Source organism: Castellaniella sp., assembly GCF_034675905.1.
In the GTDB taxonomy this organism is placed as follows: Bacteria; Pseudomonadota; Gammaproteobacteria; order Burkholderiales; family Burkholderiaceae_B; genus Castellaniella.
Window position 1 is genome coordinate 629032 of sequence record NZ_JAUCCV010000010.1, and the last position, 112309, is coordinate 741340.

The window sequence follows — 112309 nt, forward strand, 5'->3', positions numbered from 1 at the left end:
TCGAGGACTATCTGCTGTCGCACCCCCAGGTCTTCGATGCCGCCGTCGTTTCCGTGCCGGACGAATACCTGGGTGAACGCAGCTGCGCTTTCATCATCCCCAAAGGCGACAAGCCGCGTACCGCCGACCTGAAAAAATGGATACGCGGACGCGGCATCGCCGATTTCAAAGTGCCCGATCAGATCGTCTTTGTCACGCACTTCGCCTCGACCGCCGCCCTGAAGATCAGCCGCAAGGCCCTGCGCGCCGAACTACGCACCCAACTGCTGGCGCAAGAAGCCGCCCGGCAGGATTCCCCGTCATCATTGTCATCCCACTCATGAGCACCCTGACCTTGGACCGCATGCGCGCCGACATCGCCCGCATCTTGCATGAAACCCCCGAAGACATCCGGGACGACGACAACCTGATGGACCTGGGCCTGGATTCCATGCGGCTTATGAAACTGGCATCCCAGTGGCGCGAGGCGGGCGCGGCGGTGGAATTCGCCGATCTGGCCGTCGCAGCCACGCTGGCCCAGTGGTGGGCACTGGTCTCCCGCACCGCTGGCCAGAGCACGACCGACCGCCCATGAAACCGGCCTCCGAGACGCCCTTCGTACCCGATGCGGCCGACCCGGCATGGGCGCCGCTGACCGAAGCCCAGGAAGGCCTGTGGTACGCGCAGCGTCTGGACCCCGCCAACCCGATTTTCAATCCGGCGCACTGCACGACGCTGCACAGCGCCCTGGATGTGCCGCGCTTTGCGCGCGCCGTCGATCAGACGCTGGCCGAAGCGCAGTCCCTGTCGCTGCGTTTTGCGGAACACCCCGATGGCCCGGTACAGGCCCTGGATCCGGCACGGGCGCCGCGCCTGGAAATCCGCGACCTGCGCCCAGCCGGCGAGCCCCGTGCGCAGGAACAGGCCTGGGCCTGGATCCGGGCAGATCTGGAACGCCCCGTCGATCCGCTGCGCGACGCCCTGTCGCGCCAGATCCTGTTCCTGTGCGGTCCCGAACTGTCCCTGTGGTATCAACGCGTCCACCATCTGGCCGCCGATGGCTATGGCATGGCCCTGATCGAACGCCGCGCCATCCGTCTGTACGATGCGCGGGGCTCGGATGCCGCCGCCCCGGCGGACCCGCCGCTGGCGCCGTTGACGCCCGTCTGGGCCGAGGATCAGGCCTGGCGGGCCAGTGATGCCCGCATCCGGGCGCGCGCATTCTGGCGTTCGCACGGCGAGGGCCGCATGCCGGCGGCCAGCCTGAGCCTCGGCGCTGCGCTCAGCGCCGCCCGCTGCCTGCGCCGGGAACAGGCGGCGCCTCCAGATCTGATCAGCGCCTTACAAGCATTGGAGGCCGATACCGACATCAGCTGGCCCGACATCCTGACGACTTTGGGCGCAGCCTATGTGGCACGCCACCTGGGCCCCGCCGACTGCATCGTGGGGGTTCCCGCGATGGGCCGCCTGGGCAGTTGCAGCGCCCGCGCCGTCGCCACTGTGATGAACGTGCTGCCCTGGGTCTGCACGCTGGACGAAACCGCGCCACTGGCCGACCTGCTGATGGACGCCGCCCGCGACCTGCGCCGTCTGCGGCGCCACAGCCGCTATCGCGCCGAACACCTGCGCCGCGACCTGATGCTGCCCGGCGGACTGCCGCGCCTGCACGGCCCCATCCTGAATGTGCTGCCCTTCGACGCCCCCTATGCAGCGGCTGGCCTGGACGCCTCGCAGACGGTGCTGTGCACAGGGCCGGTCGAAGACCTGACCCTCAGCTTTCGCGCCGCCCCCGATGGTGGCGGCCTGCGCATCGAGATCGAAGCCAATCCAACGCTGTATACGGCGGACCAGGTGCAGACGCATCTGCACCGTCTGACCGTCTTTCTGGCGGCTGCACTGAACACCCCAAAACTGGCGGATGTCCCCACGCTGACACCGGCTGAACACGAACGCTGGGTGTTGGCCCCCAATCGCACCCGCCATCCGGCGCCGGATGGCACGCTGTGGTCGCGCATCCACAACCGGCTGCAGCAGTCCCCCAACCACACCGGCCTGAGCGACGCCAGGGACGGCGCCCGCGCCTGGACCTACGCCGACATCGACGCCTGGACCGATAACGCCGCCAGGCATTTACGAGCCGCAGGCGCCCAACCGGGCGCGCGCGTTGCCGTCGCGCTGCCGCGATCCGCCGAACGCGTCCTGTGCCTGCTGGCCATTCTGCGCAGCGGCGCGGCCTATCTGCCACTGGACTCCGGCCAGCCGCCTGCCCGCCTGCGGCAGATCCTGCAGGATGCGCAGGCCTGCGCCCTGATCGGGCCGGCCGCTTTATGCGACGATCTGCCGACCCAAGCACTGACGCTGTCCGAGCTGAGCCGCGCGGCAAAAGCGCCAGACCAGAACCACGCGCCTCAGGCCGGCCCCGAAGACCCGGCCTACGTCATCTATACCTCTGGCTCCACCGGCATGCCAAAAGGCGTCATCGTGCCGCATGCCGCCATCGTCAACCGCCTGGAATGGATGCGGGAACACTACGCGGTCGGGCCGGACGACCGCATCCTGCAAAAGACGCCAGCCACCTTTGACGTCTCCGTCTGGGAACTGTTCCTGCCGTTTCTCAGTGGCGCGCGCCTGGTGGTTGCACCACCCGATGCGCACCGCGATCCGGCCTGGCTATGCCGCCTGGTCCGCTCGCAGGCCATCACCGTGCTGCATTTCGTGCCATCCATGCTGGCCGCCATCCTGGAAGACCCCGACGCCCAAGGGCTGCAGATGCGGCTGGTATTCTGCAGCGGGGAAGCCCTGCCCGCCGCACTGCGCGACCGCTTCCACCGTACGATCCGAGCTGAACTGCACAATCTGTACGGCCCCACCGAAGCCGCGGTCGACGTCTCGTACTGGTCCGCCCAGGCCGATGACGACAGCCAGCCCGTTCCCATCGGCTGGCCGGTCTGGAACACCCATCTGCACGTGCTGGATACGCTGCTGCGCCCAACGCCTCCCGGCACGCCGGGGCAGCTGTACCTGGGCGGGCGGCAACTAGCCATCGGCTACCTGGGCCGACCGGACTTGACTGCAGAACGCTTCATCCCCGCGCCGGCGCACCTGTCCGACGAGCGGCTGTACGCCACCGGCGATCTGGCCACGCGCCGCACAGACGGCGCCATCATCTATCTGGGACGGCTGGACCACCAGGTCAAACTGCGCGGTCAGCGCATCGAACTGGGCGAGATCGAGGCGGTCCTGAGCGCCCGCCCAGAGATCGCCCAAGTCGCCGTCCTGGCCCGCGAGGATCAGCCCGGCCACGCACTGTTGGCCGCCTATCTGGTGGCGGAACCCGGCCACTTGCCGGATATGGATACGGATGCCCTGACCGCGTACGCGGCGGCGAAGCTGCCGGATTACATGGTGCCTTCCGCCTGGCTCTTTCTGCCCGCGTTGCCGGTCACGGCCAACGGCAAGCTGGATCGCAAGGCGCTGCCCGCCCCCGTCCAGACGCAGCGGGACACGGGCCGGCGTCCGCACACCGTCACCGAACGGCAGGTCGCCGAGGCCTTTCGCACGGTCCTGGACCTGCCTGCCGCGCCATCCGCGGAAGCTGATTTCTTCGCCCTGGGTGGACATTCCCTGCTGGCGGCGCGGCTGGCTCTGCAATTGCGCGGCACACATGAACTCTCGCTGGGCACCATCTTCCAGCACCCGACCGTCGCACGGCTGGCCGCGCATCTGGACGCGCGGCCGACCCATCCCGCCGATCCGGCGCACCACGGCTTCGGCCCCGTCGTGACCTTGCGGGAAGCCCCTGGCCGGCCCGCCTTGTTCTGCCTGCACCCGGCAGGCGGTCTGTCCTGGTGCTACGGCGCCTTGGCCCGCGCCCTGGCGGCCCCGCGCACAGTCCACGGTATCCAGGCGCGCGCGCTGTCCCTGGACGGCGGCATCCCGGCGGCCAGTCTGGCGGATCTGGCGCACGACTATGCCGATCTGCTGCAGTCGCTGCAGGACCACGGCCCTTACCATCTGGCGGGTTGGTCCGTGGGCGGCATCCTGGCGCATGCCGTCGCTGCCGAACTGCAGCGGCGCGGCCAGACCATCGGCGCCGTCGCGCTGCTGGACGCCTACCCTTGCGACATCTGGCGTGATCAGCCTGAACCCGCGCCCGAAGACCTCTACAAAGCGCTGCTGCACATCGCCGGCGCTGACCCGCAGGCGCTGCCGCCGGATCGCCTGAATCGCACGGGCGTCATCGCCTTTCTGCGTGCCGAAGGCCACCCGCTGGGCGAACTGTCGGACGCCCGGCTGGATGCGGTCTTCGACACGGTCGGCCATACCAACCGCCTGGTGCGCCGCCACCGGCACGCCCATTACGCCGGCGCCGTGCTGCACTTCCAGGCGGCCCTGGATCACAGCGATTCCGGCCTGGACCCGCGATCCTGGGACGCCCATGTCGACAGCCTGACGATCCACCCCATCCCCGCCACCCACGCAGCGCTGCCCGGCATCGATGCCGTCGCCCGCATCGCCCCCATTCTGAACGCCAGCCTGATCGCCGCCGACGGTTCGCCGACGACATCCGCACTGAGCGACCTGTCATTGAAAGAGGAAACCGCATGATGTTGAACCCGACCCCCAGCCGCCTGCTGCGCCGCAGCACAAGACTCGCCCTGGCTGGCGCCATCCTGGGTCTGATGGCCGGCTGCGCCACCCACCAGGCAAGCGCTCCTGCAGCACCTGCAGCTGCCAGCGCCGCCCCCGAATGGACGTTCCAGGCGCAGGCCGTCGACCTGACGCCCGGCCTGTACCAAAGCGCCTACAGCACGCGCACGCAGCGCCTGTACGTCGCCAGCGCCGTGGGGCGCCCGCCCGTACGCGAATCCCGGTTGCTGAAAGTCGACCCCGCCACCCTGCGCATCGACGCCCTGATCACGCCCGCGCCGCAAGCCAGTCGCCAGGACGGACAGGTCCAGGCGACCTATGGCATCGCCGCAGACGACGCGCATGGACAGATCTGGACCACCAATACCCGCAGCGGTTCCGTTGCCGTCTACCGTCAATCGGATCTGGCCCTGGTCAAGCAATTCCCCGACAACACCACGCCGCATGCCCGCGACGCGCTGATCGACGCCGAGCACAACCGCGCCTATGTGTCTTCGCCCGCCAGCAATACGATTTACGTATTCGATACGGCCACGCTGCAAGTCCTGCCCGGCATCACCCTGAACGGCGCGGGTGATGCCCCCAAACTGATGAGCCTGGCCCTGGACGCCGCCCATCAACGGCTGTACGCCGTCAGCCTGAATACGGCCGAAGCCTTTGTCATCGACACGGCCAGCAACCGCCAGCTCGCCCGCTATGCGGTCCCGGGCGCACAAGGCGCTTCGGGTATCGCCGTGGACAGTCAGACACAGCGCATCTATGTGGCGGCGCAGAAGTCTGGCAACGTCACGGTGCTGGACGCACAGGATGGCCGCGTGCTGCAACAGGCAGCGACCGGCGCAGGCGCCCTGAATGTGGTGTTCGACCCGCTGCACCGCCTGGCCTACGTGGCCAATCGGGGAGCAGGCACGGTGACCGTGCTGAACGACGCCGGCCTCATCCAGGCGCAGATCGCGACCGGTTCCGCCCCCAACCACATCACCATCGACTCGCAAGGTACGGCCTGGGCGCTGATCAAGAAAAGCAAGAACGATCCGCGCAATGACCGGCTGATCCGCATCGAAGCCCGCCGCTGATCATGGATATGCTGACCCGACTCACCCCCGGCCAGGACGCCGAACCGACCACGCTGGCCGATTTCCTGCCCGGCGATAGTCTGTTCGCCTCGCACGGCGGCGTGTTTCACGGGCGCGGCTGCCTGCTGCGCGCCGAGACGCAAGACCGGCTGGGCGCCCGCGCCGCCGGCCTGCTGCAAGAAGCATCCGACACCGTCGCGGCGCCCGTCTTGCTGGGACTGCTGCCCTACGATACCGCCCGCCCCGCGCAGTTGATGATCCCCAGGGCATTGCACCGGATGCAGGCCCCGCAGCAGCAGCCGGACATCGCCCAGACGGCCATCCTGCATACCCGCGAACACCCCTCGGGCGCTCAATACGAACAAGGCGTGCGCGACGCCTTGGCGCGCCTGGCGCGCGAACCCGCGCTGCGCAAACTGGTGCTGGCCCGCACGCTGCAGCTGGAACTGGGCCAGGCGGTCGATCTCCCCCGCCTGATCGGCCGCCTGTGGCAAAGCAACCCACATGGCTATACCTACGCCATGCCCCTGGACGCAGCCGGCGGCAGTTATTTCGTCGGCGCCAGCCCGGAACTGCTGGTGCAGCGCCGCGGCCGCCAGATTTATGTACACCCCCTGGCCGGGACGGCGGCACGGCTCCCCGATGCGCCATCCGATGCTCGCCAGGCCCAGGCCCTGCTCAGTTCACCCAAGGACTTGCGCGAACATGCCGTAGTGGTCGAAGCGATCGATGCCGCCCTGCGCCCGCTATGCCGCACCCTGGATATCCCGGTGCGGCCCGGCCTGACATCGACGGCGCGACTCTGGCATCTGGGTACCCCGATCACTGGCGAATTGGCCGACCCTGACCTGACCGCCCTGGATCTGGCAATCGCCCTGCACCCCACCCCCGCCGTCTGCGGTCTGCCCACCGCTGACGCACGGCGAGCTATCGCTGACATCGAGCCGTTCGAACGCGGCTATTTCGCAGGCGCTGTCGGCTGGTGCGATGCCCAGGGCGACGGCATCTGGTCCGTCGCCATCCGCTGCGCCCAGACAGCCGGCCAGGCATTGACCCTGTATGCCGGCGCCGGCATCGTCCCCGGCTCGGTCCCCGAACAGGAACGGATCGAAACCGGCAACAAGCTGCGCACCATCCTGGACGCGCTGGGCCTGGAGTCCGCCCCATGAGCATCCCTTCCCTGGCGCCCTACGACATGCCGACCGCCCCGGTGAGCAACCGGGTGGGCTGGCGGCCCGATGCCCGCCGCGCGGCGCTGCTGATCCACGACATGCAGGATTATTTTCTGGGCAAATACGATGTGCGGCAAGCGCCCATCCCCGCACTGATCGCAGCCATCGGCCGCCTGCGCACGCACTGCGATACGCTGGGCATCCCGGTGTTCTACACCGCGCAACCCCCGGTGCAGCCTGCAGCCGACCGGGCGCTGCTCAATGATTTCTGGGGACCCGGCCTGACCGCCCCTGAACAACAGGCGGGCGCTGGTATCGTCGCCGGCCTGAGCCCTCGGCCGCAGGATACCGTGCTGACAAAATGGCGCTACAGCGCATTCCAGCGATCCGACCTGCGCGCCCGACTGACGGGCCTGGGCCGCGACCAACTGATCATCACCGGCGTCTATGCGCACATCGGCTGCCTGAGCACCGCCCTGGAAGCCTTCATGCAAGACGTGCAGCCCTTTCTGGTCATCGACGCCTGCGCCGATTTCAGCCCGGCGGAACACCAGATGGCCGTCACCTATGTCTCGCGCCGCTGCGGCGCCAGCCTGACCATGGACGAGACCCTGGCCGCACTGGCCGGCAGCGCTTCGCTATCACCCTCACAGGACGCCATGGCATGAACACGCAGCCCGCTACCCGCCCGGCTTTTCAAGACCGCCACATCCTGGTCACCGGCGCCGCCAGCGGCATCGGCGCTGCCGTCGCCCGGCAGCTGCTGGCCCAGGGCGCCCGCGTATCCGCCGTCGATCTGGACGAGACAGGCCTGCAGCGCCTGCATGCCCAGGCGCCGCACCGCGCCGCCTCGAGCAGACTGGAGGATGCCAGCGGACACCTATGGACAGCCCGCCTGGATGTCCGCGATTCCGCCCAGGTAGAGCAGGTCGTCGCAAAGGCACAAGCCGCGCTGGGGCCTTTGGACGGCCTGGCCAGCGTCGCCGGCATCCTGGAAATGGGCGAAGTCGTCGACCTGGATGACGCGCAATGGCAGCATTGCTTCGACGTCAATGCCACGGGGGTCTTTCACGTGTGCCGCGCCGTCGCCCGCCGCCTGCGCGAACGCCGCGCCGGGGCCATCGTGACGGTCAGTTCCAACGCCGCCGCCACCCCTCGCGCCGGCATGGCCGCCTATGCCGCCTCCAAGGCGGCCGTCACCCAATTCAGCCGCTGCCTGGGTCTGGAACTGGCGCCGTATGGCATCCGCGTGAACATCGTCTCGCCGGGTTCGACGGATACGGCGATGCAGCAGGCCATGTGGGCCCAAGGCAGCTCCCGCGCCGCCGTCATCCAGGGGGACCCATCCCGCTGGCGACTGGGCATCCCCTTGGACAAGATCGCCACCCCCGAGGAAATCGCCGCTGCGGTGCTGTTCCTGCTGTCGGATCAGGCCAGCCACATCACCCTGCACGATCTGCGCGTCGACGGCGGCGCCACACTCGATCAAGGCTAAGAATACTGATGATCATCACATCAGGGTTTTCCCGGTTGTGATGTTCTCGTAAAAACAAAACCACGCTTTTTTTCATTAAATTTGATATGTCCCTATTTTATTATCCAAATATATAGAGGCCCTATAAATAGGGACGTATCAAATAAAAACCTATTGTCGGCAGGGACTTGTCAGCGTAATTTCCTGATTCCACCTCATCCCGGTGGCATCTGCGATCCAGTCTTGCGAGTCCTGCCATGACCCACCCCGTTTCCTGTCTCCCCGGCCTGCCGGCCGCCCAGGGTCTCTACCGCCCCGAATACGAACACGATGCCTGCGGCGTCGGTTTCGTCGCCCAGATCGAAGGGCATAAAACCCACACCATCATCCAGCAAGCGCTGAAGATCCTGGAAAACCTGAACCACCGGGGCGCGGTGGGAGCAGACGAACTGATGGGCGACGGGGCCGGCATCCTGATCCAGATCCCGGATCAGCTGTACCGCGAAGAAATGGCCAGCCAGGGCGTCACCCTGCCGCCGCCGGACGACTACGGCGTCGCCATGGTCTTTCTGCCCAAGGAAACCGCATCCCGCCTAGCCTGTGAACGCGAACTGGAACGCGCCGTACGCGACGAAGGCCAGGTCGTGCTGGGCTGGCGCGACGTGCCCATCGATCACGAGATGGCCATGTCGCCCACGGTGCGCGCCTGTGAGCCCGTCATCCGCCAACTGTTCATCGGCCGCGGCCCCGACATCATGGTGCCCGACGCGCTGGAGCGCAAACTCTACGTCATCCGCAAGACCGCCAGCCACGCCATTCAGCGCATGCAGCTGGCCCACGGACAAGAATATTTCGTTCCCTCGATCTCGGTGCGCACCGTAGTCTACAAAGGGCTGCTGCTGGCCAGCCAGGTCGGCGTGTACTACCGCGACCTGGCGGATACGCGGGCGACCTCCGCGCTGGCACTGGTGCACCAGCGCTTTTCCACCAACACTTTCCCCGCCTGGCCCCTGGCGCACCCGTACCGCATGATTGCGCACAATGGCGAAATCAATACGGTCAAAGGCAATTTCAACTGGCTGCGGGCGCGCGAAGGCGTGATGACCTCTGCCGTGCTGGGCGATGATCTCAGCAAGCTCTACCCCATCGTCTACGAAGGCCAGTCGGACACAGCGACTTTCGACAACTGCCTGGAACTGCTGGTCATGTCCGGCTATTCCCTGGCGCACGCCATGATGATCATGATTCCCGAAGCCTGGGAACAGCATGCCGACATGGACGAATCCCGCCGCGCCTTTTATGAATACCATGCGGCCATGATGGAACCCTGGGACGGCCCGGCCGCCGTGGCCTTTACCGATGGCCGCCAGATCGGCGCCACGCTGGACCGCAACGGCCTGCGTCCCGCCCGCTACCTGATCACCGACGACAATATGGTGATTCTGGCATCCGAAGCCGGCACGCTGCCCATCCCCGAACACCGCATCATCAAGAAATGGCGCCTGCAGCCGGGCAAGATGCTGCTGATCGACCTGCAGCAGGGCCGCATCATCGAAGACGCGGAAATCAAATCACAGCTGGCCAATGCGCACCCCTATCCGCAATGGATCCAGCGCCTGCGCATGAAGCTCGACGACCTGCCGACGCTGAAGGCCGATGATCTGCCTGCGCCCAGCGCCAGCCTGCTGGACCGTCAGCAGGCTTTCGGCTGGACACAAGAAGATTTCAAATTCATCCTGGAACCCATGGCCGAGACCGGCCAGGAGGCCATCGGATCCATGGGCAACGACGCGCCCCTGACGGTGCTGTCGGACCGGCCCAAGCCCTTCTATCACTATTTCCGCCAGATATTCGCGCAGGTCACGAATCCGCCGATCGACCCGATCCGCGAACAGCTGGTCATGTCGCTGGTGTCCTTCATCGGCCCCAAGCCCAATCTGCTGGACATCAACAACGTCAATCCGCCCCTGCGCCTGGAAATCAGCCAGCCGGTGCTGGATCAGGCCGCGATGGCGCAACTGCGTCACATCAGCCGCCAAACCAATGACAAATTCCGCTGCTGCGAACTGGACATCAGCTATCCGGTCGCCTGGGGCCGCGAAGGCATCGAAGCCTGTCTGGCGTCCCTGTGCGCCACCGCTGCCGACGCCGTGCGCAGCGGCGACAACATCCTGCTGCTGAGCGACCGCAAGGTCGATGCCGACCACGTCGCCATCCCGGCGCTGCTGGCGACATCCGCCATCCACCAGCATCTGATCCGCGCCGGCCTGCGCACCAAGACCGGCTTGATCGTGGAAACCGGATCGGCGCGCGAAACCCACCATTTCGCGCTGCTGGCCGGCTACGGCGCCGAAGCCGTGCACCCCTGGCTGGCCCTGGAGACCCTCACCGCACTGGAATCCAAGATCCCCCACGCCACGGAAAATTACATCAAGGCCATCGGCAAGGGCTTGAAAAAGGTCATGTCCAAAATGGGCATCTCGACCTATATGTCCTACACCGGGGCGCAGATCTTCGAGGCCGTCGGCCTGCATAGCAGCTTGGTGAAAAAGTACTTTACCGGCACGCCCAGCAACATCGAAGGCATCGACATCTTCCAGGTGGCGGAAGAAGCCCTGCGCACGCATCAGGCGGCCTTCAGCAACAACCCCGTCCTGGCCGACCGCCTGAGCGAAGGCGGCGAATACGCCTTTCGCATCCGCGGCGAAGAGCACCTGTGGACGCCGGACTCCATCGCCAAACTGCAGCACGCGACCCGCGCCAACAACTATTCCACCTTCAAGGAATACGCCCAGCTCATCAACGACCAGTCGCGCCGCCACATGACGCTGCGCGGCCTGTTCGAGTTCCGCGTGGACCCCGCCCAGGCTATTCCCCTGTCCGAAGTCGAACCTGCCAAGGAAATCGTCAAGCGATTTGCCTCCGGCGCCATGTCGCTGGGTTCGATTTCCACCGAAGCCCACACCACGCTGGCCGTGGCCATGAACCGCATCGGCGGCAAATCCAATACCGGTGAAGGCGGCGAAGACGCCCTGCGCTACCGCGACGAAATGCGCGCCGGCAAGCCCACCGTGCGCAAGGGTGACACGATCGCCTCGGTCCTGGGCAAGGACCGCATCGTGGCCGACATCCCGCTGGCGGCCGGCGACTCGCTGCGCTCGCGCATCAAGCAGGTGGCATCCGGGCGCTTCGGCGTCACGGCTGAATACCTGTGCAGCGCCGACCAGATCCAGATCAAGATGGCCCAAGGCGCCAAACCGGGCGAAGGCGGCCAACTGCCGGGCCACAAAGTCACCGACTATATCGCCCAGCTGCGTTATTCCGTGCCGGGCGTGGGCCTGATCTCGCCCCCGCCGCATCACGACATCTATTCCATCGAAGACCTGGCCCAGCTGATCCACGACCTGAAGAACGTCAACGACCGCGCCTCCATTTCCGTGAAGCTGGTGGCCGAAGTCGGCGTGGGCACCGTCGCCACCGGCGTCGCCAAAGCCAAGGCGGACCACGTCGTGATCGCCGGCCACGATGGCGGCACCGGCGCATCCCCCGTTTCGTCCATCAAGCACGCCGGCATCCCCTGGGAACTGGGGCTGGCCGAAACCCAGCAGACGCTGGTGCTCAACCGCCTGCGCAGCCGCATCCGCGTGCAGGCGGACGGCCAGATGAAGACCGGCCGCGACGTGGCGATCGCCGCCATGCTGGGCGCCGACGAAGTCGGCTTTGCCACCGCGCCGCTGATCGTCGAAGGCTGCGTCATGATGCGCAAATGCCACCTGAACACCTGCCCGACAGGCGTGGCGACCCAGGACCCGACGCTGCGCAAGAAATTCAACGGCAAGCCGGAATACGTGGTGAATTATTTCTTCTTCGTCGCCGAAGAAGTCCGTGAAATCATGGCGCAACTGGGCATCCGTACCTTTGACGAGCTGATCGGACGGGTGGACCTGCTGGACATGCGCAAGGGCATCAGCCACTGGAAGGCTCACGGCCTGGATTTCAGCCGCATCTTCCATCAAGTGCCGACCAACGATCCCGTGCGCCACACCGACAGCCAGGATCACGGCCTGGACCACGCCCTGGACCACCAGCTGATCGACCGCAGCAAGGCCGCCCTGGAGCGTGGGGAAAAGGTCTCTTTCATCACGCCGGTACGCAACCGCAACCGCACCATCGGCGCCATGCTGTCGGGTGAAGTCGCCCGGCGCTACGGCCACGAAGGCCTGCCCGACGACACCATCCACATCCAATGCAACGGGGCGGCGGGCCAGAGCTTTGGCGCATTCCTCGCCCACGGCATCACGCTGGATCTGGTGGGCGAAGCCAACGACTACGTCGGCAAGGGCCTGTCCGGCGGACATCTGATCGTGCGTTCCCCCAATGATTTCCGGGGTTTCGGGCCGGATCACATCATCGCCGGCAACACCGTGCTGTATGGCGCGACCGGCGGCGAGGCCTATTTCAACGGCGTGGCCGGTGAACGTTTCGCCGTGCGCAATTCCGGCGCCGTCACGGTTGTCGAAGGCACCGGCGACCATGGCTGCGAATACATGACCGGCGGCACCGTCGTCGTCCTGGGCGAAACCGGGCGCAACTTCGCAGCCGGCATGTCCGGCGGCGTCGCCTACGTCTGGGATCCGGAACACATCTTTACCCGGCGCTGCAACCCGGACATGGTGCAGCTCGACCCCATGAGCACGCACCAGGCCCAGCAACAGGCGGGCGAGGTCCAGTTCTGGCATCACCAGAGCCGCGACAGCGACCGCGAGACCGACGAAACCATCGTGCGCCGTCTGGTGGAAAACCATTTCCGCCACACCGGCAGTTTCCGCGCCCGGGAAATCCTGGACGACTGGAATCAGGCCCGCCGCGCCTTTGTCAAAGTCACCCCGACCGAATACCGCCGCGCACTGGGCGAACTGTGGCAAGCCGCCCAGGCCCGCAGCCTGGCTGCCTGAAGGAATACCGCATCATGGGAAAAATCACTGGTTTCATGGAGTTCGACCGGATCAAGCCGGTCTACGAGGCCCCCGAAAGCCGCCTGCGCCACTGGAAGGAATTCGTCCCGCCGCTGACGAACGAGGAAGCCCGCATCCAGGGCGCCCGCTGCATGGACTGCGGCGTGCCATTCTGCACCCACGCCTGTCCGGTCAACAACATCATCCCCGACTGGAACGACCTGGTCTACCGGCAGGACTGGAAGCGCGCCCTGGATACTTTGCTGTCGACCAACAACTTCCCGGAATTCACGGGCCGCATCTGCCCCGCCCCCTGCGAGGCCGCCTGCACCCTGAACCTGAACGACACGGCGGTGGGCATCAAATCCATCGAACACACCATCATCGAGCGCGGCTGGCAGGAAGGCTGGGTCGTCCCTCAACCCCCGGCGCGCAAGACCGGCAAGAAAGTCGCCGTCGTCGGTTCCGGCCCCGCCGGCCTGGCCTGCGCCCAGCAACTGGCCCGCGCCGGCCACAGCGTGTCGGTCTATGAAAAGAGCAACCGCATCGGCGGACTGCTGCGCTACGGCATCCCCGATTTCAAGCTGGAAAAAACCCATATCGACCGGCGCCTGGCGCAAATGGAATCCGAAGGCGTGGAGTTCTTCCCCTCCACCTACATCGGTCGGGCGGAAGACGCCGATGACGGCCTGACCGTCATCACCCCCGACGAACTGCTGGCTCACCACGATGCCGTGGTGCTGGCGGGCGGCAGCGAACAGCCCCGCGACCTGCCCGTGCCCGGGCGCGAGCTGCGCGGCGTGCATTTCGCCATGGACTTTCTGCGCCAGCAAAACAAGATCAATCACGGCGACCGCATCGCCAAACCCATCAATGCCAAAGGCAAGCATGTGGTGGTGATCGGCGGCGGCGACACCGGATCCGACTGCGTGGGCACCAGCAACCGCCAGGGCGCGGCGTCGGTCACGCAATTTGAACTGATGTTCCGCCCGCCGGAAGAAGAAAACAAGATGCTTTCCTGGCCCTACTGGCCGATCAAGCTGCGCACTTCGTCCTCGCACGAGGAAGGCTGCCAGCGCGACTGGGCCGTGGGCACCCAGGCCTTCGAAGGCAAGGGCGGCAAGGTCGACAAACTGGTCGCCACGCGTCTGGAATGGCTGAAGGACAAGGCCACCGGCCAGATGAAGATGCGCGAGGTCAAGGATTCCCGTTTCGACATCCAGGCCGATCTGGTGCTGCTGGCCATGGGTTTCGTCTCGCCGGTGCGTTCGGTGCTGGACGCCTTCGGCGTCGATGTCAGCAGCCGCGGCAATGTGCAGGCCAATACCGACGACTACTGCAGCTCACGCGCCAAGGTATTCGCCGCCGGCGACATGCGGCGCGGCCAGTCTCTGGTGGTCTGGGCCATCCGCGAAGGCCGCCAGTGCGCGCGATCCGTGGATGAATACCTGATGGGGGCGTCGCAGCTGCCGCGCTGAATGCACGCAGCAGCGGGACGGGAAGGATCAATGCGGAATGCTGATGTCCTTCCAGCCGGGATGATCAAAGTACTCGCCATAGCGGTTCAGCGACTGCGCCAGCTGCACCACCCCCGATGCGCGTGATTGCCCGGTTTGTTTGCCGCCCACCGCTTCGGCGCCGCCGATCATGTCCGCCAGGATGACGTGCAAGGCGGCATCGGCTTCGGGGGCGAGCTTGCAGTGCTCGACGATATAGGCGAATTCCTGCTTGGCCTGCACGCCCAGCGCATCATATTGCGCGTCGCCCAGCGTGCCCGCATGCGCAGCAGGCAGCGCCGTATCTACGGCCTGCGTCAGTTTCCCCATGGCCAGACGCAAAGCTGCGTCGGTTTCCCATTTCTGGCCGTGATTCAGCGTCAGAGGGGTGGCGGACGCCGCATCATGCTGGTGGGCATCGGCGGCAAAGGCCGGCCCGCTTGCAATGGTCAGGGGGGCCGCCAATGCCAGCGTCAGGGCAAGATGGGAGAAATGCGTTTTCATGCGTCGATTCCTGTCTAAATTCATGGAAATGTCGATATGACACCTCTATCAACGCGCCAGCCTGAAAAAAGTTCCCCCCGCAGACAGAGCGCTAGCGATGCAGATGTTCCGCCTGAGATGCCTGCTCGCCATATTCCTGCAACAGCAGCGCTTTGAGCGCGGACTGCTGACCGGCATTCAGCACATCACGCTCGGCCAGCAGCTGCGCGATCACGCGCTTTTGCTGACCATCCTGCAAAGCTGCAATACGCGTTTGCAAGCCGGACAGCTTCTGCCGGTCCGGCTGATCCGCAAAAATCTCATCCAGCAAGGTCTGACGCAGCACGCGGATATCCGCCCAATTGGCTGCCAGGTCCTGCAGGAAAGGAGGCTCCAGCGCATCCCAGGCCGCCCGCTGACTTGCATCCAGCCCCAGACGGTCCGCCAGGGCGGTTGACGGCGCGTGCTGCTCTCCGCCGGCCACCGACCCATACCGGTAAGCAGCCATGCCGACAAAGCCCACATTCAGGGCCAGAGACAGAATGCACAAGGTTTTCATCATCCGGGATGTCATGACGGCTCCTTCGGTGTTCCACACAGTTCAGCGGCCGCACACAAGCCGCCCGGCGGCACCGGGCTGAAAAGCCCCAAACGCATCTCCACCGCCACCGGGCGCGATGGCGCAACTGGCGTCCAGGACAGGTCGGCCAGGCCCACCCCCGCCATCAGCGATGCCGCTGCCGTCACACCCAGAGGCATCCAGGTTCTCCAGCGCTGCCAGGCGCGGGACGGCCAGACGCGCCGCCGAGCGGATGGCGCTGCCGCATATGGACGGGAAAAATCCTGCCCCAGCGCCGGGGAAGGCAAAGCCTGCAGTTCTGCGGATAAAGCGCGCAAGACATTCAGCTCTGCCGCGCAGATCGGACAGCGTTGGACATGCGCCGTCATCAGCTCCCGGCGCGCGCCGATCCATTCCGGATCCAGGCAGGCTGACAGCAAGGCGGTTCTGGGGCAAGGCATGGATTTCTCCTTTATTGATGTCGCAGGACTGCCAGCAGGGCGGCTCTCGCCCGGGCAAGCCGGGACCTGACGGTACCCAGATTCAGTTCCAGGGTCCGAGCGATGTCCTCGTAGGACATCTCCTCGATTTCTCGCAGCAGCAGGATGTCACGGTGCGCCGCCGGCAGCTCGGCCAGCGCAGCCTCCAACTGCCGAACTCGCTGCAGGGATTCCAGGCGCTGCTCGGGTCCCGGCGCCGCGTCCGGCGTCTCCAAGGCCTCATCCAGCGGCTCGAAGGTCACGCGTTTTGCCCGGCGCAGGTGATCCAGCGCCAGATTGTGCGCAATGCGAAACAGCCAGGTCCGGAACCGGGCTTCCGGCCGCCATGACGGAAGCGCCTGGAACGCCCGTACAAAAGTATCCTGCGCCAGTTCGCGCGCCGTCTCGGGGATGCCGGTCATCCGCGTCAGATAGCGATGCACGCCCCCTTGATGGCGTTTGACCAGCCATGAAAAGGCATGCCGATCCCCAGCGCCGGCACGCAGCGCATATTGGGTATCGTCAGGGTCGGCATCCATACTCACACAAGCTCCAACGCACGGCGCCGGGAAAAGTTCCCTGCACCTGCGATGATAGCGTGCGCACCTGGGCGTCCTGGCCCGCGCAATACCACGGCGGCGGACACTGCCCACTGCGCCGCTCGCATGGAAAAACGGCATAGCAGGTACAATTCCCTTGATATCTAAAGGCCAGATCCATTGCCATGACCACGCCCCCCGACCCTCTCGTGACTTTCGCCGGCGTCTCGCTGGGCTACGGCGAATTCACAGTGCTGCGCGACATCGACCTGCAGGTCATGCCGGGACAGGTCGTGGCCATGATGGGCGGCTCGGGGTCGGGCAAGACCACGCTGCTGCGCGCCGTCACCGGCCAACTGCAGGCCCAGGCAGGCGACATCACCGTCTTTGGCCGCCACATGACCGGACTGCAGGGCGAACCGCTGCGCGAAGTCCGCCAGCGCATGGGGGTGCTGTTTCAGGGCGGCGCCCTGTTCACGGATCTGGACGTGTTTGAAAACGTCGCCTTCCCCTTGCGCGAACACACCTGCATTTCCGAACAACAGATCCTGGATCGCGTGCTGGACAAGCTGCAGGCCGTTGGCCTGCGACACGCGGCCCACCTGCGCATCGCCGAGATCTCCGGCGGCATGGCGCGGCGCGTGGCCCTGGCGCGCGCTGTCGTCCTGGAACCCGAACTGATCCTGTACGACGAACCCTTCGCCGGCCTGGACCCGATTTCCCTGGGCATCACGGCGCAGCTGATCCGCGACATGACGGACAAGCTGGGCTGCGCCTCCATCCTGATCACCCACGACGTGGCGGAATCCTTTGCCATCGTCGATCAGGTCTACCTGATCGGCCAGGGCCGCCTGATGGCCCAAGGCGCACCGGCGGAACTCTCCGCTTCCCAGGACGACTACCTGCAGCAGCAATTCCTGCAGGGGCGGCCTGACGGCCCGATCGGCTTTCACTATCCGCTGACCCCGGCTTTCGAACGCTGGCTGGCGGCCCGACGGGGGACGGCATGAACGCGCTATCGCGCCGCATCGCAGCGCTGGGGCATGGCGTCGTCGCCATGCTGACAGGCCTGGGGGCATTCGCCCGCCTGTTTTCAGCCATCCTGGCCCGCAGCAACATCCTGTGGCGCCGGCCAGGGCTGGTCTCCCAACAAGTGCACTTCATCGGCAACTACTCGCTGCTGATCATCAGCGTCTCGGGCCTGTTTGTGGGCTTCGTGCTGGGGTTGCAGGGTTACTACACCCTGAACCGCTACGGTTCGGAAGAAGCCCTGGGTCTGCTGGTGGCGCTATCGCTCACCCGCGAACTGGGGCCGGTGGTGACCGCCCTGCTGTTTGCCGGTCGCGCCGGCACCTCGCTGACCGCCGAGATCGGCCTGATGAAGGCCGGCGAACAACTGTCCGCCATGGAAGTCATGGCCGTCGACCCGATCCGGCGGGTACTGACGCCGCGCTTCTGGGGCGGCGTCATCGCCATGCCGGTGCTGGCGGCGGTCTTTTCCATGGTCGGCATCCTGGGCGGCTGGTTCGTCGGCGTCGTGCTGATCGGCATCGACCCGGGCGCCTTCTGGTCGCAGATGCAAGGCGGGGTGGATGTCATCGACGATGTCCTCAATGGCGTCATCAAGAGCCTGGTATTCGGCATCGTGGTCACGCTCATTGCACTGCACCAGGGCTGGACCGCCTTGCCCACCCCAGAAGGGGTATCACGCGCCACGACGCGCACGGTCGTCAGCGGCGCATTGGCCGTACTGGGGCTGGATTTCCTGCTGACGGCGCTGATGTTTGCGCACTAAGGATCATTTCATGACACGCGAAAAAACCGATTTCTGGGTAGGACTGTTCATTCTGCTGGGCCTGATCGCCCTGGTGTTCCTGGCGCTGCGGGCCGGCAACATGAGCTCCTTTTCTTTTGCGCCCACCTACCGGGTCCAGGCGTATTTCGACAATGTCGGCGGCCTGAAGGTCCGCGCGCCGATCAAAAGCAGCGGCGTCGTCGTCGGGCGCGTGGCATCGATCGGCTTCGACAACCAGCGTTTCCAAGCCACCGTCGTCCTGGATCTGGAAAAAACCTATCAATTCCCGACCGATACATCGGCATCGATCCTGACCTCGGGGCTGCTGGGCGAACAGTACATCGGCCTGACGCCGGGCGGCGAGGACAAGCACCTGGCCGACGGCGGCGCCATCCAGTTCACGCAGTCCGCCGTCGTCCTGGAAGACCTGATCAGCAAATTCCTGTATAACTCGGCTGAAAAAGAAGGCTCTGCCGCAGCACCTGCCGCCGCCGCAACCCACTGACGTCGACCGCCCCCTTATCATTTAGATACCCCATGACAACGACAGCCCCCGCACGCCCCTCTTCGCCCCGCAGCAGCCGCACGACGCGCACCGTCCTGGCCCTGGCAGCCGTGGCCTTGTTGGCAGGCTGCGCCCAGGTACCCCACCCCTCGCCCAACGATCCGTGGGAATCCTACAACCGGGGCATGTACAGCTTCAACGACACCCTGGATCGCGCGGTCCTCAAGCCCATCGCCACCGGCTACGAGACCGTCACGCCGCGCCCCGTGCGCACCTGTGTCCACAATATCTTCAGCAATCTGGGTGATGTCTGGTCAGGCATCAACAGCCTGCTGCAAGGCCGCGGGCGCGACTTCGTCGATACCTTCGGGCGGGTGCTGTTCAACTCCACCGCCGGCCTGGGCGGCTGTATCGACATCGCATCGATGCATGGCGCCCGCAAGATTCCCAACGACTTCGGCATGACCCTGGGCGTCTGGGGCTTTGGCCAGGGGCCCTACTTCGTCCTGCCTTTCCTGGGACCCAGCACGGTACGCGACGGGGTCGGCACCGCCGTCACACTGGTCGCCCCCGTGACGCCGACCGCCGCCGTCTTTGCCATCGACGATGTCCCGGTTCGTAATTCGATTCTGGGCCTGTACATCGTGGATACCCGCGCCAATCTGCTGGAAGCCGAACGCCTGGTGGACCAGATCGCACTGGATAAATACAGCTTCATCCGCGATGCCTACCTGCAACGCCGCAAAGCGATGCTGGACAGCCGGGCGCAAAGCGAGCGCGCCAGCACCGAAGACTCGCTGAACCAGATGCCCGCAGACAACCTGCCCGTATACGACGACCCGGAAGCCGATACCGCCCACTAACCCCCTGGCCGGCCCCGCTTTCGCCGGACCGGCGACACACTGGCGCCGGACATCCCATCCGACGCGCTGGAGCTTCGAATGATGACTCGCTTTTCTCTTGCCAATCTGTACCGCAGCCTTCAGGCCTGCCTGCTGGGCGCCGTGCTGGCGCTGGGCTTTCTGCCCGCCGCACAGGCTGAACACCCCGTCGATCCCAAGGCCGCGCCCGATGTGTTCCTGGGGGCGGTGGCCAATAATATGCTGGACGCCGTCAAGGCAGATCCCCTGGCCCTGAAAGGCGACGTCAGCCACATCACGGCCCTGGTGCGCCAATATGCACTGCCCTATGTGGACATGAACAAGACAACGCGCCTGGCGGCCGGTCGCTACTGGCGCCAGGCATCCGCTGCGCAACAAGGCGCCCTGGTCCAGGCCTTCACCGGCACGCTGATCCGTACTTACAGCGGGGCCTTCACGCGCGTGACGCCTGACACGGTCATCACATTGCTGCCGTTTCGGGGCGATGCGCAGGCTGACGACGCAGTCGTGCGCACGACGGTCTCTCAGCCCAACAGTCCGGCCATCGGGGTGGATTACCGGATGGGCCAGACCGATACAGGCTGGAAAGTCTATGACCTGAACGTCGAGGGCATCTGGCTGATCCAGAACTACCGCAACCAGTTCGCCCAGGAAATCAACCGCAACGGCATCGACGGGCTGATCAAGGCCTTGAACGCAAAAAGCGGGCAGTAGGGCGCGGGCTTAGCACGCCCAGGCAACATTCCCGGTTCACCGCTTATAATGCCCGATGGCGCTCATTTCGAAGCGCCATTGCCTGCCCATGCCCGCTCTCGATCTGCAACACGTCTCCAAAATCTACGCCCCTGCTCGCCTGTCGCTGCGCGACCGGTTGATGGGCCGCCCCGCACCCACTGGATTTCAGGCGCTGCACGATGTCAGCCTGACCGTCGAACACGGTGAAATCTTCGGCCTGCTGGGCCCCAACGGCGCGGGCAAAACCACCCTGATTTCCATCCTGGCCGGCCTGGCGCACGCCACTAAAGGCAGCGCGCGGGTATGCGATTTCGACGTCGTCGCCGATTTCCGCCGCGCCCGCCAATCCCTGGGCGTCGTCCCCCAGGAACTCGTCTACGACCCCTTTTTCACCGTCCGCGAAACCCTGCGCCTGCAGTCCGGCTATTTCGGCCTGCGGCGCAATGACGACTGGATCGACGAGATTCTGGACAATCTGGGCCTGCTGGACAAGGCCGACACCAATATGCGCGCCCTGTCGGGCGGCATGAAACGCCGCGTGCTGGTCGCCCAGGCATTGGTGCACCGCCCGCCCGTCATTGTGCTGGACGAACCCACGGCAGGCGTCGACGTCGACCTGCGCCGCACGCTGTGGGATTTCATCACCCGCCTGAACCAGGCGGGCCATACCATTTTGCTGACCACGCACTATCTGGAAGAAGCCGAATCCCTGTGCGGACGCGTAGCCATGCTGAAATCCGGCCGCCTCGTGGCGCTGGACACCACCCAGGCCCTGATGGCCCGGTTCGGCGGCGCCGGCCTGGAAGACGCCTTTGTGCACATCATGCACGACGATTCTTTGCTAGAGGCCGAGCTATGATCCGCCCCGTCTCACAGGTCCGCCCTGCCATGGGTTCCGGTTTCCCGACCCTGCTGCACAAGGAACTGATGCGTTTCTGGAAGGTCGGCACGCAGACCATCGCCGCGCCCGTCGTGACGGCCTTGCTCTACCTGCTGATCTTTTCCCATGTGCTGGAAGACCGCGTACAGGTCTACGGCAGCCTGTCCTACACCGCCTTCCTGATCCCCGGCTTGATCATGATGAGCATGCTGCAAAACAGCTTTGCCAACCCGTCCTCGTCCCTGATCCAGAGCCGCATCACGGGCAACCTGATCTTCGTGCTGCTGCCGCCCTTTTCACATCGGCAGATCTTCTCCGCCTATCTGGTGGCAGCCGTCGTGCGCGGCCTGGTCGTCGGCGCCTGTATCTGGGCGGTAGCCCTGTTTTTCATGCGCCTGCCGGTCACGGAACCCGTCTGGCTGCTGGTCTTCGCCATTCTGTCCTGTTGGATCCTGGGCACCTTGGGCTTGATCGCCGGCCTGTGGTCGGAAAAATTCGATCAGTTGGCCGCCTTCCAGAATTTTTTGATCGTGCCGGCGACTTTTCTATCCGGCGTGTTCTATTCCATCCACAGCCTGCCGCCCTTCTGGCAGACCGTGTCGGGCTGGAATCCGGTGTTCTACATGATCGACGGATTCCGCTACGGCTTTTTCGCCGTATCCGACGTTTCGCCCTGGCATGGACTGGCCGTCGTGCTGTCCGTCGCCGTGGTCCTGAGCCTGTTCGCCTTGCGCCTGCTGGCGCGGGGCTACAAATTACGGAGTTAAGCCATGCAGCCGACCCCCGAACACGTCCGCCAGTACATCGCCGACCACCTGGAATGCGAGCACCTGGAAGTCTATGGCGATGGCGCCCACTTCGAGGCCCTGATCGTCAGCAAAGCCTTCGAAGGCCAGAACACCCTGACCCGCCACCGCACCGTCTATCAGGCGCTGGGCGACCGCATGCGAGCGGAAATCCACGCCCTGTCGATGCGCAACCTCACCCCGGCGGAATACGCCGCCGCCCAGGAAAACAATGGATAAACTCCTGATTCAGGGCGGCCGCCCGCTGCACGGAGAAGTCACCATCTCCGGCGCGAAAAACGCCGCCCTGCCGATTCTGTGCGCCGCGCTGCTGACCGATGAAGCGCTGGTGCTGAACAACATCCCCGCGCTGCGCGACATCGGCACCACCCTGACGCTGCTGGAACGCATGGGGGTGCGCACCCACCGCCCCGGCGACGAACAGGTCACGCTGCAGGCAGACCAGCTCCACAGCCAGGAAGCCCCCTACGAATTGGTGAAAACCATGCGGGCCTCCATCCTGGTGCTGGGGCCGTTGCTGGCGCGCTTTGGTCGCGCCCGCGTCAGCTTGCCGGGCGGCTGCGCCATCGGCCAGCGCCCCGTGGATCAGCACATCAAGGGTCTGGCCGCCATGGGCGCCCGTATTCACATCGACCATGGTTTCGTGGTCGCCGAAGCCGACCGCCTGCGCGGCGCCAACATCCTGACCGATATGGTCACGGTGACCGGCACTGAAAACCTGCTGATGGCCGCCACTCTGGCCGAAGGCCGGACCGTCCTGGAAAACGCAGCCTGCGAACCCGAAGTCGTGGATCTCGCCCGCCTGCTGATCGCCATGGGCGCCCACATCGAAGGCCACGGCACGGACCGCATCACCATCGAAGGCGTCGAACGCCTGCACGGCGCGCACCACCAGGTGGTGCCGGACCGCATCGAAGCCGGCACCTTTTTGTGCGCCGTGGCCGCCACGGGCGGCGATATCACCTTGCGCCGCGCCGCGCCCGACACCCTGGGCGCTGTGCTGGACAAGCTGCGCGACGCCGGGCTGGAGATCACCACCGGACCGGACTGGATCCGCGCCCGCATGACCGCCCGCCCCCGCGCCACCGGCTTTCGCACCAGCGAATACCCCGGCTTTCCCACCGACATGCAGGCGCAGCTGATGGCGCTGAACACGCTGGCCGACGGCACCGCCGTCATCACCGAAAACATCTTTGAAAACCGCTACATGCACGTGCAGGAACTCTGCCGCATGGGGGCCGACATCGAAATCGACGGCCACACCGCCGTCGTTCAGGGACACGAGAACCTGCTGGGCGCCACCGTCATGGCCACGGACTTGCGCGCCTCCGCCAGCCTGGTCATCGCCGGCCTGGCCGCCCAGGGCCAGACCACGGTCGAACGCATCTATCACCTGGACCGGGGCTACGAACGCATGGAACACAAGCTCCAGGCGCTGGGCGCAGACATCCAACGTATTCAATAGGCAACCGCACATGGCACAAGCCCCGCTGACCCTGGCCCTGTCCAAAGGCCGCATCTTCGAAGAAACCCTGCCCTTGCTGGCGGCGGCAGGCGTGGGCGTGCCGGAAAACCCGGAAACCTCGCGCAAGCTGATCCTGCCGACCGATTCCGACGCCCTGCGCATCATCATCGTGCGCGCCTCCGACGTGCCCACCTACGTGCAATACGGCGCGGCGGATTTCGGCATTGCCGGCAAGGACGTGCTGCACGAACACATGGCCCAGCATCCCGGCGGCCTGTACCAGCCCACCGATCTGAACATCGCCCGCTGCCGCCTGTGCGTCGCCGCCCCCGAAGGCTTCGATTACCAGACCGCCGTGCGCCAGGGTTCGCGTCTGCGCATCGCCACCAAATACGTGCGCGCCGCCCGCGAACACTTTGCCGCCAAAGGCGTGCACGTGGATATCATCAAGCTCTACGGCTCCATGGAACTGGCGCCGCTGGTCGGACTGGCCGACGCCATCGTCGATCTGGTGTCCTCGGGCGGCACGCTGCGCGCCAACCATCTGGTCGAAGTCGAAGAAATCCGCCAGATCTCGTCGCGCCTGATCGTCAACCAGGCCGCCCTGAAAATGCATGGCCCGCGCCTGCAGCCGTTTCTGGACGCCTTCGCCCAGGCCTCCGTACAAATGGCCTGACGCCCGCCGCCACCGTGCAAATTCGGTAAGATAGGCCTTTACACCCTTGTTGCCGTCATGTCTCTGATCAACCGCCTGGATGCCCGCTCCGCTGATTTCGACGCGGACCTGACCCGCCTGCTGGCCTACGATGCCTCGCAGGACGAAACCATTGAATCCACGGTGCGCGACATCCTGCACGACGTGCAAACGCGCGGCGACGCGGCGGTGCTCGACTACACCGCCCGCTTCGACCGGGTGCAGGCCGGCCAACTGGCCGCATTGGAAGTCCCCCGCGCCGACTGGCAATCGGCGCTGGACACCCTGCCTGCCGATCAACGCGCAGCACTGGAATCCGCCGCCGACCGGGTGCGCCGCTACCACGAACACCAACGCGCCGAGACCTGGACCTACACAGAACCCGACGGCACGATGCTGGGCCAGCAGATCACCCCGCTGGACCGCGTGGGCCTGTATGTGCCGGGCGGCAAGGCCGCCTACCCTTCGTCCGTGTTGATGAACGCCATTCCGGCCAAGGTCGCGGGCGTGCCGGAACTCATCATGGTCACGCCCACCCCTGGGGGCGTGCGCAATCCGATGGTGCTGGCTGCCGCCGCGCTGGGCGGCGTCGACCGGGTCTTCGCCATCGGCGGCGCCCAGGCCGTCGGCGCCCTGGCCTACGGCACACAGACCCTGCCCGCCGTGGACAAGATCGTGGGGCCGGGCAACGCCTATGTGGCGGCTGCCAAACGCCGCGTCTTCGGCACGGTCGGCATCGACATGATCGCCGGTCCGTCCGAAATCCTGATCGTGGCCGACGGCAGCACACCCGCCGACTGGCTGGCCATCGACCTGTTTTCCCAAGCCGAGCACGACGAACTCGCCCAGGCTATTCTGCTGTGTCCGGACGCCGCCTACCTGGACGCCGTCTACGCCGCCATCGAACGCCTGTTGCCCGACCAGCCCCGCGCCGACATCCTGCGCGTCAGCCTGGCCAATCGCGGCGCCCTGATCCAGACGGCCGACCTGGACCAGGCCTGTGCCATCGTCAACCGCATCGCGCCTGAACACCTGGAAATCTCCACCCGCGACCCGCAGACGCTGCTGCCGCAGATCCGCCACGCCGGCGCCATTTTTCTGGGCGCTTACAGTTCCGAATCCCTGGGCGATTACTGCGCCGGACCCAACCATGTCCTGCCCACCGCCCGCACCGCCCGCTTTTCCTCACCCCTGGGCGTGTATGATTTCCAGAAGCGCAGCAGCCTGATCCAGGTCTCGGCGGACGGCGCCCAGACGCTGGGCCGCATTGCCGCCACCCTGGCCACCGGCGAAGGCCTGCACGCCCACGCCGCCAGCGCCTCGCTGCGCCTGAATACACCGGCCTGAAGCCGCCCCGCCCGACCGATCAGGATCAACCCCCGCCATGCGCACTGCCACCATCGAACGCAACACCCAGGAAACCCGCATCCGAGTCACCGTCAATCTGGACGGCACGGGCGCCCGCACCCTGAATACCGGCGTCCCGTTTCTGGACCACATGCTGGACCAGATCGCCCGCCACGGCCTGTTCGACCTGGACATCCATTGCGACGGCGACACCCACATCGATGACCACCACAGCGTCGAAGACGTCGGCATCACGCTGGGCCAGGCCTTTGCGGCGGCAGCCGGCAACAAAGCCGGTCTGCGCCGCTACGGCCACGCCTATGTACCGCTGGATGAATCGCTTTCCCGTGTGGTGGTGGACCTGTCCGGGCGTCCCGGCCTGTTCTACCACGTGGATTACGCCCGCGCGCGCATCGGCGCCTTTGACGTGGATCTGGCCCGGGAATTCTTCCAAGGCTTCGTGAACCATGCCCTGGCGACCGTGCATATCGACAATCTGCGCGGGGAAAACGCCCACCACCAGTGCGAGACCATCTTCAAGGCCTTTGGCCGCGCCTTGCGCATGGCCACCGAAGTCGACCCCCGCGCCGGCGGCACGATCCCCTCGACCAAGGGCGCGCTCTAAACACCCCGCCGATCCAGACCGCCACCCACCCAGGATTCCCGCATCGTGACTCGCATCGCCATCGTCGACTACGGCATGGGTAATTTCCACTCGGTCGCCCGCGCCCTGCAGGCCGCCGCCCCGGATCAAGACATCCGCATCGCTCGCCAGGCCGCCGACATCCTGGCCGCCGACCGCATTGTCTTCCCCGGTCAGGGCGCCATGCCGGACTGCATGCGTACGCTGGATTCCTCGGGCCTGCGTGACGCGGTCCTGCAAGCCGCCCGCGAAAAACCGCTGCTGGGCGTCTGCGTGGGCGAACAGATGCTGTTTGACGCCAGCGACGAAGGCGATACCCCCGGACTGGGCCTGTTCGCCGGCCGCGTGCGCCGCTTTCAGGGGCCGGCCTTTCAATTGCCCGCCCATGACGACACGGCGGCCCAGCGCCTGAAAGTGCCCCATATGGGCTGGAACACCGTGACCCAGACCCGCCCCCATCCCCTGTGGGATGGCGTCGCCCAAGACACCCCGTTTTACTTCGTGCACAGCTACTATGCCCAGCCGGATGACGCGTCCCTGACGGCCGCCACCAGCCGTTACGGGCAGGATTTCTGCTGCGCGATTGCCGCCGACAATATTTTTGCCGTACAGTTCCACCCAGAAAAGAGCGCTGCGCCCGGTCTGCGGATCTACCGCAACTTCAGCCGCTGGCAGCCCTGATCTTCACCCTCGGTGTTCCCTATCCTCTCTGCACTGACACGACGACCATGCTCCTGATTCCTGCCATCGACCTCCAAGACGGCCGCTGCGTGCGCCTGCGCCAAGGCGACTTGGCTGACGCCACTGTCTTTTCCGAAGATCCGGCCGCCATGGCCATCCAATGGGCCGACCAGGGCGCTCGCCGCCTGCATCTGGTGGACCTCAACGGCGCCGTCGCGGGCAAGCCGCGCAACCGCGCCGCCATCCAGGCCATCGTGGACGCCACCGACGAAGACATCCCGATCCAGATCGGCGGCGGCATCCGTGATCTGAACACGGTCGAATACTATCTGGACAACGGTATTTCCTACGTCATCATCGGCACCGCCGCCGTCAAGGATCCGGGCTTTCTCAGTGACGCGTGTTCCGCCTTTCCGGGCCACATCATCGTCGGCCTGGACGCCCGCGACGGCAAAGTCGCCACCGACGGCTGGTCCAAACTGACCCGTCACGATGTGGCCGACCTCGCCCGCAAATTCGAAGACTACGGCTGCGAATCGATCATCTATACCGATATCGGTCGCGACGGCATGCTCAGCGGCGTCAACATCGAAGCCACCGTGCACCTGGCGCAACAGGTCCGCATCCCGGTCATCGCCTCGGGCGGGGTCGCCTCGCTGGACGACATCCGCGCCCTGTGCGCCGTGACCGGCCAGGGGATCGATGGCGCCATCCTGGGCCGCAGCATCTACGAAGGCGCCCTGAACTTCACTGAAGCACAGGAATTGGCCGATACGCTCTGCGACCCCGACGACGAAGCCGAAGCCGAGCCGTCCGCATGACGACTGACACCACCGCCACCGATACGTCCAGCCTGTGCTGCCGCATCATCCCCTGCCTGGACGTCAATGCAGGCCGGGTCGTCAAAGGCGTCAACTTCGTCAACCTGACCGACGCCGGCGACCCGGTGGAAATCGCCCGCCGCTATGACGAGCAAGGCGCGGACGAACTGACCTTCCTGGACATCACGGCGACCTCGGACGACCGCGATCTGATTCTGCCCATCATCGAATCCGTTGCCCGTCAGGTGTTCATTCCGCTGACCGTCGGCGGCGGCGTGCGCCAGGTATCCGATATCCAACGACTGCTGGATGCCGGCGCCGACAAGGTCTCGATCAACAGCGCCGCCGTCGCCCGTCCCGATCTGGTGGCCGAAGCCGCCAGCCACCACGGCTCTCAATGCATCGTCGTCGCCCTGGACGCCCGGCGGGTATCCGCCCCTGGCGAAACCCCGCGCTGGGAAATCTTTACCCACGGCGGGCGCAAGGGCACAGGGCTGGACGCCGTGCAATGGGCCTGCCGCATGGCCGGCCTGGGCGCCGGCGAACTGCTGCTGACCAGCATGGACCGCGACGGCACCAAGTCCGGGTTCGACCTGGAACTGACCCGCGCCGTGGCCGATGCCGTCCCCATCCCCGTGATCGCCTCGGGCGGCGTAGGCAGCCTGCAGCACCTGGCTGACGGCGTCACACAAGGCCACGCCAGCGCCGTGCTGGCAGCCAGCATCTTCCATTTCGGCCAGCACACTCTGGCCGAGGCCAAAGATTTCCTGGCGGCCCAGGGCATCCGGGTCCGGCGATGAGCAATCCGTCCTCCCCCGCCTGGCTGTCCGCCCTGCGCTTCGACGATCAAGGCCTGATTCCCGCCATCGCCCAGGATGCCGGCACCGGCACGGTGCTGATGATGGCCTGGATGAATGCCGAAGCTGTCCAGGAAACCGTGCGCACTGGCTGCGCCGTGTATTTTTCGCGATCCCGCCAGCGCCTGTGGCGCAAGGGCGAAGAATCCGGCCACGTGCAGCAGGTCCATGACATCCGCCTGGATTGCGACGGCGACGTGCTGCTGCTGAAGATCACACAGGTCGGCGGCATCGCCTGCCATACCGGGCGCGAGCGCTGTTTTTTCCGCAGTCTGGATCAACAGGGCGCCGAACCGGCTTGGGCCGTGCAGGACCCCGTCCTGAAAGACCCCAGCACGATCTATCACACTCCGCACGCCTGATCCCTCATCGGATCTGCGCCTTTTTCTGATTCCGCTGCCATGAATTCCGCCCACACGCCTTCTCCTTCCGACACCCTGGCCCGGCTGGCCGACACCCTGGCCTCCCGTCGGCCGGATCGCGGCGGCAATCCCGATACGTCCTACACCGCCAAACTGCTCGCCAAAGGCCCCGATGCCTTCCTGAAGAAGATCGGCGAAGAAGCCACCGAACTGGTCATGGCAGCCAAAGACGGCCACCCCGACCGGATCGTGGCCGAAACCGCCGACCTGTGGTTTCACTGTCTGGTGGCGCTGACGCACTTCAATCTGCGCCCTGAAGACGTGCTGGCCGAACTCGCCCGCCGCGAGGGCCTTTCCGGGCTGGCGGAAAAAGCCTCACGGCCCAAGGACTAGCCGGCGCACTAAGGGCATACCCTTTACTGCCGGGCCGTCACCCGCCCGCTCAGCACAACGCCAGGGAAATTGTGGCAACATACGAGGTTGAGTGGACCGATGTCCAGCCCCGTCTTATCGAATATGAGCCACGACTGCCTGTTTTGTAAAATCGCCCGGCACGAGATCCCAGCGCGCATCGTGCACGAAGACGATGAATTTCTCGCCTTCCACGACATCAATCCCGCGGCCCCGGTGCATCTGCTGCTGATCCCCAAACATCATGTCGCCTCCTTGGCTGACACCGCCCCTCAGGACGGCGCCTGGCTGGCCCGCATGCTGCAGCTGGTCCCGGCACTGGCCGCCGACAACGGCTGCAACCCGCTGCCCGAAGGCGGCTTCCGGCTGGTCGCCAATACCGGCGCCGAAGGCGGCCAAGAAATCGATCACCTGCATTTTCACATTCTGGGCGGCTCTCGCCCCTGGTCAAAACGCGCGGCGCCCGCCGCCTAAGGAGCTCTCATGGGTAGTTTCAGCATCTGGCACTGGTTGATCGTACTGGTCATCGTCGCCCTGATTTTCGGCACCAAAAAACTGCGCAACATCGGCGAAGACCTCGGCGGAGCCGTCAAGGGCTTCAAAAAGGGCATGAAAGACGCCCAGCAGGCCGATGGCGCCGAACCCGAGGAAAAACCGGCGGTAGCCCAACAGGTCCAGGACTCCAACACCGTGGACGTCCAGGCGCGTGAAAAAAACGACGCCTGACCCCGCACACTGAACCGGAAACACCATGTTTGATGTCAGCTTCAGCGAACTGATGCTGATCGGCGTGATTGCGCTGATCGTCATCGGTCCCGAACGCCTGCCCAAAGTCGCCCGTACGATCGGGCACTTGCTGGGGCGGGCCCAGCGCTACGTCAACGAAGTCAAATCCGATATCCAAAAGGAAATGGACCTGAAGGATATCGGCGACATCAAGCACCAGATGGAAGATGCCGCCCGTTCCGTGCAAACTTCGATGACTTCGTCCGTGGACGATTTGAAATCCGCTGTCACCCAGCCGACGCAGGCCATCCAGGATTCTCTGGACGAAGCCCGCAAGGCCCTCGACGTAAAGAAAGATGACTGACGCATCCGACGCCACTACCCAGGACACGTTCATTTCCCACCTGATGGAACTGCGCACCCGCCTGCTGCATGCCGTCGTGGCTGTGCTGGGTATTTTCGTGGTGCTGTTCCTGTACCCGGGGCCTTCAGCGATCTACGACATCCTGGCGCAACCCATGCTGTCTTCGCTGCCCGAAGGCACCCGCATGATCGCCACTGGCGTGATCACGCCATTCATGGTGCCGATCAAAGTCACCCTGCTGGCGGCCTTCGTGCTGTCCCTGCCCTACGTGCTGTATCAGGCCTGGGCCTTTGTCGCCCCCGGCCTGTACCGCCATGAACAGCGTCTGGCAGTGCCGCTGATCATTTCCAGCACCTTTCTGTTTTTGCTGGGGATGGCATTCTGCTATTTCGTGGTGTTTCACACGGTCTTCAGCTTCATCGCCCATTTTGCGCCGCAGTCGATCACCCCGGCGCCGGATATCGAAGCCTACGTCAACTTCGTCCTGACCATGTTCCTGGCCTTCGGCGTGACGTTCGAGGTCCCCGTGGCCGTTGTCCTGCTAGTCAAGACAGGTCTGGTCACGGTCAAGAAACTCCGCGAAATCCGCGGCTATGTGGTCGTGGGCGCCTTTGTGCTGGCGGCAGTGGTCACTCCGCCGGATGTGCTCAGCCAGATCCTGTTGGCCGCACCGCTATGCCTGCTGTACGAAATCGGCATCCTGGCCGGGGCCGCGCTGGAAAAGAGCAAACCCGCAGAAGAAGACCCGGCGGATCAGGCCAGCAGCGCCGTCACGCCGCAAGACGAACCCTGATTCACGGTGCGCCCAGCACGCGTTCCTGCACCTGCAGGAACGCATCGGCCCGTTTGAAACCCACGACCCGCGCATCCGCCAGCAAACCGCCCCGGCGGTCAAAAAACAGGATGCCGGGCGGCCCGAACAGATTGAATCGCGCCAGCAGGGCACGGTCATCCGCCGTCATCCGCGTCACATCCGCCTGCAGCAGAATCATCTGGCTCATGCGCGCCGCCACGCGGGGATCGCTGAACGTGAACTTTTCCATCTCCAGACAAGACACGCACCAGTCCGCATAGAAATCCAGCATCACCGGGCGATCCGCCGCCGCCAATCGCGCATCCAGATCCGCCAATGATGTCACCGGACGCAAACCGGGCGCGGATGGCTTCAGGGCCCGGTACAGCGGCTACGCCGCCGGCCGACACGTCGGCAAACGGCGCCAATGGCCGCAGCATGTCACGGCCGCCTGCCAACAGGCCAGCGCCCTGCGCCAGCCCCCACATAGCCAGCATCAGGGCCAGCGTCCGGACCAGCAGCCGCAGGGGCTTCAGCAGGGCAGCGTCCGCCTGGGTTCCGCTGGCCCCCCACAGCACCAGGGCGGCCCAGATTGCCAACAGGATCCAGCCGGTCACTGACACGACACCGTCCAGCAGCGGCAACGCCATCCACCAGGCCGTCGCCAGCAGCAGCAGACCAAAAATCGCCTTCAGCGGCGTCATCCAGGCTCCGGCGCGCGGCAGCAAGGCGCCAGCTCCGGCGCCTACCAGCAACAGCAGCAGCCCTTCGCCCCAGGCCATGGCGAACAAGGCAGTCGCGCCGATCACCACATCCCCCGTCTGGGAGATGAACAGCAACACGCCCGCCAAGGGAGCAGCCACGCACGGCCCGACGATCAGCGCCGACACCATGCCCATCAGGAAAACGCCGCCGGTCTGCCCACCTGGCAGGGTCTGCATCCAGGCCTGCAAGCGAGACTGGACGCCCACCGGCGCCTGCAAGGTAAAGACATCCAGCATCGCCAGGGCGAACAAGGCCAGCAGCGCGGCAAAGATCCCCAGCACCCACGGCGATTGCAGCCATGCCGCCAGACCGGCCCCTAACAGGCCAGCAATCACCCCCAGCACGGTATAGACAACAGACATGCCCAGCACATAGACGGCTGCCAGTCCCAGGCCCCTGCGACGGCTGACGGTCTGCTGGCCTTTGCCCGCCAGGATGGCCAACAGGATAGGCACCATGGGCAGTACACACGGGGTCAGCGACAGCAGCACGCCGAACAGCAGGCTCAGGCCCAGGATCTGCCACAAAGGCGCTTGATGCAGCCAGGCAGCCATGCCCACATCACCCAGGTCCAGCCAGGAATCCCCGGCGGCGCTGGTCGACGCAGTGGCCGGATTGCCCGGCGCCTTCACCGCGATCTCATCCTGCGGCGCAGGCACCTGATCTCGCACCAACGGCCCCTGGGCTTGATAGCCATCCCCCTGAGCCGCCAGTGTGAATTGCAACGTCATGGGCGGATAGCACAATCCGGCGTCTGCGCACCCCTGCCCCGTCACCGTCACGTGCAAAGGCGCTGCCGCACCGCCTTGCAAAGGCGCTCGCAGCGTCACGCCCCCATGGAAGACTTCCATGTCCTGTTCAAAAGTGGGGTCGTACTTCACCTGTCCCTTGGGCAGCACCAGTGGCTGAGTCCAGGCTGGCTGCCGGGTTTCCGCCTCGGGCGGCGTCAGAGTCGACGGCCTGAACAGCAGCAACTGACCATTGGCGTCTTCGATCCGCACCTCGAAGCGTTCCTGGTACATGTAATAGGCTGGCGCAATGGCGTAGTGCACATCCAGCGTCTGCGCATCCGGCATCGCCACCGCAGCGATGAAGGCCTTTTCCGGATCCAGGAAATCCTCGTTCGCCCAGCTCTGACCCGCGATGCCGATCACCATCAGGCCAGCCAGCAACAGGTACAGGAACTTCTTCATAACACCATCTCTTGCAAAACGGACTCGGCGGATGCGAGCCGGTAAACCATCAGGAAAGCGGCGGCTCGACAGGCCCGGCTGCGCCCTGAATGACCCAGTCCAGATAGGCCGCACTGCCTGCCGGCACCCCCAGCACCAGGAACTCAGGAATTTCATAGGGATGCAGTTCGCATAGGCGCCGATACAGCGCCGGCAATACGGTTGCCGTAGTCTTGAAGCTGAGCGGAATTTCCTCGCAGCCTTCCAGTTTTCCCTGCCAAAGATACATGGATGTCATCGCCCCGCCGACCTGGGCGCAAGCGACCAGGGATTCCTCGACCAAGACATGCGCAATGCGCTTGGCCAGCAAGACATCGGGCGCAGTGGACAACACCACGACGGCATCGGTCGGCGCACCATCCTGGCGCCGCAGGCCTCTGATCGAGCCGCTTGCCGCAGAGGCATCTGGACCCGCAGACGGTCGGTCAGCAATAGACATGGTAAATCCCGATGGACAAATCCTTTTGATTTTACATGCAAAAAGGCCCGAAGCTTGCGCATCGGGCCTTGCAGACATCCGGCAAGAAGCGGGCTTGGCGCCCGCTCGCCGCAAACCTTATTCGGCAGCGGCGTCGGTCTCGGGGCGGTCCACCAGTTCCATATAGGCCATGGGGGCGTTGTCGCCCTGACGGAAGCCCATCTTCAGCACACGGGTATAGCCGCCATTGCGGGCGGCAAAGCGCGGTCCGATGTCGTTGAACAGCTTGGTCACGACGTCGCGATCACGCAGGCGGGCGAAGGCCAGGCGGCGGTTGGCCAGCGTGGGGTTCTTGCCCAGGGTGATCAGCGGTTCCACCACACGGCGCAATTCCTTGGCCTTGGGCAGCGTGGTTTTGATGGCTTCGTGGGTCAGCAGGGACACAGCCATGTTGCGAAACATGGCCAGGCGATGGCTGCTGGTACGGTTCAGTTTGCGAAGACCGCTACGATGACGCATGATAATTTCCTTGTTTGAATCTGAAACCCGGATCTTCTATCGCACAAGGCGCGGCCCGGGTGGGTTGAAAACGCATGCCCGGAACCCGGACAGGCGCAAAATTTTAGCACGGGCGGGAATGCCCCCGCCCTATGCCGGTCGAATTACGGACGCTCCAGCCCGACGGGGGGCCAGTTTTCCAGCTTCATGCCCAGAGTCAGGCCGCGTGCAGCCAGGACTTCCTTGATTTCGTTGAGCGACTTGCGACCCAGGTTCGGGGTCTTCAGCAGCTCATTTTCAGTGCGCTGGATCAGATCGCCGATATAGTAGATGTTTTCGGCCTTCAGGCAGTTGGCCGAACGCACCGTCAATTCCAGGTCGTCGACCGGGCGCAGCAGCACCGGATCGATCGGCGCGGATTGACCGCCCATCGGCAGGCTGCTGGTCGTCAGCTGACCCGCGTCCTTGTCCGCCAGGGACACGAACACCGACACCTGATCCATCAGGATGCGAGCCGACTGGCGCACGGCCTCTTCAGGGCTGATGACGCCATTGGTCAGCACATCCAGCACCAGCTTGTCCAGGTCGGTGCGCTGTTCCACCCGTGCGTTTTCGACCGCGTAGCTGACGCGGCGCACCGGGCTGAAGGACGCATCCAGCACGATCTGGCCGATGGTGGCGGACCGATCATCGGTCAAGGCGCGCACATTGCCCGGCACATAGCCGCGGCCCTGTTCGACCTTGATCTGCATTTCGATGCGGCCATTGTCGGTCAGCGTGGCGATCAGATGATCCGGATTGACGATTTCGACGTCATGCGGCAGTTCGATGTCACGCGCACGGATTTCACCAGGACCTTGCTTGTTCAGTTGCAGCGTGACTTCTTCACGATTGTGCAGCTTGAACACCACGCCCTTGAGGTTCAGCAGGACATCCACCACGTCTTCACGCACACCGGCGATCGTGGAATATTCATGCACGACACCGCTGATCTGAACCTCGGTCGGCGCATAGCCGGTCATGGACGACAGCAGGATGCGGCGCAGGGCGTTGCCCAATGTGTGACCATAGCCACGCTCGAAAGGCTCCATGATGACCTTGGCGTGATTGGCGCCCAGGGACTCCACGGTAATGGTACGGGGCTTGAGAAAACCTTGTGCAGACATAACTGTTCCTTTTCAATACCCTCGGCTCGTTACACCGATAAGGCTGACGGGAATGAAGGACCGGCAAAAACCGGAGCAAGACGACAGCCCGCCTCGGGCAGATGCCTGAGCGTGGGCTGATTCGCGCCCCCCGGCTGAAGCCGGGGACCGCATGGCGGCGCAAGGCCGCCGGAATCGATCAGCGGGAATACAATTCCACGACCATGGATTCGTTCACGTCATGAGCGACGTCAGCGCGATCCGGGGCCTGCTTGAAGACGCCCGACAGCTTGCCGGCGTCGACGTCCACCCACTGGGGCAGACCGTTGCCGGTCGCCAGGTCCAGAGATTCCTTGATGCGGATCTGGCTCTTGGCCTTTTCACGAATCGAGATCACATCACCGGACTTGACCAGCATCGAAGCGATGTCGGCAGTGTGGCCGTTCAGTTCGATGGCGCGGTGGTTCACCAGCTGGCGAGCCTCGGCGCGCGTCGAGCCAAAGCCCATACGATAGACGACGTTGTCCAGACGCGATTCCAGCAGCTGGATCAGCGTCTCGCCGGTGTTGCCGCGGCGGCGTTCGGCTTCCACGAAGTAGCGGCGGAATTGCTTTTCCAGCACGCCGTACATGCGCTTGAGTTTCTGCTTTTCACGCAGCTGCAGACCGAAGTCGGAAGTGCGGGAACCCGAAGTACGGCCATGCTGACCGGGCTTGGATTCCAGTTTGCACTTGGAATCCAGCGAACGGCGGGCGCTCTTCAGGAACAGATCGGTGCCTTCGCGACGCGAAAGCTTGCATTTGGGTCCAATATAACGAGCCAAGATGTGCTCCCCTTAGATACGACGACGCTTGGGCGGACGGCAGCCGTTGTGCGGCACGGGCGTGATGTCGGAAATGCTGGAGATCTTGATCCCCAAGGCATTCAAGGCACGCACAGACGATTCGCGACCGGGGCCGGGGCCCTTGATGCGAACTTCCAGCGTCTTGATGCCGTATTCCTGGGCCACGCGGCCGGCGGACTCAGCAGCAACCTGGGCTGCAAACGGGGTCGATTTACGCGAACCCTTGAAGCCTGCGCCACCAGACGTCGCCCACGACAGAGCATTGCCCTGGCGGTCGGTGATGGTGATGATGGTATTGTTGAAAGACGCGTGAACGTGAGCAATCCCGTCCGACACGCTTTTCTTGACTTTCTTGCGGACGCGCGAGGCGCCGGCTTGTGCTTTGGCCATGTTGATTCCTATTTATTTCTTCAGGGACGCTGCTGCGCGACGCGGCCCCTTGCGGGTGCGAGCGTTCGTGCGAGTACGCTGACCGCGCACCGGCAGGCCACGTTTGTGGCGCATGCCACGATACGTGCCCAGGTCGATCAGACGCTTGATCGACAGCTGCACTTCACGACGCAGGTCGCCTTCCACTGTAAAGGAATGCACCTGTTCGCGGACCTTTTCCAACTCTGCGTCGCTCAGGTCCTTGATCTTTTTGGAATATTCGATGCCGGTCGCTTCGCAGATCTTGCGGGCGCGCGAACGGCCGATGCCGAAAATCGCGGTCAAGCCGATCTCGGCGTGTTGATGCGGCGGAATATTAATGCCAGCAATACGGGCCATGACTGTTCCTCGTGAAATCCGTGATGCCCGGCCTTAGCCTTGGCGTTGCTTATGACGCGGGTCGGTGCAGATAACTCGCACCACACCGTGACGTTTGATGATTTTGCAGTTGCGGCAGATCCGCTTTACCGATGCCATTACCTTCATGGGATTCTCCTGGTTTTTGACCGGCCGCCTATTTGGAGCGGAAAACTATCCTGGCGCGCGACAGGTCATAGGGCGTGAGCTCCACTGTGACCTTGTCACCCGGAAGGATCCGGATGTAGTGCATACGCATCTTGCCTGAAATATGGCCCAGCACCATGTGACCGTTTTCCAGCTTGACACGAAACGTTGCGTTAGGAAGGTTTTCCACGACCTCCCCTTGCATCTGAATGACGTCGTCCTTGGACATGATTGTTAGCGCATCGGAAGACCCGCGCCCTTGAAGTTCGCCTTCCGGAGCAACGAATCATACTGTTGGGACATTACATAGGCCTGAGCCTGAGCCATGAAGTCCATGGCGACGACGACAATAATCAGTAGCGAGGTACCGCCGAAATAGAACGGTACATTCCAGCGCATCTGCATCAATTCGGGCAACAGACAGACCAAAGTGACATAGATGGCCCCCGACAGCGTCAGACGCATCAGGATCTTGTCGATATAGCGGGCAGTCTGTTCGCCAGGCCGGATACCAGGCACAAACGCACCGCTTTTCTTCAGGTTGTCTGCTGTTTCGCGGCTATTGAACACCAAGGCCGTATAGAAAAAGCAGAAGAAAATAATCAGACCGGAATACAAGGTCACATACAGCGGCTGGCGCGGCGACAAAGCAGCAGCCAGATCACCCAGCCAGCGCATGTTCGGGTTGCTGGAGAACCAGCTGGTCACCGTGGCCGGCAGCAGGATGATGGACGATGCAAAGATCGGCGGAATCACCCCGGACATGTTCAGCTTCAGCGGCAGGTGCGAAGACTGGCCGCCATAGAGCTTGTTGCCGACCTGACGTTTTGCATAGTTCACGGTGATGCGACGCTGACCGCGTTCGACATACACCACGAAATACGTCACGGCGACCACCAGAGCCAGGATGAACAGCACCGACAGCACCGACATCGCATCTGTACGGACCAGATCCAGCATGCCGCCCAGCGCACCAGGCAGTCCGGCGACGATCCCGGCGAAAATCAGCAGCGAAATGCCGTTGCCCAGACCGCGTTCGGTAATCTGTTCACCCAGCCACATCAGGAACATGGAGCCCGTGACCAGCGTCACGATCGTCGTGAAGCGGAACATCAGCCCCGGATCGATGACCAGACCCGGCTGCGATTCCAGGGCGACGGAAATCCCCACTGCCTGGAACAGCGCCAGAAACACGGTGCCGTAGCGGGTGTACTGCGTGATCTTGCGTTGCCCGGACTGGCCTTCTTTTTTGATGGCCTCCAGGGTCGGCACAACCACTGCCAGCAGCTGCATGATGATGGCTGCCGAAATGTACGGCATGATCCCCAGGGCCAGAACGGAGAACCGTTCCAACGCCCCGCCGGAGAACATGTTGAACAGCCCCAGGATACCGCCCTGGTTCTGCTGGAACAGATCAGCCAGGGAATCAGGATTGATTCCCGGCACGGGGATGTGCGTCCCCATGCGATAGACGATCAGAGCCAGCACGAGGAACAGAATGCGGCGCTTGAGGTCGCCGTATCCTGCGCTGGGCTTATGTGCCTGAGCTTTCGCCACTGCTGCCCCTTACGCCAGCGAACCGCCGGCGGCCTCGATCGCGGCGCGAGCGCCGGCCGTTGCAGTGATGCCTTTCAGATCGACCTTGCGGCTGATCTCGCCGGTCTTGATGACCTTGACGTAACGCACCAGTTCGCCCACCAGGCCAGCGGCCTTGAGCACCTGCACATCGATATCATCGATGGGCAGCGCTTGCAGGTCGGACAGGCGGATCTCGGCCTTCAGGTGACGACCCAGCGGGGTGAAACCACGCTTGGGCAGGCGACGCTGCAGCGGCATTTGACCGCCTTCGAAACCGACCTTGTGGAAACCACCAGCACGGGATTTCTGACCCTTGTGGCCGCGACCGGCCGTCTTGCCCAGGCCGGAGCCGATGCCACGGCCCACGCGACGGCGCGGACGCTTGGCGCCTTCGGCGGGCGCGAGTGTATTCAGTTGAGTGACGGACATCTGAATTCCTTTGTTCAGGCTTCCGAGACCGTGACCAGATAATCCACCTTGCGGATCATCCCACGCACCTCGGGAGTATCGATCAGGACGCGGCTGCTGTTGACCTTGCCCAAGCCCAGACCACGCACGGTGGCGCGATGGGATTTATGAGTGCCGATCACGGAGCGCACGAGCGTGACTTTAATTTGCTTCTGTGCCATGACTTACCCCAGGATTTCTTCGACGGTCTTGCCGCGCTTGGCAGCGATTTCCGACGGGGTGGAGCACGCGCGCAGACCATTCAGCGTGGCGCGCACCATGTTGTAGGGGTTGCTGGAGCCGAGGCTTTTGGCCACGACGTTACGCACACCCATGACTTCGAAGATCGCGCGCATCGGGCCGCCGGCGATCACGCCGGTACCTTCGGCTGCCGGCGAGATCAGCACCGTCGAGGCGCCGTGCTTGCCCACCACAGTGTGGTGCAGCGTGCCGTTCTTCAAAGAGACTTTGAGCAGACCACGACGGGCCTGTTCCATGGCCTTTTGAACCGCCACGGGCACTTCACGGGCCTTGCCCTTGCCCATGCCGATGCGGCCATCGCCATCACCGACCACGGTCAGTGCTGCGAAGCTCATGGTACGACCACCTTTGACGACCTTGCTGACGCGGTTGACCGCAATCATCTTTTCGCGCATGCCGTCGTCGCGTTCCTGCTCGGCGGCGTGCTTGCCTTGTGCTTTAGCCATGTGATTCCCTTAGAACTTCAAGCCGGCTTCACGCGCGGCTTCGGCCAGCGCCTTGACGCGGCCATGGTAACGGAAGCCCGAACGGTCGAAAGCGACGAGCTCGATGCCGGCAGCCTTGGCCTTTTCAGCCACAAGCTTGCCGACCAGGCTGGCGGCGGCGGCATTGCCACCGTTGGCCTTCTGGCTGGCGAGTTCCTTGCGGAGTGCGGGCTCGAGCGTGGAAACGCTGACGAGCACACGATCGCCTTCCGGCGAAATGATGTTGGCGTAGATGTGCAGATTCGTACGGTGCACCGCCAGGCGATGCACACGCAGTTCGTGAATCTTGCGGCGGGTAGCCGCAGCACGACGCAAACGGGAGAGTTTCTTGTCCATGATTCGTCCTTGCCTGCGTGCTTATTTCTTCTTGGTTTCCTTCAGGATGATGCGTTCGTCCGCATAACGCACGCCCTTGCCCTTATAGGGTTCGGGTTCGCGATAAGCGCGGATTTCGGCAGCCACCTGACCGACGACCTGTTTGTCGGAGCCCTTGACCAAGATTTCAGTCTGGGACGGGCACTCGATCTTGATCCCGTTGGGGATGTCGTGCAGCACATCGTGCGAGAAGCCCAGTTGCAGCTTCAGCACATCGCCTTGAACCTGAGCGCGGAAACCCACGCCCACCAGGTTCAGACGACGCTCAAAACCTGCACTGACCCCGGTTACCATGTTGTTGACCAGCGCACGCATGGTGCCGGACATTGCATTGGCCTGACGGGAATCATTGGCGGCGACAAACGTCAGCTGGCCGTCTTCCTGGGCGATGCGGACGCTGCCGTCCAATGCCTGGCTCAGGGAACCCAAGGGGCCCTTGACGGAGATCTGACCGGCGCTGATCGAAGCTTCGACGCCTTTCGGCAGTACGACGGGATATTTAGCGATACGTGACATAGTAGATTTCCCCTTATGCCACGTAGCAGAGCACTTCGCCGCCGACGCCGGTGGCGCGGGCCTTGCGGTCCGTCATCACGCCACGCGGGGTGGAAACGATCGCCACGCCCAGGCCGTTCATGACCTGAGGAATGGTGGTGCTGCTCTTGTAGATGCGCAGGCCAGGACGCGAGACGCGGTCGATGCGCTCGATCACCGGGCGACCGGCATAATATTTCAAGGTGATTTCCAGCTGCGGCTTGGCTTGTTCGCCCGCCACGCGGAAATCGTCAATGTAGCCTTCGTCTTTCAGCACGGCCGCGATAGCGGCTTTCAGCTTAGAGGAGGGCATGGAAACCGACGTCTTGTTGACCATCTGTGCATTACGCACGCGGGTCAGCATATCGGCGATGGGATCGCTCATGCTCATGTGTGATTCTCCTACCAGCTGGCCTTGGTCATGCCCGGCACTTCGCCGCGCATAGCCATTTCACGCAGTTTGTGACGCGTCAGCCCGAACTTGCTGAACACGCCGCGAGAACGCCCCGTCACCACGCAGCGATTACGCTGGCGAGTGGGGTTGGCGTTGCGCGGCAGTTGTTGCAGGGCCAGGCGAGCCTGATAGCGTTCTTCGTCGGATTTGGACTGATCAGCAATGATTGCTTTCAGTTCAGTGCGCTTTGCTGCGAATTTCTCAGCCAGCTTGGCGCGCTTGATATCGCGATTGATGAGGGAAAGTTTTGCCACGTCAGCCCCTTAGTTGCGGAAGGGGAAGCTGAATGCGCTCAAGAGCGCCTTGGCTTCCTCGTCGGTCTTTGCGGTGGTGGTGATGCTGATGTTCATCCCACGCACGGCATCGATCTTGTCGTATTCGATTTCCGGGAAGATGATCTGTTCCTTCACCCCGATGTTGTAGTTGCCACGACCGTCAAAAGCACGGCCCGACACACCACGAAAGTCGCGCACACGCGGCAGGGCGACAGAGATCAGACGATCCAGAAATTCGTACATGCGCTGACCACGCAGCGTCACCATGCAACCGATCGGGTAGTCTTCACGAATCTTGAAGCCGGCGATAGCCTTGCGGGTCTTCGTGACGACGGGTTTCTGACCGGCGATCTTCGTCATGTCGCCAACGGCGTTTTCAATGATCTTTTTGTCAGAAACGGCCTCGGATACACCCATGTTCAGGGTGATCTTGGTAATGCGAGGCACTTGCATGATCGACTGATAGCCGAATTTCGCCTGCAGGTCGGCAGCGACCTTGGTGCGGTAGAAGTCTTGTAAACGAGCCATTTGATGCGCCCCTTATGCCTTCGCGCCAACGACAGCGCCGTTGGAACGGAAAATGCGGACCTTGGCCCCGTCCACGACCTTGACGCCGACACGGTCGCCCTTGCCGGTTTCAGGGTTGAAGAGCGCCACATTGGAGATGTGAATGGGCAGCGTCTTGTCGATGATGCCGCCGGGCGTGCCCGCCATGGGATTGCCCTTGGCGTGCTTCTTGACGACATTGATGCCTTCGACCAACACGTGATCGGCATCGACGCGAGCTACCACGGTGCCGCGGCGGCTGCGATCGCGGCCAGTCAGCACGACGACTTCGTCGCCTTTACGAATATTTTCCATGATCTGCTCCTTACAGCACTTCGGGCGCCAGGGACACGATCTTCATGAACTTTTCGGTACGCAGTTCACGAGTGACCGGTCCGAAGATACGCGTGCCGATGGGTTCAAGTTTTGCATTGAGCAACACGGCCGCATTGCCGCCGAAGCGGATCAAGGAACCGTCCTTGCGGCGCACGCCCTTGGCGGTACGCACCACCACGGCGTTGTAGATTTCACCTTTTTTCACGCGCCCGCGAGGTGCGGCTTCCTTGACGGTCACCTTGATGACGTCGCCAATGGCGGCATAGCGGCGCTTCGAGCCACCCAACACCTTGATGCACATGACGGAACGCGCACCTGTGTTGTCGGCCACGTCCAGCGTGGTCTGCATTTGGATCATGATTTTTCCTGTTCCAACTTAACAACGACGCCCAGAGACATCGCAGCCAGTTTTGGTCCCGTCAAGCCGACGCACCTTGCCGCGCGTGGGCTCTGGGTTGAAATTCCTGTTTGTGCAAAATGATTTCGCACATAAACGAGATTACCAACTCGGCCAAAGCCTAGTGAAACATCACAAGCCACCGTATTTGTCCGATGTCCTGCGGTATATTTCACCTGGCAGATGGGCCAAGACAGCAATTATAGACAGAAACCGGCAAAGAAAGCAATTGGTTTTCAGATAATCGCTGTCGTGATGCATTAATGCAACCTGGGCAAGCCCCCGTATTCCATCACCATGTGGCGCGTCGCCTCGTCGTCGGCATCATCCACATAGACCCGCATGCCCATGCCGATCGCAGTTTCCGTCACGGCCACCATCATCTGCACGCCACCGGGGCTGGACAGCAATTCGTGCACAAAAGAGCCGCCCAGCTTCACATAGCTGAAATCGATCTCGTGGATCTTGCGCAAGGCGTCGGGCTGTTGGTCCAAGCCGCGCAGACCGACAGAAATCCCGGTTTCAATCAAACCCTGGGCGAACGCCTTGAAGGCTTCCAGGTGGCGGCTGAGGCCATAGGCATCCAGTTCCACGACCACGCGCTGCAACAGATCGGGGTCGGCATACGCGCAGACGCTGCGGACTTCGCCCAGGTACTGGGCGTCCAGGATGGAAGACATCGACATGCGCACCACCAGGATGCCGGGATGCTCGCCCAACCAGCTCAGGGCCAGCGCCAGGGCCCGCATATCGCAATCCGATGACAGGCCCAGCCGCGCCGCCGCCGGCATGAACAGATAGCCTGACAGCGGGGGCTGGCTGCTGTCGTCTTCCTGCAGACTGAGCGACGCCTCGTAGCGATCCGCGATATCGTCGCCCTCGTATTGCACAACGCGCACATCCAATGCCAGGCGGTCATGATCCAGAGCCTGGGAAATCAAGGTGCGCCAAGAGGCCTCGCCCATGCGCAGTTCACCGGTGTCGCGGTCGGCATGCGACAGGAACTCGACCTCGGCATGACCGGCGCTTTCCGCACACATCAGGGCCAGATCCAGGCGGGTCAGGACTTCTTTTGTCGTGCACTGGACGGTATAGTCTGTCAGCGCAAAAGCCCAGCGCGACAGGTTCTGGCTGTCGAGCTTGACGCGCAGCGTCTCGAACAATTCATGCAGCCGCTGGATCGGGCGCATGACCTCGGGGCCGCCACCCACCGGAAACAAGATGGCGAAATCCGCGCCATTCAAGCGGGCCGGCAAAGCATGCGTCTGCGGATAATCTGCCAACACTTCCGTCAGACGCCCACCCAGCAAGCGCAGCCAGTCGGCGATTTCCTGGCGGTCGCTTTGGTTTTGCAACCGCGCCATGTCGCGCTGACGCACCAACAGCACATAGCCGCTGACCGCACCCTGGCGCGAATCGTCGCGCAGCACGCGTTTCAATTCATTCAGGAAATAGGCGCGGTTGGCCAAACCAGTGACCGGGTCCCGGTTGAGTTCGATTTCCAGCTGTTCGATGCGCGCCATCTGCTCGTCCATCGTGGGCGAGACCCGTTCACGGACCTCGTCGAGCAATTCGGCGTTTTCAACGGGTTCTGTCTGCTTGACCTTGATTTCAGGGGATTCCGCCGTTGCGGCATCCTGCAGCACGCGGCGCAGCCGTGACAACAAGGCCGCCAGGAACAAGGCCCAGAACGCAGCGATCCCCAATGCCAGCCAGAGCCACTGGGTGACATGCGCCCACAAGGCATCACGGGCCGGCGCAGGATCGAGCACCAAGCTGAGCCGCCCCACCCCATCGATCTGGCGCTGCGCCTGATGCGGCTGGATGTGTCCCCAGGCGGCGAACCAGCCCGGCGCATCGGCGGTGGCCGACGTCAGGCGGCGAGCCTGGAACACAGCGGTGTCGCCGTCCGCCCGCAAAGACAGGTCCGCAAACCGCCCCTGCTGAAAAGCGGCTTCCAGGACGCGCACCCGCGCCGCCGGATCCGGCTGAGCGCTGACCAGCAACGCCAAGGTAGCGGCGGCGTTTTCGCCGTCGTTTTGCAGCTGGCTGTCCAGCTGTCTATCCATCAACTGCGTACCGATCGCCAGCATGCCGATCAGGATGCACGCGATCACCAGCGTTGAAATCACCAGCAGCTGTCGCACGGATGCCATCACGTGTCCTTTATCTACTTGTCACGAATCCTGAAAGTGTATCCTTTGCGCTGCAAAACCCCAAGAAGCGCACAGCTCGCTCCGATATATTGACAGGTATCTAAGGGGTAACACGGATACCGTTCCCGGGCGGCTTGTGTATAGTTTTAAAACAAACGTTTGAAATACACATGACCATTTCCAGAGCGACCCTCACCCGCGATGCCATTCTCGATGCTGCCGAACATCTGTTCGCCGAGCAAGGGCACGACAAAACCTCCATGCGCCAGATCACCAAGGCCGCAGAGGTAAACCTGTCCGCCGTCAATTATCACTTCGGCTCGAAAGACGCCCTGATCGAGGCTGTTTTCCAACGCCGCCTGGATGCCCTGAACGACGAACGTCTGCGCATCCTGGACGCCCGGGAAGCCCAGGCCGCCGGCCAGCCGCTGAAACCGTCCGTCATCGTCGAGGCCTACTTCGGCCCGCTGGTGCGCCATGCCTGTAGCGCGGGAGCCGAACGCCGCGCCTTCATGCCGCTGCAAAGCTGCAACCTGTCCGACCCCAGCGGCGCGATCAACGCCCTGTTCGAAGCGGAACGGTCGGTCGTGGCGCATCGGTTCACACGGGCCTTGCTGACCTCGCTGCCGGGCGTGCCCGAAGCCGAGATCGTCTGGCGCTTTCATTTCATGCTGGGCGCCACGGCCTACGCCATCATGGGGGCCGACAGCTCCAGCCAGGTGATGAACCTGCACGGCGACACGGGCCTGGATGCCGATGTGCTGCTCAGCCGCTTGATGGCTTTCTTGCTGGGCGGCCTGCGCGCGCCGTTGCCCGCCCAGGCTTCACCCCTGTCCGCCCTGCAGGCCGGACAGGATCATGTGCAGACCGGCCCCGCCGCGGGGGCGGCGGCCGGACGCCATACCTCTTCACAGCTTTAGGGGGCTTCGATGAAACCAGACGATGAATGATCCCCATCTAACGCCGGACTGATCCCGGTTTTTTCCTGAAGTGCCTTTCACGTTGCGCTAGCTGGCGCGACGGGGGATTTTGCGCACCAAAAAAAGTTCTGACTGCAATGCCTCGCGGCACGGCACGGGTCTTTGCGCGCTGAATTTTTACGGGCGTACGCCCAACCATCCATCCTTGGAGACAACATCATGACAATGCAACACTCGATCAAGACCCTGTCGGCCCTGATCATCGGCCTGGGCGCCATCGGCACCGCCCACGGCGCAGGCTTCCAGCTGCTGGAGCAAAACGCCAGCGGCCTGGGCAACGCCTATGCCGGTTCCGCCGTCATCGGCGAAAACGCCAGCGCCAACTTTTTCAACCCCGCCAGCATTACGCTGTTGCCGGGCATGAACGCCAGCGCCGGCGCAGTGGCGATCAAGCCCAGTTTCAAATTCTCGGATGGCGGCAGCACCAAGCCGACATCTTTCGGCGGCAACCCCCTGGGCCCGTTCGGCGGCGGGCCGGTCGGCGGCTCCAACGGCGGCGATGCAGGCTCCTGGGCCGCCTTGCCCAATGCGCATTTCACCTGGGAGGTAAATCCGCGCTGGTGGTTGGGCCTGAGCGTGGGCGCGCCCTTTGGTCTGGTGACTGAATACGACAAGGGCTGGGCAGGTCGCTACCACTCGGAAAAATTCGCGATTGAAAGCCTCAACATCAATCCGTCCGTCGCCTTCAAAGCTACCGATACCCTGTCCATCGGCGTGGGCCTGAACTGGATGCAGCTGGACGCAGACTATAGGAAAGCACAGTACGCATTCCTGGCTCCTGTTGCAGGAATGAGCGGCGACCTGGAAGCTCGCGTCAAGGCCAAGGGCGACGGTTGGGGCTGGAATGCCGGCATCATGTGGCAGGCCACGCCGGACACCCGCTTTGGCCTGTCCTACCGTTCCAAAGTGAAGATCGACGCGGACGGCACCACCAAGGTCAGCAACCGTTCCCTTAGCGCAGCGGGCGCCGGCGTACTTACCGGCATGGGCGTCATCGGCACCCATAATGCTGAAACCACGGTCGAATTGCCCGACTCCGCCATCCTCAGCGTGGCCCACCAGCTGAACGAGCGCTGGACCCTGCTGGGCGACGTGGCCTGGACGGGCTGGAGCAGCATCCCGGCCCTGAAGATCAAGAACACCGGCATCCCGAACGCCGAGCTGGATCTGCGCTTCAAGGATGCCTGGCGCGTGTCTTTGGGGGCGAACTATCGGCACAGCGACACCTGGACCTTCAAGGGCGGCGTGGCCTACGATCAATCCCCGGTGCAGGACGACGCCTTCCGCCCCGCTTCCTTGCCGGATAACGATCGCTATTGGGTATCCCTGGGCGCGCAGTACAACTTCAGCAAGAACACCAGCATCGACGTCGGCTACGCTCACCTGTTCGTGAAGAACACCTCGGTGAACAATACGTCCGACCCAGCGAGCGCCGGCACCCTGAAGGGCGACTACAAGAGCAGCGCCGACCTGGTCGGCGTGCAGTTCTCGCACCGCTTCTGATCGGCGGCGCAATGAACGAGGCAATCCGCCTGCTGCATGCCCACGGTTCAGGCGGGGCGCCTGCATGAAGCTGTCCCAGTTGTCACGCCTGCCGCTTCGGTGGCAGGCGCGTGCCATGCGCACAGGATTCAATCTGCACCCGGCCTTCCGCGCGACGGGGGGGCGGGTGGTGTATGTCGCCCCGGACCTGCTGCATATCCGGGTGCGGCTGGCGCTGACCCGACGCACCCGCAACATCGTCGGTTCGCTGTACGGCGGGTCGCTGTTCGCCATCACGGACGGCGTTCATATCGGCATGCTGATGGCGCGCCTGGGGCGGGACGCCATCATCTGGGACAAGGCTGCCACGATCCGCTATCGCAAACCGGCGTTCTGCACCCTGACCGCCGATTTCGTGCTGAGCGAGGCTGAACTACAGGATATCCGCGACACGCTGGACCGCGATCACGAAACCGAGCGTACCTATCCTGTCCTGCTGAAAGGCCCGGACGGCGCCGTGCATACCGAGGTGCAACGCACCATCTATCTGGCTGACAAGGCCTGGTACAAACATCACAAGCTGCGCTCCGACGCAGCAGGAGACCACGCATGAAGACGTTTTTCACCCAAACGCAGGCGGCCCGCAGCGCCGCCCCCCTGTTCCGGGCCAGCCTGGCGGCCATGGTTCTGGTCGCTGCGGGCCTGACCATGATGCCGGCGGCGCAGGCCGTGACGATTGCTACCGTGGACGTCCCTGAACAGCAGACCGTCGCCGGGCAGACCCTGGCGCTCAATGGCGCGGGATTGCGCCAGCGTTTCGTCTTTCATGTCTACGTGGCTGCCCTGTACCGCGCCCAGCCCACCACCGATGTGCAAGCCATTCTGGACAGCCAGGAACCGCAGATGCTGCAGTTGACGCTCTTGCGCGACATCAACAGCAAGGCGCTGACCGATGCGCTGAACGAAGGGCTGAAAGCCAATAATAGCGAGGCGGAGCTGGCCGCCATGGCCGATACGATCAAGCATTTCGAGACCTTCATGGCGACCGGGGGGGAAGGCGCATCCGGCGATCAGGTGAGGATCGATTTCCAGCAGGGCAAGGTCTCGGTATCATTCAAGGGCAAGGCATTGGGCGAGGTCTCCGATCCGCGCTTCGCCACAGCGCTCCTGAAGGTCTGGCTGGGGCCGGTTCCGGCTCAGGAATCCCTGAAGCAGGCATTGCTGGGCCAAAAATCCGCCGCCAATTGATTTTTTTGCAATCGCAATAAGGAAACGCATCATGGAACGCATCTGGCTGGAACATTACCCCAAAGGGGTGCCGGCTGACATCACCGATCAGGCGGCTGCATACGGGTCGCTGGCCGATCTGTTCGAGGAAAGCTGCCGGCAGTACGCCCACAACACGGCGTACATCAGCATGGGCGTATCCATGAGCTATACCCAGACCTACGAAAAGGCGCAGGCCTTCGCGGCCTGGCTGCAATCCCAGGGGGTGGAAAAAGGCGACCGGGTCGCCTTGATGATGCCCAACCTGCTGCAATACCCCATCTGCCTGTTCGGCACGCTGATGGCAGGCGCCGTCGTGGTCAATACCAACCCGCTGTACACCGCCCACGAACTGCACCATCAGCTGAGCGACTCCGGGGCGACCACCGTCGTCGTCGCCGAAAATTTCGCCAGCACTCTGCAGCAGGCCATGGCCATGCCGAACACGAACGTCAAGCGGGTCGTCGTGACGTCGCTGGGCGAAATGTTGGGCTTCCCCAAAGGCCCGATCACCGATCTGGTCGTGCGTCACGTCAAAAAGCTGGTGCCCGCCTGGCGTATCCCAGGCGCCCTGCGCCTGCACCAGGCGCTGGCGACCGGCGCCCGATCCGCCTATCAGCGCCCTACGCTGACGCACGACGATCTGGCCGCCCTGCAGTACACCGGCGGCACGACCGGCGTGGCCAAAGGCGCCATGCTCAGCCACGGCAATCTGGTCTCCAATGTCTGCCAGGCCTACGGCTGGGTGAAACCCTTTTGCCAGGGCGAACGCGAATGCGTAGTGACGGCCCTGCCGCTCTATCATATCTTCGCCCTGACGGCGAACTGCCTGACCTTCATGAAGCTGGGCGCCAGCAACCTGCTGATCGTCAATCCGCGCGATATTCCGGGGTTCGTCAAAGAACTGGGCACCGTGAAATTCACGGCGCTGACGGGCGTGAACACCCTGTTCAATGCCTTGCTGAACAACGCTGATTTCGCCAAGCTGGATTTCAGCAGTCTGCACACCACTCTGGGCGGCGGCATGGCGGTCCAGGAAGCCATCGCGGAACGCTGGCTGAAAGCCACCGGCAAACCCATCGCCCAGGCCTACGGGCTGACGGAAACCTCACCGGCCGTCACCATCAATCCCCTGGACAAGGTCGACTTCAATGGGTCCATCGGCTTGCCGGTGCCCTCTACCCTGGTGGCGGTGCGCACCGACAACCGCAGCATGGCGATCGGCGAACCCGGCGAGATCTGCGTCAAGGGTCCTCAGGTCACCTCCGGCTACTGGAACCGCCCCGAGGAAACCGCCAAAGTCTTTGACGGCGACGGCTGGCTGCTGACCGGCGATATCGGCTACATGAACGACAAGGGCTATGTCTTTTTGCTGGATCGCAAAAAAGACATGATTCTGGTGTCCGGCTTCAACGTCTACCCCAACGAAGTCGAGGCCGCCGCCATCGAACACCCCGGCATCCTGGAAGCTGCCGCCATCGGCGTACCCAACGGGCCGTCGGGCGAGGTCGTCAAGCTGTACGTGATCCGCAAAGACCCCGCCCTGACGGAAGCCGACGTCATCGCCCATTGCCGCAAATTGCTGACCGGCTACAAAGTACCCAAGTTCGTGGAGTTCCGCGACGACCTGCCGCGCAGCAACGTGGGCAAGATCCTGCGCAAGGAACTGCGCAAGCAGGATCCTGCCCTGAAGGCCTGAACGGCCCTGAGCGGATCAGGCGGCCCCGAAGACCAAGGGGTCGCCGGCGCGATCAAAGGCCAGCAGAGAGCCCACCGTGCCGTACTTGATCATCTGCGTCATGCGCTGAAACGCTTGATCCACGTCCTTGTTGTCGGGCAGGTAGGCGGATTGATCCGCCATGGCGGCGACAAACATCACCTGCCAGTCCTGTCCGGTCTGGCGGGACTCCTGCGCCAGGGCGGCAAAGTCCGTCAGCTCGGCCGGCGTCTTGTCCACACACAACAAAGGGGTCAGTTCGCCGCCCTCGCCCCGCGCATGGCTGGCCTTTTGCGCCGGGGTGGCATCATCGGGCACGCCGCTGGCGGCAAAGACAAACAACAGGCGCTGCGGTTCGGTTTGCAGACGGGCGGCCTGTAAAAGATCGTCGAAACAGGTGATGTCCATAATGGGTGCGCCAAGGCGATAGGATCAAACAGGCCCTATCCTACAAGATCAGACCCCCGCCGTGTACCGGACACCTTGGCGGCGGCCTGCTCTCTTGATAAAAATCAGTACCTGCCAGAACTACCAGCCCAGCGCAGCGCCATCCGGGTTACGCGGATCGGCGGCGCCATACATCACCCCGTCGCGGATCTGTATGGTCTGCGTCTTGCCCATCGTGGGCATGACGGCGATGTGCTGGCCGTAGCTGCGCAGCAGCGCCAGGGTATCCGGGCTTAAGCCTTTTTCCACCCGCAGCTGATCCGGCCACCACTGATGGTGAAAGCGCGGCGTCGCGGCGGCTTCGGCCGGGTTCATCTGAAAGTCGATGGTATCCACGACGGTTTCCAGCACTGTCGTGATGATGCGCGACCCGCCGGGGCTGCCGGTCACCAGCCAGGGGCGGCCGTCTTTCATCACCAGGGTGGGCGTCATGGACGACAGGGGCCGCTTGCCCGCCTGCACCGCATTGGCCTCGCCGCCGATCAGGCCGTAGACGTTGGCCACCCCGGGCTTGGCGGAAAAGTCGTCCATTTCATTGTTGAGCAGAATGCCGGTGCCGGCCGCTACGATACCGCTGCCGAAATTCGTGTTCAGGGTGTAGGTCACGGCCACGGCGTTGCCGTCCGCATCCACGGTGGAAAAGTGCGTGGTCTGGTCGCTTTCGTAAGGCTGCGGCTTGCCTGGCCGGATTTCGTTCGATGGCCGCGCCCGCGTGGCATCGACCGTCGCCGCCAGCTGGCGGGCATAGGCCTTGGAGATCAAACCTGCAACCGGCACCGTGACGAAATCGGTATCCCCCAGATATTCGGAGCGGTCGGCATAGGCCAGTTTCATGGCCTCGGCCATGTGTTGGATGGTCTGTGCGCTGCCGGCGCCCCAGTCACCGATCGGCCAGCCTTCCATCATGTTCAGGATCTGCACCAGATGGATGCCGCCGGAACTGGGAGGCGGCATCGTCACGACGCGATAGCCACGGTAGTCGCCCACGATCGGGGCGCGCTCGACGACCCGATACTGCGCCAGATCCTGTGCGGACATCAAACCGCCGTGCCGCGCCATGTCGGCAGCGATTTTCTGCCCGATAGGCCCGCGATAAAAAGCATCCGCGCCCTGGCGGGCAATCAGCCGCAGGGAATGCGCCAGGTCTTTCTGCACCAGCAGGTCGCCCGCCTGCAGGGGCTTGCCATTACGCCAGAAGATGGCACGGGTGGCTGGCCACTGCCCCATGGTCTTGGCCGTTTTGGCCAGCGTTTCCGCCAGTGTCAGGCTGACCGGATAGCCGTGTTCCGCCAGGCGGATGGCCGGCGCCATGACCTGTGCCAGACTCAGCTTTCCCCACTTTTGCTGGGCATGGGTCAGACCGGCGACACTGCCCGGCACCCCCACCGCCAGATGCGTGAACAAAGAGCGGCCATTGACTACTTTGCCCTGGGCATCCAGATACATATCGCGCGACGCCCCGCTGGGCGCCATCTCGCGAAAATCCAAGGCGATATCCCGGCCATCTGCCGTGTGCACCATCATGAAACCGCCGCCGCCCAGATTGCCGGCATTGGGCAGCGCAACCGCCAAGGTGAAACCCACCGCCACGGCGGCATCGACGGCATTGCCACCGGCCTTCAGCATGGCCAGCCCGGCCTGGCTGGCCAGCGCCTGTTCGGATACCACCATGCCGCGACGCAACTCGATGGGGTGAAAAATATCCAGGCCGGCATCGTATGCCGCTGCGGCAGCGGTCGCCGCCGCCGTGGTGGCCGGCGCCACGCTCTGTCGTGCAGCGGTGTCCGGCTGCTGCGGGGCGGCACAGGCCGCCAACAGCAACGTAAACAAAACGGATAGGACTGATCGGTGATACGTCATGGCAAAGCCTCTCTCTGGCTGTTCTCCCGGCCCATCACGCTACCATGCTCATCCTTGTCCGTCCCCCCGGGTTAACCGATGCTTACGATTCACCGCAGACTCTGTCTGGATGGCCCGGAAAGCACAAACCCCGCACAAGGCGGGGTTTGGTCCGCAGCGGGTCTGCGGTATCGGCGACGGCGCCCGTTACCGGGCGCCATCCGCATCATCAGATGACGCGCACGGCCTCGAGCAGGCGCACCACCGTCCAGGACTTGGACTTGGAGATGGGGCGGCCCTCGGCGATTTCCACGATATCGCCCTCGTTGTACTGGTTGGACTCGTCGTGCGCCTTGTATTTGGCAGTGCGGTTGACGAATTTACCCAGCACGGGGTGCTTCACGCGGGTCTGGACGCTGACGACGACCGTCTTGTCCATCTTGTTGCTGACGACCTTGCCGACCAGCGCACGCTGACGCTTGACGGTGTCTTTTTGGGTTTCGGTTGTCATGTTACTTTCCTGCGTTCTCAGTCATGATGGTGCGGATGCGCGCGATATCGCGGCGCACTTTGCCCAACTGACTGGTGTTGGAAAGCTGCTGAGTGGCACGCTGCATACGCAGGTTGAAGTGTGCCTTCAGCAGGCTCTCGAGCTCGGTCTGGAGCCCGGCGGCGTCTTTTTCGCGCAGTTCACTGGCTTTCATATTGACTCCTAGGCGCCCACGCGACGCGACACGAAGGTCGTGCGCAGGGGCAGCTTGGCGGCGGCCAGACGGAATGCTTCGCGTGCGACTTCTTCGGTCACGCCTTCCATTTCGTACAGCACCTTGCCGGGTTGAATTTCAGCGACCCAGAATTCCGGGTTGCCCTTCCCTTTACCCATCCGGACTTCGGCGGGCTTTTGGGAAATGGGCTTGTCCGGGAAGATCCGGATCCAGATACGGCCGCCGCGCTTGATGTGGCGGTTGATGGCACGACGAGCGGCCTCGATCTGGCGAGCCGTCAGACGGCCCCGATCCGTAGCCTTCAAGCCGAATTCACCAAAAGACACATTGGTGCCGCGCGTCGCCAGGCCGGTGTTGCGGCCTTTCTGCTCTTTGCGGTATTTCCTGCGAGAGGGTGACAGCATGGTTTATTCTCCTTCAGGCGCGGGGGCTGCCGAGGCAGCGTCACGGCGTGGGCCACGGCCACGGCCGCGGTTGTCGCCAGGACGGCCAGGACGATCACCACGCGGAGCACGGCGCGGACGGCGTTCTTCGTCACGCGGAGCAGCGGTTTCCGGGGGCATCTCGCCATTGGGCAGCATGTCGCCCTTGTAGACCCAGACCTTGACACCGATGATGCCGTAGGTGGTTTGGGCTTCGGACGTGCCGTAGTCGATGTTGGCGCGCAGGGTGTGCAGAGGCACGCGACCTTCGCGATACCATTCGGTACGAGCGATTTCGATGCCGTTCAGACGACCCGAGGACATGATCTTGATGCCCTGGGCGCCCAGACGCATGGCGTTCTGCATGGCGCGTTTCATCGCACGACGGAACATGATGCGCTTTTCGAGCTGCTGCGTGATGGAATCAGCGATCAGCTGAGCATCGGTTTCCGGCTTGCGGATTTCCTCGATGTTGACGTGCACAGGCACGCCCATCAGGCGCTGCAGATCGAGCTTCAGCGTTTCGATGTCCTCGCCGCGACGACCGATCACCACGCCCGGACGAGCCGAGTACACAGTGATGCGGGCGTTCTTGGCCGGGCGTTCGATGATGACACGACCCACGGACGCGGATTTCAGTTTCTTCTTCAGGTATTCGCGCACACGAATGTCTTCGGCCAGCATGCTGCCGTAGACCTTGTCGTTGGCGTACCAGCGAGAAGTCCAGTTGTGGTTGACCGCGAGGCGGAACCCGATTGGGTGAATTTTCTGTCCCATTGCGACTCCTTAGGCCCCGACCTTGACCACGATGTGGCAGGTCTGCTTTTCGATGCGGTTGCCACGACCCTTGGCACGGGCCGAGAAACGCTTCATCGACTGCGCTTTGTCGACATAGATCGTGGTGACCTTCAGTTCGTCGATGTCGGCGCCGTCGTTGTGCTCGGCATTGGCGATTGCCGATTCCAGAGCCTTTTTCAGGATGACAGCGGCTTTCTTCGGGCTGAAGTTCAGGATGTTGAGCGCGTGCGCCACGGATTTTCCGCGGATCAGATCCGCCACCAGGCGGGTCTTCTGGGCGGAAATATGGACGCCGCGGATGGCTGCGGTGGTTTCCATGGCTTACCTCTTGGCCTTTTTGTCCGCCGCGTGACCCTTGAAGGTACGCGTCAGGGCAAATTCACCGAGCTTGTGACCGACCATGTTCTCGTTGATATAAACGGGAACGTGCTGGCGGCCGTTGTGCACGGCAATGGTCAACCCGATGAATTCGGGCAGAATGGTGGAACGACGCGACCAGGTCTTGATCGGCTTCTTTTCTTTGCCCCCGACGGCGGCATCGACCTTTTTGATCAGATGCGCATCGACGAACGGGCCTTTCTTGACAGAACGTGACATAGTGTTCGCCCCTTATTTGCGCTTGCGGCGCGAGACAATCATATTGTCCGTGCGCTTGTTACGACGAGTCCGATAGCCCTTGGTGGGAGTACCCCACGGGCTGACGGGTACGCGGCCTTCGCCGGTGCGGCCTTCACCACCACCGTGCGGGTGATCCACCGGGTTCATGGCAACGCCACGAACGGTCGGGCGGATACCACGCCAACGCACAGCACCGGCTTTACCGATCTGACGCAGGCTGTGATCGCCGTTGCCGACTTCACCAATGGTGGCGCGGCAGTCGATGTGCACGCGGCGGACTTCACCGGAGCGCAGACGGACCTGGGCGTAAACGCCTTCGCGAGCCAACAGGACAGCGGAAGCGCCAGCCGAGCGGGCGATCTGAGCACCCTTGCCGGGTTGCATTTCGATGCAGTGGATCGTGGAGCCCACCGGAATCGCACGAATCGGCAGCGTATTGCCTGCACGGATCGGCGCTTCCAGACCGGACACGACCGTGGCGCCGACTTCCAGACCGCGCGGAGCGATGATGTAGCGACGTTCGCCATCGGCGTAGCACAACAGGGCCAGGTGAGCCGTGCGGTTCGGGTCGTATTCCAGGCGCTCGACGCGGGCGACGATGCCGTCCTTGTTGCGACGGAAATCAACGACGCGATAGTGCTGCTTGTGACCACCGCCGCGATGACGCACGGTGATGTGGCCGTTGTTGTTACGACCGGAATGGCGCGACTGGCTTTCCAGCAGAGGCGCGTAGCCAGGGCCCTTGTGCAGTTCGGGGTGCACGACCTTGATCATGCCCCGACGGCCCGCGGACGTGGGTTTGACTTTTACCAGCGGCATTTAGTTCACCTCCGTAAAGTCGATTTCCTGCCCGGCCTTGAGGGACACATAGGCCTTGCGCTCGTTGCGACGACGGCCCATGAAACGGCCGAAGCGCTTTTCCTTGCCCTTGCGGTTGGCAACCTGCACGGAGGCGACTTCGACCTTGAACAGCAGTTCAATGGCGGCCTTGATCTCGGGCTTGGTGGCATCAGCCACGACGCGGAAAGCGACCTGGTTGTTCTTTTCGGCAACCATCGTGGCTTTTTCAGTGACCACGGGCGCCAGAATGACTTGCATCAGACGTTCGGCATTCATCCCAGCAACTCCTCGAGTTGGGCGATCGCCGGCTTGGTGATCAGCACTTTCTTGTAGTGGACCAGGGACAGCGGATCGGCATAGCGCGTTTCAATCACTGCCACGTGGGGCAGGTTGCGCGTTGCGAGATAGACGTTTTCGTCCAGCGCATCAGTGATGATCAGGACGGATTCGGAAATACCCAGGTCCTTGAGCTTGGCGGCAGCCAGCTTGGTCTTGGGGGCTTCGAGGGTGAAGCTTTCCAGCACGGCCAGCCGGTCTTCGCGCACCAGCTGCGAGAAAATGGCGCGCAAACCGGCGCGGTACATTTTCTTGTTGACCTTGTGGCTGAAGTTTTCGTCCGGCGAGTTCGGGAACGCACGGCCACCCCCACGCCAGATCGGCGAGGAAGTCATCCCGGAACGGGCGCGGCCGGTGCCTTTCTGGCGCCAGGGCTTCTTGGTGGAATGCTTGACGGTTTCGCGGTTCTTCTGAGCGCGATTGCCCATCCGTGCGTTGGCCTGATAGGCCACGACGATCTGGTGTACCAGCGCTTCGTTGAATTCGCGGCCGAAGATATCATCGGCGCCGGCCACGGTGGCCGAGGATTGACCCTGATCGTTCAGGAGCTTGAGTTCCATGATTAGGCTCCTTTCTTGGGCGCGGCCTTGACGGCCGGGCACACGACGATGTCGGCGTTCTTGTGGCCGGGGACAGCGCCCTTGACCAACAGCAGACCGCGTTCGACATCAACGCGCACGACGTCCAGATTCTGGACGGTGCGGGTCACGTCACCCAGGTGACCGGACATTTTCTTGCCCGGAAAAACACGACCCGGATCCTGTGCCTGGCCGATGGAGCCGGGCACGCGGTGCGAGCGCGAGTTACCGTGAGAGGCGCGTTGGGAACCGAAATGGTGACGCTTGATCGTGCCGGCAAAGCCTTTACCGATCGTCGTACCAGTGACGTCAACCTGTTCGCCGACCTGAAAGACCGATTCCACGGCCACGACAGCGCCAGCCGTAAATTCGGCGGCACGGGCGGGATCCAGGCGGAATTCCTTCAGGATGGAACCGGCTTCGACGCCGGCTTTGGCGTAATGGCCGGCTTCGGCTTTGGTGACGCGAGAGGCACGGCGAGTGCCATAGGCCAACTGAACGGCGGCATAACCGTCGATTTCAGGCGTCTTGACCTGGGTGACGCGGTTGTTGGACACGTCCAGCACGGTTACCGGGATGGAATCACCTTCCTCGGTAAAAATGCGGGTCATGCCGACCTTGCGCCCCACAAGCCCGAGGCGCCAGGCCGCGGGCGTAGGTGTCGAATTCGACATTGTTTTCTCCGGGGTATTAAAAACCCTTAAGCTTAAATCCCGACTGCGATTGGCCGGGGCTCGGATACCGTCTTACAACGATATAGCCGTATCAAACCTCGATACGGCAACTCGCCGTCTAAATAAAGAGACGGCGAAGCTAAGCATTCTAGCATGAAAAAGCCGCCCTGCCTAGAAGACAGGGCGGCTTAGAGCTGAAGCACCCGTCAGGGCGCCCAACCGGATTACTGCAGCGCGATTTCGACGTCGACGCCGGCCGGCAGATCCAGACGCATCAGGGCGTCCACGGTCTTGTCGGTCGGATCCACGATATCCATCAAACGCTGATGCGTGCGCATTTCGAACTGATCGCGCGAGGTCTTGTTGACGTGCGGCGAACGCAGCACGTCATAGCGACGGATGCGCGTGGGCAGCGGCACGGGACCACGAACCACAGCACCCGTGCGCTTGGCCGTTTCAACGATCTCGGCGGCCGACTGATCGATCAGCTTATAGTCAAACGCCTTCAGGCGGATGCGAATTTTCTGGCTTTTCATGGGTATCCCTAAAGAACGAGTCCGGGCAGGGACTTGGCCCCCGCCCACACATCAATTACTTGATGATTTTGGCGACGACGCCGGCGCCCACGGTACGACCGCCTTCGCGGATGGCGAAACGCAGGCCTTCTTCCATGGCGATCGGGGCGATCAGGCTGACCACGATCGAGATGTTGTCGCCCGGCAGGACCATTTCCTTGTCGGCCGGCAGTTCGATCGTGCCCGTCACGTCCGTCGTACGGAAGTAGAACTGGGGACGATAGCCCTTGAAGAACGGCGTGTGACGGCCACCTTCGTCCTTGGACAGAATGTAGACCTCGGCCGTGAAGTCCGTGTGCGGGTGAATCGAACCGGGCTTGGCCAACACCTGGCCGCGCTCGACTTCTTCACGCTTGGTGCCGCGCAGCAGAATCCCGACGTTATCGCCCGCTTCGCCCTGATCCAGCAGCTTGCGGAACATTTCCACGCCCGTGCAGGTCGTCTTGATCGTGTCGTGAATCCCGACAATCTCGATTTCCTCGCCGACCTTGACCACGCCGCGTTCAATACGGCCCGTGACCACCGTGCCACGACCCGAGATCGAGAACACGTCTTCCACCGGCATCAGGAACGTGCCGTCCACGGCGCGTTCCGGTTGCGGAATGTAGGTGTCCAGCGCTTCGGCCAGCTTCATGATGGCTTGCGAGCCCAGCGGGCCTTCGTCGCCGTCCAGCGCCAGCTTGGCCGAACCCTTGATGATCGGCGTATCGTCGCCCGGGAAGTCGTACTTGGACAGAAGTTCGCGAACTTCCATCTCGACCAATTCCAGCAGTTCCTCGTCGTCGACCATGTCGCACTTGTTCAGGAACACGACGATGTAGGGCACGCCCACTTGGCGAGCCAGCAGGATGTGTTCACGCGTCTGCGGCATCGGGCCGTCAGCGGCCGAGCACACCAGGATCGCGCCGTCCATCTGCGCGGCGCCCGTGATCATGTTCTTGACGTAGTCGGCGTGACCCGGGCAGTCCACGTGCGCGTAGTGACGGTTAGCCGTCTCGTATTCCACGTGCGAGGTGCTGATCGTGATGCCACGCGCCTTTTCTTCCGGCGCGTTGTCGATCTGGTCGTAGCCCTTGGCTTCGCCGCCCATCGCTTTGGCCAACACCGTGGTGATGGCCGCCGTCAGGGTCGTCTTACCGTGGTCAACGTGCCCGATCGTCCCCACGTTCACGTGCGGTTTGGTCCGTTCAAACTTACCTTTTGCCATGATGATTCCTGTAATTTCCTGGGAAATAAAAGAGGGAAATGCCCGGCCTCGCGGCCGGGCCGTATGTTATTTGCCGCGAGCGGCGATGACTTCGTCGGCCACGTTACGCGGGGCCTCGGCGTAATGCTTGAATTCCATCGTGTAGGTGGCGCGACCTTGAGTCTGCGAACGCAGGCTGGTCGAATACCCGAACATCTCGGCCAGAGGAACTTCAGCCTTGATGATCTTGCCGCCGCCCGGGATGTCATCCATGCCCTGCACCATGCCGCGACGGGACGACAAGTCGCCCATCACCGTACCGGCATAGTCTTCAGGCGTTTCGACTTCCACGTGCATCATGGGCTCGAGCAGCACCGGGTTGGCCTTGCGCATCCCATCCTTGAAGGCCATGGAGCCGGCCATCTTGAAGGCGTTTTCGTTCGAGTCCACATCGTGATACGAACCGAAGAACAGCGTGACCTTGACGTCCACGACCGGATAGCCCGCGACCACACCGGCCGGCAGGGTTTCCTGGATGCCCTTGTCCACCGCGGGGATGAACTCGCGCGGCACCACGCCGCCCTTGATGGCGTCCACGAATTCGTAGCCTTTGCCCGGTTCCAGGGGTTCGAGCTTGAGGACGACGTGACCGTACTGGCCGCGACCGCCCGATTGCTTGACGAACTTGCCTTCGACTTCTTCGCAAACCTTGCGAATGGTCTCGCGGTAGGCCACCTGGGGCTTGCCGACGTTGGCTTCGACACCGAACTCACGACGCATGCGGTCGACCAGGACTTCCAGGTGCAGTTCACCCATACCGGAAATGATGGTTTGACCGGATTCTTCGTCGCTGCGCACGCGGAAGGAAGGATCCTCGGCGGCCAGGCGTTGCAGGGCAATGCCCATTTTTTCCTGGTCGGCCTTGGACTTCGGCTCCACGGCCTGCGAAATCACGGGTTCCGGGAATTCCATGCGCTCCAGCAGGACGTGATCGCCCACGTCGCACAGGGTTTCACCCGTGGTGACTTCTTTCAGACCCACGACAGCCGCGATGTCGCCGGCAACCACTTCCTTGATTTCGGCGCGGTTGTTGGCATGCATCTGCAGAATACGGCCGATGCGTTCTTTTTTGCCCTTGATCGGGTTGTAGACGGTATCGCCGGATTTCAGCACGCCCGAATACACGCGGATGAAGGTCAGCTGGCCCACAAACGGGTCGGTCATCAACTTGAACGCCAGCGCGGACAGCTTTTCGCTGTCATCGGCTTGACGACGGATCTCGTTGCCTTCGTCGTCCGTGCCCTTGACGGCAGGAATATCGACAGGCGACGGCAGATAGTCGATCACCGCGTCCAGCATGCGCTGCACGCCCTTGTTCTTGAAGGCGGTGCCGCACAGCATCGGCTGGATTTCGCCAGCGATGGTCCGGAGACGGATGCCCTTGTCGATTTCCTGTTCGGTCAGCACGCCGGTTTCGAGGTACTTGTTCATCAGTTCCTCGTTGGCTTCGGCGGCGGCCTCGACCAGCTTCTCATGCCATTCGTTGGCTTGATCGGCCAGCTCGGCAGGAATATCGATGTAGTCGAACTTCGTGCCCTGGGAGGCTTCGTCCCAGATGATGCCGCGCATCTTGGTCAGATCGATGACGCCCTTGAAGTTGTCTTCAGCGCCGATAGGAATGACGATGGGCACCGGGTTGGCCTTCAGGCGCAGACGCAGCTGGTCATAGACCTTGAAGAAGTTGGCGCCGGTACGGTCCATCTTGTTCACGAAGGCCAGACGGGGCACGCCGTACTTGTTGGCCTGACGCCAGACGGTTTCCGATTGCGGCTGCACACCACCCACGGCGCAATACACCATGCAAGCACCGTCGAGCACGCGCATGGAACGTTCGACTTCAATGGTGAAGTCCACGTGTCCCGGGGTGTCGATGATGTTGACGCGGTGTTCGTCGTACTGGTGTTCCATCCCGCTCCAGAATGCCGTGGTGGCAGCGGACGTGATGGTGATGCCGCGTTCCTGTTCCTGCTCCATCCAGTCCATGGTGGCCGAGCCTTCATGGGTTTCGCCAATTTTGTGATTGACGCCGGTATAGAACAGGATGCGCTCGGTCGTCGTGGTCTTGCCGGCATCGATGTGCGCGGAAATACCAATGTTGCGATAGCGCTGGATAGGGGTTTTGCGGGCCATGTTGAAAGTCCTAATGAGTGACCGGCTGGATTACCAGCGGAAGTGGCTGAATGCCTTGTTGGCTTCTGCCATCTTGTGGGTGTCCTCGCGTTTCTTCATGGCGCCGCCACGACCTTCGGCCGCATCCATGAGTTCGCCTGCCAAACGCAGGTCCATCGATTTTTCACCACGCTTTTTCGCGGCTTCACGCAGCCAGCGCATGGCCAGGGCCAGGCGGCGCACGGGGCGCACTTCGACCGGCACCTGATAGTTGGCGCCACCAACGCGGCGGGATTTGACTTCAACCACCGGCTTGATGTTGTTGATGGCGGTATTGAAGACCTCGATGGGTTCCTTGCCCGTTTTGGCCTGGATCTGGTCAAAGGCGCCGTACACGATGCGTTCCGCCACGGCTTTTTTGCCGGACAGCATGACGACGTTCATGAATTTGGCCAGCTCGACACTGCCGAACTTGGGATCAGGGAGGATTTCACGTTTTGGTACTTCGCGACGACGAGGCATTTCAATTTCCTTGTGACGATTCAGTTGAGCCGCTTTTTAACGGCCACGGCTTCCATTGAGGAGAGCCACTTACCTGCCAAAGCCGGATGACTTTGGCCGCACGTTTCTGATCGGCGAGCGATCAATGAGAGACGACAGAACGATGGAAGATTATTTCTTCGGCCGTTTGGCGCCGTATTTGGAACGGGCTTGCTTACGGTCTTTGACGCCTTGCAGGTCAAGAGAGCCGCGAACGATGTGATAACGCACACCCGGCAAATCCTTTACACGGCCGCCACGCACCAGAACCACGGAGTGTTCCTGGAGATTGTGGCCTTCGCCGCCGATATAGGAGATGACCTCGTAGCCATTGGTCAGGCGCACTTTGGCGACCTTACGCAAGGCGGAGTTCGGCTTTTTCGGGGTGGTGGTGTAGACACGGGTGCAGACGCCGCGACGCTGGGGGCAATTTTCCAGCGCCGGGCTCTTGCTGCTCTCGCGACTGACTTGGCGCGGCTTGCGCAGCAGTTGAGCAATAGTTGGCATGACCTTTTACGCATCCTTTGTACTTGCGTACGTTTTTTACGTCGGTGTTCAGGTGACATGTACAAAATCCGCCTGGAACGAATGACGTAAAAGAGCGGGTCTTGCACAAACCATTTTCAGGCAATTTTGCCTGACGACTTACCTAGGGCGTCAGGTTTCGCAGCGCATACTGGAACCTGCCGCTTTTATACGGTAAGCTCGTGAGTGTAGCACGCACAACTTTTCAAAGGCAAGCAACTGAATGAACATTCTAGTCCTGCACGGCATCAACCTGAACATGTTCGGCAAGCGCGACCCCGCGCAGTACGGCACGGCCACTCTGGCGGAAATCGACCAGCAGTTGCAAACCTTGGGGACGACGCTGGGTGCGCAGGTCAACTGCTTTCAAACCAACTGCGAAGGCTTGATGGTGGAACGCATCCATCAGGCCCATACGGACGGCACCGCCGCGGTGCTGATCAATGCCGGCGCCTGGACACACTACAGCTATGGCATCCGGGATGCCTTAGCCATCCTGACCATTCCCCTCATCGAAATTCACATGTCCAACATCCATGCCCGCGAAGCATTCCGGCACGAATCCGTGTTGGCGCCTATTGTGCGCGGCCAGATCTGCGGGTTTGGCGCGGACAGCTATCTGCTGGGGTTGCAGGCGGCGGTATCCGCCGTCAAGACTGCCTGAGCAGATCCCACACCGGCTGGACATCCGGCATGACCCCGCGCCAGATCTGATAGGATTCGGCTGCCTGCCCCACCAGCATACCCAAGCCGTCGCTAAGGCGGGTGGCGCCGCGCCCGGCAGCCTGCACCATGAAGGCCGTCGGCTCGGCGGCGTACGCCAGATCATAGGCCAGGCTTTCCGCAGAGAAACGGAAATCCACATCCGGTGCGCCCTGCCCGTTCAAGCCGGCAGACGTGGCATGAATGACGACATCGAACCTCTCGCCGGCGACATCCTCCAACGCCCCGGCACGCAAAATACCGGTTTGCTGAAACACAGCCGCCAGCTCGTGTGCGCGGCTGGCAGTCCGATTGACCAATAGAATGCGGGCCGGGCCGGCCTGCAGGATCGGCAGCAAAACCCCCCGCGTCGCCCCCCCTGCACCGATGATCAGTACCTGGCGCCCTGCCAGAGAGTAGCCCAGCCGATCCTGAATATCGCCGACCAGCCCTATGCCATCCGTATTGTCGCCCAACACGCCGTCGGGACCGAATGCCAGCGTATTGACAGCTTGCGCCGCCTCGGCCCGATCCGTCAGGCGATCTGCAAACCGGCAAGCGTCCAGCTTGAACGGCGCGGTGACATTCATGCCTTTACCGCCGGCCTCCATGAATGCCCGTACGGTTTCTGCGAACGCGCCCGGCTCGCCCAAGATACGTTCATACGTCAGCGTATGGCCAAACTGCCGCGCGAACGCCGCATGAATAACGGGAGATCTGGACTGGGCGATAGGGTTGCCGATGACGGCATAGCGGTCAGTCATGGGGTTAATGAAAATCGATGCAAACCCGTAGCGTACCAAATCATGGGAAAAGGCCCGCTCCAGACGAATCTGGAACGGGCCTTTTCAAGCAGCAGGATACAGCGGCTTATTCCTCGGCAGGCGTATCCCCATCGGATGCCGGCGCAACATCCGCGTCGCCATCGTCGGAGCCGGCATGCGCCATTTCCGAAGGATCGCCGAAGGGGTTGGCCAGCTCGCGTGCGGCTGCCCGTTCGGCCGCCTCGAAGATCTCCCGTTCGCGGCGGGCGATATGGTAAGACATACCGGTACCCGCCGGGATCAGGCGACCCACGATGACGTTTTCCTTCAGACCGCGCAGATCGTCACGCTTGCCCATGATGGCGGCTTCGGTCAGCACCCGGGTCGTTTCCTGGAAGGAAGCGGCCGAGATGAACGAGTCCGTGGACAGCGATGCCTTGGTGATCCCCAACAGGACGTTGTCATAGGTAGCCGGCAGCTTGTTTTCGGCTTCCATGCGGTCGTTGGCGTTCAGCAGTTCGGCGCGTTCAACCTGTTCGCCCGTGATGAAGTCGGTATCGCCCGAGTTGGTGATGTTCACACGACGCAGCATCTGACGCACGATGACTTCAATGTGCTTGTCGTTGATCTTCACGCCCTGCAGACGATAGACGTCCTGAACTTCGTTGACCACGTAGGATGCCAAAGGCTCGATCCCCTGCAGTCTCAGGATATCGTGCGGATCGGCCGGGCCGTCGACGATCAGTTCGCCCTTGTTGACCACCTGGCCGTCGTGCACCAGCACCTGCTTTTCCTTGGAAATCAGGAACTCGTGGCTGACGCCGTCCATGTCGGTGATGACCAGACGCTGCTTGCCCTTGGTGTCCTTGCCAAAGGACACCGTGCCGGTGACTTCGGCGAGTACGCCGGCGTCCTTGGGGGCGCGGGCTTCGAAGAGTTCGGCCACACGCGGCAGACCGCCGGTAATGTCGCGCGTCTTTTGCGATTCTTGCGGAATCCGCGCCAGGAAGTCGCCCACACCCACGTTCTGACCATCGCGCACGGTGATCAGTGCGCCCACGGGCAGCGAGATCGCCACCGCGTGGTCGGTACCGGCAACCTTGATTTCCTGACCCTGTTCATCCAGCAGCAGGATCTGCGGACGACCAGCGCCCTTGGCGTTGCGGGTCTTGGGCGTAATCACGACCAAGGTCGACAGGCCGGTGATTTCGTCAACCTGACGGGCGACGGTCACGCCCTCTTCGATGTTGGCGAAACGAATCGTACCTGTGTATTCGGATACGATCGGGCGGGTCAGCGGATCCCAGGAAGCCAGCTTGGCGCCGGCCTTGATGGTGTCGCCGTCGCCCACCAGAATGGTCGCGCCATAGGGAATCTTGTGGCGTTCACGCTCGCGACGGTTGTCGTCATAGACGACGATTTCGCCCGAACGCGACACGGCAATGCGATCACCCTTGGCGTTGGTCAGGTAGCGCAGGCCGATGGCAAAACCCACCGAACCGGCGGATTTGGTCTCGACCGAGCTGGCCAGCGCCGAACGCGAGGCCGCGCCGCCGATGTGGAAGGTCCGCATCGTCAGCTGGGTACCCGGTTCACCGATGGACTGGGCGGCGATCACGCCGACTGCTTCGCCCTTGTTGACCAGCGATCCGCGGCCCAGGTCACGCCCATAGCAATGGGCGCACAGACCATGGCGGGTTTCGCAGGTCAGGGGGGTACGGATCTTGACCTCATCGATGTTCAGCCGTTCGATGAGTTCGACCCTGTCTTCGTCCAGCAGGGTGCCCGCTGGAATGACGGTTTCCTGGGAATCCGGATTGACCACATCGATGGCCGTTACACGTCCCAGCACCCGATCACCCAGCGCTTCGACGACTTCGCCGCCTTCCAGCAGGGCCTTCATCACGTAGCCGTGCGAGGTGCCGCAATCATCCTCGGTGATCACCAGGTCCTGGGTCACGTCCACCAGACGGCGGGTCAGATACCCGGAGTTGGCGGTCTTCAACGCGGTATCGGCCAGGCCCTTACGAGCGCCGTGGGTCGAGATGAAGTACTGCAACACGTTCAGGCCTTCACGGAAGTTGGCCGTGATGGGGGTCTCGATGATGGAGCCGTCCGGCTTGGCCATCAGGCCGCGCATCCCCGCCAACTGGCGGATCTGGGCAGCGGAACCCCGGGCGCCGGAGTCGGCCATCATGTAGATGGAGTTGAACGATTCCTGGCGCACTTCCTTGCCGTGGCGGTCGGTGACCGGCTCGGTGGACAGCTGTTCCATCATGGCCTTGCCCACGCGGTCGCCGGCCTTGCCCCAGATATCCACCACATTGTTGTAGCGTTCCTGGGCCGTCACCAGACCAGAGGAGTACTGGCGGTCGATTTCCTTGACCTCGGAAGAGGCCTGGGCCAGGATGTCGCGCTTGGCGTCAGGCACCACCATGTCGCCCATGGCGATGGACACGCCGGCGCGCGTCGCCAGGCGGTATCCGGACTGCATCAGCTTGTCGGCAAAGATCACCGTAGCGCGCAGGCCGCAGCGACGATACGCCATATTGATGAGCTTGGAGATTTCCTTTTTCTTCAGCGCCTTGTTCAGCACGGTGAAGGGCAGGCCTTGCGGCAGGATCTCGGACAGCAGCGCACGACCCACCGTGGTCTCGTAGCGGTGGACTTCCTGCTGCCATTCGCCGTCCTCGCCCTTGACGTATTCAGGCACACGCGTCGTGATGCGGGTCTGCAGCTCGACTTCGTGGTTGTCGTAGGCGCGCTGGACTTCGGCCAGATCGGCCAGGAACATGCCCTCGCCCTTGCCGTTGATGCGCTCACGGGTGGCGTAGTACAGCCCCAGCACGATATCCTGAGACGGCACGATGGCCGGCTCGCCGTTGGCGGGGAACAGCACGTTGTTGGACGCCAGCATCAGGGTGCGGGCTTCCAGCTGGGCTTCCAGGGACAGCGGCACGTGTACGGCCATCTGGTCGCCGTCAAAGTCGGCGTTGAAGGCCGCGCAGACCAGCGGGTGCAGCTGGATGGCCTTGCCTTCGATCAGTTGCGGCTCGAACGCCTGGATGCCCAGGCGGTGCAGAGTCGGCGCCCGGTTCAGCATGACCGGGTGTTCGCGGATGACTTCTTCCAGAATATCCCAGACGACAGGTTCCTGGCTTTCGACCAGTTTCTTGGCAGCCTTGATGGTGGTGGCCAGACCCATCATTTCCAGACGATTGAAAATGAAGGGCTTGAACAGTTCCAGGGCCATCAGCTTGGGCAAGCCGCACTGGTGCAGACGCAGCTGCGGACCCACCACGATCACGGAACGACCGGAGTAGTCCACCCGCTTGCCCAGCAGGTTCTGGCGGAAACGCCCGCTCTTGCCCTTGATCATGTCGGCCAGAGACTTCAGCTGGCGCTTGTTGGCGCCCGTCATGGCCTTGCCGCGACGACCGTTATCCAGCAACGAATCGACGGCTTCCTGCAGCATGCGCTTTTCGTTGCGCAGGATGATGTCCGGCGCCTTGAGTTCCAGCAGGCGCTTCAGGCGGTTGTTGCGGTTGATGACGCGACGGTACAGATCGTTCAGATCGGACGTGGCGAAACGCCCGCCGTCCAGCGGCACCAAGGGGCGCAGATCCGGCGGCAGCACCGGCAGGACTTCCATGATCATCCAGTCGGGCTTGATGCCAGACTTTTGGAAGCCTTCCAGGACCTTCAGGCGCTTGGAGATCTTCTTGATCTTGGCGTCGGAACCCGTGGCCTTCAGTTCACCACGCAGCTTTTCGACTTCGGAATCGATGTCGATGGTGCGCAGCAGTTCGCGCACGGCTTCGGCGCCCATCAGGGCGTGGAAGTCGTCGCCGTATTCCTCGGTCTTGGCCAGGTAATCATCGTCGGACATGATCTGACCGCGTTTCAGCGGGGTCATGCCGGGTTCGATCACGCACCAGGCTTCGAAATACAGCACGCGTTCGATGTCGCGCAGCGTCATGTCCAGGACCATGCCCAGGCGCGACGGCAGGGACTTCAGGAACCAGATGTGCGCCACCGGGCTGGCGAGCTCAATGTGGCCCATGCGTTCGCGGCGGACCTTCGCCACCGTGACTTCGACGCCGCATTTTTCGCAGATCACGCCACGGTGCTTCAGGCGCTTGTATTTACCGCACAAGCACTCGTAGTCCTTGATCGGGCCGAAGATCTTGGCGCAGAACAGGCCGTCGCGTTCGGGTTTGAACGTGCGGTAGTTGATCGTCTCGGGCTTGCGGACTTCGCCGAAAGACCAGGAACGGATCTTCTCGGGCGAAGCGATGCCGATTTTGATGGCGTCGAATTGCTCGTCCTGGGAGACTTGCTTAAAGAGATCGAGTAGCGCTTTCATTATTTACGCTCCAGATCCATGTCCAGGGACAGGGATCGAATTTCCTTGACCAGCACATTGAAGGATTCGGGCATGCCCGCATCGATCACGTGATCGCCCTTGACGATGTTCTCGTAGACCTTGGTACGGCCCGAGATATCGTCGGACTTCACCGTCAGCATTTCCTGCAGGGTGTAGGCGGCGCCATAGGCTTCCAGCGCCCAGACTTCCATTTCCCCGAAACGCTGACCCCCGAACTGCGCCTTGCCGCCCAGCGGCTGCTGCGTGACCAGCGAGTACGGACCCGTGGAGCGCGCATGCATCTTGTCGTCCACCAGGTGGTGCAGCTTCAGGAAGTGCATGTAGCCGACCGTGACGGGGCGTTCAAACTGTTCCCCCGTGCGGCCGTCGGTCAGCCAGGCCTGGGTGCGGCTGTCGGTGAGCTTCAGGCGCTCGGCGACGTCATCCGGATAGGCGACTTCCAGCATGTGGGTGATGTCTTCCTCGGTCGCGCCGTCAAAGACCGGCGTGGCCAGCGGCACACCGCGGCGCAGGTTGTTGGCCAAGGTCGAGACTTCGTCATCGGACAGCTGATCCAGCTTGACGGAACCGCTGTAGACCGTTTCCAGCATCTTGCGAACCGCCTTGACCTGCACGCCACGTTCTTCGTCGAGCAGATCGGCGACCCGCTGACCCAGACCCTTGGCGGCCCAGCCCAGGTGAACTTCCAGCACCTGGCCGATGTTCATCCGCGAGGGCACGCCCAGCGGATTCAACACGATGTCCACCGGCGTACCGTCGGCCATGTGCGGCATGTCTTCGACCGGGGTAATGCGCGAAACGACACCCTTGTTGCCGTGACGGCCGGCCATCTTGTCGCCCGGCTGCAGGCGGCGCTTGACGGCCAGATAGACCTTGATCATCTTCAGCACGCCCGGCGGCAGTTCGTCGCCCTGCGTGAGCTTTTTACGCTTTTCCTCGAAGGCCAGATCGAACTGGTGACGCTTCTGTTCCAGTGCGTCCTTGACCTGTTCCAGGGCGACCGCCGCATCTTCGTCGGACAGACGGATGTCGAACCACTGCCAGCGATCCAGATCGTCCAGATAGTCGGCTGCCAGCGCAACGCCCTTGGCGAGCTTGCGCGGGCCGCCGTTGACGGTCTTGCCCAGCAACTGCTTGCGCAGACGGTCGAAGGCGTCGTTTTCGACGATACGCAGCTGGTCGTTCAGGTCCTGGCGGTAGCGGCGCAGTTCGTCGTCGATGATGGACTGGGCGCGCTTGTCGCGCTCGATGCCTTCACGGGTGAACACCTGCACGTCAATGACGGTCCCGATCATGCCCGAAGGCACACGCAGGGACGTGTCTTTTACGTCGGATGCTTTTTCACCGAAGATGGCGCGCAACAGCTTTTCTTCCGGCGTCAGCTGGGTTTCGCCCTTGGGCGTGACCTTGCCGACCAGCACGTCATCGGCACGGACTTCGGCGCCGATGTGCACGATGCCGGAATCATCCAGGCGGTTCAGCTGGGTTTCGGCCAAGTTCGAGATGTCGCGGGTGATTTCCTCGGGTCCGAGCTTCGTGTCACGAGCAACGACGGTCAGTTCCTCGATGTGGATCGAGGTGTAGCGGTCGTCGGCCACGACGCGCTCGGAGATCAGCACCGAGTCTTCGAAGTTGTAGCCGTTCCAGGGCATGAACGCGATCAGCATGTTCTGACCCAGGGCCAGTTCGCCCAGGTCGCTGGAAGCGCCGTCGGCCAGCACGTCGCCGCGGGCGACCAGATCGCCGCGCGACACGATGGGCCGCTGGTTGATGTTCGTGTTCTGGTTGGAACGCGTGTATTTTTTCAGGTTGTAGATGTCCACACCGACTTCGCCGGCGATGTTTTCATCGTCATTGACCCGGATCACGACACGTTCGGCATCGACGAAATCGACGATCCCGCCACGCGTGGCCTGCACGGTCGTACCCGAGTCCACCGCCACGGTGCGCTCGATGCCGGTACCGACCAGCGGCTTTTCGGGCCGCAGGCAGGGCACGGCCTGGCGCTGCATGTTAGCGCCCATCAGCGCCCGGTTGGCGTCATCGTGCTCCAGGAACGGGATCAGGGAAGCCGCCACCGACACGATCTGCGACGGGGCCACGTCCATGTAGTGGACGTTGACCGGAGCCGTCAGCATGGTTTCGCCCGCTTCGCGGCAAGCAACCAGGTCATCTTCGAAACGACCATCATCATCCAGATGCGCGTTGGCCTGGGCGATGACGTACTTGCTTTCCTCGATTGCCGACAGATATTCGATCTGATCGGACACGCGGCCATCGACGATCTTGCGATACGGCGTTTCCAGGAAGCCGTATTCGTTCAGACGGGCGTACAGGGCCAGGGAGTTGATCAGGCCGATGTTCGGGCCTTCCGGCGTTTCGATCGGGCAGACGCGACCGTAGTGAGTCGGGTGCACGTCGCGGACTTCAAAGCCGGCGCGTTCACGCGTCAAGCCGCCAGGTCCCAAGGCGGACACGCGACGCTTGTGCGTGATTTCCGACAGCGGGTTGGTCTGGTCCATGAACTGCGACAGCTGGCTGGAGCCGAAGAATTCCTTGATGGCCGCAGAAATCGGCTTGGAATTGATCAGGTCGTGCGGCATCAGGTTTTCGGTTTCCGCCTGACCCAGACGTTCCTTGACGGCGCGTTCGACGCGCACCAGGCCGGCGCGGAACTGGTTTTCCGCCAGTTCGCCCACACAACGCACACGGCGGTTGCCCAGGTGATCGATGTCATCGATCTGGCCGCGACCGTTGCGCAGATCCACCAGGATCTTGATGGTGTTCAGAATGTCGTCGTCGGTCAGCGTGAGCGGGCCTTCGTTGCCTTCGTTCAGACCCAGGCGGCTGTTGACCTTCATCCGGCCCACGCGCGACAGATCGTAGGTTTCTTCGGAATAGAACAGGCGCTGGAACAGCGCTTCGACGGCTTCCTCGGTGGGCGGCTCGCCGGGGCGCATCATGCGATAGATGGCCACGCGCGCCGCCATCTGGTCGGCGGTTTCGTCGGTGCGCAGCGTCTGGGAAATGTAGGCGCCTTCGTTCAGCTCGTTGATGTAGAGCGTCTCGATGTCGCGGATGCCGACGGCACGCAATTCAGCCAACAGGGATTCGGTGATTTCATCGTTGGCCTGCGCCAGGACTTCGCCGGTATCCGGATTGACGACGTTTTTCGCCAATACGCGGCCCAGCAGGAAATCTTCCGGAACGGAAATGTGGCTGACCTTGGCGGCGGTCAGATCGCGCAGATGCTTGGCATTGATACGCTTGTCTTTTTCGACGATGACATTGCCCTTTTTATCGACGATGTCAAAGCGGGCGACTTCGCCCTTCCAGCGTTCCGGCACGAATTCCAACATGCCGCCTTCGTTATGCAGCGCGACATGGTCGAAACTGGAAAAATAGGCCAGGATCGCTTCCGGCGTCATGCCCAGGGCTTTCAGCAGAATGGTCACGGCCATCTTGCGGCGACGGTCGATCCGGAAGAACAGCACGTCCTTGGGGTCGAACTCGAAGTCCAGCCACGAGCCGCGGTAAGGAATCACGCGCGCGGAAAACAGCAGCTTGCCGGAACTGTGGGTCTTGCCGCGATCATGCTCAAAGAACACGCCGGGCGAACGATGCAGCTGCGACACGATGACACGTTCCGTGCCATTGATCACGAAAGAACCGGTATCCGTCATGAGCGGAATTTCGCCCATGTAGACTTCCTGTTCCTTGACTTCCTTGACGGTGGGCTTGCTGACCTCGCGGTCCATCAGCACCAGACGGACCTTCGCCCGCAGGGGAGACGCATAGGTCAAGCCGCGCAGCTGGCATTCCTTGACGTCAAAAACCGGGGTGCCCAGCACATAGCTGACAAACTCCAAACGGGCCATCTGATTGTGGCTGACGATTGGAAATATCGAATTGAAGGCCGCTTGCAGACCTTCATCCTTGCGTTTAGATGCGGTACTATCCGCCTGCAGAAAGGTCTTGAACGAATGCAATTGCGTTGCCAGCAGGTAGGGAACGTTCTGGACGTCCGCACGCTTGGCGAAGCTTTTGCGTATGCGCTTCTTTTCGGTGTACGAATAAGGCATGAGCACTCCGACTCGAGGGTTGCTTAGGCCGTTAACCACGGCCATGGTTTACGACTCCTGAAAACCCGGCTCTGGGTGACGCCATCGAGGGCGTCGAACGCGGGTTTTCTGGAAACGCAAAAGCCCGGGAAGACTTGATGACTTCCCGGGCGCAGCGATCAGGGTCTTACTTCAGTTCGACCTTGGCGCCGGCTTCTTCCAGCTTCTTCTTGGCGTCTTCGGCAGCAGCCTTGTCCACGCCTTCCTTGACGGGCTTCGGAGCGCCATCAACCAGGTCCTTGGCTTCTTTCAGACCCAGACCGGTGATTTCGCGAACAGCCTTGATGACGCTGACCTTGTTGGCGCCGACTTCGGCCAGAACGACCGTGAATTCGGTCTGCTCTTCAGCAGCAGCGGCACCGCCCGCAGCCGGGGCAGCAGCCACGGCGACGGCAGCGGCAGCAGCCGACACGCCAAATTTTTCTTCCATTTCCTTGATCAGCTCGGACAGTTCGAGCACGCTCATAGCGGCGATCGCGTCCAGGATTTCAGCTTTAGTTGCCATTTTTAGAACTCCAGATAATTAAATAAGCCAGGTTTGGTTGTCGCTGGTAACGGCGAAGACCCCAGCAGTCTGCTTACGCAGCCTGCTTTTGGTCGCGAACGGCCGCCAGGCCGCGCACGAACTTCGTGGGCACTTCGTTGAGCGTACGCACAAACTGAGCGATGGGCGCCTGCATGGTGCCCAGCAGCTTCGACAGCAATTCCTCGCGCGAGGGCATCGTGGCCAAGGCCTTGACGCCATCCTGGCTCAGCAGGCTGTTGGGCAAAGCCCCGCCTGTGATGACCAGTTTGTCGTTGGTTTTCGCGAAATCGGACAGGACCTTGGCGGCCGAGACCGGGTCAGTGCTGATCCCGTAGATCAGCGGACCGGTCAGCTGTGACGACAACTCCTCGAAAGGGGTGCCGGACAGCGCGCGACGCACCAGCGTGTTTTTCAACACGCGCAGGTACACGCCCGATTCACGCGCAGTTTTGCGCAATACGGTTACGGAGGCGACGTCCAGACCACGATACTCGGCGACGATGATCGACTGGGCACGGCTGACTTCAGCGGTGACTTCCTCGATGACCACCGCCTTTTCTTGGCGATTGAGACTCATGGTTGAACACTCCTTCTAACGATGCCGGAGAGACCTCCGACATCAACCGAATGCGGCGCACCTGGTCGAGTTCATGAATGAATTCTTCCTGGACGCCGTCTACGCTGGATCCGGTATACAACCCGGGATTAAGCTAGCCTTCCGGTGTGGCATGGAAAGCTGGCTCCAGCGGTCTTTGACAGCAGCGCTTGGCCAAACGGCCAAGCACAGCCCAAAGTTCTATATGTCTTAGGCGGCCAACGAGGCCACTTCGACACGCGCCCCGCCACCCATGGTGGAGGACACGGCAACCTTACGCAGATAAATACCCTTGGCCGCCGCGGGGCGAGCCTTGTTCAGGGCTTCAATCAGTGCGCCGAGATTGCTTTGCAGCTTTTCGACATCAAAGGATGCGCGACCGATCGTGGCGTGAATGATGCCGGCCTTGTCGGTGCGGTACTGCACCTGACCAGCCTTGGCGTTCTTCACGGCGGTAGCGACGTCCGGCGTCACGGTGCCGACCTTGGGGTTCGGCATCAGGCCGCGAGGACCCAGCACCTGACCCAGGGCGCCGACGACACGCATGGTGTCGGGCGAGGCGATGACGATGTCAAAGTCGATGTTGCCTTCCTTGATGCTGGCGGCCAGATCGTCCATACCAACGATATCGGCGCCTGCAGCCTTGGCGGCTTCGGCTTTTTCGCCTTGGGCGAACACGGCGACACGAACGGACTTGCCGGTGCCGGCGGGCAACACGACCGAGCCGCGAACCAGCTGGTCGGATTTTTTCGGATCGATGCCCAGCTGCACGGCCACATCGATGGATTCATCGAACTTGGCGGTGGCGGTTTCCTTGACCAGCGCCAGGGCTTCGGTCACGGAATAGAGCTTGGTACGGTCGATTTTGGCAGCGATGGCTGCGGCGCGTTTGCTGATCTTTGCCATGATTAGACCACTCCTTCCACGTCGATGCCCATGCTGCGGGCGCTACCGGCAATGGTCCGGACAGCAGCGTCCAGGTCAGCCGCCGTCAGATCCGGTTCTTTGGTCTTGGCGATTTCTTCCGCCTGGGCGCGCGTCAGCTTGCCGACCTTTTCGGAATTCGGGCGAGCCGAAGCCTTTTGGATACCCGCGGCCTTTTTGATCAGGATCGTGGCCGGCGGCGTCTTCATGATGAACGTGAAGCTCTTGTCGGCAAACGCGGTGATCACCACCGGAATCGGCAGACCAGGTTCCATGCCCTGAGTCTTGGCGTTGAACGCCTTGCAGAATTCCATGATGTTCAGACCGCGCTGACCCAGCGCCGGACCGATCGGGGGAGAGGGGTTGGCCTTACCAGCTGGCACTTGCAGCTTGATGAAGCCGACGATTTTCTTCGCCATGCAATGCTCCTGTCGGGTACTTGCGCCTGCTACAGAGGTAGGAGGCTCCCCGGGTTAATAACGCCCCCACGCTGCGCCTTCGGCTTGCTGCCTCCGAGGGGGCGCGTTTTGCCTTGGGGCGGCCCGGCGGCAAAACAACTGCCACGCGGTGCCTGGAGGTAAAAAATCAGACCTTTTCGACCTGACTGAAATCCAGCTCGACCGGGGTGGCGCGACCAAAGATCGTGACCGACACGCGGACTTTGCTTTTTTCGTAGTTGACTTCTTCGACACTGCCGTTGAAGTCGGCAAACGGACCTTCTTTGACGCGGACGGTTTCGCCCACTTCGAAGAGAACCTTGGGACGCGGTTTTTCCACGCCTTCTTCCATTTGCGACAGAATCTTTTCGACCTCGCGCTCGGAGATCGGCGCCGGCCGATTACCGGAACCACCCAGAAAGCCCGTCACCCGGTTGGTGCTTTTGACCAAGTGCCAGGTTTCGTCGGTCAATTCCATTTCGACCAGCACGTAGCCGGGGAAAATCCGACGTTCGCTGATGGACTTGCGGCCATCCTTGATTTCGACGACTTCTTCGGAGGGAACCAGAATACGGCTGAAGGCGTCCTGAAGACCGGCGCGCTCGATGCGTTCGACCAGGGCCTTGTGGACGCTTTTTTCCATGCCTGAATAGACATGGACAACATACCAGCGTTTGCTCATGCGGATTTTGTTCCTTAGTTCCAGCCCAGCAGCAGGCCGTAGATGATCCAGCCCAGGAACTTGTCAGCCACCCAAAGCAGGACCCCCATGGCAACCACGAAGGCGAACACAATCGCTGTCATGCGCGTGGTTTCCTGGCGCGACGGCCAAACGACGCGGCGGGTTTCGTTGTAAGATTCCCGGCTGAAGGCCAACGTACGACGGCCAGTGTCGCTGAACACAGCGATCACGGCGGCGACAATCAGACCTGCAATGAAAGCACCCACGCGAACGTAAGTCGGCTGCTCAACCAGCACCGAATACGCCACGATACCCGCCGCAATGACGAGCACAGCCAGACCGAGCTTGATCCGATCGGCGGTTCGATTGACTGTTTCTACGTTCTGTTGCGACATAATTCGGCGATAGGCACCGCCATAGCGGTGAAATGAGTAGTGGCAGGGGCAGAAGGAATCGAACCCTCAACCTTCGGTTTTGGAGACCGACGCTCTGCCAATTGAGCTATACCCCTAGACCTAAAAACGATGGTGCGTTACCGCACCGTCGTTTTCAAAGACGTGTGGCGGGCGGCCAGCCCACCATTGTACATCAATTACTTGATGATTTTGGCGACGACGCCGGCGCCCACGGTACGACCGCCTTCGCGGATGGCGAAACGCAGGCCTTCTTCCATGGCGATCGGGGCGATCAGGCTGACCACGATCGAGATGTTGTCGCCCGGCAGGACCATTTCCTTGTCGGCCGGCAGTTCGATCGTGCCCGTCACGTCCGTCGTACGGAAGTAGAACTGGGGACGATAGCCCTTGAAGAACGGCGTGTGACGGCCACCTTCGTCCTTGGACAGAATGTAGACCTCGGCCGTGAAGTCCGTGTGCGGGTGAATCGAACCGGGCTTGGCCAACACCTGGCCGCGCTCGACTTCTTCACGCTTGGTGCCGCGCAGCAGAATCCCGACGTTATCGCCCGCTTCGCCCTGATCCAGCAGCTTGCGGAACATTTCCACGCCCGTGCAGGTCGTCTTGATCGTGTCGTGAATCCCGACAATCTCGATTTCCTCGCCGACCTTGACCACGCCGCGTTCAATACGGCCCGTGACCACCGTGCCACGACCCGAGATCGAGAACACGTCTTCCACCGGCATCAGGAACGTGCCGTCCACGGCGCGTTCCGGTTGCGGAATGTAGGTGTCCAGCGCTTCGGCCAGCTTCATGATGGCTTGCGAGCCCAGCGGGCCTTCGTCGCCGTCCAGCGCCAGCTTGGCCGAACCCTTGATGATCGGCGTATCGTCGCCCGGGAAGTCGTACTTGGACAGAAGTTCGCGAACTTCCATCTCGACCAATTCCAGCAGTTCCTCGTCGTCGACCATGTCGCACTTGTTCAGGAACACGACGATGTAGGGCACGCCCACCTGGCGAGCCAGCAGGATGTGTTCACGCGTCTGCGGCATCGGGCCGTCAGCGGCCGAGCACACCAGGATCGCGCCGTCCATCTGCGCGGCGCCCGTGATCATGTTCTTGACGTAGTCGGCGTGACCCGGGCAGTCCACGTGCGCGTAGTGACGGTTAGCCGTCTCGTATTCCACGTGCGAGGTGCTGATCGTGATGCCACGCGCCTTTTCTTCCGGCGCGTTGTCGATCTGGTCGTAGCCCTTGGCTTCGCCGCCCATCGCTTTGGCCAACACCGTGGTGATGGCCGCCGTCAGGGTCGTCTTACCGTGGTCAACGTGCCCGATCGTCCCCACGTTCACGTGCGGTTTGGTCCGTTCAAACTTACCTTTTGCCATGGCTGACTCCTGAAAGGGAATGAGAGCTGGTCTAAAAATCTGTGGTGCCCATGATGCGGATCGAACGCATGACCTCTCCCTTACCAAGGGAGTGCTCTACCACTGAGCCACATGGGCGGTATTCATATTTTTCTGTCAGACGGCACCCACTGGAGCGGGTGAAGGGAATCGAACCCTCGTCGTAAGCTTGGAAGGCTTCTGCTCTACCATTGAGCTACACCCGCGATTCGGTTTCCCTGCTGACAGTGTCTTCTGTTTACACAGAAAACAGTTCGCTTGGTGGTGGGAGTTGGATTCGAACCAACGTAGGCGCAAGGCCAACAGATTTACAGTCTGCCCCCTTTAACCACTCGGGCACCCCACCGAAGCGAATCACGGATTATGAAGATATTCTTTTTGCTTGTCAAGCCAGGTGGGGATCAGATAGTAAGGCCGTTGTTCAGCCGACCATTCAGGCGCTCTGATCCTGTTCAGTCAGCACCTGCCCCAGGCCCTGGCGTTCCAACAGCGCATCCAGATGCGCCCAGTCGGAAAACTCGATCACCAGCTGGCCGCCCTTGCGGGCGCCGGACTTGATCCGCACGCGGGTCGCCAGATGATCGGACAGCGCTTTTTCCAGACGGCCCAGATCGCCCGTACCCGGCTTGGGATCCGCCTTGGCCGCCCGCCCGGAAGGGGTGATGACCGCTTCGTCTTCCTCGCGCAATGCCCGGGCGACGCGTTTTTCGGTTTCACGCACCGACAGGCGGCGGGCAACGACTTCGTGGGCCAGCAGAATCTGGCGGGCGGCGTCCGTCGCCAACAAGGCGCGGGCATGCCCCATGTCGATATCGCCGGCCAGCAGCATGGTCTGCACCGGTTCGGCCAGATTCAACAGGCGCAACAGATTGCTGGTAGCGGACCGCGAGCGGCCGATCGCTGTTGCCGCCTGTTCATGCGTCAGGCCGAATTCATCCAGCAGCCGCCGCACGCCATGGGCTTCTTCCAGAGGATTGAGGTCTTCGCGCTGGATATTTTCAATCAACGCCATGGCGGCGGCATTTTCGTCGGCCACCTGACGCACCAACACCGGGATTTCCTTCAGGCCGGCGATCTGGGCGGCGCGAAAACGCCGCTCGCCGGCGATGATTTCATACTGCCCTGCTTCCGATTCCAATGGCCGCACCAGGATCGGCTGCATGATGCCCTGGGCGCGGATCGAATCCGCCAGGTCGTTGAGCGCCCCTTCGTCCATACGGGTGCGAGGCTGATACCGGCCGGCCCGCAAAACAGCGACAGGCAGATGGCTGGGGGCATCGGACGACACGGAATTGCCGACGGCATTCAGAGCGCCGCTATCTGCTCCCAACAGAGCATCCAGGCCGCGACCCAGTCCTTTTTTTCGAGTTGCCATGGAAAGATCCTTTTCAGTGTGACGGAGCCCGATCAGGCAGCGCGGCGAATGCGCCCGCCGACGCGGCGGATCAGTTCTTCGCCGAATTCCAGATAGGCCTTGGCCCCGCGGGAGGATTTGTCGTAGACCACCCCTGGCATGCCATGGCTGGGGGCTTCGGCCAGACGCACGTTGCGCGGCACGACGGTTTTGAATACTTTGTCGCCGAAATGCGATTCCAACTGTTCCGATACCTGCTGCTGCAACGTGACCCGGGCGTCGAACATGACGCGCAGCAAACCGATCAATTCCAGCGCCGGATTCAGATTTCGATACACGCGCTTGATGGTATTGACCAGGTCGGACAGGCCTTCGAGTGCAAAATATTCGCACTGCATCGGAATGATGACGCCATGCGCGCCCGCCAGGCCATTGAGCGTCAGCAGCGATAAGGTCGGCGGACAATCGATCAGGATGAAGTCGTAGTCCTGAGCAACCTGCGCTAACGCCAGCTTCAGCTGGGTTTCCCGGTTGTCCATCCCGACCAAGTCGATTTCAGCGCCGGACAGTTCCCGATTGGACGGCAGCACGTCGTAGTTGCCGGATTCCGACCGAATGCGCGCGTCTGCAACCCCGGTCTCGCCAATCAAGACCTGGTATAGATTGACCGTTGCGCCGTTCTTGTCGATACCGCTGCCCATGGTCGCATTGCCCTGGGGATCCAGATCCACCAACAGCACGCGCTGCCCATGCAAAGCCAAAGCTGCAGCCAGATTGATGGCGGTCGTGGTCTTGCCCACACCGCCCTTTTGGTTGGCGATACAAAAGATACGGGCGACGGGTTTCTGGCTATCGACAGTCATGAGGTTCCTTCAATCCGAGTTCCAGCAGGCAGCGTTGCGCATCCATTCCTGGTACATGCAACGCCACCCAAGACTTCACGGCCCAGTCGGTGGCCGATTCCAGGGCCTGGCTTTCTTCGTGCGGATACTGGCCCTTCATGGCCAGCATCACTCCCTGAGGCGCCCGATGATGCCCTGCGACCCGAACAAAATCACCGAGCGAGGCAAAGGCGCGGGAAATCACGACATCAGCCTGCAGACTATCCAGGGATTCAATCCTGCCATGGACAGCCTGTACGTTTTTCAGACCCAACACCCCGGCTGCCTGACGGACAAAGGCTGTTTTCTTGCCCACGGCGTCCACACAGAAGATCGTCCAATCCGGCTGGCAAATGCCCAGAATGATACCCGGTAAACCTGCGCCAGACCCCATATCCGCGACCCGGAGATCCCGCCCGTTTTGACGGCTGCGCAGTTCCGGCACGACCGCCAGGCTGTCAAAGACATGCTGCACCAACATATCCGCAGGGTCGCGCACAGCCGTCAGGTTGTAAGCCTTGTTCCAATGATGCAGCTGCTGCAGGTAAGCCAACAATACATCCGCTCGGTCCAGATCCTGAGACATGCCCAGGGATTGCAGCGCGGCGGCCAGACTGTCCTTGAACGAGGGAAAGTCCGGCTTCATGCTGCTTTCGGGCGTCGCTGGGCCCGTTTCAGATGCACCAGCAGCAGAGAGATCGCAGCCGGCGTCACGCCTGACACCCGGCCGGCCTGACCAACTGTCGCAGGCTGGGAGGTCTTCAGCCGCTGACGAACCTCGGTGGACAGACCGGGGATCAATTCATAATCGAAGTCATCCGGAATCGGCTGATTTTCCTGCGCACGCTGGCGATCGATTTCCAGGCGCTGGCGTTCTACGTAGCCGGCATACTTCACCTGGATGCCCAATTGCTCGATCTGATCGGCTTGCGCCAATCCTGGGCCGGCCAGCACTGCGCCATCGGCATCACAAAGCGACATGAGCTGCTGATAATTCACATCCGGCCGCTTCAGCAGATCCAGCAGGCTGGGATGCCGATCCTGATGCAGCAGGGAAAGCTGTTCACGATCATGGGCGCCCAGAACGACCGGATTGATCCGTGTTTCTTGCAGGCGCTGGATCTCAGCCGCAACGGCATCGCGCTTGCGACTGAAGGCATCCCAGCGCACATCATCAACCAGACCCAACTGTCGACCTATTTCCGTCAGGCGTTGATCGGCATTGTCTTCACGCAGGCTCAGCCGGTACTCCGCACGCGACGTAAACATTCTGTAAGGTTCTGTAACACCTTGAGTAACAAGATCGTCCACCAAAACACCTAGATAGGCCTCTTGGCGCGGCACGATCCAAGGATCCTGTCCTCGGCATCGCAACGCAGCGTTGGCTCCTGCCAACAGGCCTTGTGCAGCAGCTTCTTCGTACCCCGTCGTCCCGTTGATCTGGCCTGCAAAAAACAGATTGTGGATTGCCTTGGTCTCTAACCAGGCATGCAGATGCCGGGGATCAAAATAATCGTATTCGATCGCATAGCCCGGGCGCATGATCTGCGCGTTTTCCAAACCAGGCAAGCTTCTGACCAAAGCATATTGAATATCAAAAGGCAAGCTGGTCGAGATTCCGTTTGGATAAATTTCGCATGACGATGCCCCTTCTGGTTCCAAAAAAACCTGATGACTGGCCTTATCTGCAAAGCGATGAATCTTGTCTTCTATCGACGGACAGTACCTCGGACCAATTCCCTCTATGGTTCCCTGATCGCTATACATGGGTGACCGATCCAAGCCGGATCGCACGATTTCATGGGATCGCTCGGTCGTATGGGTGATCCAGCACGGCACCTGCTCCGGGTGCATATCTGCATTACCCAAAAATGAAAATACAGGCACAGGGTCCAGATCCCCAGGCTGCACATCCGTCTTTGAAAAATCAATTGTCTTGGCGTCAATCCGCGGAGGTGTACCCGTTTTTAAGCGCCCTTGCGGCAGGTTCAACTCTTTAAGCCGGTGACCCAAGCTGGTAGCCGGGGGATCCCCGGCTCGACCGGCTGCATAGTGAGACAAACCCACATGCATAAGACCATTCAAAAAAGTTCCGGCTGTCAGCACAACGGTCTTGGCACGAAAAACCAAACCAATTTGCGTTTTTGCACCCACCACCCGATCACCTTCCAAAACCAAATCATCTACTGACTGTTGGAAAATCATCAAGTTCTGCTGCGCTTGCAGCAGCATGCGAATAGACCGGCGATAAAGAGAACGATCAGCTTGCGCTCGTGTCGCACGGACTGCAGGCCCCTTTGAACGATTCAGAATTCTAAACTGGATACCCGCACAATCTGTTGCCAGCGCCATCGCCCCGCCCAAGGCATCGACTTCTTTGACTAGATGCCCTTTACCAATCCCACCAATGGACGGATTACAGGACATCTGGCCCAAGGTATCCATATTATGGGTCAATAAAAGAGTACCAGCACCCATACGGGCGGCTGCCAATGCAGCTTCAGTCCCCGCATGGCCGCCGCCGATGACGAGAACATCAAATTCTTTGGAGTAATTCATGGGAAAGGATGGATGAGATTCAAGGACATTATACGTCCTCATCCATTGATAAACGATGATTGTTTCACGTGGAACAACTTTACATTGACTTGTTCCGCAATCCTCAACTCACTCATTTATGTTTCACGTGAAACATAAATGAATTTCCAAAAGCTTCCCAAATTCTCGACCCTGATGTTTCACGTGGAACATCTTAGAATGAACATCTGGGGATAAGTTTGTGGACAAGTATGGGAAAACCGCGTACAACTTATTTCATCGCGGAAACAAAAAAGGCACTCAAAGAGTGCCTTTCGAAATCTTTCGCTAAAACTTACAGCGGTCGGATTTCAGCTGCCTGGGGGCCCTTGGGGCCATCCTTGACTTCGAATTCAACTACTTGCCCTTCGTTCAGGCTGCGGTAGCCGCGGCCTTCGATAGCGGAGAAGTGAGCAAACACGTCAGAACCGCCAGCATCCGGAGTAATGAAGCCGAAACCTTTTTCAGCATTAAACCATTTGACTTTGCCCGTTTGAGCCATGATCAGGTACGTCCTAAATATAAAAGAAAGAAAACAACAATGAATCAAGAACAAGGAAACGGAACAGATCGTGCCTGAGTAGCGGTGAGCGACAGGGCAAGCCTACTGCGAGACATTCGTGCTGCTTGAATTGCATTGCAACAGGGAGAATAACCACGCTTGGTCAAAAGTCAAATCATAGTTTTCCCTAGGTCGAGATTGTATCCGTGCCGGCTATCTCGTGCATAAATAATTATTGATTTTTATAAAACAGTATTTTAAATCCAACATTCATGACAAATATAAAATCTAAACTTCCTTTGGTGGGCGACACCATTTTCAGTGAAATGAGTCAGTTGGCTCAACAATTGAATGCCATCAACCTGGGGCAGGGTTTCCCGGATTTTCAGCCAGACAATGAATTGTTGAACGCGGTTTGCCAGGCAGTTCAGCAAGGATCCAATCAATACGCTCCCATGACAGGGGTTCCGGCGCTGCGCCAGGCTATTCACGACAAGGTTATTGCACACCAAGGCCGTTCCTACGACATCAATGCTGAAATTACAGTCACATCTGGTGCAACAGAAGCGCTGACCTCAAGCATTCTGGCGCTGGTGCAGTCTGGAGACAGTGTCGTTCTGATTGATCCGTCTTACGATCTGTACGCGCCAGTTGTCACATTGGCTGGCGGACACCCCGTTCATGTGCCGATGAATCCTCCCACGGCAGGAAATCCCAGGTTTTCCTTAAATTGGGATGCAATTGCCGATGCGATCAATCAACAAACACGGTTGTTGGTTTTGAATTTTCCGCATAATCCCACCGGATTGACATTGCGCGAGGAGGACTTGGATGCGTTAGAGCAGATTGCAGCACGGCATCCGTTTCTGATTTTGTCAGACGAGGCCTACGAACATATTGTTTTCGATGAAAGGCCGCATGTCAGCCCAGTATCCAGACCTGTGCTGGCGGCGCGTTGCGTGCTGATATCGTCTTTTGCCAAGACGCTGCATGCCACCGGCTGGAAAATCGGCTATTGCTGCGCACCAGTCGAAATTTCCAGGGAAATCCGCAAGATTCACCAATATTCCGTGTATTCCGTCAATACACCGTTTCAAGCCGGCATTGCCGCATATCTGAAGCAGTCCCAAACCGTTCAAACTTTATCCGCCTTTTATCAGAAAAAAAGGGACCGTTTGATGCACGGCTTGGCTTCTACAAAACTAAGGCCTTTAACATCCGAAGGCACATTCTTTTTGCTGGCGGACACGCAAGCCCTGGGGCAAACATCGGAAAAAGAACTGGCCATCCGGCTGACACGCGAAGCAGGTGTAGCAACGATTCCCGTATCGGCTTTCTATCCGGAACCGTCTTCGCCCCTGGCGAACCATCATCTGCTACGTCTATGTTTCGCAAAGCAGGATACCACGTTGGATGCCGCTATTGAAAGACTTGCTGGCTTGTAGCGGGTTCCTGCCCGGCTGGTGGCAAGCCTTCTGTTTATTTCTATCTTTTATATCTAACTGATAAGACTAATGGGTGTCTGTGGATAACTGGAACAACTTGTTTATGTCATGTAAATCAAATAGTTACGTTGTTTTTCGGAGTGGATTACATTGTGCTTAGTCGGGGAATCGATTGGGGACATTTTTTTGAACTCTCGTGAAAGCCCAATTTGTTCATACCCTATCCACAGAACATGCACAGGAAGCGTCCTCTCTACTTATCCACAGCCTGATTGTTTGTTGTCAGCCGTAGATATCTGTTGGTTTTAGGTGCTTCTGGGCCAGATGGCCCTATGTGGTTGGCAGCTGTTGGCCGTCATCAAAGACCAATTGCCGTTCTGGCCATAGCAAGGCAGCCAGGCGGTACTGTGTGGTGTTGGTGCTTTTCTGTTGCTGGCGCTCATTCCAACGGGCGCCGACGGAATAATCGATGCAGTAGGCCTGACGCTGGGATCCGTGCCAGGCAGTTGGGGTGATGTTCTGGAATAGACGGCTATAGCGCCAGGCATCCGGCTGTTTGGGCGGCTGGAACAGGCGCCAGTAGTGGCCGACGACCACCGGAGTTGGGTCTGGATCCTGGTCCCACCAAGCGATGCGGTCAGAATAGCGCCAGCGGTGACCGGAATAGAAGGGCTGTGCGCTGCGGGCCTCGATTCCGGAAGTCATGCGTTTGATGGGATTGAAGCGTTGCTGCAGAAATTCGAAATCAGCGACTGCATCCAGATAGGGCGGAGGGTTGTTCGGGTCTTCCAGTTCTCTGGCCCAGCGTTCGCGTTCAGCAATGTAGCGGGCTCTTAGATCGTTTTCCTCGGCCATCTTCTGGATGCGTAAATCCCATTCATGGATCAGTGTCAGGATGTTCCCTAAAGGAACCTGGGCGATGGACTCGATCGCGACAGGATCCCAGGCGGCGTGGACGATTCTGAGGCCCGGCATGCGGAGCGCCAAGGGAAGGCTGCAGAAGAAATCGCGAATTTCGGGGCGTTGGGTTGCCGTTGCCCGGGTAAAGGGAGCGTAGTGAGGAGTGTCAGGTGTTTCACGGCTGTCGAAGAACCAGCCGGATCCGTCTTTGGCATCGTTGGCCAGCAGATTGATTTCGTGATTGCCCAGAATGGCCAGCGCTCGCCCCTGATCGATCAGTTCGCGCACTCGGGTGATGACGGCCACGCTATCGGGGCCGCGATCGCACAGGTCTCCGATGAATACCAGGCGTCTGTTCTTCAGCAGGGGATGATGATCCAGGTGATCCAGCAAGGCGTTCAGCGCCTGGATTTCCCCGTGGATGTCGCCGATGATGGCCAGAGGTTGTTCGGCAAGCGTGTGGACAAGTGTTGGGTTCATATCCCTATTTTCCTTCGTGTGGGGATTGAGGACAATGGGCAGTATCCGGGGTTGCCTTATGGGCTTTGCAGGAGAAGTTCTGATGAACCGGTACCAGATCAGCGGATGGCAGAACAGCTACCAGGAAGGGTCGAACGGCGAAGTCCTGAAGAACAAGCTGGGCATTGTGGTGCGCGACGATATAAATCATGCCGAACTGATGCTGCTGCGCAAGCTGTACATCAGTGTTTTACAGTCTCCTCCCCAGGGCTCTATCACGGTTCGCCTGATCCGGGAATGGCACCGGCGCTGGCTGGGTAATGTCTACGCCTGGGCGGGTTACGAGCGGTCCGTCAATATGAGCAAAGACGGGTTTCCTTTTGCGGCGGCTGATCGCATACCAGCTTTGCTTGAGGATCTTGATAGGCGTTACCTGGATCGTTATACGCCGTGTTTTGGCATGAGGCGTTCGGATCTGGTCGATGCGATTGCCCTGACCCATGTGGAATTCATCCTGATTCATCCTTTTCGAGAAGGTAACGGCAGAATTTCACGCCTGCTGGCCGATGTCATGGCGGTCCAGGCCGGGGTGGGACCCTTGGATTACAGTCTTTGGGAATCGAACAGGGATTTGTACATCCAGGCCATCCAGACAGGCTTGATGGGGGATTATCAAGCGATGAAAACCTGGGTGGACCGTATTGTGCCCGAATACGGGCTGTAGTCAGGCGAGCGTGGGAGCAGCCAGTTCCAACGTGGGAAAGCGGCTGTCGGATTGCAGTTGGGATTCGAGTTCGTGGACTGCCTGGCCGGTTTCGATGGCCGTCGAACTGGCAACGGCCCGGAGGATGCGGCGCAGGTCTACGACAGGCGCCGCAGACAGCAGGTCAGGAACTGGAGACAGGGTGCTGGAAAGCATGTCTCATTATACTGCGCTTCATGCTGAAGTGTCTGATTTCAAATGTTTTGATACCCCTTTTCGTGGTTTTCAGGCAGTTAGCGCCAGTGCCTGTTTGCCGGCGCGGCGCAAGGCCACGGCGTCGGTTTCTGCGTGCGTCACGTCTTTGGTTGACAGGCGGAAGACTCGAATGTTATCCAACGAGGCGTCTGCGTTTCGATTCATGTTTTTTGAGACGCCAGCCAGGTCTTCGGCCATTTGCGCATTGTGATGAGTAATTTGATCAAGCTGTTGCAAAGCTGAGCTGACTTCCTGTATGCCGCCAGTCTGCTCCTGGGCGGCCAGATCGATTTCCTGCAGGATCTGGCTTTGGCGGGTAACGGCCGTTACGACTTCATTCATCCGCGTCTGGACTTCTTCGGTGGATTTGCCGCCCTGAGCGATCCGGATTCCGGATTCTTCGATCAGACTGCGGATTTCCTGGACAGCATTCGCCGTACGCTGGGATAGGGAGCGAACCTCGGATGCCACGACGGCAAAGCCGCGGCCGTTTTCTCCGGCGCGGGCAGCCTCGACCGAGGCGTTCAGGGCCAGGATGTTGGTTTGGAAGGCCACGGATTCGATGACGCGGACAAAATCGCCGATATGGTGGGACGATTCAGTGATGCCCTTCATGACTTCGGTCAGTGCTTTGACGGTTTCCTGGCTGCGCTGGACGGCGTGGGTCGTTTCACTGGCAATCTGCGTGCCGGTTTTGGTCATCTCGGACGTCTGCCGCACCGCGCTGCTGATCTGTTCCATGGCTGTCGCGGATTTTTGCAGGCCTGCCGCCTGTTGTTCCGTGCGTGCGACCATTTCCTGTGTGTGTTCACCCAGCTTATGGGCGTCGGTCGACAGGAATTGGCGCACATCACGCATGACGGTGCGGATGATCAAGGCCAGCTGGTTGATGGGCAGGATCAGTTTGCTTTCATTCTGGAAGTCGGCAACCGAAATGAATTCGGATAAATCGCCGCTGGCCAATAACCGGGCGACTTCGGCAACACGGTCTATCGGTTTGATCAGCAGATAGGTTATGCCCAGCCAGGCCAGCAGCCCCGTGCCTGCGCCAGCGGCGATCTGCGTCCATAAGGGCATCCCCAGGCCCGCAGCGATAAGGGGGCCGGAGACAGCCAGCAAGGCCAGCAAGATGGCTTTGCCCTTCCATCCCGGATGAAGGATGCTGTTCAGACGGCCGAAAAGTCCGGTTCGATAGAGCACACCGTTTTGGAACCGGTGACGTAACCGACCAGATTCAGCTTCCTGGCGCATAGTGGTAAACAGTTGTTCTGCGGCGACGATTTCGCTATCGCTGGGAAGCGTGCGAACGGAAAGATAGCCGACGATCTGATCGCCGTTACGCATGGGGGTGGCATTGGCCCGCACCCAGTAGCTGTCGCCGTCTTTACGGCGGTTCTTGATCAGGGCGCTCCAGAGATTGCCTGCCTGGATGGTGGCCCAGAAGTCACGAAAGGTTTCTTCGGGCATGTCTGGATGGCGCAGAATATTGTGCGGCTGACCCAGAAGTTCTTCCTTGGTGTAGCCGCTGACGCGGATGAAATCGTCGTTGCAATACGTAATCCGGCCCTTGGTGTCTGTGATCGAGATCAGTGTCTGATCAGCCGGGTATGGATAGGTTTTTTGAGTGATTGGCTGGTTGTTACGCATACGCCCCCTTCTTGACATCCAGGATGATGTCTTGTGTTGGCCTTATCGTCGTATTACAGCTACTTTCTGGTGAATGTGGGTGTTATTCATTCAAGTGTTTGTAATTCACCAGATATGCCAATAGTAATCCTTTGATACAAAGATGCAAATATTTTTATTGTCTGTCCGTTTTAGCCCTATAAAAACCGTGGAAAGCCCGGCTTCCCCTAAGGTTCAACTAAGAATCACTGTGTACTGTTATCACCGATCGGCCGCTTGAGCCGGTTTCAACAGGGTGCTGAGATGGGACGTGTTTCTGTGGATACTGATTTGCTGGGCGGAGAGGCAGAAAAATCGTCGCTGGACGCGACCTGGGCGCATCTGGCCCAGGCGCAGGTGCGGCGTCGGCGTGCTCTGGGTGTACTGGCCGTTTTGGCGATTGCCGTGCTGCCCTGGATCGGTTCAGCGTGGCCGCAGTCCGGTTGGATGAACGAAGGGTTGGAGTGGACCGGTCTTGCGCTGCTGGTGCTGGCGGTGCTGGGGCGCTGCGCTTGCATGCTGTATCTGGGGGGGCGCAAGGGTGCGGATCTGGTGGCTGAAGGCCCGTATTCGGTCAGTCGCAATCCGTTATATGTATTTTCCATCTTGGCGGTTTTCGGGATTGGTTTGCAGACCGGCAGTCTGGTGGTGGGGCTGGTGCTGATGGGATTGGCAGGCCTGATTTTTTATTGGATCGTCGGCGAGGAAGAAATCCTGTTGCGCCAGGCATTCGGCGAAAGTTATGCCGCTTATTGCCAGCGGACGCCGAAATTCCTGCCTGAGTGGTCTTTGTGGCAATCGCCTCAGCACGTCACGGTGGATTTGCACGGCGTCTGGAAAACCGTGCGGGATGCGCTGCCATATTTTTTATCCATTCCGGTCTTTGAAGCCATCGAAGCGGCTCAACAGGCGGGGTGGGTGCATGTATACTTTTTTCTGTTCTGACCTAAGTCATACCTAGATTTGCTTGAGTAGTCTCTTGACCGCTGGACACCGGGGACCTGCATGCGAAAGAACAGAAATATCGGCGCCATTCCGCTGGTGCAGAATTTGCGCCAATACCAGGCGCGTTATCAGGCGGACATGCATCGGCTGGCGGGATTGGTACAAACCGTTTCGCCGGGGCTTTTCCTACGGGAACTGCTCGACAATCCCGAATCTATCGGGGCGGTCTGGCCCAGCTCCAGACAATTGGCCTGCCGAATGGCAGCGCAGGTTCCTCTGTCGGGCGATGGGCTGGTGGTGGAATTGGGCGCCGGCACCGGAGCCGTGACGCAGGCGCTATTGGATCGGGGTATTTCCGCCAGACGGCTGTGGGTAGTGGAACGATCCCCTTCTTTCGTGCAGCATCTGCGACATCGTTTTCCGGCCTTGACGGTGGTCGGCGGGGATGCCGCCGATCTGGAATCCTTGCTGCCGGCCAACGCGTCCGTCGATACGATCGTGTCCAGCCTGCCGTTGCGATCTTTGCCGGCCGATGTGGTGGCGGCGGTTCTGGATCAGTGGCGGCAGTGCCTGGCAGCCGATGGCCGGCTGGTGCAGTTCACTTATGCCTTGTGGGGCAGTGATGCCGACTTGTTCGCCGGCTTTGCCGAAGAGCCGGATCATTACGCCTGGTTGAATCTGCCGCCCGCCCGGGTGCGGACCTTCAGGCGGGTGCATTCTGCCGTAGACGGATTGTGACTTTCAGCCCTGTTTGAGCGGCAGCGTCCGAGAAACCCAAGGCGATGTCGGCGTTCAGGCGGGTGGCGATGGTTTTGACGATCGCCAGCCCCAGACCGGACCCAAGCTGCTCCGTGCCCAGTATCCGGTAAAACGGATCGAAAATACGTTTTCTTTCCTGGAGCGGTATCCCGGGGCCGGTGTCGACAACACATAGTTCGATCATGTCATCCCTGACGCAAGCCGAGAGATCAACCCGGCCGCCTGCCGGGGTGTAGCGGATGGCATTGTCGACCAGGTTCCTGATCAGCGTGCTCAGATCCAATGCATTGGTTTGCGTCTGGATGTCGGAAACGGATGTGACGCCCAGGTCGATGTGCTTGGCCTGTGCTTGCGGCATCAGGTCTTCCAGTACGCGGCGGTATAGCGTCGGGATGGATACCAGGGATGGCTCCGGCTCGGCGGCTGATTGCGCCTTGGCCAGGCTCAACAGCTGGTCCAGCAGGTTGCGGCCCCTCTGGATTCCTTGGCGCAAGACAGTCAGCCGCTCGCGGGCGACTGGCGGCAGGTCGGACTCGTCCAAGCGTTCGGCTTGCAGAGACAACGCTGTCATCGGGGAACGCAGTTCGTGAGCGGCGTCAGCGACGAAGCGGCGCTGGGCTTCGCGGGATCGGGCCAATCGGATCAACAGGCGGTTGATGGCGATGATGAACGGACGGACTTCCGTGGGCAGATGGTGGTCCGGCACAGGACGCAGGTCCTCGAACGAACGCCGGTCGATTTCTCTGGAAAGCCCGGCGATCGGCTGGAACATCTGGCGAACCAGGTGAGTGACGATCAGCAGCAGGATCGGCATCAGAATCAAGAAAGGCATCAGGGTGCGCAGGGCGCTTTCACGGGCGATCTTGTCGCGGAAATCGGCTTCCTGGGCGATGGCGATGCGTTCGCCGGACGGCTGGGTTTTGACCAGCACGCGGTACGTGCTGCCATGCGATTTCAGGGTGTGCAGCCCATCGCTCAGGTCAATGGGCAGCAGCAGAGGATGTTGGCTGGTGGATCTGGGGGGCTCAGTGATGGGTGATGCCAGACGCTGGATGATGATGTACGAATCGTCGTCGCCGTCAGCCAGACTGGTGGATGCGCTGTCCGGCGCCAGAATCAGGTGCTGCTGATCCATCAGTTCGGCGATCTGATACAGCACATCGTCCTGCAGCTCGTTGGTTTCGTCCAGCGTCGAGGAAAAGGAAAACACGCCGGCGATGACGGCGACGGCGGCGATGATGATGGACAGGATGAAGGACAGCCGAAATTGCAGCGAGGTATTCAGCCGTTTTTTGAAACCATCCATCCCACTCCCCTGACATTGCGGATCACATCGTGGCCCAACTTGCGCCGCAAGGCGTGAATCAGGAATTCGATGGCATTGCTTTCGACTTCTTCGCCCCAGCCGTACAGGCGGTCTTCCAATTCAGATCGTGACAGGATAGCGCCGGGCCGCATCAGCAGCGCTTGCAGCAGGGAAAACTCGCGGCCAGACAGCTGCAAGGCCGCGCCGTCTCGGGTGTTTGCCTGTTTGGTGCTCAGATCCAGCGTGATGACGCCGTTGTCCAGCACCGGGCTGGCCTGGCCGCTCTGACGCCGAATGACGGCGCGCATCCGGGCCAGCAATTCGGCCATATCGAAAGGTTTGAGGATGTAGTCGTCCGCGCCGGCATCCAGACCCCTCAGGCGCTCATTCAGTGCGTCGCGGGCCGTGATGATCAGGACGGGAACCATGTTCTGGCGGGCGCGCAGGACTTCCAGCACTTCCAGGCCGTCCTTGCCGGGCAGCCCCAGATCCAGCAGGACCAGATCGTAGTGCTGCATGGCCAGAGTATCCAACGCTGTCTGTCCGTTTTGCACCCAGTCGGCGGCATAGGCGGCATCCTGCAGGGCATCGTGAACAACCTGGCCGATCATGAGGTCGTCTTCGATCAAGAGTACGCGCATGGGATTTCCTGTTCCTTCGGCCCAAGGATAAACCGGATTGTTCAATCGGTTTCGAACGTCTCGGTGTCGGCATTGAATTGTTCGAGCGTGACCAGCATGATGATAATGGCCAAAAACAACGCACTGGTCCAAGAGGCGCCCATGCCCATGCCGCCGTCCGCCTTGCCTTGCGTCAGCAGGTCTCCCAGCGCTGCCCCGAAGGGGCGGGTCAGGATATAAGCCAGCCAGAACGTCAGCACCGCGTTGCCGCCCAGGCGCCAGGCGCCGTAAGACAGCGCGATCAGCGCGCCGAATACGACGGCGCCCCAGGCGAAGCCCAGGTTCAGCGCCTCGGTGGCCAGGTCTCCGGCGGCGGTTCCCAGGGCGAAGGTGCATAGAATCGCAGCCCAGTAGAACAGTTCCCGGCGGCGCGACACGATGTCGTGGATGGATAGCGTGTGTTCCGTCCGGTACCAGATGGCAAAAATGCTCATCAGCAGTCCGGCGAAGATGGGGGTGCTCACGGCCAGGCTGATCCCCAGGTGGTCGGTCAAAAAATCGGTGATCTGCGTGCCGACGATGCTGACCAGTACAACGGTCAGCCAGTAGATCCAGGGGGTGTAGTGTGGTTTGCGCAGCTGGATGGTCAAAGCCGTGATCAGCAACAAGGCCATGATGGCATCGGTCATGCCCGGCCCCCAGCCGGCATTGAAGGCTAGATAATCAGCACCGGTTTCCCCGACGGTGGTGCATAGGATCTTGATGATCCAGAAAGCAAGCGCGACGGCCGGAACCTTGATCAGGCGGCTGGCAGCCTTGCGATGGTTGAAATCGAGAACGTCTTGCATGGTGAATCTCCGGCGATGTCAGGAATAGACATGCCGGAGAGGCTACGGATGCAGACTTAGATGAGCCTGAGATCAATCGTCCTGGGGCGGTATCAGAACGAAGTGGTGGCGGAACTGCGGCGGCTCGGTGACCTGGGTGGTCTTGCCGTCAGATGAGACGGTTAAGTTGATATGGATCTGCGCCCAGCTCTGGTCTTTGTCCATGGGGACCGGGCGGGCCAGGCCATTTGCATCTATCCCGACGGCGTCCTTGATGGGGATGGTCATAGTGGCGCCCAGGCGGAAGCTGCCGTCCGGTGTTTTTTCGACATCGAAATGAAAACGCCCGGACCCGACCGGCATGACGACGGAGCCGTCTTCCAGTTTGAAAGGCGAGTCTTGCCCAAGATCCACCAGCCCCTTCAGGATGCCTGCGCCCAATTGCTGGTTCATGATGCGGGTCAGCGGTTCGGCGGCAGGGCCTGCGATGCGGACCAGGGAATCCAGCGCTTCGCCCATCTGGCTGTCTCTGGAGAGGTCATCTGGTATCCGGCTGGGCCAGGTGCTGCGCACATTACCGCCATCCGTGCCGGTACCGCGTACCGATAGCGAAATGCTGGTGCGCTCGATGCCGTCCTTGAAGAACGAATGGCTGACGGAAAATTCGGTGTCTGTGCCGTGTACCGGCAGTCTGGTGGTGTGGGTGGCGTGATCTTTGACGTTGACAGGTTCTTCCAGATGCGGGGTCAGCTTGGCTCGCATGGCGTCGGTCATCGTCATGCTTGATTTGAAAGTCGCCGGGTCGTAGCTGATCTCGTATTGTTCGATCAAGGACTGCTTGAAGGTGCTGGGGAGCGTGATCGCTGGAACCACCGGATTGTCGTTTTGCGTCAGGGTGGCCAGTCGTTCGTGCATGGAACTGCCGATGCTATCCAGCAGATGCTGGGATGTGCTGACCCGTTCCAGGGTTTCGACGCCGCTGCCGGCATAATCGTGAAGCGATACGATGTTGCCCATGCTGGAGGCGACATCGCGGAAGGATGCTTCCAGCGTGTTGATCAGCCCCAGGTTCTGCAAGGCATTCTGGATGACCTCCTCGTCTTCTGAGTCGGTCAATTGTTTGATGGCTGCCTGGGTGGCCTGCATCATCATGGCTTTGCGGTCGTCCGGGCTGGCGGTGTCGCCGTAATGCCCTAGCCGGGTCAGTTGCTGAGTGCGCTGTCGTTCGATATCGGATAGATCGCGCAATTGGCGCATCAGAACCGGCGTGTCCACGGGGGCCTGCGCCAAGGTCTGCAGCAGCTGGTTCGTGCCCTCGATCATTTTGGCGCTCAGGGCCGTGACGCGATCCAGACCTTCCAGGCTGGCATCGTCGCGGACTAGTTCCAGTCCGAAGGGCTGCAAGGTGGTCTGGCTGTGCCGGATATGGCCTAAGGAATGATCATCGAGCAGCTTCAGCGAGTCGCGGTTCAGCGGGCCGTCGGGGTTTGCGTCGGGGTCGCGCAGGGCTTGCATGGTTTCCGCCATGATGACGCCCAAGGCATCCTTGGTGCCGGAGGGGATCTGTCCGAAGGTATTTTCCAGGGATTGGACCTGGGCTTGCAGGCTGGACAAGGCCTTTGCGATTTCGCTGCGGTTTTCTGTATGCAGGGCCACGTCCAGCTTGTGAGTCAGCGTGGGGGCCAGGGCGTCGACACGGGTCTGTATTTCCTGGTCCAGCGATTCACTGAGGCGGTCGAGCATCGTACGCCCCTGAGTGATGCGTCCGGTCTGGATCTGGTCCGGATCCAGGGTGTCATGGCGCATGTCGGGGGCTTCTTCCAGCGTTTTGGGCGGCTCTGAATGCAGATTTCGTATCTGGCTGAGCGCTTGCTTGGCCGTGTCGAGCTTGCCGGAATTCAGTACTTGGGACAAGGTATGGAGCTGCGCGTCCGGCAGATTGTCCAGGTAGATGTCCAGATGCTGGTTGCCGATCATCGCCAGGCCGGTGGACAAGGTATGCAGGTGGCCGTCCAGGGCGACACCGTCGACAGGTGTTCGGGATAGCAGTTCGGTGATGTCGGACAGGGGCGCTTGAATGGCATCCTGGGCGATCTGCTGGCTGAGGGCCGTATCGATCTGTTTCAGCACGTTTTCGGCCTGAGCCCGCAGGCGGGGCGGATCGACCTGATCCAGGATGGCTTGCCGCGCTTCGGGATTGCTCAGCGAGCCGCTGCGCAGAGCGCTCAGATCCATCAGGCCCAGCTCTTGCAGGTAGGTCTTGAGAGATTCCTTGCCGCCGGACAAATTGGACAGGTCACCGTGGGATAGGTCACCTAGTCTGGCCAGGCCTTCGGCGATCTTGCCTTGCGCCTTGGTGTCATCTGGCTGGGCGGTCAGATGACCCAGCAGGTTCCCGATTCGGCGGCTATTGTCGCGCGCCTGGTCGAGGACGAATTGTTGCGCCCGTTGCGCCGGGCTGGCCGTCAGGTAGAACGCGGTCTTGGACAGAAAATTCAGGATGCGCTGACCGACGCCGGGCCCGCTGGTGCGAGGAGTGGCTCCGGGTTCGGCCTTGAATCGCAGATTGCCGACCTGTCCCAGCGGACCGGCGTCAAGATTATTCCGACCCACATTCTGGATGGGCGCGTGACCGAGGTTCTGGATGCCGGACATGATGGATTCCTGGGAAGGTCAAACACGCAGGCCGAAGCCGGGCATGGGATCGGGGGGGAGGGATGAATCTGTGGCGGCAGGGGCTTGCCGGTTTTGCGCGTCGGCAGAGGGCGCGCACAGGCGCTGCTGCCATTCGCTAGCGACGGCGACCATGGATTCGATCGTAGTCCGTAGCCAGGCGGTATCTGCTCGGGACAGTTCGAGGCGGCGGGACAGTACCAGTTCGCCGGTGATGTCGTCCAGGCCCAGCGTGGCGCCGTCGGTGTCGCGGCAAAAGAGATTGGCGGCCAGCAATTGGCGGAACACCGTCTGGCGTCGTTCCGCATCGGCAGGCGCCTGCCCGATGATGATGTAGCACTGCAGGGAGTCGGTGCCTGGATCGTGCTCCAGATTCAGGGTAGGACCGTTTTCAAACGCCAGCGCCGCTGTCCCGTCCTGATTCAGTGCGATGGGGGCTCCGGCGTCCTGGCCGAACAGGGAAACTAGGGTGTGTGCATCCATGGGGCTCCTCGGTCTGCATGATGGGGGGCGCTGCAGTGCGTGCGGCGGCGTCATCAACTGAGTAACGCGAGTAGCGGCTTTGTTCCGTGTCAGCGGCCGGTATAGACCTCGTCGGCCGCCAGCAGGATATCCACCGGAGGGTCGAAGCCGATGATCCGGGCGGTTTCCAGGTTCAGCGCGATTTTGGCGGGATCTATCCAGATCTGGCTCAGTTGCCGAGGCTTGGCGCCGTTGAAAATGCGGGCAATGACTTCGGCATGGAACAGGCCCACATAGGAGTAGTCCGCTTGCGCCAGGCTCATGAGCAGCCCCTGCTCGACCTGGGCGGATCCCAGCATGGCAAAGCTGGGTACTTTGGCCTGGCGCAGGATTTCCGCCACGGCGCCGATGGTGGTGGGCGTGATGCTGCGGTGTACGGTAACGTACATGGCATCGACCTGGGCGCTGAGCGTGCGATAGCAGCCCATGGCGTTGAGGGTTGCCTGGGAGACATCCAGCGCATTGGTCCCGGTCGAGCAGGATTTGATCTGGAAATGGTCTTCTTTGGCGACTTGCTCGACGGCTGGGACGGCTGCGTAAGTACGGCCTTCCGGGCTGTCTTCGTAGACCAGACCCAGGGTTTTGAACTGCACGATGTCGTGAAACAGCCTGACCTGCCGTTGATAGCGTTCCGGTTGGACGCGGGCGTGCAGATTGTCCAGCCCGCTGTCCTGGGCGCTGGTGACGATATGGGAGCCGACCGCGTCGCTGGTCGATGCCACCACGGTGGGAACGGGCGCCCCTAAGGCTGCCATGTCCTGCCCGGCCCAGGTTCCCATGGCGATGATCAGGTCGATGTCCTTGCGCTTGGTCAGGCGGTCACTGATGGCCTGGCGGACGGCGGGGCGTTGCGCGGCATCGAAATTCCCGGGTTGCCATTGGGCATCTGCGACGAACTGCAGGGTTTCACTTTTTGCATTGGCGGCCAGGTACTGCCAGGTCTGCTTGCCCGTCAGGTCTTGAGGGATATCGGGAATGGTCAGCCAGCCCAGTTGTTGCAGGCCTTGAACGATGGCGCGCAGGGTCCGGGGGTATTCGACATAGTCGCCGCTTTCGAAATAGCCAAGCCGCCACTTGCTGCCGTCCGGCTTGGTTTGGGGCGTAGTGGGAAAGACGTGAGCGGTCGCGGCGGGCGAGGCGGCGTCTGTCTGGGCGGCATGGGTCTGCGCCTGGGCGGCGACCGGCGCCAACAGCATCAGGGACAGCAGCAGTGAGCAGGTTTTGGAAATCATGTGCGTCGTATTGCGATCAGCGTGATATCGTCAAAGGGGTCCGCCCCGTCTGTGAAGCGGCGCAGGTCTGCCAATAACTGGTCGATCTGCTTGCCGGTATTGTCGGCTGGCGTCGCTAATTGAGCGAGCAGCTGCGCTTCACCGTATTGCTCTCCGGCCAGATTGGTCGCGTCGGTCACCCCATCGGTATAACCCAGCATGGTTTCGCCTGGCAGCAATGTGGATTCGAGCGGCTGGTAGGACAGGTCTTCCTGCACGCCGCAGGCAGGCCCGCTGCGGCCTGTCAGCAATCGGACCTGTCCGTCGGGGGCGATGATGGCCGGAGGGGGGTGTCCGGCATTGGCCCAGATCAGGTGGCCGGTCTGCAGATCCAGCACGCCCAGCAGCAGGGTGACGAACATCATGTTCGGATTGTTTTCCGCCAAGCGGTTGTTGATCCGGTGCATGATCCGCGCGGGATCTGTTTCGTCTTCGGTCGTGGCTCGGATCAGCGTCCGGGTGACTGCCATGAAAAGCGCAGCGGGTACGCCTTTGTCGGAAACGTCGCCGATGGCAAAGCACAGCCGTCCATCCGGCAGAGGGAAGTAATCGTATAGATCGCCGCCGACCTCTTTGGCCGGTTGGATGGCCGCGTGCAGATCCGCCTGGCGAACGATTTCCGGCGGCAGCGGCAAGGGCAGCAGTCCCATCTGGATATCGCGAGCGATGTTCAGTTCGCTTTCAAAGCGTTCGCGCACCGAGGTTTCCTGCATCAGGCGGGCGACGTTTTCCCCTAGTTTGTCCTGCATGAAGAGGAAGGACGACGCCAGCCGGCCGACTTCGTCGCGGTGGCGGGCCGGCAGGGCGGCGATGCTTGCGGGCGGTTCGGCGAGGGTCGTCAGATCCTGGTCGGGCAGGCTGCGCGCGTACTGGGTCAGCGTATCCAGGGGGCGGGTGATGCGGGTGGCGATGAGCCAGGCCAGCGCCAGCGCGAGCAACAGTGCGCCGGCAAAGATCAGGGCCTGTCGGCGGATCAGGCTGCGGGCCGGCGCCTGCAGATCGCTTTGGGGGACGGCTGCCGCCAGCGTCCAGCCCAGCGGCTTGTAGTGAATGGTTTGGATGAACCAGGGGGCTTCGTGGTCGGATAGGGTGACGGTGAACAGGTGGGGTTGCGGCGTCGGCAGGGACGCGCGCAGCGGTTTGTTGGTAGCCAGGTCGATGGCGTCGAGCAGGCGGGGGGCCTGCGCTTCGGGGGGCGGAACGATGAAGCGGCCGTTATCCGCCAGGATGAAGACAAAGCCGGATTGCGCCAGGGTCAGGCTGGATAGGGAGCTGAGCAGGGCGGACTCCATCTGAGCCCTTTGGGCCTGGACTTGATCCAGGATTTCCTGAGCGCTGTCGGATACGGCCAGTACCCAGTCCCAGGCTGGGAAATAGCCGAAGTAGCCATAGCGTGTTTCCAGCGACCTGCCGGCCCCTTGGGCTGGGGTCGCCCAACGGTACAGGGCGAAGCCGTGTCCCGAATAGCGGCTTTCGTCGTAGAGAGCCTGAGCCAAGGGCCGGCCCTTGATGTCGCGGACATCCGATAGATCGGTCCCGATCATTTCCGCCATTCCGCTGGCCAGGACCTGATGGCGGGCATTGTAAATAAAAGCGTAGCGCTGTTTGCCCAGCGACAGGCGATTGAGCCAGGCGCTGGCCAGGCGTTGGGCGGCTTCAGTGGAGACGAGACCGCGTTCGGCCATGGCGGCGTAACCGCCCAGCACGGACTGGATCGTGGTGCCGAGCTCCATCAGCTGCGCCCGGCCGCTGCGCACGCTGCGGATCTTGTCGTCGAGCAGCGCTCCCCAGCGCGCTTCGGTATCGCGTTGCACCAGGCTCAGGACGTTGTCGATGGCGTGGCGCTCGCCGGCCTCGACGGTGCGGGTGACATCGCGTTGGGTCACGGGGATGACGGCCCCGGCAACGATGAGCAGGAGCCCAAGGACGGCGAGAAAGATCTTGCCGCGCAGGGATCGGGTAAGTGAGTGCATGGAAAAGTGGCGATTGAGACCGGTACTGCAAATGAAGACCGGCACTGCAAATTACTTCAATTGTAAAATCTCGTCTACCTTATTTCGATGCAGGTTTCGTGACCATGGACAAGGCGTACTCCCGTCGGCTGCTGGATCGATTGCGCCGCCGCCCCGTGCTCGAGGTCACCCTGGCTTGTCTGGCTGTGCTGCTTTTGGCCCAGGCGCTGATCGGCGCCTTGAGCTTGTCGGCGCTCTACCGCCTGAATACTGACATGACGGCGGACCGGGTCGAGGTCGAGGTTCGCCAGATGGCAACCGGCATCGAAAACGGCTTGCGGCTGGGCAAGCCGCTGGCCCAGTACTTCGGTCTGTCTGATCTGTTGAATCAGCGTTTGGACAGCCTGCCGGATGCGCGCGGCGCAGCTGTCTTGCTGGCTGATGGACAGGTGGCTGCCGCGCAAGGCCAGCCCCTGCGCGATATCCAGGGACTGGGGCGGGCGGTCACGCATCCGGCGTCTTTCTTGGCCGAGGGGCTGTCGCGTCGGGCCAATGGTGCGGTGGTTCATCGCAGCAGCCAAGGGATTGCCGTGGCGGTGCCGCTGCAGGGGGCCGAGGCGGCGACCGTGGGAGTCGCGGTGCTGGCTGTCGTGCCGGGTACATCGGCAGGCAGCGCCTACATCCTGAGAAACCTTGCCGTTCTGTTCATCGTGACGCTGGTCGTCGGTCTGGGGCTGGCGGCTGCCTACAAGTTCGTGGTGCGCCCGGAGCAACTGGCCTCCGGCGGTTGGGCGCACTTCTTTCTGCCGCTGGTGGCCTTGATGCTGGCCCAGGGGCTGTATGCCGCACATACGATTCACACGTTCCGGGCGGTCTCGCTGGAAGTGACTCGCGATAATGCGCGTATCTTGGCGCAAGGCCTGCAGCAGGACCTGGATCGCGTGCTGGGTTATGGCATTGCCATCGATCATTTGCGTAATGTAGAGGCGCCGTTTTCCCGCCTGGCGGCGACATTCCCGGTGATTCGCTCCATCGACCTGCTGGATGCCTCGGGCAAGGTGATCAATCGCGCGGGCGGACGGGGAGCGTTGCCGCTCGATACATCGCCGCCCGCGTCCGACGAGATGATTTTGTCCCTGCCATTGGCGGTGGGGCAGGCGGTCCAGGGGCGGCTGGTATTGCATCTGGATGATGCCGTGATCGCGGCAGGGGTGCGTGCCCGCGTCATTGATGCCTTGACGGTGGTGGCGGTCGCTCTGGTGGCCGCCATCGAGATGTTGCTGCTGTTGGCCCTCATGTTGCGGCGATCCGGGAAGGCGGTTGTGGACGGCGGGCAGGTGGGGCGGATCGCCCGGCCGGTCATGTTCGGTTTCCTATTCTCGTGGGCGCTGCCTTTGGGGTTTCTGCCGCTGTATGCGCGCAGCCTGCCCAGCGGCGGGCTGCCGCTGTCCGAAAATCTGTTGATGGCCTTGCCGATTTCCGTGGAAATGGGGTGTGGTCTGTTGACGGCGCTGCTGGCCGGCGGCATCACGGATCGGCGGGGCTGGCAGGCGCCGGTGCTGGCAGGTCTGGGTGTGTGCGGCCTGGGGTTTGCCGCTTGCGCATGGGCGCCGGACTTGCCCTGGTTCACGGCAGCCAGGGGTGTCGTGGGGCTGGGGTATGGCTTGACCTGGATGGGGTTGCAGGGCCTCATCGTGACCCGCAGCCCGGCCAATGCCCGCGGCCGCAACATGAGCAATGTGATTGCCGGCTTGTTTGCCGGCCACTTGGCCGGCGCCGCTGTCGGGGCCATGTTGATGGAACAGCTGGGGTTCAGGGCCGTGTTTTTGGTGGCGGTCGTGATGCTGCTGCTGCCGCTGTCGGGGGTATTGATCCTGATGCGGCCCTATATGGCGTCGCCGCGCGCCGTGGCTGCTGCCAAGGCGGTTGCGCCTGCCGTGCGCGCCCACCGCAGTTTGGCGTTGGCTCAGACCTTGCGCTTGGTATGCACACGGGATTTCGGCCTGCTGCTGCTGGGCAGCGTCATTCCCTTTTCCGTCGCCCAGGTGGGGCTGCTGTCCTATGCCTTGCCGCTTTATCTGGACGCCCAGGGGGCGGCGGCGTCCAGCGTGGGGCGGGTGCTCATGATCTATGGCTTGTGCGTGATCTATCTGGGGCCCATGATGGGGCGCATGGCGGATCGCTCCGTGATCAAAAAACGGTGGATCGTCGCAGGAGGGGTGATCGGCAGCTTGGGGCTGATGGCCTTGTATTTGAATAGCGGCTTGCTGGCGGCTTCGTTGGCTGTGTTGCTGCTGGCCTTGGCGAGCTGCCTGAGCGGCGCGGCCCAGGCCCCATACATGCTGGCTTTGCCCGATGTCCAGCGCTATGGTGCGGCCGGAGCGACCAGTGTGCTGCGCGCGGCAGACAAGCTCGGGCAGATGGCGGGGCCGGTCGTGGTGGGCGTACTGTTCGGCGTGGCCGGCATGGGGACCGGTCTGGCGTTGACCGGCTTGATCTATCTGCTGGCGACGTTGCTGTTTCTGGCGTTTGCCCCCGTCAGCACAGCGGGGCAAACGGCACCCGAGCCGTCAAGCCAGTGAGCAGTTCGGCGGCGATGGTCGTAGCCGATGCCGCCACCCGCTCGACGGGCAATTCCGCCCCCCATAGCGTGATGGGAGCGTCCAGCGCGATGTCGCCTGCATCTGTCAGATCGATCGCCAGCGCGTCCATGCTGGGACGGCCCAGCAGGCGGGTGAGGCGACCGGCCGCCAGCACCGGGGTGCCTGTCCCTGCGTGGCGCGGGTAGCCGTCGGCATAGCCGCAGCTGACCAACCCGATCCGCATGTCCCGTTCGGCCACAAAGGCGCCGCTGTATCCCAGGCTGGCGCCGGCCGGCAGGCGGTGGATGGCGCCCAGCCGGGCGATCAGCGTCATGGCGGCCCTCAGGCCCAGGTCCTGCCCCGTGATATCGGCCAGCGGGCTCACACCGTAGAGCGCGATGCCGGGGCGGATCCAGTCGGTTTGCGCCGCATGATCGGGCTGTTGCAGCAATGCGGCGGAATTACAGGTGGAAATGGGTCCTGGCAGACCGGCCACCACATGCTGGAACCGGCGCAATGCTTCTGTGATGCCCTGGGGGGCTTCTGCCTGAGCGTAGTGGTTCAGATGGCCGGTGCCTGTCGTGCGGCCGCTGTCCTGCAATGCACGGGCCTGGCGGTGCGCTTGCGCATAAGCCTGGTCATCGAATCCCCCCATGCGGGTGTCTCCGGCGTAGCGCAGCCAGATCGCGGGGGGCATGGGAAGGGCGCCGTCCGCCAGCCAGCGAAGCTGGTCTTCGTGGCTGATGATCAGGTGCAAGTTCGGTAGCGTCAATGCCTGGATATCGCTCGCGCGCAGCAGCCCTGTGTGAACAAGAATAGGGCCCTTCCAGCCAGCCTGGTGGCAAGCATGGGCTTCGGAAAGAGTCTGGACGGTGACGCCGTCAGCCGCTTGCAGGCCGGGCATGACGTTGTTCAGGCCGTGCCCGTACGCATCGGCCTTGGCCGTCGCCCAGATGCGGGTAGCGCGGTGATTCAGGCGTCGCCGCAATTGCGAAAGGTTGTGCGCGACAGCGGCGGCATCCACGAAGGCGCAGAGCCGGTCAGCGTGCTTGGGCAGGTGAAAGTCGGGCATGGGAGGTCCATGGAATTGGGCGGTTGCCCTGATTCAGTACCTGAACCTGCCTGACGGTTCCATCAAGGGTGGTGCATGACCATGGTCAGACAATTCCAGCCGGATTGTCGCTGATAGCGCAATTCGTGCAGATAATGCCGCATCAGGCGCACCCCGTGGCCGCCGGGCTTGGCTTCGTCCAGGCAGGCGACCAGCGCCGGAGGGTCTCCTGCCGTCGGGTCGTAGGGGCGTCCATTGTCGCGCAGCGTCAGGGTGATGGCGCCTTCCCGCACTTGGCAGGACACCGTGATGGCCGGTGAATCATCGGTCGCCTGCGGGTCGAAGGCATAGGACACGACGTTGGTAAGGGCTTCGTCCAGGCAGAGCGTCAGACCGAAGGTCGTGCGAGGCGGCCATTCCTGCTGTTCTGCAATGGCCTCGAGCCATTCCAGCGCATGCGGCACGGCCTGTGCGTCTGCATGCAGTTCAAGCATGTCGCGGCTGTCTGACATGGTGTCACCTGGGTAGGATGATCTGGAGAGAGTTCAGAGAGTTGCATCCCCCCGGATGCGGGCGGCAAGGTCGGCGGCAGCCTGGGTCGAGGATACGCCGAAGGCCAGGATTCCCTGGTCCAGCGGACCTGTGATGCGGGGGGCCGCGACCAGTTCGCGGCCGATAATCAGAGCGAGCACGCCGCCGACGTTGTTGCGGCTGGCCGTGCTCAGCCGCTGAGCGCCGCTTTGAGTCAGGCGCAGTCCGACGAAAGGCTGCCCCTGGGAGTCGACCAGCGCCGCCGCGTCGGTCAGGTCATCGCGGACGATGATCGGGCGGGGTTGCAGGTAAAGCGTGCCTTCCGGCACCTGGACAGCGATCAGATCCGGGTCGGATCGTGACTGGGCCAGGTAGATGGCGACCGGTTGCACCTGCTGGGGCTGGGCAGCCGACTGGGCGGCCGGATCGGACGTGTGGCGGGTGGTCGATGGCAGGTTCTGGCAGCCTGCCAGAACCAGTAGGGCAGCCAGCAGGGCTGGGGCAAAGATTCGGGGTGTCAGGCGCATGGTGGGCAGTTCGGGTTGGACCCTGGAATTGTAGAAGGATAAACCATGAAAGCGCGATATGTCCGGCGCGGGAACTATCGGAATGCGCCTGGATGCAGGCGTAGACTATTCGGCGGCAAGCGGGGGAACCCTGGCAGGCGAATCGTTACTGAGTGCATGCCGGGGCCTGGCGCCGGTATGAACGGAGAGAAGCATGGTCATCGGACTTAATAATTTCAGACAGGTGGGCGGCGGAACCTTTGAGCGGGAAATCCGCTTGAATCAGGGCAATGATCAGGTGCGCCAGAGCGGCGTGTCCCGGTTGGCGGCGCGCATCAGCGGATTCTTTACGACGCGCACCCCGCAGCAACGGGACCAGATCCGCGATGATCGTGTCCAGGTCAAACAGCAGTTCCTGACGCTGCTCAGCCAGACCGAAGGGCGCGCCGGCGCGCAGCGGGCCCTGCAGGCGTGCGGTCTGCCGCGCGATTGGGCGACCAATGATCGACCCTTGACCAATCATCAGGTCACGCGGATTTTGGACAAGTCCCAGGAATTGCGCCAGAACATCGTCCGGCACAACGAAGAGCGGCTGACGCTGGTGCTCAATGGGCTGGACGGCCCGGAAAGCCGGGATCTGCGGGCAGCCGTCTGCCGGGCGGTGCGCAATGACTCGCGCTTCGGCAATACGCCGCTGAGTCAGTTGGATGTCCGGGCCTTGCGTGCGCAGGCAGAAACGAATTTGCGCGACGTACACCAATCCCAGTGTCAGGAACGCTTCCCCGGCCTCAGCCAACTGGTGCTGCAGGCGCCGCAAGGCAGTCCCCTGGGCCAGCTGCCGTTGGCTCCCGCCACGTTGATCGGGGGGCTGAGGCAGTTGCCGACGCTAGGCGGCGCGGACCCGCAGCTGGTCGGCGAGACATTGGATCGGATAGACCAGACAACTGAACTGCTGGGCCGTCAGGCCTGGAATCAAGACAGTCTGCGTGGCTTGTCTACGGAACTTGATCAACAGGAAATAGATCTGCTGGTCGCGGGCCAGGATCTGGCTGCGCACTCGCTGGAGTGTCAGCAGGAACTGGACAGTTTGCAGGTCCAGCGCCAGGCGTTGGGCGGAGACGAAGACCTCGACGCCCAGATCGAGGATCTTCAGCAGCAGAAGGATGTCTATGACGCCTTGGGCAAGGATCTGGATCATCAGGTCGAGCTGGTGCGCGCCAAGAGCGCGTTCGTCGAGGAGATGCGTCTGACAGATCCCCTGACGGACCGGTCGGTGAAGCATAGCAATCTGATCTGGGCCGAAGCGGGGCAGTCTCTGATGGACCGGCTGGACGAGGGCATCGCTCGGGGTGAGCCGCCCTTGACTGAGGCGCAACAGGGCGCGTTGGCCCATGCGCAGCTCGAATGGACCAGCCTGTGCATTGATCGTATGTCGGATTATCGGGTCAGCAGCCAGAACCCGGATGACCTTCAAAGCATTCCGGCGCCAAACAAGGACAATCAGGATACCCACCCCATCGTGGAGGGCAAACGCAATACGCTCGCTGCCTTGCGGAGCAAGCTTGAAGAGGTCGGCATCCCGAAGAAAACGCTGGATGCGCTCTTTTCCAAAGAGTCCCTGGGGCGCGCCGAGCGCCAAGCGCTGTCGGGCATCGGCACTTGGCAGCCGCTGAGCCGCGATATGGTGGTGATGCGCGATGGCGTGATGCGCACCTACACAAGCGAGATCGAGTCCGCGCAATTCATGGATCGCAGCCTGGGGGTGGATCTGGGCCATGGACGTAGCGGCGGCGTATCGGCCGGGGTGAGAGACAATGTCGAGCACGCCCGTAACCTGAAGGTCAGCCGCTTGAGAGATCCGGACGGGCAGGTCATGACGACGGTGGTGGGTCATGGCGTGCTGGACATGTGGGGTGTGGATGATCCGCAGCTGCGTCAGCAGTCCAATCGGCAGGGCGCAAAAGAGGTGCTGGAAGTCGCTTTGTCCAGCAATGCGCGGCTGCGCGACGGCCTGACCGATCCCAACCGCCCGCAGGGCGCCCCAGCGCCCAGGCTGGTGCATGTCAGCGTCAACCTGATCTCGCCCGATAGCGTGCGCGAAATGCTGCCGGGCCTGAAGGACTACAAGGAAAAAACCTATACCTTCAATCAGTTCGAGGCCTTTGACGCCAATTCCGGTCCTGGCCAGGATTTGCGTGTTTTCAGTCCTCAGGGTCCCGATGGCGGTCAGGTGGCGCAGGTCGATGTGGACACCATCACCTTTTCGTTCGGTATCAATGGCATTGCGACCGGGGCGATGCAGCACCTGATGTTCGGCGCCTGGGACAATGTCCATGAACACAATACGCGCAACATGGTCAAGCTGATCGGCGATCTGGGCGATGGCCGGTTCGGCGCCCGAGGCGCACGGCCTGGGGGGTTTGTCGGCGAGGCTTATGATCGCCTGCAGGGGCTCATTGATGATCAGAATACGGACCCCGCGCAGCGGCAGAACGCCGAAAACCTGATGGCGCAGCTGCGCGGTCAGACGGATCTGGTCCGCTCCATGTTCACAGAGGAAACCTTTCGCAAGGGCAATGGCGACACGGCGAAAATGGGACGTGAAATCCTGGTGCTGCAGGGTTTAGCGGAACAGGGCCTGGATCTGGCGGGGGTCACCGATCTGGCCGGCACCATGTCCAAAGGCTGCAAGAGCGATAAGGACCGTGGCGGCGTGACAGACGTCGAGCTGAAGGCCAAGCTGATCCTGCGGGATCTGGGGGGCGAGATGAACCCCGATGAACGGCTGGAAGGGGACGATCAAGGCGTTTACTATACGGTAAGCTCCAGTTCCGGCCAGCTTGAGAATCAGCGCTGGAATACGGGTCTGTCCGGCAGCAAGGAAGCCGGACACCTGAAAGACCGTTTGCCTGATCCTGAGGTCCGCCAGTTTTTGTGTGGTCTGGGCAAATTCGCCAAGGCTTGATGCTGCACGACGCTAACACTGCTACCGGAGCAAAATATGTCTCTATCTTCCTATCAGGCCCTGATCGCCGAATTGGGCCAGTCGCTGGGCGACGCAGAGATGGCCGCGGGTGAAGACGGGTATCTGGGACTCGTGATCGATGCTCACGATATCCACCTTCAATATGATGCCGACGAAGACCAGCTGGTGCTGTACGCCCGGCTGCAGGAAGCCGATGCAGACCGCCGCGACGCCATCTACGCCATGCTGCTGGCGGCCAATATCTTCTGGCAGGGCACGCGGGGGGCGACCTTCAGCGCCGATTTCGATACCGGCCGTATTTTCCTGGCCGACCGGCGTGGCTTGGCCGGTCTGGATGCAGAGGCGCTGTCTGTGTGGATCGAGCGCTTTTCCAATGCGGCGGCTTACTGGCGTGAACGCATTGATGCGGCCAACGATGGCGGGCCGTTGCGCACCGCCGGGGCCGACGTCCCCGCTCCCGGCGCGACGGGCTTGCCCGGGTTTCCGCCCGGGGGTTCCCTTGCCTGATCCGTTCTGACCGCGCACCCGTCCGTGACTGAAGACTCGACCTTCACCCGATTGTTGTCGGAATTGGGACAGATCCTTGGTATCGCACCGCTGGCCCCCTCTCAGGGGGTCTGTCAGTTGGTGTTCGATGGCCGCCATGTCGTTCATTTGATGCATGCCGGCGCCCGCGATCTGGTGCTGCTGTCTTGTAGTCTGGACGGTCAGGGCATGGATGGTTCGCATGCCTTGCGCATGGCCCAGGCTGATTTCCTGCAGGCGGGAAATGGCGGCGTGATCCTGTGCGTGGCGCCCGATGGCCGGCCCTGCATGCAGCTGGCGCTTGCCCTGCGGGACTGCAGCGCCTCCGATCTGGAGACGGCTCTGGAGTCCTTGCTGAATCAGGCTGAGCGGTGGGCGGATAGCGCACCAGCAGACACCGCCGGCCCCGGCCGGCGGCCCGATGACCCCGCCTTGTTCCTGCAATCTGTCTGACGATTAACGACGGTTCAGGACGATTTCTGGATGATTCCTTTCAGGGAATCAGCAATCTGTTTTGTCAGCGTGCTTTGCAGGTCGATCATCATCGTCCATTGCTGTGTTTGTTGCTGCAGTTTAAGCAGATCGGTTTGCGAGACGTTGCCGTCGGCATCAGTGCTGATGCCTGAAATGGTGTCGCGCAGCTTGCTTTCCTGGGTGCGGATGCTGTTGTAGATGGTGTCGTTGACACTGTTGAAATTCAGGCCGGCTGAACCGGAAAGACCGTTGATTGCCATGATGACGGACTCCTAGCGAGAAGTTGGAAGGGGCAGACGAGCCGCCGGGGACAGGGAAGAGGATGCGGTGTTGACCGGCCAGGCGGCCAATACTTCCTGGGCGGCGGCGGCCGCATCCGCTGCCGCCTGCCATAGGGGGAAATCCTGGCGCGAAAGGCCATTGAGCATGGGGGTGCGCAAGGATTGTTCAAGGCGGTGCGCTCTGGTCAGCAGCGTATCGCGCAGGGCGGCTCCGTCCGGAGCCGCCAGTTGGGTGTCGAGATCGGTCAGCATCGTATCCATGGCGGTGGTGTCCTTAGCGCAGGACGATGGCGGGGCGCGGGCCGTCGAACAGCAAGCGCGAGTCTTCGATGGCGGTCAGGCGGTAGTGCCGGTAGCTGCCGCCTATGAGCAATTTACTCCCATCTTCCAGCACGATAAAGGGTGTTTTCCCGCTGACGACGCTACGGATGCGAAAGGGAACGGCATCGGCATAGGGATGATCGCCATCCGCCAGCGACGCGATGTTGAAGTGATCCTGGTTGAACTGCGCCAGGACGGTATCCAGCGTAACCATCTGTTCGGCCGTCAGCCCCTTGGCGCCAGCCTGGAGCCGGTGATCTCGCCAAACCAGCGTCATCCCGTTCAGGCCGGCGGCGGCCAGCGCCTGGGTCAAGGCGTCGGCCACGGCGGGCGCCAGCAGGATGTGGTTGCCCAGGATCGTCATGCCCGGTAGCTGGGCGCGAACGGCATTCAGGGTCGCCGCGCGACCTGTGTCGTCGAGCGCGACCCCCTGAATGCTCAGGCGGCCATCGCCTTCGTAGCGGGCTTCGTATTTGACCTGAAGGTTACGCAGGGCGATCGTGGCGATCTGGACGGCTTCGGCTTCGCTGCTGACCTGCATGGCGGGCATGGGCCAGACCTGCGCCAGGGCGGAAGACAGATTGTCGCGCTCGCCGGCGTTGCGCACCCAGCCCGACACTTGCACGATATTGTCCTGCGTAATGGCGGCATGCAGTCGCGAGGCCAGCCCCAGTCTGTCGATGGCCGCCTGGATCTGCCCCAGAGACTGTTCCGCAGCGACCCTGGGGTTCGGGCGGTTCGGCGCTGGCGTTGGCGTGCCTGGCAGCAGCCAGGCGATCAGGATGGCCAACAGGATGGTCACCGTGGCGGCAGCCAGCCCAAGGGTCTTACCCCAGGACGGTTGCCGGCGAACAGCAGCCAGGAGGCCGGCGTCTGCGCCGTCGGATGGGTTTGGCGCAGCAGCGTGCGCCGCCGGGTCATCCGCAGGGAGGTCGTCCGTCTCTTTGTCCGCTGGGGCTTCAGCCATCGGCGTGATGGTGTGCTCGTTAGCGGCTTCCGGTGCGGGGCTCCAGGGATCGGACGGGCGTGCGACGGTAATCCAGATCGGACCCACCGGCATGGCCTGGTTGAAGGGGGTCGAGGGAGGCGCCGGGGCGTCTTCGGTTTCACCTTCCGGGGCCAGGTCCCAGCCGTTCGTGCCCAGCTTCAGCCTGACGGTGCGCGGCGCCAGGCCTTCGTCGGCCAGCACGATATGGCAATCCGGGGAGGTGCCCAGGACGTCATCGTGCTGCACCGGGCATCGCGCATCGCGATGCAGGCCGGAGAGCACGCGCAGTTCGAGCGGCTCAGGCATCGGGGACTCCGGGCGGGCTTTGCCGGGCAGGCATCATAGATCCACCCGCGCCAGCGGCTGCACGTTGATTTCCTGTGTCAGCTCTTGGTAGGACAGGACCGGTAATTCATAGAGATCCTGTTCAATCATCTTGCGCAAGTAGCGCCGGATGTCCATGGAAGTCAGGAGCACCGGCTTGCGGGCATTGATCGTGATGTCGCCGATGGCGGTGCGGATGTTGGTGATCAATTTCTTGGTGGTGTTCGGGTCCAGGGCCAGGTAGCTGCCGGCGGATGTCTGGCGGATGGCGCCGCGGATGGTTTCCTCGACGTTGGGGGCCAGCAGGTAGGCGGGCAGAATATTCTGTCCGCTGGAATATTTATAGCTGATATGCCGCTTGAGAGAGACGCGCACGTATTCCGTCAGCAGGACGGAATCCTTTTCCTTCTGGCCCCATTCGATCAGGGCTTCCAGGACCGCCCGTAGATTTCGCACGGAAATGTCCTCGGAGACCAGCCGCTGCATGATTTCGGCGATTTTCTGCACCGGCATGATGCGCAGGGCTTCTTTGACCAGATCCGGGAAACGGTCTTCCATGGCGGTCAGCAAAAACCGGGTTTCCTGGATGCCGATGAATTCGGAAGAATATTTTTTCAGGACGAAGGCCAGGTGCCAGGTCAGGATCTGGTGGGCGTCCATGCAGGGGATGCCGGCCGCCATCAGCATGTCGGCGTGGCCGGACTCGGTCCAAAGCGTCGGGATGCCGGGCAGGAATTGTTTGTCGGTGCTGTAGGGGATCTGCAGGGCCTGCAGGTTTTGTTCCGTGTCGCGGACCAGGATGTGGTCTGGCAGGAGCTGGCCTTGAGACACGGGGACTTCAGCCAGCAGGATCAGGTAGGTATTGTCGGGCAATGCCTCGTTGAAGCGCAGTTGGATGCCGGGAAACGGCACGCCCAGGTCGAAGTACAGCGCCCGGCGGATCTTGATGAGTTCTTCATTGAGTTCCTCGGCGTTGAAATGCCGCTGCAGCCCCGCCGCGACGTCGATCATGAGCGGCAAGGTGGGGGCGAACTCGGCGCTGCCGTCGGATTTCGGCTTGGGGGCGGGTTGGCCGTCGGCGGCCAGCGCGGGTATTTCTGTGATCTCGCCCGTTTTTTCGTCCACGACCTTGCGGGTGCCGCGCAGCAGCACGAAGCCGATCACACCCACAACTGTGGCCAGCGCCAGAAAGGTCAGGGTCGGCATGCCTGGGATCAGGCCCATGCCCAGCGCCACCGCAGCAGCAATCAGGAGCGCGCGCGGTTGCGCCAGGATCTGTGCGCCGATGTCCTTGCCGACGTTCGAGGGGCCGCCTTCGCCGGTTTGCACGCGGGTCACGATGATCCCGGCGCAGATGGCGATGAACAGCGCCGGGATCTGGGCGATCAGGCCGTCGCCGATGGTCAGGATGGAATACACCTGGACGGCTTCGCCGGCTGTCAGACCGCGTTGCAGCGTGCCGATCAGGATGCCGCCCAGCAGATTGACCGCCACGATGATCAGTCCGGCAATGGCGTCGCCCTTGACGAACTTCATGGCGCCGTCCATGGCGCCGTAGAGCTGGCTTTCCTTTTCGACCAGCGTGCGGCGCTTACGGGCGTCATCCATGTCGATGGTGCCGGCGCGCAGATCGGCATCGATGGACATCTGCTTGCCCGGCATGGCGTCCAGAGAAAACCGGGCGGCGACTTCCGCCACGCGTTCGGCGCCTTTGGTGATGACGACGAACTGTACGATGGTGAGAATCAGGAACACCACCAAGCCGACGATCAGATTGCCGCCGACCACGAAATTGCCGAAGGTTTCGATGATGTGACCGGCGTCGCCCTGCAGCAGAATAAGACGGGTGGTGGCGATCGAGATGCCCAAACGAAAGAGCGTCGTCACCAGCAGCACGGATGGGAACGAGGAAAAAGCCAGCGGTGAGGGCAGGTACATGGCGACCATCAGCAGGATCGCCGACAGGGTCATGTTGGTGCCGATGAGCACATCGACCAGCGCGGTGGGCAAGGGCAGGATCATCATGAAGATGATCGAGACGATCAGCACTGCCAGGACGATGTCGTTCCGGCTGGTGATGAGGTTGACGACGCGGCTGAGGGTTTGTTGCATGGGGTATCCGATCTAGCGGGAGTCGGCCGCACCGACGTCGCCGGCACGC

119 protein-coding genes, 4 tRNA genes and 1 pseudogene (2 of these 124 running past the window's edge) are annotated in these 112309 nt (G+C 62.0%); 44 read left to right on the top strand and 80 right to left on the bottom strand.

Annotated elements, in window-relative coordinates; translation table 11 throughout:
* The 9 genes from VDP79_RS13130 to VDP79_RS13170 all read left to right on the top strand — a co-directional run.
* Nucleotides 1-323 carry the 3' portion of a (2,3-dihydroxybenzoyl)adenylate synthase gene (locus VDP79_RS13130; protein ID WP_323018628.1) on the top strand. The gene continues 1363 nt to the left of window position 1, outside the view, so only the last 323 of its 1686 coding nucleotides appear in the window; its start codon lies beyond the left edge, outside the window; it ends in the stop codon at nt 321-323.
* Nucleotides 320-574, top strand: coding sequence for a phosphopantetheine-binding protein (locus VDP79_RS13135; protein ID WP_323018629.1), 255 nt, complete (start codon nt 320-322; stop codon nt 572-574). Before VDP79_RS13130 ends, VDP79_RS13135 begins: the two co-directional genes overlap by 4 nt.
* Nucleotides 571-4587, top strand: coding sequence for an amino acid adenylation domain-containing protein (locus VDP79_RS13140; RefSeq protein WP_323018630.1), 4017 nt, complete (start codon nt 571-573; stop codon nt 4585-4587). Before VDP79_RS13135 ends, VDP79_RS13140 begins: the two co-directional genes overlap by 4 nt.
* Nucleotides 4584-5705 (top strand): YncE family protein, encoded by a 1122-nt coding sequence (locus VDP79_RS13145; RefSeq protein ID WP_323018631.1) that lies wholly within the window; start codon nt 4584-4586, stop codon nt 5703-5705. The genes VDP79_RS13140 and VDP79_RS13145 overlap by 4 nt, the downstream gene beginning before the upstream one ends.
* 8 nt (nt 5706-5713) lie before the next feature.
* Nucleotides 5714-6874, top strand: a complete 1161-nt coding sequence (locus VDP79_RS13150) for an isochorismate synthase (protein ID WP_323018632.1) — start codon at nt 5714-5716, stop codon at nt 6872-6874.
* Nucleotides 6871-7545 (top strand): isochorismatase family protein, encoded by a 675-nt coding sequence (locus VDP79_RS13155; protein ID WP_323018633.1) that lies wholly within the window; start codon nt 6871-6873, stop codon nt 7543-7545. The genes VDP79_RS13150 and VDP79_RS13155 overlap by 4 nt, the downstream gene beginning before the upstream one ends.
* On the top strand, nt 7542-8372 hold the full coding sequence (gene dhbA, locus VDP79_RS13160) for a 2,3-dihydro-2,3-dihydroxybenzoate dehydrogenase (protein WP_323018634.1): 831 nt from the start codon (nt 7542-7544) through the stop codon (nt 8370-8372). The genes VDP79_RS13155 and dhbA overlap by 4 nt, the downstream gene beginning before the upstream one ends.
* A gap of 236 nt (nt 8373-8608) precedes the next feature.
* A complete protein-coding gene (locus tag VDP79_RS13165; protein ID WP_323018635.1) occupies nt 8609-13306 on the top strand; it encodes a glutamate synthase-related protein in 4698 nt (1565 codons plus the stop codon).
* Between the two features lie 14 nt (nt 13307-13320).
* Entirely contained in the window at nt 13321-14784 is a 1464-nt protein-coding gene (locus VDP79_RS13170; protein ID WP_323018636.1) for a glutamate synthase subunit beta, read from the top strand.
* A gap of 27 nt (nt 14785-14811) precedes the next feature.
* Here VDP79_RS13170 and VDP79_RS13175 read toward each other — a convergent pair whose 3' ends face one another.
* The 4 genes from VDP79_RS13175 to VDP79_RS13190 form a co-directional block, all read right to left on the bottom strand.
* A complete protein-coding gene (locus tag VDP79_RS13175) occupies nt 14812-15306 on the bottom strand; it encodes a hypothetical protein (RefSeq protein WP_323018637.1) in 495 nt (164 codons plus the stop codon).
* Nucleotides 15307-15397: 91 nt separating this feature from the next.
* Nucleotides 15398-15859 (bottom strand): Spy/CpxP family protein refolding chaperone, encoded by a 462-nt coding sequence (locus VDP79_RS13180; RefSeq protein WP_323018638.1) that lies wholly within the window; start codon nt 15857-15859, stop codon nt 15398-15400.
* On the bottom strand, nt 15856-16305 hold the full coding sequence (locus VDP79_RS13185) for a zf-HC2 domain-containing protein (protein WP_323018639.1): 450 nt from the start codon (nt 16303-16305) through the stop codon (nt 15856-15858). The genes VDP79_RS13180 and VDP79_RS13185 overlap by 4 nt, the downstream gene beginning before the upstream one ends.
* A gap of 11 nt (nt 16306-16316) precedes the next feature.
* Nucleotides 16317-16862 (bottom strand): RNA polymerase sigma factor, encoded by a 546-nt coding sequence (locus VDP79_RS13190; RefSeq protein ID WP_323018640.1) that lies wholly within the window; start codon nt 16860-16862, stop codon nt 16317-16319.
* 185 nt (nt 16863-17047) lie between these two features.
* On the opposite strand from VDP79_RS13190, the gene VDP79_RS13195 reads away from it, so the two are divergent.
* The 21 genes from VDP79_RS13195 (at nt 17048) to tatC (ending at nt 31628) form a co-directional block, all read left to right on the top strand.
* On the top strand, nt 17048-17872 hold the full coding sequence (locus tag VDP79_RS13195; protein ID WP_323018641.1) for an ABC transporter ATP-binding protein: 825 nt from the start codon (nt 17048-17050) through the stop codon (nt 17870-17872).
* Nucleotides 17869-18657, top strand: coding sequence for a lipid asymmetry maintenance ABC transporter permease subunit MlaE (gene mlaE, locus VDP79_RS13200; RefSeq protein ID WP_323018642.1), 789 nt, complete (start codon nt 17869-17871; stop codon nt 18655-18657). The genes VDP79_RS13195 and mlaE overlap by 4 nt, the downstream gene beginning before the upstream one ends.
* A 10-nt stretch (nt 18658-18667) precedes the next feature.
* Entirely contained in the window at nt 18668-19162 is a 495-nt protein-coding gene (gene mlaD / locus VDP79_RS13205; RefSeq protein ID WP_323018643.1) for an outer membrane lipid asymmetry maintenance protein MlaD, read from the top strand.
* Between the two features lie 32 nt (nt 19163-19194).
* Nucleotides 19195-20025, top strand: a complete 831-nt coding sequence (locus VDP79_RS13210; RefSeq protein WP_323018644.1) for a VacJ family lipoprotein — start codon at nt 19195-19197, stop codon at nt 20023-20025.
* Nucleotides 20026-20106: 81 nt separating this feature from the next.
* On the top strand, nt 20107-20757 hold the full coding sequence (locus VDP79_RS13215) for an ABC transporter substrate-binding protein (protein WP_323018958.1): 651 nt from the start codon (nt 20107-20109) through the stop codon (nt 20755-20757).
* 88 nt (nt 20758-20845) lie between these two features.
* A complete protein-coding gene (locus tag VDP79_RS13220) occupies nt 20846-21637 on the top strand; it encodes an ABC transporter ATP-binding protein (protein ID WP_323018959.1) in 792 nt (263 codons plus the stop codon).
* Nucleotides 21634-22425 (top strand): ABC transporter permease, encoded by a 792-nt coding sequence (locus VDP79_RS13225; RefSeq protein ID WP_323018645.1) that lies wholly within the window; start codon nt 21634-21636, stop codon nt 22423-22425. The genes VDP79_RS13220 and VDP79_RS13225 overlap by 4 nt, the downstream gene beginning before the upstream one ends.
* A 3-nt stretch (nt 22426-22428) precedes the next feature.
* Entirely contained in the window at nt 22429-22683 is a 255-nt protein-coding gene (locus VDP79_RS13230) for a BolA family protein (RefSeq protein ID WP_323018646.1), read from the top strand.
* Nucleotides 22676-23929: a UDP-N-acetylglucosamine 1-carboxyvinyltransferase gene (gene murA, locus VDP79_RS13235; protein WP_323018647.1), complete on the top strand. Its 1254-nt coding sequence runs from the start codon at nt 22676-22678 to the stop codon at nt 23927-23929. The genes VDP79_RS13230 and murA overlap by 8 nt, the downstream gene beginning before the upstream one ends.
* Before the next feature lie 10 nt (nt 23930-23939).
* On the top strand, nt 23940-24605 hold the full coding sequence (gene hisG, locus VDP79_RS13240) for an ATP phosphoribosyltransferase (RefSeq protein ID WP_323018648.1): 666 nt from the start codon (nt 23940-23942) through the stop codon (nt 24603-24605).
* A gap of 57 nt (nt 24606-24662) precedes the next feature.
* Nucleotides 24663-25970, top strand: a complete 1308-nt coding sequence (gene hisD / locus VDP79_RS13245) for a histidinol dehydrogenase (protein ID WP_323018649.1) — start codon at nt 24663-24665, stop codon at nt 25968-25970.
* Between the two features lie 37 nt (nt 25971-26007).
* Nucleotides 26008-26595, top strand: coding sequence for an imidazoleglycerol-phosphate dehydratase HisB (gene hisB, locus VDP79_RS13250; RefSeq protein ID WP_323018650.1), 588 nt, complete (start codon nt 26008-26010; stop codon nt 26593-26595).
* Nucleotides 26596-26640: 45 nt separating this feature from the next.
* Nucleotides 26641-27294 (top strand): imidazole glycerol phosphate synthase subunit HisH, encoded by a 654-nt coding sequence (gene hisH / locus VDP79_RS13255; protein WP_323018651.1) that lies wholly within the window; start codon nt 26641-26643, stop codon nt 27292-27294.
* A 47-nt stretch (nt 27295-27341) separates the two neighbouring features.
* Nucleotides 27342-28115: a 1-(5-phosphoribosyl)-5-[(5-phosphoribosylamino)methylideneamino]imidazole-4-carboxamide isomerase gene (gene hisA, locus VDP79_RS13260; protein ID WP_323018652.1), complete on the top strand. Its 774-nt coding sequence runs from the start codon at nt 27342-27344 to the stop codon at nt 28113-28115.
* The gene (hisF, locus tag VDP79_RS13265) at nt 28112-28915 is read left to right on the top strand and encodes an imidazole glycerol phosphate synthase subunit HisF (RefSeq protein WP_323018653.1); all 804 of its coding nucleotides are present in this window, start codon (nt 28112-28114) and stop codon (nt 28913-28915) included. The genes hisA and hisF overlap by 4 nt, the downstream gene beginning before the upstream one ends.
* Nucleotides 28912-29334, top strand: coding sequence for a phosphoribosyl-AMP cyclohydrolase (hisI, locus tag VDP79_RS13270; RefSeq protein WP_323018654.1), 423 nt, complete (start codon nt 28912-28914; stop codon nt 29332-29334). Before hisF ends, hisI begins: the two co-directional genes overlap by 4 nt.
* A gap of 39 nt (nt 29335-29373) precedes the next feature.
* The gene (locus VDP79_RS13275) at nt 29374-29727 is read left to right on the top strand and encodes a phosphoribosyl-ATP diphosphatase (protein WP_323018655.1); all 354 of its coding nucleotides are present in this window, start codon (nt 29374-29376) and stop codon (nt 29725-29727) included.
* A 123-nt stretch (nt 29728-29850) separates the two neighbouring features.
* Complete coding sequence (locus VDP79_RS13280; RefSeq protein ID WP_323018960.1) at nt 29851-30219, top strand: histidine triad nucleotide-binding protein; 369 nt, start codon at nt 29851-29853, stop codon at nt 30217-30219.
* Between the two features lie 9 nt (nt 30220-30228).
* Entirely contained in the window at nt 30229-30471 is a 243-nt protein-coding gene (gene tatA / locus VDP79_RS13285; protein WP_323018656.1) for a Sec-independent protein translocase subunit TatA, read from the top strand.
* Between the two features lie 25 nt (nt 30472-30496).
* Nucleotides 30497-30835: a Sec-independent protein translocase protein TatB gene (tatB, locus tag VDP79_RS13290; RefSeq protein WP_416233116.1), complete on the top strand. Its 339-nt coding sequence runs from the start codon at nt 30497-30499 to the stop codon at nt 30833-30835.
* Nucleotides 30828-31628 (top strand): twin-arginine translocase subunit TatC, encoded by an 801-nt coding sequence (gene tatC / locus VDP79_RS13295; RefSeq protein ID WP_323018657.1) that lies wholly within the window; start codon nt 30828-30830, stop codon nt 31626-31628. The genes tatB and tatC overlap by 8 nt, the downstream gene beginning before the upstream one ends.
* 1 nt (nt 31629) lies before the next feature.
* Here tatC and VDP79_RS13300 read toward each other — a convergent pair whose 3' ends face one another.
* The 22 genes and pseudogenes from VDP79_RS13300 to VDP79_RS13405 all read right to left on the bottom strand — a co-directional run bounded on the left by VDP79_RS13300 (nt 31630) and on the right by VDP79_RS13405 (nt 45307).
* Entirely contained in the window at nt 31630-31920 is a 291-nt protein-coding gene (locus VDP79_RS13300) for a thioredoxin family protein (protein WP_323018658.1), read from the bottom strand.
* Between the two features lie 250 nt (nt 31921-32170).
* Nucleotides 32171-33742: pseudogene (dsbD, locus tag VDP79_RS13305) on the bottom strand (protein-disulfide reductase DsbD); the annotation flags it as partial.
* Nucleotides 33636-34064, bottom strand: a complete 429-nt coding sequence (gene cutA, locus VDP79_RS13310) for a divalent-cation tolerance protein CutA (RefSeq protein ID WP_323018659.1) — start codon at nt 34062-34064, stop codon at nt 33636-33638. The gene cutA and the pseudogene dsbD, both read right to left, overlap by 107 nt.
* A gap of 117 nt (nt 34065-34181) precedes the next feature.
* Nucleotides 34182-34562: a 50S ribosomal protein L17 gene (gene rplQ / locus VDP79_RS13315; RefSeq protein WP_323018660.1), complete on the bottom strand. Its 381-nt coding sequence runs from the start codon at nt 34560-34562 to the stop codon at nt 34182-34184.
* Nucleotides 34563-34705: 143 nt separating this feature from the next.
* On the bottom strand, nt 34706-35707 hold the full coding sequence (locus tag VDP79_RS13320; protein WP_323018661.1) for a DNA-directed RNA polymerase subunit alpha: 1002 nt from the start codon (nt 35705-35707) through the stop codon (nt 34706-34708).
* Nucleotides 35708-35885: 178 nt separating this feature from the next.
* Nucleotides 35886-36509 (bottom strand): 30S ribosomal protein S4, encoded by a 624-nt coding sequence (gene rpsD / locus VDP79_RS13325; protein WP_323018662.1) that lies wholly within the window; start codon nt 36507-36509, stop codon nt 35886-35888.
* 12 nt (nt 36510-36521) lie between these two features.
* Nucleotides 36522-36920, bottom strand: coding sequence for a 30S ribosomal protein S11 (rpsK, locus tag VDP79_RS13330; protein WP_323018663.1), 399 nt, complete (start codon nt 36918-36920; stop codon nt 36522-36524).
* A 12-nt stretch (nt 36921-36932) separates the two neighbouring features.
* Entirely contained in the window at nt 36933-37298 is a 366-nt protein-coding gene (gene rpsM, locus VDP79_RS13335; protein ID WP_323018664.1) for a 30S ribosomal protein S13, read from the bottom strand.
* A gap of 33 nt (nt 37299-37331) precedes the next feature.
* Complete coding sequence (gene rpmJ, locus VDP79_RS13340; protein WP_003805360.1) at nt 37332-37445, bottom strand: 50S ribosomal protein L36; 114 nt, start codon at nt 37443-37445, stop codon at nt 37332-37334.
* A gap of 28 nt (nt 37446-37473) precedes the next feature.
* Nucleotides 37474-37692 carry a translation initiation factor IF-1 gene (gene infA, locus VDP79_RS13345; protein WP_298014710.1) on the bottom strand — a complete coding sequence of 73 codons (219 nt, stop codon included), beginning with the start codon at nt 37690-37692 and terminating at the stop codon, nt 37474-37476.
* A gap of 5 nt (nt 37693-37697) precedes the next feature.
* Complete coding sequence (gene secY, locus VDP79_RS13350; RefSeq protein ID WP_323018665.1) at nt 37698-39020, bottom strand: preprotein translocase subunit SecY; 1323 nt, start codon at nt 39018-39020, stop codon at nt 37698-37700.
* A 9-nt stretch (nt 39021-39029) separates the two neighbouring features.
* Nucleotides 39030-39470 carry a 50S ribosomal protein L15 gene (gene rplO, locus VDP79_RS13355; RefSeq protein ID WP_323018666.1) on the bottom strand — a complete coding sequence of 147 codons (441 nt, stop codon included), beginning with the start codon at nt 39468-39470 and terminating at the stop codon, nt 39030-39032.
* Between the two features lie 14 nt (nt 39471-39484).
* Nucleotides 39485-39670 carry a 50S ribosomal protein L30 gene (gene rpmD / locus VDP79_RS13360; RefSeq protein ID WP_066454712.1) on the bottom strand — a complete coding sequence of 62 codons (186 nt, stop codon included), beginning with the start codon at nt 39668-39670 and terminating at the stop codon, nt 39485-39487.
* 3 nt (nt 39671-39673) lie between these two features.
* On the bottom strand, nt 39674-40195 hold the full coding sequence (rpsE, locus tag VDP79_RS13365; RefSeq protein WP_323018667.1) for a 30S ribosomal protein S5: 522 nt from the start codon (nt 40193-40195) through the stop codon (nt 39674-39676).
* A 9-nt stretch (nt 40196-40204) separates the two neighbouring features.
* The gene (rplR, locus tag VDP79_RS13370; RefSeq protein ID WP_323018668.1) at nt 40205-40570 is read right to left on the bottom strand and encodes a 50S ribosomal protein L18; all 366 of its coding nucleotides are present in this window, start codon (nt 40568-40570) and stop codon (nt 40205-40207) included.
* A gap of 21 nt (nt 40571-40591) precedes the next feature.
* Complete coding sequence (gene rplF / locus VDP79_RS13375; protein WP_323018669.1) at nt 40592-41125, bottom strand: 50S ribosomal protein L6; 534 nt, start codon at nt 41123-41125, stop codon at nt 40592-40594.
* A gap of 13 nt (nt 41126-41138) precedes the next feature.
* Complete coding sequence (gene rpsH / locus VDP79_RS13380) at nt 41139-41534, bottom strand: 30S ribosomal protein S8 (protein ID WP_323018670.1); 396 nt, start codon at nt 41532-41534, stop codon at nt 41139-41141.
* 11 nt (nt 41535-41545) lie between these two features.
* On the bottom strand, nt 41546-41851 hold the full coding sequence (gene rpsN, locus VDP79_RS13385) for a 30S ribosomal protein S14 (RefSeq protein ID WP_323018671.1): 306 nt from the start codon (nt 41849-41851) through the stop codon (nt 41546-41548).
* A 9-nt stretch (nt 41852-41860) separates the two neighbouring features.
* The gene (gene rplE, locus VDP79_RS13390; RefSeq protein ID WP_323018672.1) at nt 41861-42400 is read right to left on the bottom strand and encodes a 50S ribosomal protein L5; all 540 of its coding nucleotides are present in this window, start codon (nt 42398-42400) and stop codon (nt 41861-41863) included.
* Between the two features lie 12 nt (nt 42401-42412).
* Nucleotides 42413-42733 carry a 50S ribosomal protein L24 gene (gene rplX / locus VDP79_RS13395; RefSeq protein WP_323018673.1) on the bottom strand — a complete coding sequence of 107 codons (321 nt, stop codon included), beginning with the start codon at nt 42731-42733 and terminating at the stop codon, nt 42413-42415.
* 10 nt (nt 42734-42743) lie between these two features.
* A complete protein-coding gene (gene rplN / locus VDP79_RS13400) occupies nt 42744-43112 on the bottom strand; it encodes a 50S ribosomal protein L14 (RefSeq protein WP_153231433.1) in 369 nt (122 codons plus the stop codon).
* Between the two features lie 299 nt (nt 43113-43411).
* The gene (locus VDP79_RS13405; RefSeq protein WP_323018674.1) at nt 43412-45307 is read right to left on the bottom strand and encodes an EAL domain-containing protein; all 1896 of its coding nucleotides are present in this window, start codon (nt 45305-45307) and stop codon (nt 43412-43414) included.
* Between the two features lie 170 nt (nt 45308-45477).
* Between VDP79_RS13405 and VDP79_RS13410 the strand changes: the two genes are divergently transcribed.
* The 5 genes from VDP79_RS13410 to VDP79_RS13430 all read left to right on the top strand — a co-directional run bounded on the left by VDP79_RS13410 (nt 45478) and on the right by VDP79_RS13430 (nt 50734).
* The gene (locus tag VDP79_RS13410) at nt 45478-46227 is read left to right on the top strand and encodes a TetR/AcrR family transcriptional regulator (protein ID WP_323018675.1); all 750 of its coding nucleotides are present in this window, start codon (nt 45478-45480) and stop codon (nt 46225-46227) included.
* A gap of 219 nt (nt 46228-46446) precedes the next feature.
* Nucleotides 46447-47790 carry an OmpP1/FadL family transporter gene (locus VDP79_RS13415; RefSeq protein WP_416233117.1) on the top strand — a complete coding sequence of 448 codons (1344 nt, stop codon included), beginning with the start codon at nt 46447-46449 and terminating at the stop codon, nt 47788-47790.
* A gap of 64 nt (nt 47791-47854) precedes the next feature.
* On the top strand, nt 47855-48382 hold the full coding sequence (locus tag VDP79_RS13420; RefSeq protein ID WP_323018676.1) for a DUF4442 domain-containing protein: 528 nt from the start codon (nt 47855-47857) through the stop codon (nt 48380-48382).
* Entirely contained in the window at nt 48379-49017 is a 639-nt protein-coding gene (locus VDP79_RS13425) for a chalcone isomerase family protein (protein ID WP_323018677.1), read from the top strand. The genes VDP79_RS13420 and VDP79_RS13425 overlap by 4 nt, the downstream gene beginning before the upstream one ends.
* A gap of 31 nt (nt 49018-49048) precedes the next feature.
* A complete protein-coding gene (locus tag VDP79_RS13430) occupies nt 49049-50734 on the top strand; it encodes an AMP-binding protein (protein ID WP_323018678.1) in 1686 nt (561 codons plus the stop codon).
* Nucleotides 50735-50749: 15 nt separating this feature from the next.
* Here the strand turns inward: VDP79_RS13430 and VDP79_RS13435 are convergent, their stop codons facing one another.
* From VDP79_RS13435 to rpsL, 17 genes are all read right to left on the bottom strand, one after another.
* Nucleotides 50750-51160 (bottom strand): ribonucleotide reductase subunit alpha, encoded by a 411-nt coding sequence (locus VDP79_RS13435; protein ID WP_323018679.1) that lies wholly within the window; start codon nt 51158-51160, stop codon nt 50750-50752.
* A 120-nt stretch (nt 51161-51280) separates the two neighbouring features.
* Nucleotides 51281-53059, bottom strand: coding sequence for a gamma-glutamyltransferase (ggt, locus tag VDP79_RS13440; protein ID WP_323018680.1), 1779 nt, complete (start codon nt 53057-53059; stop codon nt 51281-51283).
* Between the two features lie 208 nt (nt 53060-53267).
* Complete coding sequence (gene rpsQ, locus VDP79_RS13445) at nt 53268-53549, bottom strand: 30S ribosomal protein S17 (RefSeq protein ID WP_323018681.1); 282 nt, start codon at nt 53547-53549, stop codon at nt 53268-53270.
* 1 nt (nt 53550) lies between these two features.
* A complete protein-coding gene (gene rpmC / locus VDP79_RS13450; RefSeq protein WP_066454649.1) occupies nt 53551-53742 on the bottom strand; it encodes a 50S ribosomal protein L29 in 192 nt (63 codons plus the stop codon).
* Nucleotides 53743-53750: 8 nt separating this feature from the next.
* Entirely contained in the window at nt 53751-54167 is a 417-nt protein-coding gene (gene rplP / locus VDP79_RS13455) for a 50S ribosomal protein L16 (protein WP_323018682.1), read from the bottom strand.
* 3 nt (nt 54168-54170) lie between these two features.
* The gene (gene rpsC, locus VDP79_RS13460) at nt 54171-54962 is read right to left on the bottom strand and encodes a 30S ribosomal protein S3 (RefSeq protein WP_323018683.1); all 792 of its coding nucleotides are present in this window, start codon (nt 54960-54962) and stop codon (nt 54171-54173) included.
* A gap of 9 nt (nt 54963-54971) precedes the next feature.
* Entirely contained in the window at nt 54972-55301 is a 330-nt protein-coding gene (gene rplV, locus VDP79_RS13465; RefSeq protein WP_323018684.1) for a 50S ribosomal protein L22, read from the bottom strand.
* A 3-nt stretch (nt 55302-55304) separates the two neighbouring features.
* Nucleotides 55305-55580 (bottom strand): 30S ribosomal protein S19, encoded by a 276-nt coding sequence (gene rpsS, locus VDP79_RS13470; RefSeq protein WP_298014773.1) that lies wholly within the window; start codon nt 55578-55580, stop codon nt 55305-55307.
* Nucleotides 55581-55592: 12 nt separating this feature from the next.
* Nucleotides 55593-56420 (bottom strand): 50S ribosomal protein L2, encoded by an 828-nt coding sequence (gene rplB, locus VDP79_RS13475; protein WP_323018685.1) that lies wholly within the window; start codon nt 56418-56420, stop codon nt 55593-55595.
* On the bottom strand, nt 56421-56717 hold the full coding sequence (gene rplW / locus VDP79_RS13480) for a 50S ribosomal protein L23 (protein WP_323018686.1): 297 nt from the start codon (nt 56715-56717) through the stop codon (nt 56421-56423).
* Nucleotides 56714-57337 (bottom strand): 50S ribosomal protein L4, encoded by a 624-nt coding sequence (rplD, locus tag VDP79_RS13485; protein WP_322999103.1) that lies wholly within the window; start codon nt 57335-57337, stop codon nt 56714-56716. Before rplD ends, rplW begins: the two co-directional genes overlap by 4 nt.
* A gap of 2 nt (nt 57338-57339) precedes the next feature.
* Complete coding sequence (rplC, locus tag VDP79_RS13490; protein WP_323018687.1) at nt 57340-58029, bottom strand: 50S ribosomal protein L3; 690 nt, start codon at nt 58027-58029, stop codon at nt 57340-57342.
* Nucleotides 58030-58253: 224 nt separating this feature from the next.
* Complete coding sequence (rpsJ, locus tag VDP79_RS13495; RefSeq protein WP_291771496.1) at nt 58254-58565, bottom strand: 30S ribosomal protein S10; 312 nt, start codon at nt 58563-58565, stop codon at nt 58254-58256.
* A 55-nt stretch (nt 58566-58620) separates the two neighbouring features.
* The gene (gene tuf, locus VDP79_RS13500; RefSeq protein ID WP_323018688.1) at nt 58621-59811 is read right to left on the bottom strand and encodes an elongation factor Tu; all 1191 of its coding nucleotides are present in this window, start codon (nt 59809-59811) and stop codon (nt 58621-58623) included.
* Nucleotides 59812-59877: 66 nt separating this feature from the next.
* Complete coding sequence (gene fusA / locus VDP79_RS13505; RefSeq protein ID WP_323018689.1) at nt 59878-61980, bottom strand: elongation factor G; 2103 nt, start codon at nt 61978-61980, stop codon at nt 59878-59880.
* Between the two features lie 30 nt (nt 61981-62010).
* Entirely contained in the window at nt 62011-62481 is a 471-nt protein-coding gene (rpsG, locus tag VDP79_RS13510; RefSeq protein ID WP_298014796.1) for a 30S ribosomal protein S7, read from the bottom strand.
* A 150-nt stretch (nt 62482-62631) separates the two neighbouring features.
* The gene (rpsL, locus tag VDP79_RS13515) at nt 62632-63006 is read right to left on the bottom strand and encodes a 30S ribosomal protein S12 (RefSeq protein ID WP_320348442.1); all 375 of its coding nucleotides are present in this window, start codon (nt 63004-63006) and stop codon (nt 62632-62634) included.
* Nucleotides 63007-63247: 241 nt separating this feature from the next.
* Between rpsL and aroQ the strand changes: the two genes are divergently transcribed.
* Nucleotides 63248-63688 carry a type II 3-dehydroquinate dehydratase gene (gene aroQ / locus VDP79_RS13520; protein ID WP_323018690.1) on the top strand — a complete coding sequence of 147 codons (441 nt, stop codon included), beginning with the start codon at nt 63248-63250 and terminating at the stop codon, nt 63686-63688.
* Here aroQ and aroE read toward each other — a convergent pair.
* The 19 genes from aroE to VDP79_RS13615 form a co-directional block, all read right to left on the bottom strand.
* Entirely contained in the window at nt 63675-64490 is an 816-nt protein-coding gene (aroE, locus tag VDP79_RS13525; RefSeq protein WP_323018691.1) for a shikimate dehydrogenase, read from the bottom strand. The genes aroQ and aroE overlap by 14 nt on opposite strands.
* A gap of 106 nt (nt 64491-64596) precedes the next feature.
* On the bottom strand, nt 64597-68856 hold the full coding sequence (rpoC, locus tag VDP79_RS13530; RefSeq protein WP_323018692.1) for a DNA-directed RNA polymerase subunit beta': 4260 nt from the start codon (nt 68854-68856) through the stop codon (nt 64597-64599).
* The gene (gene rpoB / locus VDP79_RS13535) at nt 68856-72959 is read right to left on the bottom strand and encodes a DNA-directed RNA polymerase subunit beta (RefSeq protein ID WP_323018693.1); all 4104 of its coding nucleotides are present in this window, start codon (nt 72957-72959) and stop codon (nt 68856-68858) included. Before rpoB ends, rpoC begins: the two co-directional genes overlap by 1 nt.
* A gap of 166 nt (nt 72960-73125) precedes the next feature.
* Nucleotides 73126-73503 (bottom strand): 50S ribosomal protein L7/L12, encoded by a 378-nt coding sequence (rplL, locus tag VDP79_RS13540; protein WP_323018694.1) that lies wholly within the window; start codon nt 73501-73503, stop codon nt 73126-73128.
* A 73-nt stretch (nt 73504-73576) separates the two neighbouring features.
* A complete protein-coding gene (rplJ, locus tag VDP79_RS13545; protein ID WP_323018695.1) occupies nt 73577-74101 on the bottom strand; it encodes a 50S ribosomal protein L10 in 525 nt (174 codons plus the stop codon).
* Between the two features lie 228 nt (nt 74102-74329).
* The gene (gene rplA, locus VDP79_RS13550) at nt 74330-75025 is read right to left on the bottom strand and encodes a 50S ribosomal protein L1 (RefSeq protein ID WP_323018696.1); all 696 of its coding nucleotides are present in this window, start codon (nt 75023-75025) and stop codon (nt 74330-74332) included.
* A gap of 2 nt (nt 75026-75027) precedes the next feature.
* Nucleotides 75028-75462, bottom strand: coding sequence for a 50S ribosomal protein L11 (rplK, locus tag VDP79_RS13555; protein WP_298014843.1), 435 nt, complete (start codon nt 75460-75462; stop codon nt 75028-75030).
* Between the two features lie 166 nt (nt 75463-75628).
* Nucleotides 75629-76162, bottom strand: a complete 534-nt coding sequence (gene nusG / locus VDP79_RS13560; protein WP_323018697.1) for a transcription termination/antitermination protein NusG — start codon at nt 76160-76162, stop codon at nt 75629-75631.
* A gap of 14 nt (nt 76163-76176) precedes the next feature.
* Entirely contained in the window at nt 76177-76557 is a 381-nt protein-coding gene (secE, locus tag VDP79_RS13565; RefSeq protein WP_323018698.1) for a preprotein translocase subunit SecE, read from the bottom strand.
* Nucleotides 76558-76597: 40 nt separating this feature from the next.
* Nucleotides 76598-76673 (bottom strand) — tRNA-Trp (locus VDP79_RS13570).
* Nucleotides 76674-76754: 81 nt separating this feature from the next.
* Nucleotides 76755-77945, bottom strand: a complete 1191-nt coding sequence (gene tuf / locus VDP79_RS13575; RefSeq protein ID WP_323018688.1) for an elongation factor Tu — start codon at nt 77943-77945, stop codon at nt 76755-76757.
* Between the two features lie 42 nt (nt 77946-77987).
* A tRNA-Thr gene (locus VDP79_RS13580) sits at nt 77988-78062 on the bottom strand.
* 33 nt (nt 78063-78095) lie between these two features.
* Nucleotides 78096-78169: transfer RNA gene (locus VDP79_RS13585), tRNA-Gly, on the bottom strand.
* A 53-nt stretch (nt 78170-78222) separates the two neighbouring features.
* Nucleotides 78223-78309: transfer RNA gene (locus VDP79_RS13590), tRNA-Tyr, on the bottom strand.
* A gap of 87 nt (nt 78310-78396) precedes the next feature.
* The gene (locus VDP79_RS13595; RefSeq protein WP_323018699.1) at nt 78397-79338 is read right to left on the bottom strand and encodes a ParB/RepB/Spo0J family partition protein; all 942 of its coding nucleotides are present in this window, start codon (nt 79336-79338) and stop codon (nt 78397-78399) included.
* A gap of 32 nt (nt 79339-79370) precedes the next feature.
* Nucleotides 79371-80180 carry an AAA family ATPase gene (locus tag VDP79_RS13600; protein WP_323018700.1) on the bottom strand — a complete coding sequence of 270 codons (810 nt, stop codon included), beginning with the start codon at nt 80178-80180 and terminating at the stop codon, nt 79371-79373.
* Nucleotides 80167-80844: a 16S rRNA (guanine(527)-N(7))-methyltransferase RsmG gene (gene rsmG, locus VDP79_RS13605; RefSeq protein WP_323018701.1), complete on the bottom strand. Its 678-nt coding sequence runs from the start codon at nt 80842-80844 to the stop codon at nt 80167-80169. The genes VDP79_RS13600 and rsmG overlap by 14 nt, the downstream gene beginning before the upstream one ends.
* Complete coding sequence (gene mnmG, locus VDP79_RS13610; protein WP_323018702.1) at nt 80841-82757, bottom strand: tRNA uridine-5-carboxymethylaminomethyl(34) synthesis enzyme MnmG; 1917 nt, start codon at nt 82755-82757, stop codon at nt 80841-80843. The genes rsmG and mnmG overlap by 4 nt, the downstream gene beginning before the upstream one ends.
* A 313-nt stretch (nt 82758-83070) precedes the next feature.
* Nucleotides 83071-83277, bottom strand: coding sequence for a cold-shock protein (locus VDP79_RS13615; RefSeq protein WP_323018703.1), 207 nt, complete (start codon nt 83275-83277; stop codon nt 83071-83073).
* 272 nt (nt 83278-83549) lie between these two features.
* On the opposite strand from VDP79_RS13615, the gene VDP79_RS13620 reads away from it, so the two are divergent.
* Nucleotides 83550-84722 (top strand): methionine aminotransferase, encoded by a 1173-nt coding sequence (locus tag VDP79_RS13620; RefSeq protein WP_323018704.1) that lies wholly within the window; start codon nt 83550-83552, stop codon nt 84720-84722.
* Nucleotides 84723-85052: 330 nt separating this feature from the next.
* On the opposite strand, the gene VDP79_RS13625 is transcribed toward VDP79_RS13620, so the two are convergent.
* Nucleotides 85053-86102: a metallophosphoesterase gene (locus tag VDP79_RS13625; RefSeq protein WP_323018705.1), complete on the bottom strand. Its 1050-nt coding sequence runs from the start codon at nt 86100-86102 to the stop codon at nt 85053-85055.
* 82 nt (nt 86103-86184) lie between these two features.
* Between VDP79_RS13625 and VDP79_RS13630 the strand changes: the two genes are divergently transcribed.
* Nucleotides 86185-86805 carry a Fic/DOC family protein gene (locus VDP79_RS13630; RefSeq protein ID WP_323018706.1) on the top strand — a complete coding sequence of 207 codons (621 nt, stop codon included), beginning with the start codon at nt 86185-86187 and terminating at the stop codon, nt 86803-86805.
* Here VDP79_RS13630 and VDP79_RS13635 read toward each other — a convergent pair whose 3' ends face one another.
* Both VDP79_RS13635 and VDP79_RS13640 read right to left on the bottom strand, forming a co-directional pair.
* Nucleotides 86806-87000 carry a hypothetical protein gene (locus tag VDP79_RS13635; protein WP_323018707.1) on the bottom strand — a complete coding sequence of 65 codons (195 nt, stop codon included), beginning with the start codon at nt 86998-87000 and terminating at the stop codon, nt 86806-86808. It lies immediately after the preceding gene.
* Between the two features lie 69 nt (nt 87001-87069).
* On the bottom strand, nt 87070-88686 hold the full coding sequence (locus VDP79_RS13640; protein WP_323018708.1) for a methyl-accepting chemotaxis protein: 1617 nt from the start codon (nt 88684-88686) through the stop codon (nt 87070-87072).
* 282 nt (nt 88687-88968) lie between these two features.
* Here VDP79_RS13640 and VDP79_RS13645 point away from each other — a divergent pair, with 282 nt between their 5' ends.
* Both VDP79_RS13645 and VDP79_RS13650 read left to right on the top strand, forming a co-directional pair.
* On the top strand, nt 88969-89649 hold the full coding sequence (locus tag VDP79_RS13645; protein WP_323018709.1) for an isoprenylcysteine carboxylmethyltransferase family protein: 681 nt from the start codon (nt 88969-88971) through the stop codon (nt 89647-89649).
* Nucleotides 89650-89787: 138 nt separating this feature from the next.
* Complete coding sequence (locus VDP79_RS13650) at nt 89788-90387, top strand: class I SAM-dependent methyltransferase (protein ID WP_323018962.1); 600 nt, start codon at nt 89788-89790, stop codon at nt 90385-90387.
* Here VDP79_RS13650 and VDP79_RS13655 read toward each other — a convergent pair.
* From VDP79_RS13655 to VDP79_RS13685, 7 genes are all read right to left on the bottom strand, one after another.
* Nucleotides 90353-91714, bottom strand: a complete 1362-nt coding sequence (locus VDP79_RS13655) for an ATP-binding protein (protein ID WP_323018710.1) — start codon at nt 91712-91714, stop codon at nt 90353-90355. The genes VDP79_RS13650 and VDP79_RS13655 overlap by 35 nt on opposite strands.
* On the bottom strand, nt 91690-92355 hold the full coding sequence (locus VDP79_RS13660; RefSeq protein WP_323018711.1) for a response regulator transcription factor: 666 nt from the start codon (nt 92353-92355) through the stop codon (nt 91690-91692). Before VDP79_RS13660 ends, VDP79_RS13655 begins: the two co-directional genes overlap by 25 nt.
* A 41-nt stretch (nt 92356-92396) precedes the next feature.
* Nucleotides 92397-93182, bottom strand: a complete 786-nt coding sequence (locus VDP79_RS13665; protein WP_323018712.1) for a hypothetical protein — start codon at nt 93180-93182, stop codon at nt 92397-92399.
* Nucleotides 93183-93254: 72 nt separating this feature from the next.
* Nucleotides 93255-95816 carry a hypothetical protein gene (locus VDP79_RS13670; protein ID WP_323018713.1) on the bottom strand — a complete coding sequence of 854 codons (2562 nt, stop codon included), beginning with the start codon at nt 95814-95816 and terminating at the stop codon, nt 93255-93257.
* An 18-nt stretch (nt 95817-95834) separates the two neighbouring features.
* Entirely contained in the window at nt 95835-96317 is a 483-nt protein-coding gene (locus tag VDP79_RS13675) for a type III secretion system chaperone (protein ID WP_323018714.1), read from the bottom strand.
* An 89-nt stretch (nt 96318-96406) separates the two neighbouring features.
* Nucleotides 96407-97588 carry an ABC transporter substrate-binding protein gene (locus VDP79_RS13680; RefSeq protein ID WP_416233118.1) on the bottom strand — a complete coding sequence of 394 codons (1182 nt, stop codon included), beginning with the start codon at nt 97586-97588 and terminating at the stop codon, nt 96407-96409.
* Nucleotides 97585-99600, bottom strand: a complete 2016-nt coding sequence (locus VDP79_RS13685; RefSeq protein ID WP_323018715.1) for a SpoIIE family protein phosphatase — start codon at nt 99598-99600, stop codon at nt 97585-97587. Before VDP79_RS13685 ends, VDP79_RS13680 begins: the two co-directional genes overlap by 4 nt.
* A gap of 104 nt (nt 99601-99704) precedes the next feature.
* Here VDP79_RS13685 and VDP79_RS13690 point away from each other — a divergent pair, with 104 nt between their 5' ends.
* Nucleotides 99705-102161 (top strand): MFS transporter, encoded by a 2457-nt coding sequence (locus VDP79_RS13690; RefSeq protein ID WP_323018716.1) that lies wholly within the window; start codon nt 99705-99707, stop codon nt 102159-102161.
* On the opposite strand, the gene alr is transcribed toward VDP79_RS13690, so the two are convergent.
* The 3 genes from alr to VDP79_RS13705 form a co-directional block, all read right to left on the bottom strand.
* Nucleotides 102118-103233: an alanine racemase gene (gene alr, locus VDP79_RS13695; protein ID WP_323018717.1), complete on the bottom strand. Its 1116-nt coding sequence runs from the start codon at nt 103231-103233 to the stop codon at nt 102118-102120. The two genes, VDP79_RS13690 and alr, sit on opposite strands and share 44 nt — an antisense overlap.
* Nucleotides 103234-103295: 62 nt before the next feature.
* Nucleotides 103296-103724, bottom strand: a complete 429-nt coding sequence (locus VDP79_RS13700; RefSeq protein WP_323018718.1) for an ATP-binding protein — start codon at nt 103722-103724, stop codon at nt 103296-103298.
* Between the two features lie 33 nt (nt 103725-103757).
* Nucleotides 103758-104270, bottom strand: coding sequence for a SecDF P1 head subdomain-containing protein (locus VDP79_RS13705; protein ID WP_323018719.1), 513 nt, complete (start codon nt 104268-104270; stop codon nt 103758-103760).
* Nucleotides 104271-104463: 193 nt separating this feature from the next.
* Between VDP79_RS13705 and VDP79_RS13710 the strand changes: the two genes are divergently transcribed.
* Genes VDP79_RS13710 through VDP79_RS13720 form a run of 3 tightly spaced genes read left to right on the top strand, consistent with a single transcriptional unit; the run spans nt 104464 to nt 108213 of the window.
* Nucleotides 104464-107214, top strand: coding sequence for an inositol phosphate phosphatase SopB (locus tag VDP79_RS13710; RefSeq protein WP_323018720.1), 2751 nt, complete (start codon nt 104464-104466; stop codon nt 107212-107214).
* Between the two features lie 36 nt (nt 107215-107250).
* On the top strand, nt 107251-107742 hold the full coding sequence (locus tag VDP79_RS13715; RefSeq protein ID WP_323018721.1) for a type III secretion system chaperone: 492 nt from the start codon (nt 107251-107253) through the stop codon (nt 107740-107742).
* A 24-nt stretch (nt 107743-107766) separates the two neighbouring features.
* Nucleotides 107767-108213, top strand: coding sequence for a type III secretion system chaperone (locus VDP79_RS13720; protein ID WP_323018722.1), 447 nt, complete (start codon nt 107767-107769; stop codon nt 108211-108213).
* 14 nt (nt 108214-108227) lie between these two features.
* On the opposite strand, the gene VDP79_RS13725 is transcribed toward VDP79_RS13720, so the two are convergent.
* The 5 genes in view from VDP79_RS13725 to VDP79_RS13745 are tightly spaced (at most 33 nt apart) and all read right to left on the bottom strand, a layout consistent with a single transcriptional unit that may run on beyond the window.
* The gene (locus tag VDP79_RS13725) at nt 108228-108494 is read right to left on the bottom strand and encodes an EscF/YscF/HrpA family type III secretion system needle major subunit (RefSeq protein ID WP_323018723.1); all 267 of its coding nucleotides are present in this window, start codon (nt 108492-108494) and stop codon (nt 108228-108230) included.
* A 12-nt stretch (nt 108495-108506) separates the two neighbouring features.
* Nucleotides 108507-108776: a hypothetical protein gene (locus tag VDP79_RS13730; RefSeq protein ID WP_323018724.1), complete on the bottom strand. Its 270-nt coding sequence runs from the start codon at nt 108774-108776 to the stop codon at nt 108507-108509.
* Between the two features lie 13 nt (nt 108777-108789).
* On the bottom strand, nt 108790-110130 hold the full coding sequence (sctD, locus tag VDP79_RS13735) for a type III secretion system inner membrane ring subunit SctD (protein ID WP_323018725.1): 1341 nt from the start codon (nt 110128-110130) through the stop codon (nt 108790-108792).
* Nucleotides 110131-110163: 33 nt separating this feature from the next.
* On the bottom strand, nt 110164-112260 hold the full coding sequence (gene sctV / locus VDP79_RS13740; RefSeq protein WP_323018726.1) for a type III secretion system export apparatus subunit SctV: 2097 nt from the start codon (nt 112258-112260) through the stop codon (nt 110164-110166).
* 12 nt (nt 112261-112272) lie between these two features.
* Nucleotides 112273-112309: the end of a hypothetical protein gene (locus VDP79_RS13745; protein ID WP_323018727.1), read on the bottom strand. The gene runs 356 nt beyond the window's last position; 37 of the gene's 393 nt are visible here — the last part of the coding sequence; its start codon lies beyond the right edge, outside the window — the gene reads right to left on this strand; its stop codon occupies nt 112273-112275.

Coding starts and splice junctions, on each gene's coding strand:
- VDP79_RS13135 (WP_323018629.1), top strand. CDS start 320: ATGAGCACCCTGACCTTGGACCGCATGCGCGCCGACATCGCCCGCATC.
- VDP79_RS13140 (WP_323018630.1), top strand. CDS start 571: ATGAAACCGGCCTCCGAGACGCCCTTCGTACCCGATGCGGCCGACCCG.
- VDP79_RS13145 (WP_323018631.1), top strand. CDS start 4,584: ATGATGTTGAACCCGACCCCCAGCCGCCTGCTGCGCCGCAGCACAAGA.
- VDP79_RS13150 (WP_323018632.1), top strand. CDS start 5,714: ATGCTGACCCGACTCACCCCCGGCCAGGACGCCGAACCGACCACGCTG.
- VDP79_RS13155 (WP_323018633.1), top strand. CDS start 6,871: ATGAGCATCCCTTCCCTGGCGCCCTACGACATGCCGACCGCCCCGGTG.
- dhbA (WP_323018634.1), top strand. CDS start 7,542: ATGAACACGCAGCCCGCTACCCGCCCGGCTTTTCAAGACCGCCACATC.
- VDP79_RS13165 (WP_323018635.1), top strand. CDS start 8,609: ATGACCCACCCCGTTTCCTGTCTCCCCGGCCTGCCGGCCGCCCAGGGT.
- VDP79_RS13170 (WP_323018636.1), top strand. CDS start 13,321: ATGGGAAAAATCACTGGTTTCATGGAGTTCGACCGGATCAAGCCGGTC.
- VDP79_RS13175 (WP_323018637.1), bottom strand. CDS start 15,306: ATGAAAACGCATTTCTCCCATCTTGCCCTGACGCTGGCATTGGCGGCC.
- VDP79_RS13180 (WP_323018638.1), bottom strand. CDS start 15,859: ATGACATCCCGGATGATGAAAACCTTGTGCATTCTGTCTCTGGCCCTG.
- VDP79_RS13185 (WP_323018639.1), bottom strand. CDS start 16,305: ATGCCTTGCCCCAGAACCGCCTTGCTGTCAGCCTGCCTGGATCCGGAA.
- VDP79_RS13190 (WP_323018640.1), bottom strand. CDS start 16,862: ATGGATGCCGACCCTGACGATACCCAATATGCGCTGCGTGCCGGCGCT.
- VDP79_RS13195 (WP_323018641.1), top strand. CDS start 17,048: ATGACCACGCCCCCCGACCCTCTCGTGACTTTCGCCGGCGTCTCGCTG.
- mlaE (WP_323018642.1), top strand. CDS start 17,869: ATGAACGCGCTATCGCGCCGCATCGCAGCGCTGGGGCATGGCGTCGTC.
- mlaD (WP_323018643.1), top strand. CDS start 18,668: ATGACACGCGAAAAAACCGATTTCTGGGTAGGACTGTTCATTCTGCTG.
- VDP79_RS13210 (WP_323018644.1), top strand. CDS start 19,195: ATGACAACGACAGCCCCCGCACGCCCCTCTTCGCCCCGCAGCAGCCGC.
- VDP79_RS13215 (WP_323018958.1), top strand. CDS start 20,107: ATGACTCGCTTTTCTCTTGCCAATCTGTACCGCAGCCTTCAGGCCTGC.
- VDP79_RS13220 (WP_323018959.1), top strand. CDS start 20,846: ATGCCCGCTCTCGATCTGCAACACGTCTCCAAAATCTACGCCCCTGCT.
- VDP79_RS13225 (WP_323018645.1), top strand. CDS start 21,634: ATGATCCGCCCCGTCTCACAGGTCCGCCCTGCCATGGGTTCCGGTTTC.
- VDP79_RS13230 (WP_323018646.1), top strand. CDS start 22,429: ATGCAGCCGACCCCCGAACACGTCCGCCAGTACATCGCCGACCACCTG.
- murA (WP_323018647.1), top strand. CDS start 22,676: ATGGATAAACTCCTGATTCAGGGCGGCCGCCCGCTGCACGGAGAAGTC.
- hisG (WP_323018648.1), top strand. CDS start 23,940: ATGGCACAAGCCCCGCTGACCCTGGCCCTGTCCAAAGGCCGCATCTTC.
- hisD (WP_323018649.1), top strand. CDS start 24,663: ATGTCTCTGATCAACCGCCTGGATGCCCGCTCCGCTGATTTCGACGCG.
- hisB (WP_323018650.1), top strand. CDS start 26,008: ATGCGCACTGCCACCATCGAACGCAACACCCAGGAAACCCGCATCCGA.
- hisA (WP_323018652.1), top strand. CDS start 27,342: ATGCTCCTGATTCCTGCCATCGACCTCCAAGACGGCCGCTGCGTGCGC.
- hisF (WP_323018653.1), top strand. CDS start 28,112: ATGACGACTGACACCACCGCCACCGATACGTCCAGCCTGTGCTGCCGC.
- hisI (WP_323018654.1), top strand. CDS start 28,912: ATGAGCAATCCGTCCTCCCCCGCCTGGCTGTCCGCCCTGCGCTTCGAC.
- VDP79_RS13275 (WP_323018655.1), top strand. CDS start 29,374: ATGAATTCCGCCCACACGCCTTCTCCTTCCGACACCCTGGCCCGGCTG.
- VDP79_RS13280 (WP_323018960.1), top strand. CDS start 29,851: ATGAGCCACGACTGCCTGTTTTGTAAAATCGCCCGGCACGAGATCCCA.
- tatA (WP_323018656.1), top strand. CDS start 30,229: ATGGGTAGTTTCAGCATCTGGCACTGGTTGATCGTACTGGTCATCGTC.
- tatB (WP_416233116.1), top strand. CDS start 30,497: ATGTTTGATGTCAGCTTCAGCGAACTGATGCTGATCGGCGTGATTGCG.
- tatC (WP_323018657.1), top strand. CDS start 30,828: ATGACTGACGCATCCGACGCCACTACCCAGGACACGTTCATTTCCCAC.
- VDP79_RS13300 (WP_323018658.1), bottom strand. CDS start 31,920: ATGCTGGATTTCTATGCGGACTGGTGCGTGTCTTGTCTGGAGATGGAA.
- cutA (WP_323018659.1), bottom strand. CDS start 34,064: ATGTCTATTGCTGACCGACCGTCTGCGGGTCCAGATGCCTCTGCGGCA.
- rplQ (WP_323018660.1), bottom strand. CDS start 34,562: ATGCGTCATCGTAGCGGTCTTCGCAAACTGAACCGTACCAGCAGCCAT.
- VDP79_RS13320 (WP_323018661.1), bottom strand. CDS start 35,707: ATGTCTGCACAAGGTTTTCTCAAGCCCCGTACCATTACCGTGGAGTCC.
- rpsK (WP_323018663.1), bottom strand. CDS start 36,920: ATGGCCAAAGCACAAGCCGGCGCCTCGCGCGTCCGCAAGAAAGTCAAG.
- rpsM (WP_323018664.1), bottom strand. CDS start 37,298: ATGGCCCGTATTGCTGGCATTAATATTCCGCCGCATCAACACGCCGAG.
- rpmJ (WP_003805360.1), bottom strand. CDS start 37,445: ATGAAGGTAATGGCATCGGTAAAGCGGATCTGCCGCAACTGCAAAATC.
- infA (WP_298014710.1), bottom strand. CDS start 37,692: ATGTCCAAGGACGACGTCATTCAGATGCAAGGGGAGGTCGTGGAAAAC.
- rplO (WP_323018666.1), bottom strand. CDS start 39,470: ATGTCCGTCACTCAACTGAATACACTCGCGCCCGCCGAAGGCGCCAAG.
- rpmD (WP_066454712.1), bottom strand. CDS start 39,670: ATGGCACAGAAGCAAATTAAAGTCACGCTCGTGCGCTCCGTGATCGGC.
- rpsE (WP_323018667.1), bottom strand. CDS start 40,195: ATGGCTAAAGCACAAGGCAAGCACGCCGCCGAGCAGGAACGCGACGAC.
- rplR (WP_323018668.1), bottom strand. CDS start 40,570: ATGGACAAGAAACTCTCCCGTTTGCGTCGTGCTGCGGCTACCCGCCGC.
- rplF (WP_323018669.1), bottom strand. CDS start 41,125: ATGTCACGTATCGCTAAATATCCCGTCGTACTGCCGAAAGGCGTCGAA.
- rpsH (WP_323018670.1), bottom strand. CDS start 41,534: ATGAGCATGAGCGATCCCATCGCCGATATGCTGACCCGCGTGCGTAAT.
- rplE (WP_323018672.1), bottom strand. CDS start 42,400: ATGGCTCGTTTACAAGACTTCTACCGCACCAAGGTCGCTGCCGACCTG.
- rplX (WP_323018673.1), bottom strand. CDS start 42,733: ATGGAAAATATTCGTAAAGGCGACGAAGTCGTCGTGCTGACTGGCCGC.
- rplN (WP_153231433.1), bottom strand. CDS start 43,112: ATGATCCAAATGCAGACCACGCTGGACGTGGCCGACAACACAGGTGCG.
- VDP79_RS13405 (WP_323018674.1), bottom strand. CDS start 45,307: ATGGCATCCGTGCGACAGCTGCTGGTGATTTCAACGCTGGTGATCGCG.
- VDP79_RS13410 (WP_323018675.1), top strand. CDS start 45,478: ATGACCATTTCCAGAGCGACCCTCACCCGCGATGCCATTCTCGATGCT.
- VDP79_RS13415 (WP_416233117.1), top strand. CDS start 46,447: ATGACAATGCAACACTCGATCAAGACCCTGTCGGCCCTGATCATCGGC.
- VDP79_RS13420 (WP_323018676.1), top strand. CDS start 47,855: ATGAAGCTGTCCCAGTTGTCACGCCTGCCGCTTCGGTGGCAGGCGCGT.
- VDP79_RS13425 (WP_323018677.1), top strand. CDS start 48,379: ATGAAGACGTTTTTCACCCAAACGCAGGCGGCCCGCAGCGCCGCCCCC.
- VDP79_RS13430 (WP_323018678.1), top strand. CDS start 49,049: ATGGAACGCATCTGGCTGGAACATTACCCCAAAGGGGTGCCGGCTGAC.
- VDP79_RS13435 (WP_323018679.1), bottom strand. CDS start 51,160: ATGGACATCACCTGTTTCGACGATCTTTTACAGGCCGCCCGTCTGCAA.
- ggt (WP_323018680.1), bottom strand. CDS start 53,059: ATGACGTATCACCGATCAGTCCTATCCGTTTTGTTTACGTTGCTGTTG.
- rpsQ (WP_323018681.1), bottom strand. CDS start 53,549: ATGACAACCGAAACCCAAAAAGACACCGTCAAGCGTCAGCGTGCGCTG.
- rpmC (WP_066454649.1), bottom strand. CDS start 53,742: ATGAAAGCCAGTGAACTGCGCGAAAAAGACGCCGCCGGGCTCCAGACC.
- rplP (WP_323018682.1), bottom strand. CDS start 54,167: ATGCTGTCACCCTCTCGCAGGAAATACCGCAAAGAGCAGAAAGGCCGC.
- rpsC (WP_323018683.1), bottom strand. CDS start 54,962: ATGGGACAGAAAATTCACCCAATCGGGTTCCGCCTCGCGGTCAACCAC.
- rplV (WP_323018684.1), bottom strand. CDS start 55,301: ATGGAAACCACCGCAGCCATCCGCGGCGTCCATATTTCCGCCCAGAAG.
- rpsS (WP_298014773.1), bottom strand. CDS start 55,580: ATGTCACGTTCTGTCAAGAAAGGCCCGTTCGTCGATGCGCATCTGATC.
- rplB (WP_323018685.1), bottom strand. CDS start 56,420: ATGCCGCTGGTAAAAGTCAAACCCACGTCCGCGGGCCGTCGGGGCATG.
- rplW (WP_323018686.1), bottom strand. CDS start 56,717: ATGAATGCCGAACGTCTGATGCAAGTCATTCTGGCGCCCGTGGTCACT.
- rplD (WP_322999103.1), bottom strand. CDS start 57,337: ATGGAACTCAAGCTCCTGAACGATCAGGGTCAATCCTCGGCCACCGTG.
- rplC (WP_323018687.1), bottom strand. CDS start 58,029: ATGTCGAATTCGACACCTACGCCCGCGGCCTGGCGCCTCGGGCTTGTG.
- rpsJ (WP_291771496.1), bottom strand. CDS start 58,565: ATGAAAAGCCAGAAAATTCGCATCCGCCTGAAGGCGTTTGACTATAAG.
- tuf (WP_323018688.1), bottom strand. CDS start 59,811: ATGGCAAAAGGTAAGTTTGAACGGACCAAACCGCACGTGAACGTGGGG.
- fusA (WP_323018689.1), bottom strand. CDS start 61,980: ATGGCCCGCAAAACCCCTATCCAGCGCTATCGCAACATTGGTATTTCC.
- rpsG (WP_298014796.1), bottom strand. CDS start 62,481: ATGCCTCGTCGTCGCGAAGTACCAAAACGTGAAATCCTCCCTGATCCC.
- rpsL (WP_320348442.1), bottom strand. CDS start 63,006: ATGCCAACTATTGCTCAACTGCTGCGCAAGCCGCGCCAAGTCAGTCGC.
- aroQ (WP_323018690.1), top strand. CDS start 63,248: ATGAACATTCTAGTCCTGCACGGCATCAACCTGAACATGTTCGGCAAG.
- aroE (WP_323018691.1), bottom strand. CDS start 64,490: ATGACTGACCGCTATGCCGTCATCGGCAACCCTATCGCCCAGTCCAGA.
- rpoC (WP_323018692.1), bottom strand. CDS start 68,856: ATGAAAGCGCTACTCGATCTCTTTAAGCAAGTCTCCCAGGACGAGCAA.
- rpoB (WP_323018693.1), bottom strand. CDS start 72,959: ATGCCTTATTCGTACACCGAAAAGAAGCGCATACGCAAAAGCTTCGCC.
- rplL (WP_323018694.1), bottom strand. CDS start 73,503: ATGGCAACTAAAGCTGAAATCCTGGACGCGATCGCCGCTATGAGCGTG.
- rplJ (WP_323018695.1), bottom strand. CDS start 74,101: ATGAGTCTCAATCGCCAAGAAAAGGCGGTGGTCATCGAGGAAGTCACC.
- rplA (WP_323018696.1), bottom strand. CDS start 75,025: ATGGCAAAGATCAGCAAACGCGCCGCAGCCATCGCTGCCAAAATCGAC.
- rplK (WP_298014843.1), bottom strand. CDS start 75,462: ATGGCGAAGAAAATCGTCGGCTTCATCAAGCTGCAAGTGCCAGCTGGT.
- nusG (WP_323018697.1), bottom strand. CDS start 76,162: ATGAGCAAACGCTGGTATGTTGTCCATGTCTATTCAGGCATGGAAAAA.
- secE (WP_323018698.1), bottom strand. CDS start 76,557: ATGTCGCAACAGAACGTAGAAACAGTCAATCGAACCGCCGATCGGATC.
- tuf (WP_323018688.1), bottom strand. CDS start 77,945: ATGGCAAAAGGTAAGTTTGAACGGACCAAACCGCACGTGAACGTGGGG.
- VDP79_RS13595 (WP_323018699.1), bottom strand. CDS start 79,338: ATGGCAACTCGAAAAAAAGGACTGGGTCGCGGCCTGGATGCTCTGTTG.
- VDP79_RS13600 (WP_323018700.1), bottom strand. CDS start 80,180: ATGACTGTCGATAGCCAGAAACCCGTCGCCCGTATCTTTTGTATCGCC.
- rsmG (WP_323018701.1), bottom strand. CDS start 80,844: ATGAAGCCGGACTTTCCCTCGTTCAAGGACAGTCTGGCCGCCGCGCTG.
- mnmG (WP_323018702.1), bottom strand. CDS start 82,757: ATGAATTACTCCAAAGAATTTGATGTTCTCGTCATCGGCGGCGGCCAT.
- VDP79_RS13615 (WP_323018703.1), bottom strand. CDS start 83,277: ATGGCTCAAACGGGCAAAGTCAAATGGTTTAATGCTGAAAAAGGTTTC.
- VDP79_RS13620 (WP_323018704.1), top strand. CDS start 83,550: ATGACAAATATAAAATCTAAACTTCCTTTGGTGGGCGACACCATTTTC.
- VDP79_RS13625 (WP_323018705.1), bottom strand. CDS start 86,102: ATGAACCCAACACTTGTCCACACGCTTGCCGAACAACCTCTGGCCATC.
- VDP79_RS13630 (WP_323018706.1), top strand. CDS start 86,185: ATGAACCGGTACCAGATCAGCGGATGGCAGAACAGCTACCAGGAAGGG.
- VDP79_RS13635 (WP_323018707.1), bottom strand. CDS start 87,000: ATGCTTTCCAGCACCCTGTCTCCAGTTCCTGACCTGCTGTCTGCGGCG.
- VDP79_RS13640 (WP_323018708.1), bottom strand. CDS start 88,686: ATGCGTAACAACCAGCCAATCACTCAAAAAACCTATCCATACCCGGCT.
- VDP79_RS13645 (WP_323018709.1), top strand. CDS start 88,969: ATGGGACGTGTTTCTGTGGATACTGATTTGCTGGGCGGAGAGGCAGAA.
- VDP79_RS13650 (WP_323018962.1), top strand. CDS start 89,788: ATGCATCGGCTGGCGGGATTGGTACAAACCGTTTCGCCGGGGCTTTTC.
- VDP79_RS13655 (WP_323018710.1), bottom strand. CDS start 91,714: ATGGATGGTTTCAAAAAACGGCTGAATACCTCGCTGCAATTTCGGCTG.
- VDP79_RS13660 (WP_323018711.1), bottom strand. CDS start 92,355: ATGCGCGTACTCTTGATCGAAGACGACCTCATGATCGGCCAGGTTGTT.
- VDP79_RS13665 (WP_323018712.1), bottom strand. CDS start 93,182: ATGCAAGACGTTCTCGATTTCAACCATCGCAAGGCTGCCAGCCGCCTG.
- VDP79_RS13670 (WP_323018713.1), bottom strand. CDS start 95,816: ATGTCCGGCATCCAGAACCTCGGTCACGCGCCCATCCAGAATGTGGGT.
- VDP79_RS13675 (WP_323018714.1), bottom strand. CDS start 96,317: ATGGATGCACACACCCTAGTTTCCCTGTTCGGCCAGGACGCCGGAGCC.
- VDP79_RS13680 (WP_416233118.1), bottom strand. CDS start 97,588: ATGATTTCCAAAACCTGCTCACTGCTGCTGTCCCTGATGCTGTTGGCG.
- VDP79_RS13685 (WP_323018715.1), bottom strand. CDS start 99,600: ATGCACTCACTTACCCGATCCCTGCGCGGCAAGATCTTTCTCGCCGTC.
- VDP79_RS13690 (WP_323018716.1), top strand. CDS start 99,705: ATGGACAAGGCGTACTCCCGTCGGCTGCTGGATCGATTGCGCCGCCGC.
- alr (WP_323018717.1), bottom strand. CDS start 103,233: ATGCCCGACTTTCACCTGCCCAAGCACGCTGACCGGCTCTGCGCCTTC.
- VDP79_RS13700 (WP_323018718.1), bottom strand. CDS start 103,724: ATGTCAGACAGCCGCGACATGCTTGAACTGCATGCAGACGCACAGGCC.
- VDP79_RS13705 (WP_323018719.1), bottom strand. CDS start 104,270: ATGCGCCTGACACCCCGAATCTTTGCCCCAGCCCTGCTGGCTGCCCTA.
- VDP79_RS13710 (WP_323018720.1), top strand. CDS start 104,464: ATGGTCATCGGACTTAATAATTTCAGACAGGTGGGCGGCGGAACCTTT.
- VDP79_RS13715 (WP_323018721.1), top strand. CDS start 107,251: ATGTCTCTATCTTCCTATCAGGCCCTGATCGCCGAATTGGGCCAGTCG.
- VDP79_RS13725 (WP_323018723.1), bottom strand. CDS start 108,494: ATGGCAATCAACGGTCTTTCCGGTTCAGCCGGCCTGAATTTCAACAGT.
- VDP79_RS13730 (WP_323018724.1), bottom strand. CDS start 108,776: ATGGATACGATGCTGACCGATCTCGACACCCAACTGGCGGCTCCGGAC.
- sctD (WP_323018725.1), bottom strand. CDS start 110,130: ATGCCTGAGCCGCTCGAACTGCGCGTGCTCTCCGGCCTGCATCGCGAT.
- sctV (WP_323018726.1), bottom strand. CDS start 112,260: ATGCAACAAACCCTCAGCCGCGTCGTCAACCTCATCACCAGCCGGAAC.